63 protein-coding genes (1 of these 63 only partly in view) are annotated in these 82520 nt (G+C 33.7%); 42 read left to right on the top strand and 21 right to left on the bottom strand.

Annotated features, from left to right (window positions below):
- The 9 genes from EMN46_RS12520 to pheT all read right to left on the bottom strand — a co-directional run.
- Positions 1-925, bottom strand: a 925-nt coding sequence (locus tag EMN46_RS12520; protein WP_229130358.1) for an alpha/beta fold hydrolase, incomplete at its 3' end; no start/stop codon positions are given.
- A 220-nt stretch (positions 926-1145) separates the two neighbouring features.
- Positions 1146-2375: a hypothetical protein gene (locus EMN46_RS12515; RefSeq protein WP_229130357.1), complete on the bottom strand. Its 1230-nt coding sequence runs from the start codon at positions 2373-2375 to the stop codon at positions 1146-1148.
- A 494-nt stretch (positions 2376-2869) separates the two neighbouring features.
- A complete protein-coding gene (locus EMN46_RS12510) occupies positions 2870-3589 on the bottom strand; it encodes a hypothetical protein (protein ID WP_154201153.1) in 720 nt (239 codons plus the stop codon).
- Positions 3590-4331: 742 nt separating this feature from the next.
- Positions 4332-5609, bottom strand: a complete 1278-nt coding sequence (locus EMN46_RS12505) for a deoxyribodipyrimidine photo-lyase (protein WP_154201152.1) — start codon at positions 5607-5609, stop codon at positions 4332-4334.
- Positions 5610-6144: 535 nt separating this feature from the next.
- Positions 6145-6735 carry a DUF6624 domain-containing protein gene (locus EMN46_RS12500; RefSeq protein ID WP_154201151.1) on the bottom strand — a complete coding sequence of 197 codons (591 nt, stop codon included), beginning with the start codon at positions 6733-6735 and terminating at the stop codon, positions 6145-6147.
- Positions 6736-6972: 237 nt separating this feature from the next.
- The gene (locus EMN46_RS12495; protein ID WP_154201150.1) at positions 6973-7737 is read right to left on the bottom strand and encodes a hypothetical protein; all 765 of its coding nucleotides are present in this window, start codon (positions 7735-7737) and stop codon (positions 6973-6975) included.
- A 273-nt stretch (positions 7738-8010) separates the two neighbouring features.
- Positions 8011-8454: a hypothetical protein gene (locus tag EMN46_RS12490; RefSeq protein ID WP_154201149.1), complete on the bottom strand. Its 444-nt coding sequence runs from the start codon at positions 8452-8454 to the stop codon at positions 8011-8013.
- On the bottom strand, positions 8436-9041 hold the full coding sequence (locus EMN46_RS12485) for a hypothetical protein (protein WP_154201148.1): 606 nt from the start codon (positions 9039-9041) through the stop codon (positions 8436-8438). The genes EMN46_RS12490 and EMN46_RS12485 overlap by 19 nt, the downstream gene beginning before the upstream one ends.
- A gap of 713 nt (positions 9042-9754) precedes the next feature.
- Positions 9755-12205, bottom strand: a complete 2451-nt coding sequence (gene pheT / locus EMN46_RS12480; RefSeq protein ID WP_154201147.1) for a phenylalanine--tRNA ligase subunit beta — start codon at positions 12203-12205, stop codon at positions 9755-9757.
- Between the two features lie 215 nt (positions 12206-12420).
- On the opposite strand from pheT, the gene surE reads away from it, so the two are divergent.
- The 3 genes from surE to lpxB all read left to right on the top strand — a co-directional run bounded on the left by surE (position 12421) and on the right by lpxB (position 14740).
- Complete coding sequence (gene surE, locus EMN46_RS12475) at positions 12421-13203, top strand: 5'/3'-nucleotidase SurE (RefSeq protein ID WP_154201146.1); 783 nt, start codon at positions 12421-12423, stop codon at positions 13201-13203.
- On the top strand, positions 13187-13486 hold the full coding sequence (locus EMN46_RS12470; protein WP_154201145.1) for a hypothetical protein: 300 nt from the start codon (positions 13187-13189) through the stop codon (positions 13484-13486). Before surE ends, EMN46_RS12470 begins: the two co-directional genes overlap by 17 nt.
- Before the next feature lie 117 nt (positions 13487-13603).
- Positions 13604-14740 (top strand): lipid-A-disaccharide synthase, encoded by a 1137-nt coding sequence (lpxB, locus tag EMN46_RS12465; RefSeq protein WP_154201144.1) that lies wholly within the window; start codon positions 13604-13606, stop codon positions 14738-14740.
- A gap of 48 nt (positions 14741-14788) precedes the next feature.
- Here lpxB and EMN46_RS12460 read toward each other — a convergent pair whose 3' ends face one another.
- A complete protein-coding gene (locus tag EMN46_RS12460; protein ID WP_154201143.1) occupies positions 14789-15535 on the bottom strand; it encodes a DUF2807 domain-containing protein in 747 nt (248 codons plus the stop codon).
- A gap of 8 nt (positions 15536-15543) precedes the next feature.
- Positions 15544-16671 (bottom strand): acyloxyacyl hydrolase, encoded by a 1128-nt coding sequence (locus EMN46_RS12455; protein WP_154201142.1) that lies wholly within the window; start codon positions 16669-16671, stop codon positions 15544-15546.
- Positions 16672-16857: 186 nt separating this feature from the next.
- Between EMN46_RS12455 and gldF the strand changes: the two genes are divergently transcribed.
- From gldF to EMN46_RS12420, 7 genes are all read left to right on the top strand, one after another.
- Positions 16858-17589 (top strand): gliding motility-associated ABC transporter permease subunit GldF, encoded by a 732-nt coding sequence (gldF, locus tag EMN46_RS12450; RefSeq protein ID WP_154201141.1) that lies wholly within the window; start codon positions 16858-16860, stop codon positions 17587-17589.
- 96 nt (positions 17590-17685) lie between these two features.
- Positions 17686-19377 carry a gliding motility-associated ABC transporter substrate-binding protein GldG gene (gene gldG, locus EMN46_RS12445; protein ID WP_154201140.1) on the top strand — a complete coding sequence of 564 codons (1692 nt, stop codon included), beginning with the start codon at positions 17686-17688 and terminating at the stop codon, positions 19375-19377.
- Between the two features lie 244 nt (positions 19378-19621).
- Positions 19622-20752, top strand: a complete 1131-nt coding sequence (dnaN, locus tag EMN46_RS12440) for a DNA polymerase III subunit beta (RefSeq protein WP_154201139.1) — start codon at positions 19622-19624, stop codon at positions 20750-20752.
- Positions 20753-20979: 227 nt separating this feature from the next.
- A complete protein-coding gene (locus tag EMN46_RS12435; protein WP_154201138.1) occupies positions 20980-21747 on the top strand; it encodes a 3'-5' exonuclease in 768 nt (255 codons plus the stop codon).
- Positions 21748-21782: 35 nt separating this feature from the next.
- On the top strand, positions 21783-22394 hold the full coding sequence (locus tag EMN46_RS12430) for a fumarylacetoacetate hydrolase family protein (RefSeq protein ID WP_154201137.1): 612 nt from the start codon (positions 21783-21785) through the stop codon (positions 22392-22394).
- Positions 22395-22669: 275 nt separating this feature from the next.
- Positions 22670-24466, top strand: a complete 1797-nt coding sequence (locus EMN46_RS12425; RefSeq protein ID WP_154201136.1) for a long-chain fatty acid--CoA ligase — start codon at positions 22670-22672, stop codon at positions 24464-24466.
- Positions 24467-24690: 224 nt separating this feature from the next.
- A complete protein-coding gene (locus EMN46_RS12420) occupies positions 24691-26154 on the top strand; it encodes an aminoacyl-histidine dipeptidase (RefSeq protein ID WP_154201135.1) in 1464 nt (487 codons plus the stop codon).
- 656 nt (positions 26155-26810) lie between these two features.
- Here the strand turns inward: EMN46_RS12420 and EMN46_RS12415 are convergent.
- Genes EMN46_RS12415 through EMN46_RS12405 form a run of 3 tightly spaced genes read right to left on the bottom strand, consistent with a single transcriptional unit; the run spans position 26811 to position 29831 of the window.
- Positions 26811-27269 carry a DUF2062 domain-containing protein gene (locus EMN46_RS12415; protein WP_154201134.1) on the bottom strand — a complete coding sequence of 153 codons (459 nt, stop codon included), beginning with the start codon at positions 27267-27269 and terminating at the stop codon, positions 26811-26813.
- A gap of 12 nt (positions 27270-27281) precedes the next feature.
- The gene (locus tag EMN46_RS12410) at positions 27282-28391 is read right to left on the bottom strand and encodes an alanine racemase (protein WP_154201133.1); all 1110 of its coding nucleotides are present in this window, start codon (positions 28389-28391) and stop codon (positions 27282-27284) included.
- A gap of 21 nt (positions 28392-28412) precedes the next feature.
- Entirely contained in the window at positions 28413-29831 is a 1419-nt protein-coding gene (locus EMN46_RS12405; protein ID WP_154201132.1) for a nicotinate phosphoribosyltransferase, read from the bottom strand.
- Between the two features lie 295 nt (positions 29832-30126).
- Here EMN46_RS12405 and EMN46_RS12400 point away from each other — a divergent pair, with 295 nt between their 5' ends.
- Together EMN46_RS12400 and EMN46_RS12395 are read left to right on the top strand one after the other, a co-directional pair.
- The gene (locus EMN46_RS12400; RefSeq protein ID WP_154201131.1) at positions 30127-31575 is read left to right on the top strand and encodes a nitrate/nitrite transporter; all 1449 of its coding nucleotides are present in this window, start codon (positions 30127-30129) and stop codon (positions 31573-31575) included.
- Between the two features lie 152 nt (positions 31576-31727).
- On the top strand, positions 31728-33275 hold the full coding sequence (locus EMN46_RS12395) for an MFS transporter (RefSeq protein ID WP_154201130.1): 1548 nt from the start codon (positions 31728-31730) through the stop codon (positions 33273-33275).
- A gap of 349 nt (positions 33276-33624) precedes the next feature.
- Here EMN46_RS12395 and EMN46_RS12390 read toward each other — a convergent pair whose 3' ends face one another.
- The gene (locus EMN46_RS12390; RefSeq protein ID WP_154201129.1) at positions 33625-34401 is read right to left on the bottom strand and encodes an EI24 domain-containing protein; all 777 of its coding nucleotides are present in this window, start codon (positions 34399-34401) and stop codon (positions 33625-33627) included.
- A 166-nt stretch (positions 34402-34567) separates the two neighbouring features.
- On the opposite strand from EMN46_RS12390, the gene EMN46_RS12385 reads away from it, so the two are divergent.
- From EMN46_RS12385 to rnk, 3 genes are all read left to right on the top strand, one after another.
- Positions 34568-35503, top strand: a complete 936-nt coding sequence (locus tag EMN46_RS12385) for a bile acid:sodium symporter family protein (protein WP_154201128.1) — start codon at positions 34568-34570, stop codon at positions 35501-35503.
- Between the two features lie 151 nt (positions 35504-35654).
- Positions 35655-36416, top strand: a complete 762-nt coding sequence (locus EMN46_RS12380; protein WP_154201127.1) for an MBL fold metallo-hydrolase — start codon at positions 35655-35657, stop codon at positions 36414-36416.
- A 350-nt stretch (positions 36417-36766) separates the two neighbouring features.
- Entirely contained in the window at positions 36767-37177 is a 411-nt protein-coding gene (rnk, locus tag EMN46_RS12375; protein WP_154201126.1) for a nucleoside diphosphate kinase regulator, read from the top strand.
- Positions 37178-37478: 301 nt separating this feature from the next.
- On the opposite strand, the gene EMN46_RS12370 is transcribed toward rnk, so the two are convergent.
- From EMN46_RS12370 to EMN46_RS20250, 4 genes are all read right to left on the bottom strand, one after another.
- Positions 37479-38195: a response regulator transcription factor gene (locus EMN46_RS12370; RefSeq protein ID WP_229130355.1), complete on the bottom strand. Its 717-nt coding sequence runs from the start codon at positions 38193-38195 to the stop codon at positions 37479-37481.
- A gap of 121 nt (positions 38196-38316) precedes the next feature.
- Complete coding sequence (locus tag EMN46_RS12365) at positions 38317-39810, bottom strand: cell wall metabolism sensor histidine kinase WalK (RefSeq protein WP_154201124.1); 1494 nt, start codon at positions 39808-39810, stop codon at positions 38317-38319.
- 216 nt (positions 39811-40026) lie between these two features.
- The gene (locus EMN46_RS12360; RefSeq protein ID WP_154201123.1) at positions 40027-42792 is read right to left on the bottom strand and encodes an outer membrane beta-barrel protein; all 2766 of its coding nucleotides are present in this window, start codon (positions 42790-42792) and stop codon (positions 40027-40029) included.
- 72 nt (positions 42793-42864) lie between these two features.
- Positions 42865-42990 carry a hypothetical protein gene (locus EMN46_RS20250; protein WP_255447788.1) on the bottom strand — a complete coding sequence of 42 codons (126 nt, stop codon included), beginning with the start codon at positions 42988-42990 and terminating at the stop codon, positions 42865-42867.
- 137 nt (positions 42991-43127) lie between these two features.
- Between EMN46_RS20250 and EMN46_RS12355 the strand changes: the two genes are divergently transcribed.
- The 9 genes from EMN46_RS12355 to EMN46_RS20245 all read left to right on the top strand — a co-directional run bounded on the left by EMN46_RS12355 (position 43128) and on the right by EMN46_RS20245 (position 54257).
- Positions 43128-43286, top strand: a complete 159-nt coding sequence (locus EMN46_RS12355) for a hypothetical protein (RefSeq protein WP_154201122.1) — start codon at positions 43128-43130, stop codon at positions 43284-43286.
- A gap of 115 nt (positions 43287-43401) precedes the next feature.
- A complete protein-coding gene (locus EMN46_RS12350) occupies positions 43402-43962 on the top strand; it encodes an RNA polymerase sigma-70 factor (protein WP_154201121.1) in 561 nt (186 codons plus the stop codon).
- 156 nt (positions 43963-44118) lie between these two features.
- Positions 44119-45330, top strand: coding sequence for a FecR family protein (locus EMN46_RS12345; RefSeq protein ID WP_154201120.1), 1212 nt, complete (start codon positions 44119-44121; stop codon positions 45328-45330).
- Between the two features lie 156 nt (positions 45331-45486).
- A complete protein-coding gene (locus EMN46_RS12340; protein WP_195715260.1) occupies positions 45487-48813 on the top strand; it encodes a SusC/RagA family TonB-linked outer membrane protein in 3327 nt (1108 codons plus the stop codon).
- A gap of 11 nt (positions 48814-48824) precedes the next feature.
- Positions 48825-50243 carry a RagB/SusD family nutrient uptake outer membrane protein gene (locus EMN46_RS12335; protein ID WP_154201118.1) on the top strand — a complete coding sequence of 473 codons (1419 nt, stop codon included), beginning with the start codon at positions 48825-48827 and terminating at the stop codon, positions 50241-50243.
- Positions 50244-50260: 17 nt separating this feature from the next.
- Positions 50261-51016, top strand: a complete 756-nt coding sequence (locus EMN46_RS12330; protein WP_195715259.1) for a DUF4843 domain-containing protein — start codon at positions 50261-50263, stop codon at positions 51014-51016.
- A gap of 11 nt (positions 51017-51027) precedes the next feature.
- Positions 51028-52635 carry a hypothetical protein gene (locus EMN46_RS12325; RefSeq protein WP_154201116.1) on the top strand — a complete coding sequence of 536 codons (1608 nt, stop codon included), beginning with the start codon at positions 51028-51030 and terminating at the stop codon, positions 52633-52635.
- Between the two features lie 119 nt (positions 52636-52754).
- A complete protein-coding gene (locus EMN46_RS12320) occupies positions 52755-53855 on the top strand; it encodes a thioredoxin family protein (protein WP_195715258.1) in 1101 nt (366 codons plus the stop codon).
- A gap of 279 nt (positions 53856-54134) precedes the next feature.
- Positions 54135-54257, top strand: coding sequence for a hypothetical protein (locus EMN46_RS20245; protein WP_255447787.1), 123 nt, complete (start codon positions 54135-54137; stop codon positions 54255-54257).
- Between the two features lie 208 nt (positions 54258-54465).
- Here EMN46_RS20245 and EMN46_RS12315 read toward each other — a convergent pair whose 3' ends face one another.
- Complete coding sequence (locus tag EMN46_RS12315) at positions 54466-55323, bottom strand: AraC family transcriptional regulator (protein WP_154201114.1); 858 nt, start codon at positions 55321-55323, stop codon at positions 54466-54468.
- A 269-nt stretch (positions 55324-55592) separates the two neighbouring features.
- Here EMN46_RS12315 and EMN46_RS12310 point away from each other — a divergent pair, with 269 nt between their 5' ends.
- From EMN46_RS12310 to EMN46_RS12245, 14 genes are all read left to right on the top strand, one after another.
- Positions 55593-58685 carry a TonB-dependent receptor gene (locus EMN46_RS12310; protein WP_154201113.1) on the top strand — a complete coding sequence of 1031 codons (3093 nt, stop codon included), beginning with the start codon at positions 55593-55595 and terminating at the stop codon, positions 58683-58685.
- A gap of 44 nt (positions 58686-58729) precedes the next feature.
- Positions 58730-60232 carry a RagB/SusD family nutrient uptake outer membrane protein gene (locus EMN46_RS12305; protein WP_154201112.1) on the top strand — a complete coding sequence of 501 codons (1503 nt, stop codon included), beginning with the start codon at positions 58730-58732 and terminating at the stop codon, positions 60230-60232.
- Between the two features lie 10 nt (positions 60233-60242).
- A complete protein-coding gene (locus tag EMN46_RS12300; protein WP_154201111.1) occupies positions 60243-61127 on the top strand; it encodes a hypothetical protein in 885 nt (294 codons plus the stop codon).
- Positions 61128-61603: 476 nt separating this feature from the next.
- Positions 61604-63124 carry a hypothetical protein gene (locus EMN46_RS12295; RefSeq protein ID WP_154201110.1) on the top strand — a complete coding sequence of 507 codons (1521 nt, stop codon included), beginning with the start codon at positions 61604-61606 and terminating at the stop codon, positions 63122-63124.
- Positions 63125-63175: 51 nt separating this feature from the next.
- Positions 63176-64192 carry a glycosidase gene (locus EMN46_RS12290; RefSeq protein ID WP_154201109.1) on the top strand — a complete coding sequence of 339 codons (1017 nt, stop codon included), beginning with the start codon at positions 63176-63178 and terminating at the stop codon, positions 64190-64192.
- Positions 64193-64389: 197 nt separating this feature from the next.
- A complete protein-coding gene (locus tag EMN46_RS12285) occupies positions 64390-65907 on the top strand; it encodes a cellulase family glycosylhydrolase (RefSeq protein ID WP_154201108.1) in 1518 nt (505 codons plus the stop codon).
- Between the two features lie 62 nt (positions 65908-65969).
- A complete protein-coding gene (locus EMN46_RS12280) occupies positions 65970-67604 on the top strand; it encodes a sodium:solute symporter (RefSeq protein WP_154201107.1) in 1635 nt (544 codons plus the stop codon).
- Positions 67605-67706: 102 nt separating this feature from the next.
- A complete protein-coding gene (locus EMN46_RS12275) occupies positions 67707-68570 on the top strand; it encodes a sialate O-acetylesterase (RefSeq protein ID WP_154201106.1) in 864 nt (287 codons plus the stop codon).
- On the top strand, positions 68567-69685 hold the full coding sequence (locus tag EMN46_RS12270; RefSeq protein ID WP_154201105.1) for an alpha/beta hydrolase-fold protein: 1119 nt from the start codon (positions 68567-68569) through the stop codon (positions 69683-69685). The genes EMN46_RS12275 and EMN46_RS12270 overlap by 4 nt, the downstream gene beginning before the upstream one ends.
- A gap of 6 nt (positions 69686-69691) precedes the next feature.
- Entirely contained in the window at positions 69692-70654 is a 963-nt protein-coding gene (locus EMN46_RS12265; RefSeq protein ID WP_229130354.1) for a glycosyl hydrolase, read from the top strand.
- A gap of 377 nt (positions 70655-71031) precedes the next feature.
- Positions 71032-72222 carry a glycosidase gene (locus EMN46_RS12260; RefSeq protein ID WP_154201104.1) on the top strand — a complete coding sequence of 397 codons (1191 nt, stop codon included), beginning with the start codon at positions 71032-71034 and terminating at the stop codon, positions 72220-72222.
- 65 nt (positions 72223-72287) lie between these two features.
- Positions 72288-73667, top strand: coding sequence for an MFS transporter (locus tag EMN46_RS12255; protein ID WP_154201103.1), 1380 nt, complete (start codon positions 72288-72290; stop codon positions 73665-73667).
- A 43-nt stretch (positions 73668-73710) separates the two neighbouring features.
- Positions 73711-74916: an AGE family epimerase/isomerase gene (locus EMN46_RS12250; RefSeq protein ID WP_154201102.1), complete on the top strand. Its 1206-nt coding sequence runs from the start codon at positions 73711-73713 to the stop codon at positions 74914-74916.
- Between the two features lie 269 nt (positions 74917-75185).
- Entirely contained in the window at positions 75186-76472 is a 1287-nt protein-coding gene (locus tag EMN46_RS12245; RefSeq protein ID WP_195715257.1) for a hypothetical protein, read from the top strand.
- A gap of 71 nt (positions 76473-76543) precedes the next feature.
- Here the strand turns inward: EMN46_RS12245 and EMN46_RS12240 are convergent, their stop codons facing one another.
- Complete coding sequence (locus tag EMN46_RS12240) at positions 76544-77737, bottom strand: pyridoxal phosphate-dependent aminotransferase (protein WP_154201100.1); 1194 nt, start codon at positions 77735-77737, stop codon at positions 76544-76546.
- A 340-nt stretch (positions 77738-78077) separates the two neighbouring features.
- Here EMN46_RS12240 and EMN46_RS12235 point away from each other — a divergent pair, with 340 nt between their 5' ends.
- The 4 genes from EMN46_RS12235 to EMN46_RS12220 all read left to right on the top strand — a co-directional run.
- Entirely contained in the window at positions 78078-78590 is a 513-nt protein-coding gene (locus tag EMN46_RS12235; protein ID WP_154201099.1) for a hypothetical protein, read from the top strand.
- A 375-nt stretch (positions 78591-78965) separates the two neighbouring features.
- On the top strand, positions 78966-80294 hold the full coding sequence (locus tag EMN46_RS12230; RefSeq protein ID WP_154201098.1) for a DEAD/DEAH box helicase: 1329 nt from the start codon (positions 78966-78968) through the stop codon (positions 80292-80294).
- A 152-nt stretch (positions 80295-80446) separates the two neighbouring features.
- Positions 80447-81376, top strand: a complete 930-nt coding sequence (locus EMN46_RS12225; RefSeq protein ID WP_154201097.1) for a CPBP family intramembrane glutamic endopeptidase — start codon at positions 80447-80449, stop codon at positions 81374-81376.
- Positions 81377-81834: 458 nt separating this feature from the next.
- Positions 81835-82520, top strand: the 5' portion of a protein-coding gene (locus EMN46_RS12220; protein ID WP_154201096.1) for a HAMP domain-containing sensor histidine kinase. Its footprint extends 2356 nt past the window's final position; only the first 686 of its 3042 coding nucleotides appear in the window; it begins with the start codon at positions 81835-81837; its stop codon lies off the right edge, out of view.

Genomic DNA, 82520 nt, shown 5'->3' with positions numbered 1-82520 from the left:
CCAAAGTTAACCCTGTATTTCCTCCATCACTCCATCCAACAAGGTTAACCTGTTTTAAATGTAATGTATCAAGCAATACTTTCATGTCCTCAGAAAATTGATTGTAGGAAAAGTTTTTTGAGATTGTATCGATACTTTTACCTTGTCCTCTAGAATCAACAGCTATTACTTTAAAATGCTTAGCAAATTCTGGGATTTGTTTTGAAAAATCAGAAATGGATTGCCCGTTCCCATGCAAGAGTAATAAAGGATCACCTTTACCATAAACCTCGTAGTAAATTTTAGTGTTATTACTTTTCACATACTTCCCATTACTTGAATCATATCCACATCGATACTGTAAGTACTGCTGATTATTTTTTATGGAAACATGTAAAGATTTTCCATAACCAATGCCATTATTAAAAGCAATCCCCAGCCTTTTATCCTTATTGACTTCAATGTATTTACTATTAGCAAATATTTTTATCGGGTTTAATACAGATTCAAAGTTTCCTTCTCTAAATAAGTTTTCAGTCCAAATACTATCGTTTTTCTCTACTTTAAAACTCAAATTGTCAAAGTAATAATCTCCATTTCCCTTTGTTTCAAGATATATCCAAATACGTTCTGCACCTTGTTTTATTTTTCCACTTATTGAATAAGGTGACCAACTAGTATCTCTGGAACTTATTCGTTTAGTTTGCCCAGTTCCTTCAATAAAATCATAATCTCCTTTCCCTACTTGCAACAAAAAAAAACGAGATAATCCTGTTGAATCTGATATGATATTTTTCACATCTGCGTGGAAAGTAAACCTTTCGTTCTTATACTTTTTCAAAGGGATTTCTTTTACAAGACTAAACTTATTTGTATTAGTTAAAACCTGGGTCTCTGCAATATTGGTTAAAGCAATAAAAAACAAAATGAATAAAAACGATTTCATATATATAACTTTCATAATAGTATTGTGTACAACGGACTTGCTATGTGTTTTGCGGGCTTTCGAAGCTCTTCACTTTCAAATCTGCATTTAGCCAAAACTTTGATTTACAATAATTCAAATTATAAATTGACAAATCAAAGATTTGGCGGTGTTGTAACGAAGAACTGCGGTTGATTTACCCGCTGAACCCGCATTACATATAGCTTTTGTTACCAAACGTTTATTTTTTATTACTTCCAAATGTTTCTGTTGGTTTCGAATTACGAACAACAATGGCGGTTTGAAAATAATCCGTTGTAACAGCATTATTCAAAATACCCATTACCAAATCGTCACCATTCCTATAAGGTGAATCAAATTTTTCCAAATCAAAAAAGCTTATGGTTTCTGAAGGGCTAATTTTCTTAAGATATTCAAGTCCTTGTTTGTAACCAGTTGCCCAATGATCATCATTTTGTAATTTCACATTATAGTAGAGCTTTTTCTTCGATCGAAACACCTTTAAGAAACCAGGTATCCATCTGGCAGGAAGCATACATTTACTATCGAAATAAAAAATTCGGTAAGTATAAATCTTTTTTCCAAGATTTCGTTTTAAACGTGAAGCAAACCATTTAACGCTATTCGATTGTTGCTGAAAACCATGAGTCTGCCCCCAAGCACCAATCATTTTTTCGTCTTGTAAACCATAATGCTCTTCAAGCATTCGGTAATTTTCAAACATACAAGAATCGCGCACTAAATCCCAATTCGAGGTATTTAGTGCTTTATTAAAGTTCAATATATTATTCAAGTGATACTTGTATTCAAAGGCATCTTCTTCGTTAAAAGATAATAAACTGGAATTCTCTGACAATTGTTTTATATAAAGAATAATTGACGTCTTCATACTAGGTGAGGCAATAATGGAATCTAAACGAGTATCTTCCATATGATACTTCTGTGTGATTTCTTTAATACGCATAAGGGATGGCTTAATGCCCCCAGCTGTTATGTCAACACCGAAAAACTGAATATTTTTATCGTATTTTTTATTCAACTCAATAATCTTTTTATAAAACTCATATTTCTCTTTGCACCAACTTGGTGAAGTTTTAAAAGCCATTATGAACTTCGACAATCCAATTGTATCAGCATTACTGATATAATAATTCAATTTAGTAGTCGCAGCGAAATCTTGTTCCGATAAAATATATTTAAAATTCGTCTTTCTTTTAAATTCTTCAATAAGCTTATAAGCAAGCTTATAGTTATCATGAAAGCCATGCATTTCGCCGATGAAAAAAAGTTGATGATTATCAACAATGCTATCGGTCATCAAGTCTGTATTTGCGGAAAAATCAGTCCTAACTTCTTTCAAATATCTAAGACAATCATTAGAAGAGTCTTCTTGTGATTTTGCTTTTGTCAGGACAAAAGTTAATAAAATAATAAAAAAGATCTTTTTCATATGTAGATGCTATTTCTAAATGTTTGGTAACTTCTTATATGTGCACTGGTGCATTTATTTCTACAGTATCAGGTAAAAAGGTGCACAATACATACCTATACTGGCGGTATTGTGCAACTTTTTAAGCATTACCAGTTTTCTGTTTTGGAAGAGTTTGATTAATACGGCTCATAAATTTACTAATTTAGAGTAAACATCAATTATAAATACTGTAAAATATTTTGAGGGAATTATTCTAAAATAGTCGCAATAAGAGAGTAGGGGGATTTGTGAATATCAAAAGCGGGCAAGCCTTTGACTGAGGAAAAGAAAGTATCTGACACTGATTAAATATGATTTCTGCATGATAAGTTAAAAAAAAGGATTATCAGTTTGTATTGATTAAGTTTTTGGAATGAGGAAAAAGGAAATATGTAGCTTGATTTTCGCGAAAGTTACCCCTCCTTAAAATGTGGAGGGGAAATAGTTTCGTTTAGAGCCAAAAAAGAGGTTCATCAGTTTTTATCGTAAAATGAAAAAATAGCCGCATCAAGAACACAAGGATAAATAGTTGCTTTCTCGCACAGTAATTGGATTCCGTCGGATATAAAGTGATAAAATGATTTGTCTTGAAGTGCTATTGGAGAAAACAAAATTGGAAAACCAAAATCTTTAAGCCATTCTATAGTATTGGAGTTAATCGGTATTTCATATTTTGTTAATCCTAATGTTTGTAGAAAACGCCTTGATTGTATAGAACCAAAACCTTTGAACATTGTATCAATATTATCAGCTAAATCTCGTTCTCTCGATTTTGTATAATTCCCTTGGGCACAATTTTCAAGCTTAGTTATTATTTTCCAATTTGATTGTAAAAGATAAAAGTAATTTCGAACAAAAGAATTTATTACTTTTTCTGAAGGCGTTACCCCATGTGATTTTAAAACTTCGAGAACTTCATTTTCAATGTTGAATTTATTCAAAAGAAATTTTTCGGTTAATAAAAATGGCTCTTTATTAAAAAATGTACTTAATCTCTTGTCTTGATCTGAACCATGTTGTGGTGTAAATAAACAGATGAGCATGTTCTTTAAAATGATGTCTTTATTAATAATAATTTCCTTTCGGTTGATATTCTTAATTATCCGGTTTGCAACAAATGGTGTTTTATTGTTATCTACAAAATCTGTGATTCTCTTAATATCTGAATCGTTTAATTCCCAAATAATTTTCATGTCATTTTAATTTAAAGGTTAAAATCACCTGCTGTTTCAGGTTAATCAATTATTCCATCAATTCTTATTTGTGTTAAATCTGTTGGTACAATCCATTCAGTTTATAATTTTCACTAGCGGTTGTGACACATCAAATTGATGTTATATTGCCTTATTCAGTTGTCTCATTGTGTTTAAAAATTAAGTTTATTTTAATTCATATCGTTTGTAAAACGTTGAATTTGAATTGTTACTTCAAGTTCTTACATTTTAATATTTATATCAAGTATTATTTTATTATAAATAGGTGTTTTTATTCCACAGCCGTAGATTCTATTTAAAATTTTATTGTTCCTACTTCTATTATGCTTGCTAAAAATAGATATACATAGCTGATTAAATATGATTTATGTATGATGAGGGAAAAGAAAGATTGAGACGCTGATTAATTATGGTTACTATATGATTGATGAGGGAAAAGAGAATGACCACCCCGACTTGCTACGCAAGCCACCCCTCCTTAAAATAAGGTGGGGAAATAGTTAGTTGTGGATTTGCAAAAAAAAAGGATATTCAGTTTTTACCAATTAAGTTTTTGGATGAGGGAAAAGAGAATGACCACCCCGACTTGCTACGCAAGCCACCCCTCCTTAAAATATGGAGGGCAATAGTTAAGTGTAGGCAAAAAAAAAAGGATTATCAGTGTGTGCCGATAATCCTTTGATAATCTATTTGATCAAACGAACTGACTTCCTTGTTGTGTTTAGTTATTTATTCCAGATTTGTAAGTTTCTAATGCCCTGGTTCTGGCCTGCTTATGTTCGATTATAGGATCACAGTAGGAAAGACTGTCTAATTCAGGAATCCACTTTTTAATGTAAGTTCTATCCTTATCAAATTTTTTCAATTGTTCTATTGGGTTAAATATTCTAAAATATGGGGCGGCATCACAACCTGTACCGGCTGCCCATTGCCAGTTGCCATTATTTGAAGACAATTCATAATCCAAAAGTTTCTTTGCAAAGTATGCTTCTCCCCATCGCCAGTCAATTAAAAGATGTTTGCACAAAAAGCCCGCTGTCACCATTCTTACTCGGTTATGCATATATCCTGTTGCATTTAATTCTCTCATTCCTGCATCCACAAGAGGGTAACCTGTTTGACCATTACACCATTTTTCAAAGTCGCTTTCATTATTTAACCATTGGATACCGTCATATTTAGAACGAAAGTTTTGAATCACCACTTTGGGGTAATGAAACAAAATTTGCATAAAGAATTCACGCCAAATTAGTTCACTTAAAAAGACATTATCTTCATTTTTAAGCAGGGCAATTATCTGTCGAATACTAATAGTTCCAAAGCGGAGGTGAGGGCTCAAATAGGATGTTGTATCAAGTGAAGGGAAGTTGCGAGTTTCTTCATATTGGTATAGATTTTCAAGGCTAAAGGGTTTTACCCGTATGGTAGAGGTTTTGAATCCTAAATCTTCTAATTTTGGAAAAGTAAATTGCTCTTTGTGAAATTTTTGATAAGCCACTTCAGGTAAAATAGGGGTTGGCATATACTGTTTAAGCCACTTATTTTTGTAAGGTGTAAAAATGGTATAAGGGCTTCCATCAGCCTTCATTACTTCAGATTTTTCATGAATCACTTGATCTTTGAAATCAAGCATCTCAATGCCATTTTCAACTAAGAGTTGTGCTACATTTTCATCTCTTTCAATTGCATATTGCTCGTAATCTCTATTGATATATACACTTGAAATATCATAAGTTTTAATGAGTTTTTTCCAAACTTCTTTCGGTTTGCCTTTAAGAATTAAAATAGATGATTGGGTTTTAGAAAGTCGCTGGTTTATGCTACTTAGCGTATCGTAAATAAAATTTACTCGAGGATCATTATCAGGTAATTCTTCAAGAATATTATCATCAAAAATAAAGAGGGGTAAGACATTACGACTAGAATTCATTGCAGCATTCAAGGCGGTGTTGTCTTCAAGTCTTAGGTCTCTTCGAAACCAAAATAGTGTTAGCTTCATAAATCAGTTTTAGTACAAATACAGGCATTTAACGGTGTTGTGATAAGCAAGTAATTTTCTTACCGATGCGCACCGAAGCAAGCCGCTTAACTTGTTTCTATTTTGAGCAAACTTATTGTAGTGACTTGCTAGTCCTTATCTCTATTATTAATTGAACTAAGTCTCAAGCGATTCATCAGCGCCCATGAAATTTAGCTTTTTGTAAAACGTAAGCTAAAGGTAGCTAAAGTTCACATTTTCGTCACTTTATATCAAGCCGATTTCAAATCCAAAACACAAAAAAAGTTGTAGCTCAAGCTACAACTTTGTATTGTTTTGAAATCGCCACATTTAAAAAAGCTTCATATTGCAAGATTCCCTTTCCTAAAAGTTCTGCAAACTAAACCATTCCCCATAAAGTAGAAATTCTGTTACCGGTTACGTCAACCCACCGTATGTTAGTGATCTTACTCCCTCTGGTCGTGAGCTCACTGTTCTTCGAAACATGTTAGGCAGTTCCTGCCACACGAACGCTTAGTTGTTGTGTGTGGTATTTCTAGTTAGCGTCAAATGTAATATTAAACGATTTTAGATAATCTTCTATCGGTTCTAATCCCATTTCCTGTCTTCTTTCATTGACAGTTTCTGGCTCTTCTAAATCATACAATTTGCCATTTTTAATTTGGGATCCAAATATTTGAGGTTTACCTTCATCCATCAGAATTCTATCCTTCATTAAAGCGTAATGCTCTTTGCTTAAGTCGCCATTTTTTACAGCTTTTTCAATGAGAGGAAAATACTTTATTCTATATTTATTTTCAGTATGTTGCAATCCTAACCAGATTGCATTCATTTGTTCTTGATTTACTTCATTTAAGGTCGGCATTCCACATTTTTCAATTATACTTATAACTAATTCTTGATTTCTATGGTCTTCCTTTGCATTCTTAATTAGATTATTCTCTCGTCTTATTTTTTGGTCACTTTTATAGACTTCACTGAGTATTTCTATTTTCTTATTACAGTCAACCTCAATATAGTCCACAGAACCAACGTAAGTAAATTTATCTCTGTTGATGTATAAGAATGTCGATACTATTAAGAATAGGGATAATAAAATAATGAGGAATACTTTAGTCTTTTTCATTTGTTCTTATTTTTTGTTTTTGCTTATATTACACACAACGGTTTATGTAAGTGGAGTGCGGGATTAAAAGTAGTTTTCTTATCAATGCGCACTGAAGCAAGCCGATTAAATTTACTATAATTTATAAATAGGAGCAAAGCCAAATTTATAAGGCTTGCTGGTGTTTCTTAATTGAACTAAACTTTCAAATGACTCTTCACCACCCATGAAATTTAGCTTTTGTTAGCGTGTCGTTGTTTATTTTTCAATCCACCACTTTTCCTCTTCTCTTTTTCTAGCTTCTTTAGTCTCCAACGTTTCCTCATTGTACCCCCAAGCTAAACGATAATTTTTCCACCCGTAATCTTCAAATTCTTTGCCAGGACTAAATTCACCTGCTCCATAATCAAGTTCGTTACTGTCAGGAATTCTATAATCCCCCCAATTGCATTTTTTTGATTTGTTTGACTTATAACTAGTCCAAGTGCCTTCGAACTGATTGTTCTTAAATCCATCAGCCGCAAAATGAAGACCATCATACCTAAAGTTCCCATTTGTGTCAATTATGAAGTCTGTTCTAAATACTCCTTGAAAAATTCCTGTTCCTTTCTCATCTGGATCCTCATAGAATTCATATTCTCCAGTGAAAAATCCTTGTTTAAGTTCTGGTACATCACCTTGGTCATAAGTTCTCGATGCAATTATTTTAATTTTTCCTTGAAAACTACAAATGTTAGTCTTGACTTTCGTTTTTCCGAATATGAAATATTCCAATTCATTTTTTGGATTCTGAATAGCAGATATAATATGAATAAACAATCTCTGATAATTATCACCAATAAATCCATAGGGTTCAGATTTACCCATTGTTTCTCCTTCTATTCCAATCTCAAATTCATCCAAAGTCCACAAATCCGAAACATCATGTTTCACAATTTGATCAAAAAACCCTGAGGTCTTTATGTCTTGACAAAATAACCAATTTGAGGTTAGTAGAAGAAATACTGTTAGAAATAGTCTCATATGTTTATTTTTTTTCAATGCACGCTAACGAGTGGCGGTATGAAACGTAGGCGATTTAAAAGAGATGAACTTTTAAGTTTCTAATTAGCCAAATCTGCGATTTGGAACGCTATCTTCTCGCCAATTCAACCACCAAATCGCAGATTTGGCGGAGCTTACAAAAAGCACAATTTTCTCAATTTCCTACGCACCGCCTATGTTTTATACCGTGTGTTAGGGGCAGTTTGTAATTGAATCAATATATCAATTACTCTAAATTTCCATACCACTATATTACTTTGTTTGTTTCTTTAAAAAATATTTAATGTAACTATGCTTAGTTGCTAACTCTTCAAGTGACAGTCTTAAACCACTTCTCATTGTAAACTCAATTTCTGTTTTGGAATCATCAGTAAACTTCGATGTCATTATAGTTTCTCTACTAATGAACTCCACACCATTCATCATATGAACTATATGTATAACTCTTAAATCACGCGAACCTTTCAACTCAAATGGAGCATTATAGATGTTATTGATCTCAGTCAAACTATTTACTAAACGTGCATGCTCTTCCTTTATTCTATAAAGTTGATCTTTCTTACCCCATTTAAAATAGAGGTAGCCATGTGTGTATACCAACCAGCCGTAGTTATTAATATCTCTCTGAGCTGCTATTAATTCTTTCACCATTTGTGGTGCTAGGTATTTAGTTCTTTTTACCATATTCTGTCCCATCTATGTAATGATATTCGCTCACGTTCTTCCTCTTCTTCCTGCTCTTTCCAGAGTTTTCTTTGCTCTTCATCTTCTCGCTCCTTTTTAAAGTAGGCTTCTTCTTCAAGTTGTGTCATTCTCTCAGCTACTTGAACAGGAGTTCCAAAATTATTAGAATTAAACAAGAACTCCTCCTTAATAACTACACCTACTGCTTCTAACTTTTCAATGTATTCAACAATTATTTCGGTCTTAGATAGTTGTAACATAAACTCCTCCAAGAAGTCACCTTCGAAGTGTTTTGTTTTGAAGGAGCAAACAGTTGGGAGACCTTCTGATTTAAAGTAGTACGGACTATAAATGTTAAAGTTAAATATCCAATATGGCATTCCTTCGAACTTAGAAATATATTTTACAAGAGATTGCTTTATTCTATCATAACCTCCATTGTTAATGTTGTTTAAATAGAACTTGTAATCAGTATATGTAGTTTCTGTATAAACCTTCTCTATATTCTCTTTAGCTTTTAGCTTCGCCCATGCATTATCTGTATCTTCATGAATCCTATTTGCTAGGTCATAATAGAATTCTTTCTGTAAAGGTGTCATTATATATAGTTATTATGTGTTTCTTCAATCTGTTTATCATGTTTATTAGTCTATTCGTTAATATCATTATCTATTCTAATTAACGATAAGAATAATTAATTGAATATAAGCGCATTGTCGTTTATGCATTATTTAATAATTATCTCTTTTTTCGATATCTTTGAAAATCAATGCTTCAATAGGGAGAATTGCCCCTAACTTGTTAGGATATGTAACACAAGTGCACATATTTCTAATATATCGAATTTTAAGGTTCACAATACACGCCATATAAGTCGGTATTGTGCACCTTTTTAAGTAATACCAGTTTTTTGTTTTGTAAGAGTTTAATTCTTACGGCTTCTAAATTTACGAATTTAGAGTAAACATCATTTATAAATACTGTAAAATATTTTGATGTTCATTTAAAATAGTGGCAATAGGAGAGTAGGGGGATTTGTTAATATCAAAAGTGAGCAAGTCTTTTGTGATGAGGGAAACAAAGAATGAGACGCTGATTAGATATGATTAATGTATGATTGATGTATGATTGATGAGGCAAAAAAAGAATTATCAGTTTGTATTGATTAAGCTTTCGTGATAAGGAAAACAAAAGAATCAGACGCTGATTAATTATGATTAATGTATGATTGAAAGGCATAAAAAAAGGATTATCAGCGTGTGCCGATAATCCTTTCTTTAAATATATCGATTGCTTATAAAAGCAATGGTTTCTATCTCAATTGAGCGTTTAATTGTCTTTCGTAGCTCTTAATTAACTTCTGCATTATTTTTTCAATCTGCTTATCAGTTAATGTTTTTTCAGTATCCTGAATAAGATAACTTACAGCGTACGATTTTTTATCAGCAGCCAATTGTTCTCCTTCGTAAATATCGAATAGAGAAACTGATTTTAATAGCTTTTTCTCGCAGTTAAAGGCAATGGTTTTGATATCTGCAAAGCTAACGCTTTTGTCAAGTAATAAAGCCAAGTCACGTTTAACCGATGGGTATTTTGCAATTGGTTCATAAGTCACCTTGTTTTTAGATGCTTCAGCCAATAGGGGTTCCCATTTGAAATCGGCAAAATAAACAGGCACATCAATGCCAAATTTCTTAAGAAGTTTGCCATTAACCATACCCATTTCAACAAGTACTTTTTTCTTTACACCGTAAGTTAAACCTTCGGTGAACATATCGTTCTCAATTTCGTTTATTCTAAGTTTATCGATATTGAAACCTAAACGTTTAAGAAGATTCTCAGTGTAAGCTTTTAGGTGAAAGAAAGATGTTGGTTCTTCCTTAAGATTCCAGTTTGTTGAATTTTTAGCACCACACATAAATAGTGATAAGTGCTGATTCTCAAAGTAGTTCTTAACAGGATTACTATGCTCTTCGTTAACAATGTGGTGATATGACTTACCGAATTCGTAAAACTTAAGATCTGTATTTTTACGGTTTATGTTGTAAGCAATACTCTCTAAACCACCGAAAAGTAATGATTGACGCATGGCGTTAAGATCAGAACTCAATGGATTCTTAATACGAACGGTATGATCTTCAACAATGCTTTCTAAGCCTTCATAATAGTTAGCCTTAGTTAATGAGTTGTTCATAATTTCGTTGAAACCACTATAGCTAAGCATATCCGAAAGCATATTTTTAAGTTTGTGCTCGTCTGGTTTTGGAGCATAGCTTAAAGATGCATTTACTTTGTTTGGAATTTCAATGTTGTTGAATCCGTAAATACGAAGCACTTCCTCTACGATATCAGCTTCACGTGTTACATCAACACGGTAAGTAGGTACCAAAAGACTCATTTGATCGCCATCAATTTTATCAACTTTAATTTCTAAAGCTTCAAGTATATTAATGATAGTCTCTTTACCAATTTTCTTACCAATTAAACTTTCAATTCTTGAAATATTAGCTTCAACCTTAAAGTCTTCAACTGGATTTGGGTACATATCAATAACATGAGATGAAATAGTACCACCAGCAATTTCTTTTATTAATAGGGCAGCTCTTTTCAAAGCATAAACTGTATTGTTAGGATCTGTACCACGCTCGTAACGGAAAGATGCATCGGTATTTAAAGCTTGGCGACGAGCTGTTTTACGAACAAAAACTGAATCGAAATAAGCTGACTCAAGGAAAATATCAGTTGTCGTTTCACTTACACCAGACTCAAGACCTCCAAAGACACCAGCAATACACATTGGCTCTTCAGCGTTACATATCATTAGGTCATTCTCGTGCAATTCACGTTCTACTTCGTCAAGCGTTGTAAACTTGGTTTTAGCAGGTAAGGTTTTCACAACAACTTTATGACCTTTTATTTTTGCATAATCAAAAGCATGTAAAGGTTGAGCTGTTTCGAATAAAACGTAGTTGGTGATATCAACAATATTATTAATTGGTCTAATACCAATTGTCTTTAAACGATTTTGTAACCATTCTGGTGATTCGGCAATTTTTACATTACTAATGCAAACACCAGAGTAACGAGGACAAGCTTTTTCGTTTTTAACAACAACTTCGATGGCTGTGTTCGTATTTTCTACTTTAAAATCTTCTACGGAAGGAATTTTATAGTCGATATCTTTTTGTTGCTTAAGGTAAGCTGCTAAATCACGAGCGACACCAATATGTCCGGCACCATCAACACGATTAGGTGTTAAATCAATTTCAATGCAAGTATCGTCCTCAACATTGAAGAATTCTTTAGCAGGCGTTCCAACTACTGCATCAGCATCCAATACCATTATACCTTCGTGACCTTGACCTAAACCAATTTCATCTTCAGCACAAATCATACCCATAGAAGGTTCGCCTCTAAGTTTCGATTTTTTAATGATAAATTCTTCGTCACCATCGTATAAAGTTGTTCCCACTGTTGCTACAACCACTTTTTGTCCGGCAGCAATATTTTCGGCACCACAAACAATTGGAAGTAACTCACCCGAGTTAACATCTACGGTTGTAACACTCAAATGATCTGAATTAGGATGGGGCACACAAGTTTTAACTTCGCCAATTACAAGACCTTCTAAGCCTCCTTTTATTGATTGGATTTTTTCAATACCACCAACTTCAAGTCCAATTTGAGTTAGAATGTCATCCATTTCAGGAAGCGTCAAATCTACATCTATGTAGTCTTTAAGCCATTTGTACGATATCTTCATTATATGAGGTTTTTTATACTGATAATTTCATTGTTTTTGAAAAGCGAGAAGAGGAGCATAATTTCATGTCGATGAGATTGCCTTAATAATCATCTGTTTTCAAGCTTACAAAAGTAGGAATTTTAAGGCAAACAACAAGTAGAATTTTTAATATGGATTTCTTCCATGTTCAATCATAATTCGATATCTTTGTCAGTCTTACCAAATTAAATAGAATGACGCAAACAAACAAGAAACCTCTTATTCTTATAACTAACGACGATGGTGTAAATGCTAAGGGTATAGCAGCTCTATATGAGATGGTTAAAGATTTTGGAGAAATCTATATGATCGCACCCAATAGAGCGAATTCAGGAAAATCAAATTCAATTACGGTTGAAGTTCCAATTCGTATTAAGAAAATTAGGGATGAGGAGAACTTAAAGGTTTATTCATGTAAGGGAACACCTGTTGATTGTGTTAAGTTGGCTTTAAACAAAATAGTTCCTCGTCAACCCGATTTTGTTGTTTCAGGTATTAATCATGGAACAAATACGTCTGTAAGTGTTTTGTATTCAGGCACTATGGGAGCTACTGTTGAGGGCTGTTTGGCAGGAATACCTTCGGTTGGTTTTTCTTTAGATAGTTTTGAATCTAGGGCCGATTTTTCTCAAAGTATTAAATTTGGACGTAAAATATTTGAGAATGTCGTAAAGAATGGTTTACCAAAAAATATTTGCTTGAATGTGAATTTTCCTTTAGGTGATATCAAAGGTGTTCGTGTTTGTCGTCAGGCGGATGGTGTGTGGAAAGAGGATTTCGATCAACGTAAAGATCCATTTGGTGGAGACTATTATTGGTTAGGTGGGCAATTTAAAAATGCAGAACCTTATGCCAAAGATACTGATGAGGCTGCAATTAAAAATGGATACGCTTCAATTGTGCCCACTAAGGTAGACATGACAGCTCACGAAGTATTGGAAAACTTTAAAACTTGGGATTATGAAGTCGTTGATTAATAATTCCTATGCCGGAACGCTTATTGGTTTAATCGTTCCTATTCTATCTATATTTATAGCTTATTTGGTTAATTTCCGTGATGAATTGACTGTTTATCAATTTATTGATAGCGTATTAGTTCTTAAAATATATGTCAAAATGATGGCTGTTGCTGTTTATTTTGGGAATGTGGTTTGTTTTTTCCTTTTCATTAAATTGGATTGGTTGCGAGCTGCTCGAGGTGTTCTTTTAGCCACAATTATATATTCTTTTATTGTCTTTATTTTCCGAGTTGGATTATAATAATCTTATAAGAAAAATAGACACTGATTAACACAGATTGATTATGATTTGAAAATCTTGTTTTACTAAGAATTTAATCATAAAATATCATTTTAAATCTGCGTCAAAAACTTAAGTATGAAATATTACATCATAACTGGTGAAGCTTCTGGTGATCTTCATGCATCGAATTTAATGAAAGAACTTAAGAATGAAGATGCGCAAGCAGACTTTCGCTTTTGGGGTGGCGATTTGATGCAAGCACAAGGTGGAGAAATGGTAAAGCATTATCGCGAAACTGCTTTTATGGGGTTTATTACGGTTTTGAAGAATCTGAAAACCATTCGAACTAATTTTACGCTTTGTGAAAGTGACTTATTAGCTTATGCACCCGATGTACTGATTTTAGTTGACTATCCAGGCTTTAATTTAAGAATGGCTGCCTTTGCAAAGAAGCATGGTATTCGTGTTCATTATTATATATCACCAAAAATTTGGGCTTGGAAAGAATCTCGGATTAAGAAAATTAAGGCTCATGTAGATCGTATGTTTACGATATTTCCCTTTGAAACGGAATTTTATAAGAAGCATAATTATGAAGTGAGTTTTGGTGGTAATCCGCTTTTGGATGCTATTGAGAATCGTGAAAATAGGTCTGAAAGTTTTGATCACTTTATCGAAAGAAATCAATTAGCTAAGAAACCTATTATTGCTTTGTTAGCTGGTAGTCGTAAGCAGGAGATTGAACGTATTTTACCCGTTATGCTTCAGGTTGCCGATCGTTTTCCCGATTATCAGTTTGTGGTAGCTGCTGCACCTGCTATTACAAAAGAATTTTACGCTTCAGTATCAAAAGGAAGTCAATTGAGATTTGTTTATAGTCAAACCTACGATTTGTTGCAACAATCGAAAGCTGCTTTGGTAGCTTCGGGAACTGCAACATTGGAAACGGCTTTGCTTAGAATTCCACAAGTGGTTTGTTATAAAATGAGTGGTGGAAGTTTGGCCTATCGTTTGGGCAAGATTCTTTTGAATATCAAATACATTTCATTGGTAAACCTTGTTGTCGATAAGTTCGTCGTAAAAGAATTGATTCAGCAATATTGTAATCCCAAAAGAATAAGTGCTGAGCTTGATTTGATTTTAAATGATAAGGCTTACCGTTCTCAAATGCTTGCTAATTACGAAGAATTGAATCAACATTTAGGAGGAGCTGGAGCTTCTGCTCGTTTTGCTAAGATGATTTATGAAGATGTGAAAGCTATAAAAGCTTAATTTTCCTCTGTCATAATTTTCCACTTAAACATTGATTAGTAATTAGGTCTATTCAATGGGAATTAACTCGGCAGTTGGGCTTTGGTTGTTAATTTGAACGCGGTTTATCACAATCTCAGGATTCCCTTTGTAGTAAATATTCCCAAAGCTGTAAATCGTAGCCTTTATTTTTTGTTCTGCAAATAGATAAGCCTCACCAATACTGTTTTGTCCAATACTAGTGTTTTGGGTCTTAAAATCTGTAGCTTCAATATTTGTTGCTCCATTTATAACATAGGATGCCTCGGGACATTCTCCTTTGAATTCAAATTTTCCATTCACACCACCTCTTACATCCAATGTTAATTTTTCACAGTTGAGGTTTAAATTCATTTCTACAAGTTCGGTGCCATATATAACATAAATGTCTAGGTTGTTGATATTCATGATTTCAGTGTTTGAAATATTTGAAGGTGACTGAACCGTAATAGTCTTAATATCTTTTAGATGTATCTCAAGATTTATAGGTGTATAGTTTTTTAGTAGATTGGTATAGTTGTGTTCCAAGAAACTCGTGTTTCCTTCTGAGCGTATTTTTAATTTGTCAAGCTGATCTTCACTTCCCGTTGCTATAATATATTCCTCAGTATCTTGAACTAGTTCAATATAAAATACACTTTCAATTTGAATTTTGTTGATGTCAGATATCTCGATGGTTCTATCTATTCGTTCATCATCTCCCAAAATTAAATCCGAACATGAGCTCGATAAAAATGAAATAACTGCGATTATAAAGTAGAATGTATGTGTTTTCATTTCTAAAATTATTTTGTTTTGATAGAAGGAATATGCTTGTTTTTTTTCTTTTTAAATCGATAACCAATTCCCCATTCTAAATTTTGTGCTTTACCGCCGTGAGCTTTAAGATTGAAATTTGTAAAGAAATGTTGTCCTATATTATATCTTAAGCCAATGCGACTGTAAATAGCAGCCTCTGGTTCTGTTTTATATAAAGTATAAAATCCGAGTTGAATCATTAGTGTGAAGTCGCTAATAATTAAATCATGAGAGATGTGAATACCTTGACTTATGCGATCTTCAAATTCTGTTTTGGGTTCAAGATTCCAATCGCCTCTATTGGTTGCTTCGTTATAAAAAAGGTCGAGACCGAAACCTAATCTCTGTTTGGCATTTATTCCTATGGCATAGTTTGCTGATAGGTTAGAAATGTAATAGCGATGTAAGTCGTTCTCTTTAGCTTGCGTTTCCCCATGATTCCAAGTTATAGAATATTCATTTTCTAATTTTGTGTGATTTTTAAGCTTACTGTAAGCAATTTCCGGCCTCTTATTAAGAGCATATTTAATACCAAAATGACTTGTTAAGAGATTAATTCCCGAGTTCGGCTTTTTTGAGGCACCGTTAGAAATATGTTTTACACCAAAGCCTGCGATTAATTGCCATTGCGAACTTATCGAACATTCTGCATTTAAAGAATAGCTGAAGAAAGCATTGATTCTTGAGCTGATAAGTGTGTTCTTATAGTTTTTTGTAGCATCAAAAATCTTACTGTTATAGGCAACACCTAAACCTAATTGATTGGTAAGGTGAAACCAAGCCTTTTTATAGAGGTGAAAGTTAATGTAAGGAAATACCGATGTTACATTACCCCACACCTTATCATTCCCTAAGTTCCCGTGATATAGACCCAATCCTATTTCTGGCTGATTATAAAGAGCGGCCCATTTTCGTTCGCGTGATGGAATAAAACCAAAGTTAATTTCCATAGCTTCAATACCACTTTTTCGTAAATAGGTTATGGATTGATGGTGTGGTAAAACAATGCCACTGTGATATTTAACAGTAGTAGTGTAGCTATCTTTTTGCGCATAGCTCGATTCTGCTAAAAAAATAAATACAATAATAAAAGAAAGGAGTCCTTTTGAAATCATGCTGCGAAACTAGATAAATAAATACGATTGGACAATATGTTTTTTGTTTAATAATTATTTTTTTTTGTTTACTAGTTGCTTTGTGCGGTATGTGGCATTTTGTCGAATCTATTAATTATTTAACAGAATTGGTCTCATTGGAAATTATTTTGCAAATTTGTATCACATTACAAAACCCGATTACACATGTTTACACTATTAGCGAAGGAATTTCGATCATTTTTTAATTCCATAAGTGGTTATCTTATCATTAGTATATTTTTACTCTCTACGGGTATGTTTATATGGGTTTTTCCCGGCAATTCGAATGTTTTGGATGGCGGTTATGCTAATTTGGATACTTTATTTGATATGGCTCCTTGGATTTATCTTTTTTTGATTCCCGCTCTCTGTATGCGTCTTTTTACCGACGAAAAGAAATCAGGGACTATTGAATTATTACTGACTAGACCCATTAGTGATTTTAAGATTGTGCTTTCTAAGTTCTTTTCTGCATTGATCCTTGTTCTGTTTTCTTTACTTTTTTGTCTTATTTACTATTTATCAGTTTACTATTTAGGTAAGCCTATTGGAAGTATAGATGTTGGTGCATTTTGGGGTTCCTATCTCGGACTATTGTTTTTAGCAATTGCTTATGTTTCCATAGCTGTATTTGCAGGATCACTTACCGATAATCAAATTATCGCATTTCTATTGTCCTTAATTCTTTGTTTCAGTTTTTATATAGGTTTCGATTATTTGTCAGAATTACTCGTTTTTCAGAATTTTCAAACCGAGATTATTAATGTAGGAATTAATGAGCATTATAGATCTTTATCTCGAGGCGTTGTAGATTCTAGGGATGTGAGCTACTTTATTGCTTTATCATTGGTATTTTTATTTGCAACACGAACCGTATTGCAAAGTAGAAAATGGTAAGGAGACAGGTTTAAAGCATAAAGTCCTGATAACTATCAGGAAAAGGCTAAAGTATCGCAATATTTCAAGAATAAAAGTTGAAACACGATAAGTATCATGCAAATCACAAATAAAAAGAAGAATCTTATTCAATTGGTGTTATCAATACTAATTGTTCTAACTGTTTATCAATTTTTACAGGTTTTTCATTTTCGAATAGACCTCACTTCTGAAAAGAGATTTACCTTGTCGGATAATACTAAGAAACTTCTCTCAAAGCTTGAAAAACCTGTTTATTTTGAAATTTATCTTACTGGAGACTTACCTCATGGTTTTAATAAACTAAAGAATGCAACGGTAGATTTAATAGACGAATTTAAATCTTATTCTAATGTCGAAATTGCTTATAGTTTTGTAGATCCTAGTTCTGTCCTTAATCCAAAACAAAAGGATAAAAACTTGAGGGAATTGGCCGCAAGAGGACTAGAACCAACAAGCATACAAGAAACAGGTAGAGATGGTAGTGTAAAACAAAAGATAATTGTGCCAGGTCTTTTTGTGCACGATGGAAAAAAAGAAACACCAGTTAACCTTTTGAAATCGGTTACAGGTTTATCTGCCGAGGAGAATCTAAACTATGCCATTGAAAGTGTAGAATATGAACTCTCGATGGCCATTCGCATGCTCAATCAAACAAAGGTCAAAGAAATTGCTTTTTTTACAGGACAAGGTGAGCTCGGTGAGTATGAAGTTGCCGATTTTACAACATCGCTTTTGCAACGTTATGAGGTAAACCGCGTAACGGCTCATGAACTTTCAAAAAATTATAAACGATTTGATTGTGTAATTGTAGCTCAACCACGAAATGAGTTTACTGAAAGAGCAAAGTATGCTCTCGATCAGTATATTATGAATGGTGGAAGAGTTATGTGGTTAATTGATGAGGTTTCTGCATCAATGGATAGTATATCTGCAAAAGGTATGTCAATGGCATTCTACAAACCACTGAACTTGGAAGATCAGCTTTTTAGATACGGCGTTCGTATTAATCCTGATTTGCTTATGGATGTTCAATCTCAGTTGATTCCCGTACAAGCAACAACAGCAGGACAGGATGGTAAATACATACCTGCACCTTGGTATTATTCTCCGCTTTTAGCGCCACCAAATAATCATCCTATCACCCGAAAATTGAATATGGTTCGCGTTGAATTTGCCAATTCTATTGATAAAGTTGGTAAGGATCCAAAATTGAAACACACCGTTCTTCTTGCAAGTTCCGATAACACCCGTCTTGAGAAAGTACCAACACCAATTCGACTTGATATTGTAGGAAAAAAAATGAATGCTGAAGATTTTTCTGATGGCTCTAAAGTTATATCTGTTTTGATTGAGGGGCAATTTCAGTCGATATTTAAAGATAGAATTTGGAAGGGAATTGATAAATCAACTTTCAAATCAGAAAGCGCAGCTGGAAAAATGATTGTGATATCAGATGGTGATATCATTAAAAATAGAGTGAGAGGCGTGGGGTCTAATATCCAGATTATGCCTTTGGGTTATGATCGATATTCTCGAAAAACCTACGGAAATAGTAACTTTTTGCTTAACTGTGTAGATTATTTATGTGATGACGAAGGATGGATGAATTTAAGATCAAGAGAAGTTAAGTTACGGTTGTTAGATAAAACTAAAATAAGGGAACATCGTCTATTTTATCAAATTGTAAATTTGGCTTTACCTATTGCCTTACTGATATTATTAGCACTTGTGTGGCATTTTGTTCGTAAAAGGAAATATGCCAATTAGTTTCGTATTCTCATTTTAGACCTGTCTAAATATGTATGCAAACTCTTGCAAAAAAATCAGATTGAAATAAATAAAATTCGTATATTCACCACTTAGTATTTTAACATACAGATGACATAATTTGGTGTTGAAAGATGGAGATGAAAAAATAATAATTAAATATTTTGATTGGAAAAATAGGATTGATAATCAGTAATTTAGTCGTATCCGATTTTATTAATCAAGTAAAAACAAATTATAACATATGAAATTTGTAGTATCAAGTACTGAGATTTTAGGACATATTCAAGCTGTTAGTCGTGTTATTAGTAACAAAAATACGCTTCCAATTCTTGATAATTTTCTATTTGAGTTGAAAAATGATGAGCTTATAGTTACAGCTTCAGATTTGGAAACAACTTTAATTACAACTATTCCATTAGATTCTTCTGAAGGAGAAGGTGTAATTGCACTTCCAGCAAAAATTTTAACTGATACTTTAAAAGAATTTCCTGAGCAGCCATTAACTTTTGAAGTTGATCCTCAAACCTTAGCTGTTAAGTTGAGCACAGAGAATGGTCAGTTCAGTATTCCTGGTCAAAACGGTGATGATTATCCTAAGAATCCAGAACAAGATCATGATAGTATTGTGAATATCACAGTTGCTAGCGAGGTTTTATTGAAAGGTGTCAACAAAACTTTGTTTGCTACCGCTGACGATGAACTTCGTCCTGTGATGAATGGAATCTTTATAGAATTAAATAATAACGATCTTACTTTTGTTGCTTCTGATGCTCATAAATTGGTTCGTTACAAGCGTCTTGATGGTCGTTCGGAGGTTGAGTCTTCATTTATTCTTCCTAAAAAACCAGCATCATTACTTCGTAATATCCTTCCAAAAGAGGAGAATCCTGTATTGGTTGAGTTTGATGACAAAAATGCGTTCTTCACATTATCAAATTACAAATTGATTTGTCGTTTGGTTGAAGGAAAATATCCAAGTTATGGCTCTGTTATTCCAACGAATAACCCATTTAAATTAACAATAGATCGTATCGAGCTTTATAATACACTTAAGCGTGTATCTGTATTCTCTAATCCAGCAAGTAATTTAATTAAGTTTCAATTAAACCAAAATGAATTAGTTGTTTCTGCTCAGGATATTGATTTCTCTATTTCAGCTCGAGAAAAACTGATGTGTCAGTACGAAGGAGAAGCTTTAGAGATTGGGTTTAAATCAGTATTTTTATTGGAAATACTTCAGAATATATCTTCAGCCAATGTTGTGGTTGCACTTTCTGATCCAACTCGAGCTGGTTTATTCTTACCTTACGATAACGAAAACGCCGATGAGGATGTGTTGATGTTATTAATGCCAATGATGATTAACGTTTAATTTAAACGATGATATAATGTATACGAAAACCTAATGAGAATGATTTTCATTAGGTTTTTTCTGTTTTAAGATAATACCTTTAGGCTTGTGTTTGCTTAGAGTGAAAAAAATAAACTTCTTCAAAAGAACGAGTCAATATGAAACGAGCCATGAGTGAAGCTCTCTCAAACACTGGAGGATGATCATTGGCGACTTCCATATGACCTGAATAAGAAAATTATAATCATATGAATTTGAATTTGAAAAACCCAATTGCATTCTTCGATTTAGAAACAACTGGTCTCAATGTGTCGAAAGATCGCATTGTTGAAATTGCTATTGTTAAGGTTAGTCCTAATGGTAAGGAAGAAACAAAAACTTTTCGTGTAAATCCTGGTATTCCAATCCCTGCCGAATCAAGTGCAATACATGGTATTTTTGATGAGGATGTTAAGGATGAACCTACCTTTAAGGAAATTGGTAAAACGATTGCCAAATATATTGAAGGTTGCGACTTAGCGGGTTATAATTCAAATCGATTTGATATTCCTCTTTTGGCAGAAGAGTTTTTACGTGCTGATATTGATACTGATATGAGAAAACGTAAGCATGTTGATGTTCAAACCATTTTTCATAAAATGGAACAACGAACTTTGACCGCAGCTTACAAATTTTATTGTGCAAAAGACCTTGAGGGCGCTCATGGTGCCGAAGCAGATACGGTTGCAACCTACGAGGTGTTGAAATCTCAGCTTGACAGGTATGAGGATCTTGAGAATGATATTGATTATCTTGCTAAATTCTCTACTCAAAATAAGAATGTTGATTTTGCTGGCATGATTATATATGATAAAAAGGGTGTTGAGACTTTTAACTTTGGTAAGAATAAAGGGAAAGCGGTTGAAGCCGTTTTAAAAGAACAACCAGGCTATTATGGTTGGATTATGAATAATGATTTTCCTCGATATACAAAGAAGGTTTTGACCGAGATTAAGCTTAGAAATTTTAATATGTAAGCGCTTTATTTGTTAACAAATTAATGCCATAAAAGATGAAAATATTAGGGATAGGAAGGAATTATGTAGATCATGCAAAAGAACTAAATAATCCTGTACCCAAGGAACCAGTGGTTTTCTCAATGCCAGATTCGGCACTTTTAAAAAGCAATAATGACTTTTATTACCCAGATTTCTCCAATGATATTCATCACGAAGTAGAAGTTGTGGTTAAAATAAGTAGAGTAGGAAAGAATATTCCTATTGAGTTTGCACATCGTTATTACGAAGAATTAGCTTTAGGAATAGATTTCACAGCTCGCGATATTCAAGCAGAATGTAAGAAAAAAGGTTTGCCATGGGAAAAAGCGAAAGCTTTTGATGGTGCAGCTCCTATATCTAAGTTTCGTCCTAAATCTCAATTTAAGGATGTCAATGCATTGAATTTTAGTCTCAATGTTAACGGCGAAAGAGTTCAGGTAGGAAACACATCTGACCTTATCTTTTCGATTGACTTTTTAATCAGTTACTTATCGAAATACTTTACACTTAAAATTGGTGATATGATTTATACTGGTACGCCAGAAGGTGTAGGTCCTGTTAAAATCGGAGATCACTTGGTAGGAGAGTTAGAAGGAGAAGAGTTATTAAACTTTCATGTTCGATAAGACCTATTTGTTATTCAGGCTTTAATAAGAATACATTAATATGTGATTGTTCCTTTGTTAAATAAAGATAATTATACTTAATAATGGCTTTAGATTCAATCTAAGGCCATTTTTTCGTAAAGACTTGGTTCAGTTAGTCTTTCGAGTAGATTTTCAGTCCATTAGGTGTGTTTTGAAGTTTTGTTCACCTATCGGGATATCTGCATTTTACATGAAAAGCTTTCAAGTCAAGCAAACATGTTTATCTTTGCGAGGTTAAAAACTAAAAAAGTTATATGAATTATCAACATTGGGGCAAGCATCTTCGCCAAAGATTTGAAAAATTTGGCGATAAGGTTGCTATGTGTTACAAGAATGAGACTAATGGAGACTGGATTGACATCAGTTGGTGTGAATTTGGTATTCAAACTAGACAAGTTTCAAAAGCTCTTTTAAAATTAGGAATTGGTATTCAGGAAAGTGTTGCTATATTTTCTCAAAACATGCCAGAGTGGATTGTTGCCGATCTTGCTATCATGAGTGTTCGTGGTGTAACGGTACCTATTTATGCAACAAACTCAACAACAGAAGCTAAATATATTATAAAAGATGCTGCAGTTCAAGCCATATTTGTTGGTGAGCAAGAGCAGTATGATAGAACCATGGAGTTAATGGGAGAATGCTCTACCATTAAAATGGTTATTGTTTTTGATAAGGCTGTAAAAATTAGCGATCATCAGCATTCTATGTATTGGGATGAGTTTATCGAGATGGGGAAAGCTTCTCGTTTAGGTAAAGAGTTTGATGCTCGATTCGAAACGGCAGATATCGACGATTTAGCAACCTTAATTTATACTTCGGGTACAACAGGTGAGCCTAAGGGTGTGATGATAGATCACAATAACATTACAGCAGTTCTTCGTTCTCATGATAAGGAATTGGATATAACTGATGATGAGGTGTCATTAAGTTTTCTTCCGCTTAGTCATGTCTACGAACGTGGATGGACATTCTTTTGTTTGCACAGAGGTTTTAAAATCTATTTCAATCGTGATCCAAAGAAAATTGGTTGCACAATGAAAGAGACTAAGCCAACTTTAATGTGTACTGTTCCTCGAATTTATGAGAAAATTTATTCTGCCATTCAAGATAAGAGTAAGGACGCTTCAGGTATCAAGAAAAAGTTAATAAACTGGTCGTTGAAAATTGGTGAGATTAGAAATAATCAATACTGTCTTTTTGAGAAGAAAGTTCCTTTCGGATTAAAAATGAAGTTTAAAATAGCAGACAAGCTTGTTTTAAGTAAGTTTCGCGATATTTTTGGAGGACGTATAAAGTTCACTCCTTGCGGAGGAGCGCCACTTTCTTCTGAAATTATCACCTTTTTTCATTCTGTAGGAATGAATATAAAAATGGGTTATGGCTTAACAGAAACGATGGCAACTGTTTGTTTATATGGTGACAAATATATTGATTTTAACACAACAGGTAAAACACTAAATGGTGTTGAAATCAAAATAGGTGAGAATAACGAAATATTGGTTAAAGGACCTGGCGTTATGCGTGGCTATTATAAAAAACCAGAGGAAACAGCTAAGGTTATGAAAGATGGTTGGTTTTGTACTGGCGATGCGGGACGAATTGACGAGAATGGAAACTTAACGGTAACAGATAGAATTAAAGATTTAATGAAGACTTCTGGTGGGAAATATATTGCACCTCAAAAGCTTGAAACAACTTTAATTAACGATCAGTTTATTGAACAAGTTGCAGTGATTGGCGATTGTCAGAAGTATGTGACAGCCCTAGCAGTTCCAGCAATTGAACCTTTGTGCAAGTATGCAAAAAAACACAATATCTCTTTCGATTCATTTGAAGATTTAATAAAAGACTCTCAGATTATAGAATTCTTTGAAAAACGATTCGTGAATTTGCAAAAGGAGTTTTCTCGTTTCGAGAAGATTCAGAAGTTTACCCTTCTTCCCAAAGAATTTACTATAAAATCAGGAGAGATGACTTCTACACTTAAACTTAAGAGAAAAGTGATTCAGGAGAAGTATAAGCATCTTATCGAAAAGATGTATAAGGATTAGATTTTAATTAAAATAATATGAAGCCGATGGAATATGATTCTATCGGCTTTTTTATTTCTATTTATTTGTGTTGTTAAAATCTGTTATTATCGAAAAGGTTTTGTCTATGTTCTTTTCTTAAAATTAAAATTATCCTAACTTTAGGACTCTTAAGATAAGGCTACTTATTTTTAAGCTTTATTTTGAGATCTGAGAATTTCATAAATACTTAAAACACAATAATAATGAGCAAAGAAATTTTAAGCCTAGAGCCTAAAGCTGTTTGGGCAAATTTTTATTCACTAACACAAGTTCCACGTCCATCAAAGCATGAAGATAAGATTCAAGCATTCATGGTGAAATTCGGTAAAGACCTTGGTCTTGAAACGATTAAAGATGAAGCAGGAAACGTAATTATTAAGAAACCTGCAACTAAAGGAATGGAAGATAGAATGGGTGTTATCATGCAAGGTCACCTTGATATGGTTCCTCAGAAAAATTCCGATACAGATCACGATTTTGAGAAAGATCCAATTGAAACTTTCGTAGATGGTGAGTGGCTAACTGCAAATGGTACAACGCTTGGTGCTGATAATGGTATGGGTGTTGCTGCTGCAATGACTGTTCTACAATCTACAGATATAGCTCATGGCCCTATTGAGGCTTTGTTTACATCTGATGAGGAAACTGGTATGTTTGGGGCTTTTGGTCTTAAAGCAGGTGTTCTTGATGGTGATATTCTTTTGAATATGGATTCAGAAGACGAAGGTGAATTGTATGTAGGTTGTGCTGGTGGTATAGATGCTAACATCACTTTTAAAAATAAAACGACTGATACACCTAAAGATACTGTTGCTTTTAAATTGAGCATGAAAGGTCTTAAAGGAGGTCACTCAGGAATGGAGATTATTTTAGGAAGAGGAAACTCTAATAAATTACTTTTCCGTTTCTTAAAACATGCTGCTAAGAATTTCGGTTTACGTCTTGCTTCTGTTGATGGAGGTTCTTTACGTAACGCTATTCCACGTGAATCATTCGCTGTTGTAGTTGTTCCAAAAGAAAATGTTGATGCATGTGCTGCGTCATTAAAAGAATTTGAAGCTACTTTTAAAGCTGAGTTAAGTGAGGTTGAACCAGATCTTGTTTTCGGTGCTGAGCCATGTAATTTACCTAAGAAGGTAATGAAAGGTAAGCTACAAAATAGATTAATTGATGCTATATATGCATGCCCTAATGGTGTAATACGTATGAGTAATGCGATGCCAGGTATGGTTGAAACTTCAATTAACCTTGCTCGTGTTTATAGCGATGAGAATGGAATTCTTATTCAAGCCTTATTGCGTTCTTCAGTCAATTCAGCAAAAGACGATTTAGCTGAAATGGTAACTTCTGTATTTACTTTGGCTGGAGCTAAAGTTGTATTAGAAGGACAATATCCAGGATGGAAGCCAAATATGGATTCTCCAATCTTGAAAACTATGCAAGGTGTTTATAACAAAATGTATGGTAAAATTCCTAAAGTTATGGCAATTCACGCTGGTCTTGAGTGTGGTTTACTAGGTTCTAACTACCCACATTGGGATATGATTTCATTTGGACCAACTATTCGTTTCCCTCACTCTCCAGATGAAAAAGTGAAAATCGATACAGTTACTAAATTCTGGGATTTCACTGTTGAGACGCTTAAGAATATTCCTGTTAAGAAATAGACTTTAAGTTATATTATATAAAAATAGCCTGATGCGAATCAGGCTATTTTTGTATTGTAAACTGGCTAATATTAAAGATGATTAATTTTGACTACAATATGGTTGAACTTATTTAGTCGTTCTTTAAATGAATGGTACTACTACCATTTTAGTGGAAATACGTTAATTACGGTATGGATTTGATGAAATAGCTCATATCCGTCATCCTGATTCCGATAACCAAAGAAAAATTCTACAATCTTAACGATATCTTATCAAAACATTTTGAGCGTGTTTTGTTAGGCAGAAACCCGTAAATGGCCTCAGAAGGCGATGGGTAAGAATACAAAGGAATCATTAGTAAAACTGGGCAGCTCGGAGGAACGAGGAGATCACCCAGTTGCACTTATGATATCTGAAGTATTTACCCTGAGTCTTATGGAGACTTGATCTTTTGTTTCTTTTGGATTAAGCCAAAAGAAAAATAAAAAAAAAGATATAATTTAGTTTTTACGAGATATTGTAGAAGATTGAAACTCGTTAAATATTGCAGAGTTTAAAGAATTTACTTAAATATCAAACTAATATTCACTATGATATTGTATGGTCATTCACTAAAATGGTAGTAGAACCAAATGAATTATTGTAATTCGCATTTCACCCGTGATTATTCAGCTTTAATTGCTTCGGTATTTCTTTAAAATTAGATGAAATGTAAAATAAAAAAATAGCCCAAGTCCCGAAGCTACAATTAATGACCCTAAAGCAAATTGCAAATAATTCTCACCTAGTGCTTTTATATTCATCAAGTCAGGCATATCTTTCTGAAATTCGCCATGTAAAAGAAGAGCTCCTGCTTGATAACCAGCAATAATAATAAGAGGAATTAAAGGAGGCAAACTGCTGATATTGACAGTAATTAAAGTAAGAACCTTATTTAATTTAAATAGCAATGCTAATGATATGGCAAGCACTGTTTGAAAGCCCCAAGCAGGTGAAAATGCTAGAAATACACCTAAGGCTAACGATAATGCGATGGTCTTATTCGTATTGTCAGCACATTTAATTTCACTAACAATTGCCTTTTTGACTTTGTCTAACTTTAATCGTCTCAAAACGCTTTGGTAGTTCATCATAGCTATAAGCCTTTATTTACCCATCATCTTAATGGTTTCAGCTTCAAGCGTGAGATATTGTCCCATCAAATTAGCTGTCATGCACGAATGAATAGGTAAAATACCTATAAGATCACCCACTTGAAATTCCTTAAAGAAATCTTCGTTACATTTAATTATACCATGTTCTTGCGAAAGTTTAGCAAGAAATCCACCATTCATAATTGGACTCCAACCATCAGGTTTAATGTTAACGAGTGAGCCAAATAATTTGGTGCCTTCATCATCAGCTTCAAGATATTCTTTTGAAAAGTGAATTCCACCACCATAAATTACAATCTCGTTTCTGTTGGCATGTTTGGCTATAATGGGACAGGCCATTGCTACAGCAATCTCATTTTCTTCGCACGAACCTAATACGAATTGCATCATGTCGTAAAAAACAAAGTTACCTGGGCGTATTTCGTCTATTCCATAAAATTCGTCGCTAATGCTACAAGCTGGTGTGTCTCCAAGTGAAACTTCTAAATCGGGAAACTGAGACCTAAAAACATCTTTTAATTCATTTAACTCAAGAACACATTCTTTGTGATTCTTAAGAATTTCATTGGTATCACTTGCATTATAATTTTGACCAGAGTGAGCAAGAAAACCCTTGAATTTGATTTGAGAAGAAGCTTTTATATAATTGAGTAAGCTTTGAATACTATCGGTATCGTCAGCAATAATTCCTGTGCGATGATAACCCGTATCTACCTTGATGTAGGCATTTACCTTATGGTTTAGTTCAGCTTCTAAATGATGAATGCTTTCTGCAGATTCCACTAGAATATTAAGCGTTATTTTACCAGCTAATTCGTCAATGGTATCCATCTCGCGTAAATTAACTGGCATAGCAACCGTAATATCTCTCCAATTATGCTCAGCGAAATACTGAGCCATTTGAAGCGATGATACGGCTATTTTATCGACACCTAGCTCACGAAACCATTCACCAATCTCAGCTGCCTGATGTGTTTTAAAGTGTGGACGAAATGTAAGGTTGCATCTTTTGGCACGATCAATCATGCTTTTAATATTATTGATGCATTTTGCTTTGTCCAACAATAAAGTAGGCTTTTTAATATGTGTTCTAATATCCATTAATTTATCTTCTGATATAGGTTAGTACACTTTTTCTTGAATGCTTTTTAATATATCATTTTTTAGTTTGAGAACTTTTTCTGAAACGCCAACCTTATATATGTGTGGGCTAATAAAACGCTTGTGTTCATCAGGTAATTGAGCGTAACGTTGTTTTAAATAAACGTTTATTTCACTTGGCAATTGTTCTTTTATTAGGATTTCCCCATTGTCCATAACTAGCTTATTTAAGACTTCATGGGTACATCCATCCAAATTAGTTGTTTTATGTGAGAGGAATGGGTGATAAATTTTATTTGCATTTTCTTCATCAACCATTAAAATTCCATCACTAAAAAATTTACCATTCTTATCAAAGTATCTAACTACTTTTTTCCTTCCAGGAAGGGTCATTTTTTCAATGTTTTCGGAAACTTTAAGGGAAGGTTTATTGTTGTTTTCAACTAGTTTGTAAACGCCATCGAGAGCTCCTGTGTCATTTCCAGTTACTAACTCAGTTCCTATGCCATAACCATCAATTCTAGCTCCTTGTTCATTCAAACTTTTTATGACGTATTCGTTTAATTGGTTAGAAGCAAATATTTGTACATAGCTTAAACCTGCATCGTCAAGTATTTCTCTTCCTTTTTTACTTAAGTAAGCCAAGTCACCACTATCTAAACGAATACCTACAAGTTTAAGACCTTTAGCCTCTAATTCCTTAGCAATAATAATAGCATTGGGAATACCAGATTTAAGTGTATTGTATGTATCAACTAAAAGAACGGTTGTGTCAGGATTAATTTCAGCATATTGACGGAAAGCATCTATTTCTTTATCAAAACTTTGAACCCATGCATGAGCCTGTGTACCACTTACAGGGATGCCGTAAATGAAAGCAGCGTAAACATTGGATGTGGAATCGGCCCCACCAATAATAGCAGCTCTACTGGCATGTATACCACCAAGACCTTGTGCTCTGCGAAGTCCAAAATCGGAAAATACCTTATCGCCAATAATAGAACGAATACGGCAAGCTTTTGTAGCAATTAGAGATTGAAAGTTGAGGTAATTTAAAAGTAATGTTTCTATCAGAAGACATTCAATCATATTACCTTCTACTCGTATTATTGGCTCGTAAGGGAAAGCTATTTCCCCTTCCTTCATACTGTATATTTTGCCTTTAAAACTAAAATCTTTTAGATAGTTTAGAAATTCATCCTTTAAGCCTGCTTTTTTAAGAAAAGCAAGATTTTCATCATTATAAGAGAATTCTGACAAAATATGTAAGAGATCTTGCAAACCAGCAAAAACAATATAGCCGCCTTTGTAAGGGTTGGTTCTAAAAAAATAATCAAATTTACTTGTTTCGTTTTGTTTGCCACTGTAAAAGTAGGCTTGAGCCATGGTTAGCTCATAAAAGTCGGTATATAGACCCGTGTTTTGAGTTAGTGTTTGCATCTTTTTTAATCTAAATAAATCAAGTATCAAATATAGCGACAAAGATTCGAAGGATGAATAAAAGAGACGTATTATTACCAGATCACTTAATCTAATTCTGCAAATTCACTTTTAACATGAAAAAAAACGTCGTAGAATCCTTTTTAGTCAACTGTCGGATGTATAGTTATTTATATTTTACAATTAATATGAATAGTCTAGTTTCATTTAAAATATAAAGCTCAGTTTTGCTCGTCTCAGTATAAATCTTAATTTAGCAGGCTGTAAAACATTAACTTAAACAAAATACAACAAAATGACTGAAACGATAAGACAAAGTCTTCGTGATTCGAAGGCTGCGCGATGGGCTGCATTGGGGATAATTTCTATCACCATGTTTGCTGGTTATTATCTAACCGATGTAATGTCTCCATTAAAACCGATGCTCGAATCTGAGTTTGGATGGTCAAGTACAACCTATGGTTGGTTTACGAGTTCTTACGGTTGGTTGAATGTATTCTTTTTGATGCTTATTTTTGGGGGAATTATTCTCGATAAAATGGGTGTTCGTTTCACAGGTCTAATGGCTTCAGGTATAATGGTTGTGGGGGCTGCAATTAAGTATTGGGCCATTTCAACCCCAACTTTAGTTACAGATACAACCTTAGGTATACATACTCAAGTTTTTTATGCTTCTGTGGGGTTTGCAATTTTTGCTGTTGGCGTTGAAATTGCTGGGATTACGGTGTCTAAAATTATTGTTAAGTGGTTTAAGGGTCATGAAATGGCTTTTGCGATGGGTATGCAAATGGCTGTTGCTAGGTTGGGAACGATGCTAGCTTTGATGGCTCCGGTACCGTTGGCAATGTATTTTTCAAACGTTCATACAGTTGTTGAAAAAGGACAATTGGTTGAAAAAATGGCACCAAGTATTTCTGCACCTATTGCTTTTGCATTATTGTTATTAGTTATTGGTTTCATTGCATTCTTTATCTATATGTCTATGGATAAAAAATTAGAATTGTCGGAAACTGACACTAATATTGAAGAGCCAAAATCTTCTACAATGAAGGAATTATGGTCGGGTATATACTCTGATTTACGACTAATTGTAGGGAATAAAGGTTTTTGGTTAATCGCTACTTTATGTGTCTTATTTTATTCATCAGTTTTCCCATTTATTAAATATGCGGCAGACTTAATGGTTAATAAATATGGCTTAGACCAAGAAATAGCAGGTCGGATTCCTGGTTTATTACCTTTTGGAACAATACTATTAACCCCTCTTTTTGGTGGAATTTACGATAAAAAAGGAAAAGGTGTAACTATCATGATTATAGGTGCAGTACTTATTCTTTTTGTACATTCAATCTTCTCTTTACCAATTTTAAACTATTGGCAAGTAGCTGTTGTATTAACTATCATTTTAGGAATTGCATTATCTCTTGTACCATCAGCAATGTGGCCTTCAGTGCCAAAAATTATTCCTGAAAAACAATTGGGAACAGCTTTTTCTTTAATTTTTTGGATACAAAACTGGGGATTAATGGGGATTCCGTTATTAATTGGTGTAGTTCTTGATAAGTCGAATCCTCAAGTTGCTATTGCTAAGGCAGCAGGAACTGAAATTCCTCTTTACGATTATACAAACCCAATGTTAATTTTTGCAGGTTTAGGAGCTTTAGCTATTATTGTTGGTCTCTTATTGAAACGCGAAGATAGAATCAAAGGTTACGGATTACAATTACCAAATATTCAAAAGTAATTTTGATATTTAACTGATATAAAAAAAGTCATCCTTCGGGATGACTTTTTTGTGCTCTAAATATTGATATGGTGAGGGTTTGTCTTTGATGGATCTATAGGAAGCTGTAAGGTATTATCTAAACATCTCATAAATAATTTAAAATAATAAAAATGACAGACGCATTTAAAAGAACATTGCGTGATTCATCGGCAATGCGATGGGCAATGTTAATACTCCTTTCAGGCTTAACTTTTAGTACCTACTGGTTTCAAGATTTCTTTTCAGGCCTAAAGGGTTTGATGGAATCAGAAATGGGATTCTCTAGTGAAGAATTTGGACGTATTCTTGCTCTAACTACCAGTGTTAATATATTCGGTATGATTATCGTCGGTGGTATTATGCTTGATAAATGGGGTATTCGTATTGCAGGTATCGTTTTTGGTGGTATTGCTGTTGTGGGTGGTGCTATTTCAGCTCTTGCAGCTTCTGGATTCTTTGGCATAGATCACGACACCATGCTAAACATGATTATTCTAGGTCGAATTCTTTTCGGTTCGGGACTTGAGGTTATATGTGTGGTTGCTACTCGAACTATTGTAAAATGGTTTAAGGGGTATGAATTAGCTTTAGCAATGGCAATTAATATGGGGATTGGTCGATTAGGTAGTGCTATGGGAACAGCTTTGTCATTAGATATTGGAGGAGGATCCGTTTCTCCAGCAGTTACTTTTGCTGCAACTTTAATGGGTTTAACTTTAATCATGTTTCTAATTTATGCGGTGTTTGATGTTAAACTTGATAAACAAGAAACCGCAATAAGTAATGAAAAAAGTGGTGAAGCTTGTGATTCAGAAGAAGATTTTAAATTTTCTGATTTAATTAGCTTACTTAAGAATAAATCATTTTTATATATTTCTCTTCTTTGTGTTTCTTTCTATGCTGCTATTTTTCCTTTTATGCAGTATGCTCCTGATTTATTAATTAATAAATTCGGATTCTCGGAAATACTTCCTACTGCTGGAGAAGTTGTATTGTGGGGTAGTTCAGCAATGGGGGCTGCCAGTGTATATATTGTGTTTTTCGTCTTTGCAATTCTTTTTGCAGTTGTTCCTAACAACTTTGCGGATAAACAGAAACGCTTATTTTTTAAAGTAGGAGCTGTTGTTGCTTTTACTGTTTATTTGTACATAATGAAAGATGTCTTATCAATTTGGTTAGATAATGGTGCTAAAACAGCTAGTTTAATTCCTTTGGGAACCATTATTTTCACACCTATATTTGGTAATATTGTTGATAAAAAAGGTAAAGCAGCATCTTTAATGATTCTAGGATCATTCCTTGTAATCTTTGCTCACCTTTCATTATCTGTAATGAATAATGTTTATATCGCTTATCTAGGTTTGTTGAGTTTGGGTGTTGCTTTTTCTCTTGTACCAGCTGCAATGTGGCCTTCAGTTGCTAAAATTGTTGCAGAAAATAGGTTAGGTACTGCATATGCTTCAATGGCTACTTTACAGAATTGGGGTTTAGCTGCATTCTTTTACGGAATTGGTGCTTTACTTGACTATGTAAATCAAAATGTACCTGATGGACAGCCTAAAGATTATACAATTCCTATTCTACTACTTGTAGGTTGTGGAGTGATCTCAATCTTCCTTTCAGTCTTACTTAAGAAAGCAGATAAAGAACAAAATTATGGGCTTGAAGATCCTAGTTAATTTTAGATCTACCCATAATTAGACATAGAAAAAGCCATCCTTAGGGATGGCTTTTGTTTTTTGCGCACTTTGCGATAAAAACTTCTGCATTTTTCGAGTGAAATTCTTTATTGCTAGGAATTAAATTTCTTGGTGCAACTACCTATCCTCTTTTACATCTTGTCGTTCTTTGCACACTTAGATTAAAATCTCTGCGATCTTTGCGTGAAACCTTTGTATTATTTGTGTTTCTTATAGCTAGATTGATATGGTTATTTTTGCAAATACCTATCCTTTTTACGTCTTGCCGTTCTTTGCGCACTTAGCGATAAAACCTCTGCGTTCTTTGCGTGAAACATTTATTTTCGAGTTAAATTCTGTCCTCCATTTCGCTTATAGCAAGCGTTCCTGCAACAACAGAAATAATGGCTGCAAAACTTGAGAATGAAACGCCACAAAATGGAATAATCAGACACAGAGAGAATACGAATCCATTAGCAATAACAATTCCCTTATTTTCTCTCATAAACTGAACACTTTGTCTAAGGTTCATTTTCTTTCTCTCAAGAGCATAATCCATAAATGAAAAGCCATAAAAATAAGACGATATAAAGAATAGTATAATAGCAGCTAGCCATCCAATTATGGGGATAAAGCTTAGAATAAACATAAGTACCGTTAGTATGATTTCAATGCAGAAATTTCGAATGGCTATGGTAATACCTCTAAACACATCTCTTACAAGTTGTCTTAGGCTGAAAGGATAGTCTACGCCTGTTTTTATCTTCTCTGTTCGTTCCGATAGATATGAAAATACGGGTGACATTAGAATAATGATAATATAACCTCCCAAATAAGCAAAGAGTAGGAAGAACATAATTTTGAATGTCATCCATACAAAGGCATCCATCGCAGTTTTTAGAAAACCAGAGCCCCAAAAATCTCCTTGATGTAGCTCAAGTTGATTCTCTAAATACACTTTTGCGGTATCGGAATAGGCGTTGACCATATCCCAGCCAAACCAAAATAGAATAATATTAAAGGCTAGGGGAAATATGAAAAACCAGGCTAGTTTCTTTTTAAAAATGAAATTTAATGCTTCGGAATAAGTACGAAGGCCAAAGCTGAAATCTTTGAAGAAACTCATATTGTTGGGTTTAATAATTATGTATAGTCTGCTAATAAATTTTAAATTTAACAACTTGTGATTACAAATTGAATATTGCGCATGAAAAATATGCTTATTTTATTACTTAGAATCATTTTGAATTGGACTTGATTTGTTTCATCTTTGTTTTGCAAAAATACTGAAAATGATAAAATTATTTGTTCGAATTATACGTGATAGAAATTTCATTCTAATACTTGCAGTAATTCTAGGCTTATCCATAGGTGATTGGGCCGAACATATTAAATCTTACACCTTCTATATTTTGGCCATTGTGATGCTCTTTTCTACCACAGGATTGAGTACAAAAGCTCTTTTCCCACTCAAAAAAATGATTCAGCCACTATTGCTAGGATCAGTACTAAACTATTTTGTTTTTGGATCTGTAATTATTAGTTTGGCTTATTTTTTAATGCCAACTCCTGAGTTGTTTTTAGGCTTTGTGGTTATAGCTGCAACACCGCCTGGCTTGGCTGTTATTCCCTTTTCACATATACTTGAGGGTGATATAAATTATGGAATTGTAGGTGTATTAGGTGCTTTTATTAGTTCTATATTTTTGGCACCAATTATTGTAGGTTTATTGAGTAATCTGGATGGAGGAATAGATTCGGGTATGCTATTTATGAATATGATAAAGTTGGTTCTATTGCCAATGATTCTGTCTCGATTATTACTTTGGAAGCCTATTAAACCGACTGTTGAGAAGGTGAGAGGTAAGGTTGTAGATTGGGGTTTTGCACTCTTAATTTTTACTGCTGTAGGTTTAAACAGACACGTTTTCTTTTCAAATTTTGATATTCTATTTCTAGTCGCCTTAGTCTTATTTCTCAGTATTTTCGGTTTGGGTTGGGTGTACGAAAAAATTACTACAATGTTGGGGGTAGATAAAAAAATAGCAATGACTCAAAATCTATTGCTCACAATTAAGAGTTCAGGTTTTGCAGTGGTAACTGCTTTGACTCTTTTTGGTAAAGAAGCAGCTATTCCTTCAGCTGTAATGGCTATATTTGTTCTGCTTTATCTACTATACCTTTCCTTTAGAATGGAGTTTAGGAAAACAAGGATAAAGTCCCGATAGCTATCGGGAAAAGGATAATAAGGCTGAGTGAAACGAAGTCCGCCTCAGGCGGAATAAAGGATATAGGAAAGTAAGAGTTAAGGTTAAAGGAATAAGTGGAGATGCGATTTATCGCGTCTGAGTGTTATAATATATAATCAAAAGATACGTTTTGAAGTTAACATTTTTAGGTACTGGAACTTCGCAAGGAGTTCCCATAATAGCGTGTAAATGTCCCGTTTGTTTATCTACTGATAAAAGAGATAAGCGTTTAAGATCATCAGTTTTAATAGAGGTTGATGGACAGAATATTGTAATAGACAGTGGTCCCGATTTTCGTTATCAAATGTTGAGAGCTAAAGTTGAAAAGCTTGATGCCATTATCTTTACACACGAGCATAAAGACCATACAGCAGGTTTGGATGATGTACGTGCCTTTAATTGGGTGAATAAAAAGGCGGTTGATATTTATGCAGAAGAACGCGTACAAGCTTCCTTGAAACAAGAGTTTGCTTATGTCTTTGCCGAATTTAGGTATCCGGGTATTCCTCAAATTAAATTGTGGACTGTTGAAAATAAACCTTTCCTCATTAAAGGAACTAAAATTACACCCATTAGAGTTAAGCATTTTAAACTCCCCGTTTATGGTTATAGAATAGGTGATTTAGCCTATATTACTGATGCTAATTATATTTCCTCTGAAGAAAAAGAGAAACTGAAAGTGCTAAAAGTTCTTGTGGTAAATGCCTTGAGAAAGGAGAAACATTTATCTCATTTTACGCTTTCGGAAGCATTAGCTTTGATCAAAGAATTAAAACCAGATGTTGCTTATTTAACTCATATTAGTCATCAACTTGGGTTTCACGAAGAGGTTTCAAAAGAATTACCAGATAATGTTTTCTTGGCTTACGATGGTTTGGAGGTTGAGGTTTAATATAGATAAAACTATAAAGAATATCTAAATTTGTTTATTATTGGAATTAGTAAAGTCAATATAAATTGAAGTGATTTTTTCTATTTCAGAGTGTTGAACAATGTTTAGAGGGAAATTTTTTTTGGATTGATTATTGGACTTAATTTTTAGTCCAGTTTTTTTTGTTGCATATCTATTTTTGATAAGGATTTTATAACGAGAATCGTACTGACTTATTAGGATCAGATAATTGGTTTGTTTTATTGATTCTTATATCTTTAAAATTGTAATATTGACTCAAATATTCAAGTGATTTAAATACCAAAATTAAATGTTAGGTATCATTAAATAAAACAATCTAAAAAAGAATCATGGGAAATCTAATTATTAATCGACTTGATTACACTCGTATAAAGGAGTGTATAATTGATGCCAAAAGAAATAAATCGATCAATGACATTGAAGCTAAAGAATTGGTTGTTGAACTAAATTCTGCTAAAATAGTAGAACCTCAAGATGTTCCTTCTAACATTGTAACAATGAATTCTATTGTTAAGTTAAGCTTTTTAGATAGTAAAAAGCAGGTTCAATTCACAATAGTTTACCCAGATGAAGCGAGTATGAAAGAGTATAGAATATCGATATTCTCACCAATTGCGACAGCATTGATTGGGTATAAAGTTGGCGATGTTGTAGAATGGCTTATACCTTCTGGTTTAACGCAATTAAGAATTGATGAGATTGTTTATCAACCTGAAGCAGCTGGTAACTTCGATTTATAAGACAAAAAACTAAGTAAACTAGATTCTTTTTACAATTAAACTGTCATTAAAACTATCTAGATTAGAGCATTGCTATAAATTAAACACCTCACCCAGTTTAAATACGCTGAGAGGGGTGTTTTGCTTTAACTCGGACTTAGTTAACTTGACGCTTGAGTTTTGTGATATATTGTAATTGAAGGTATCATAGGTAGAATTTTAAAGCCATTTCAATCGGAGTGGCTTTTTCTATTTCATTGTCCTTAAATAAGATTAAAGATAAACTACTTATTTGTGAGAAAAACGATCTGTGAAAATCAATTTATTTAACTAAAAATAGATAGCCTCTACCTCGTAAAGTCTGTATCTCAATATTTTCATCTTCGCTAAAGTAGTTACGAAGTTTTTTGATGTAAACGTCGAGGTTACGGGAGTTAAAGAAAGAATCATCGCCCCAAACTTGGAGTAAAATGTCTTTGCGTTCAACAACCTTACTTCCCATTTCGGTTAATTGCTTAAGAAGTTCACCTTCTCTATTTGAAAGGTTTATCGTTTTGGTAGGTGTTACCAATTCGTATCTATTGGGCGTGTAAGTATATGTTCCGATTTTAATTTCTTGGAGTTCTTCTCGTTCTATCGTTTTATTTACACCACTCTTATTTGAGCCATGAATCTTAATCTGGTTATTAATACGAATTACTAATTCTTCGATACTAAAAGGCTTACGCATATAATCGGTTCCTCCAGCTTCGAATCCTTTTACAAGATCAGGGGTTTCTGTTTTCGCAGTAAGAAAAATGATAGGTAAATTAGGGTATTTACTTCTAATATGTTCACATAATTGATAGCCATCAACATTGGGTAGCATAATATCTAATACACATATGTCGGGACTATATCCATGAAATTTGGACATAACTTTTGCGCCATCTTTTTCCCATATCGTTTCAAAACCTTTTAATAGCAGTGAGTCATAAACTATCTGTCCTAAATTAGGTTCGTCTTCAACATAGAGTATCTTAGTTTTTCCCATAATCATTATTACCTCAAGTGTTTTGTAATATAGGTAGAATATAAAAAAAGATTAACAGGTTGATGTTAATCTTTGCAAATTTAGAGATTTTATAAGAGTAGTTGTAAAGGCGATTTGTTTATTTTTGTTAAGCAGGGAATTTTAATGTGAATTCACAACCGCTGTCAGGCAGGTTGTTAGCTTTTATAGATCCATTGTGTTGTTTCATAACCAAAGCAGCAAAACTCAAACCTAGACCAAAACCTTTTACATTGTGTTTATCTCCAGTTGGAACTCTAAAGAAACGATCAAATACTTTTGTCAGATATTTTTTAGGTATGCCTGGTCCATCATCTACTACAGAGACGTAAATATGCAAGTCTTTTTTCCATAAACTAACCGTAATGTTGACGTCATTGCCACCATACTTCTTACTGTTTTCAATTAAATTTCGAATTACGCCTTCTATATAAACCTGATCAATGGGAATATAAATTGAGTCGGGAGTATTATTGTATTTAATATTAATTGAGTCGGCATAAAATAGTTGTACTGATTCTACTATTCGTTCAACAAAAAGATTCATTTCAGTTTCTTCTTTGTGAAGTGGATGTTGGTTGTTTTCCAATCTCGAATGTTCTAAAACTCGAGTGGTTAAATTATCCAAACGGTTCATTTCTAAAGCTACCATATTCAGGTAAGACTTTGTTTTTTCCTTGTCATCAGTAATTCCAAAATTAAGAATGGCTTCCATGGCTGCTTTCGCTGTAGCAACAGGAATTTTCAATTCATGGGTAATGTTACTTACAAAATCGGAGCGTAATAAATTTAACCTTTCTTGGGTTAGATAACTTCTGTATGCAAAGAGTAATGCAAAAAATGAAAAACCTATCAATATAAATGCAAAAATAATTTGAGGTAGAATAATAGCAATTAAGTATAAGAAATAGTTCTCGAATTGAAAAATAAGCATTTTATTTTTACGATTATGAAAGGCTACTATTTCGAGTTCTCCTTTTTTTATCCATGCTTTATTGCCAGAACGATAATCTTCAAGATTAACATCTATAATTTGTTTTTCACTTGATATTTTGAGACCTTGAAATTTCTTGTTTATGCTTTTTATATAAAGTGATTTAGATAGAACGTATATAGGTGCTTCTGTTTGTTTAAAGAGATCTAAATTAGTTCTATTGTATATTTGATATTTATAGCCAATTGTGTATAAATTATAATATTGAAAGTCTTTTTTTAAGTGTTCAGGTATTATTTGTTTATTCTCAATGGCATCAAAAAGCTCGTTGTAAAGTTTCTTATTGGCATCAATAAATTGGGTTAAATCTTCAACATAAGCTTGTTTCTGATTCGGATCTATGTCTTTGTTACCAATTTTAAGTTGATTAAAATCCAATGAATCGTTAAAATTTAAGGCGGGCTTTATCGTGCTTTGATAATATAAAATAAATTCAGCATCTTGAGTTGTGTTGTAATATAGCTGAGAGAGTTCTATTTGAAGAGTTTCCTTTTCGTTGTAATACTGACTATGTAACCAGTAAGCCACAAATGTGATCAATAAAATCATACTTAAAATCATTGGTGAAACGATTTTAAACTTCTTTCTATTTAAACGATTCTTTTGCATGTTGTAAATATACTGGCTTTCAGAATTAAACTAGCTAACGATTAAGCTTAATTACCCCCAAACCTTTTGTTATTAATTCGTAAGCGGTAGCTTTAGGTAATCTGGTGTAATGAATATTAGCTTTTGGCTAAACACATTTTTTGGAAAATAGGGAAGATCATCCCAATTAGGGATGACCTTCTTCATGAACTATGAAAATTTTATTTTTAATGAATTTTACATCATCCTATCACGATAATTCATTCCATTATACATACTATGTCTGCCCTGCATTCCCCTTCTTCTTTGATTTTTGTTATTCCCGTTTCTTAGTTTATAACTAAAGGTTAGAATATAAAATTTATTGAGTGTGTTTGTGTAATAATCAGCTGTATAAAGATCGTTAATTATATGTGATCTTTGATCTTCTTTACCTAAAATGTCGTAGGCAGTAAAGGATAGTTCACCTCGTTTGCTTTTGAATACTTTGGTTGATAAACCTAAATTTAAATGCCAAAAACTATCAACTTTATCTGTTGAAAAATTATTCTGATAATCGTTGCTAGCATTTGTTCTAAATATTAAATCCTTATAGAAATTCCAATACATATTTAGGGATGTGTTTTGTGATATGTATTCAGAACCAGAACTAGATGTATTGCTTGATTTTTGGTAATTACTTGAACTGGTAAAAGTGAAATCTATTTTTTCGTTGATGTTAGAACTAAGAGTCATTCCATGATTTATATTCCACGAATCGGTAAAGGCTTTTTTATCATTGACAAATGTTGGGTTGTGTGAAAAACTAGCTCTGGTATTGATATTGAATTTTGATTTTAACTGTTTTAGAGGAAAACTGTAGCTCATGTTTGCATTAAGCATGTATTGTCCATTTAAATTTACAGTTTCAGAAAATTGACCTCCAGCAGGAAGAAAATACAAACCATTTATAGTTGTATCTTGAGCTGCAACAAGAGTTCTTCTCCCAACAGTATTGTTTGTTGCTGTTGCCATTAAGTAAACAGCAAGGTGACTTCCTTTTTCTATGTTCGATGCAGAATAATAAGCCATTAAATAGTGAGTTCGTGACTGATCTAATTCTGAATTTCCTTTAGAAATATAGAGTGGGTTCGAAACGTCTACGACTTCTTGTAAATCACTTACAGAAGGGGTCGAGGTTCTTGAGCTGTAGTTTAAATTAATTCGCTTTTGATTATCCAAATTTAATGAATATCTCAAATAAGGTTTGAATGCGTAGAAGTCTTTGTCAAAGTCACTTTGCTTAGGGTAAGATTCTTCATTTTTTAAACTTGTTAATTCTAGATCAGCTCCTAGACTAAAACTGTGTTTTTTGCCTCGTATATTATATGAGAAACGGCCTGCATTCTTAATTGTCGAATTCTCAAATTGATTACTGGTTAGCTCATCTAACTCACTATATGTCTCATCTGTTTCATTATAATTGTATCCATATTTATCAGATTCTTGTTCGTTGTAATTGAATCGGTACCCAATACTTGCAAAGCCTTTTTCACCAATAGGTTCATTATAAGTTAAGCCTCCATTAATCCCCATGTTTTTTGATTCCGAATCGGAAATACGGTTTATACTTTGACTAACATCATTGCTATCGTTTAGTGTTTCGGATAGTTGCTCATCATCAGATTCATTATTTGAATGACTAAAACCTGCATTTAGGCTTAGCGAACGTCCTTTTTTGTTTAATGCTCGGGAGTAGTTTATGCTTTGGTTAATATTATATTTTTTGTTTGTTGATGAATTTTGGTTGGTGTTTGAGTTCAAGAGGCCATCATTAAGTAAGGTATTTGAAATTGAATTAGAACTAGATCCTCCATCAGATGTTGAAAACATTGTATTCGACATCAGTCTGTTTTTCTTATTTGAATTTAATGATATTCTTAAATTAATATTGTGCTCGTCATTGTCATTGTTTGATGTGCTAGTTGAATTTTGAACTTGTCCTGTAAGTACTTCAGAAGTATAGGTTTTTACATTACTACTTGTATTCTCATTTTCTCTATTCCCATATTCGTAACTAAACTCTATATCATTATCATTTTTAGAATTTACGACATTAATACCGAAGGAATCGTCTTGAATGTCATTTCCATCTATACTACTAGTACCAAACCTTCTGTTACTTAATTTTAATGGTGCATTAACATCTCTCGATTTGGCAGTAAGTGTAATGCTGTTATCGTCAGAAAAACTATTCAGATTACCATCAAAACCGTACCTGTTATCTTTACCATATCCTGCAGCTACGTCACCAAATAAAAGTCGTTTGCTTTTTTTGTTCGTAACAATGTTTATCGTTTTCTTATCGTCTTCATTATTTTTTACACCCGTAAATTTTTCGTCATCACTTTTATATTCATATACTTCTATGTTTTTAATTACATCGTTGGGGATTGTTTCTAAAGCTTGGCTCATATTATTCCCAAAAAAACGTTTCCCATCTACCAAAATCTCAGCAACAACTTGTCCTTCCACAACTAATTTACCATCTGTTTCGTAAAACCCTGGCATTTTAGCTATAAGTTCTCCCGCACTTGCATCAGGATTTACCTTAAATGCATTGGGATTAAAAACGGTAGTGTCACCTTTAATCTTAGTAGGTGGGAGTGTTTCTATTATGCTAATTTCTTGTAATAACTCAGAGTTTTCAACTAGTTTTAAAGAACCTAAATCGACAGATTCTTGTCCTATTGATATTGGTTTTATACTGCTTTTATATCCAATAAAAGAAACCTGAAAATTGTATTGCCCTGGCTTAACTTTAATGTTAAAATCTCCATTTTCATTTGTAATTGTACCTGTTTTTTGAATTGTATCCTTTTTATTTGTTAGGATAACGGTTGCTCCTGGTAAAGAGAATTCTTTTTGAGAATCTAAGATCTTCCCTTTTAAGGTGTAGCTCTTTTGGGCAAAGAGGGAAAGACTAGATATTATAAAAAATATGCTTATGAGAATTTTATACATGTTGTTTTTTTTAATTCAGTTCAAATATAGGTGCTTTACCCACTATGTTATCTGATTTTAAGTGAATCAAGGTTAATCAAGGTTAATTGGAGGAAATGGAATTTTTAAGTTAAGGTGTTGTGTTCCTGTAGTTAGTGCTGCTTTTGTGAGTTCTTTTTTGTTAAGGGTTGTTAAGAAAGAGATGGAAACTATAGCCATGATTACAGTTTTTTTGATACAAATAGTCGTCTAAAAAATAAATTATTTGGGCTTATAGATTAGGTTGATTATATAACTATTATAAAAAAAAAGTTTTTAATAAGTCGACAGAAGGCCGATGTAAACACAGTTTAAACTTGAGTGCATTCGAAAAACAAGAGTGGGGTAATATTAATGGGGAGGTTTCCTATGATAGAATGTTAGATGAATCTTCTACATATGCTTTTAATTGTAGTGGAGAAATGAATATAGACTTACGTAAAAGGCTTTTAGTTCAAACTAAATGGAAATTATAATTAAGGAGACAAGATTTATAAAATAAAATTTTAAAGCCATTCTTCGGGGTGGCTTTTTTGGATTTCTATTCTTTTCTTATATATTTGTTTTTCGCATTCACCCTAATCTAACCTAGTGTCCAATCCCCAAATAGATATACGTAAGATCGATTTTAAAGCTGTTTTTGAAAGCTACTTCCCTTCACTTTGTGTGTTTGCGACTCGCTTTGTTCACGATGAAGATTTGTCTAAAGATCTGGTTCAAGATGTTTTCGTTCGTATTTGGAATTCAAAAACAAAATTCGAATCTGAGAAATCAATGCGAGTCTATTTTTATATTGCTACAAAAAATATCTGCTTCGATTACCTTAAAAAAGAAAAAAACAGAAAGATATCTCTCGATGTCGATCCTAATACACAAGAATTAGCTGATGATGATTTCTATGTGAACGAAGTGATTCGTGAGGAAACCTATCGAATGTTATCTCATTTTATAGAACAACTTCCTGAAAAAGCACGCGATGTGATGCGTCTCAACCTGAAAGGCTTGTCAAATTCCGAAATTTGTGATGAGCTAGATGTATCCATAAATACAGTTAAGACACATAAGAGGCTTGCTTTTAATAGACTACGTGAAATGTTTGGTAAAGAATATGCCATTTTCATTCTTGTTGAGTTTTATGAGTTCCTATCTTAAATTTGTATTTTAATCTATCTAGTCACTCTTTATTTAAGTCCTTTATTTTCTGAATATTACTATATCAGAAAATAATCTCTATTTTCTTCACCCCACTTCTATTTATCGTCGTCTGTATTATAAAGTCGTAAGAATTTTACTGCTTATACTATAGATATGATTAAAGAGAAAATAAATAAAGCATTAAGAATCAGTTATCTTCTAGCTTCTTCATTTGTTAGTGATTTGAATGAGAATGATAGAGTTGAGTTAGATCTTTGGTTGAATAAGAAAGACGAAAATAGCAAACTTAGGAATGAGATTCTTGATCAGAATGCCTTTGAGCAGCGAGCTCAGCAGATTGATAGAATTGATATGCCTAAAGAATGGAATAGATTCCAAACTCAAATTAAGCCAGTAACTGTTTCTCTTCAGAACAGACTGACACAGATCCTGAAATATGCAGCTGTTATTGTTCTTCCTATTGGAATTGCGCTTTTCATTTTATTGAATCATGAATCTTATGTTCCTCAGTTGGCAAACTTGCCAATAGAAATAGCACCTGGTGTTAAAAAAGCACAATTGGTTTTAAGTACAGGTGAGCGATTTGAGCTTTCTGATAGTACTCTCAATATTTCAAATAAACAGGAAGGTGTTGAAATTAAGAATCAGGATAGCCGCCTGAATTATTCAGCAACCGATGGACAGTTAACACAGAAAGCGAAATACAATACCCTAATAGTAGGTAGAGGAGAAGAGTATCAGTTGGCATTGGCCGATGGTACACAGGTTTGGTTGAATTCGGAATCAAGTTTGAGATACCCTGTTAAATTTACAGGTAAGAATCGACGAGTTGAATTGAGTGGTGAAGCCTATTTTGAAGTTACTCACAATGCTAAGAAACCTTTCATCGTTAATACACAGGAAATGAATATTGAAGTTTTAGGAACTTCTTTTAATGTATCAGCTTATGCAGATGATGCGACTGTGCACGCTACTCTTGTTGAAGGAAAAGTGAGAGTTCACAATAATGTAGGTGTAGTCAAAAAGGAAATATTAAGACCTAACCAGCAGTTTGTATTTAGTAAAAATGATAATAGTACTCGTGTGAATGAAGTTAATGCAAGTTTTTATTCAGCTTGGAAAAATGGTGTTTTTACATTTGAAGATGAATCTTTGACTTCTATTATGAGGAAGATGGAACGTTGGTATGATATTCATGTTTTTTTCCAAGGGCAGGACATACAAAGATTAAAATTCTCTGGAAAAATCCCAAAATTTAATACTTGTAACGATGTGCTTGAGATGATTGGTAAAACAACCCATATCAATTTTAAGGTAAGTAAAAATAAGAATGTGATTATTCGGATGGCAAAAAAAGAAGAATAAAAAAAACCGGAATGTAGTACCAGTACATTCCGGGGATATTTAGAGATGCATCCATAAGGATGTTGTGTTAACCCTAAACTTTTCAAATTTATGAAAAAAAATCATCATTATCGAATTCCCATAAATTTTGGGATTCGGAGGAAATGGCTATTAATTATGAAGAATTTTCTAATCCTATTTCTGGTCTTTAATTTGAGTCTGAGTGCTAGTGTTATATCCCAAACACGAGTTGCACTTAATTTAAAGAATGCTAGTTTCAAAGAGTTGATTAAAGAAATTGAAGCGAAAACGGAACTTGGTTTTGTCTATAATTTAGATGAAATTAAAGATGTTGAGCCAATTAGTTTAGCTGTTAATGATATGTCAGTCGAAGATATTCTAGATTCTGCACTCGTAGATTCTGGTTTGGAATATGAGATTGACAGAAATGTTATTATCATTAAACCTAAGCAGTTTGTTCCTCTACAAAAAAAACAACAAAAGAAAAAGGAACTGAAAGGAGTAGTTACAGATGATGAAGGGAATACTTTACCAGGTGTAACTGTTTTTGAAAAGATCACTAAAACAGGTACTTCTACTGATTTTGAGGGTAAATATCGAATTAGTGTTCTAGAAGATTCGCCAACTTTGATATTTTCATTTATTGGAATGAAAACGAAAGAAGTTAATCTGGGTGAATCAAGTCAATACAATGTTGTTTTAGAAAGTGATAATTCTCAAATTGGAGAAGTTGTTGTCACAGGTATTTTCAATCGACATGCAGAAAGTTTTACTGGGTCAGTTGTAACTGTTAAATCAGAAGAGTTGAAAAGAGTTTCTAATTCTAATGTATTTGAAAGTATCAAGAATTTAGATCCATCTTTAAATATAGGAACTAACCTTGATCTTGGATCAGATCCTAATAGAGTCCCCGATATTCAATTGAGAGGTACATCTACTTTTCCTGCAGGTGATTCTGGCGATTTAAGAAGTTCTTTCCAAGACTCGCCAAACCAACCCTTATTTATTCTTGACGGGTTTGAAGCTAGTGCCACATTTATTTTTGATATGGAAATGGAGCGGGTAAGTAGTATCACTGTATTAAAAGATGCTTCAGCGAAAGCAATTTATGGATCAAAAGCTGCAAATGGAGTCGTAGTTATTGAAACGAAGAAACCTGAATCTGGAACAATGATAGTGAGATACTCAGGTAGCGTAAATATACAAGCACCAGATTTATCATCATATAATCTTTGTGATGCGCTTGAAAAGCTTGAAGTTGAGCGTATAGCAGGAGATTATGATCATGCGCAGATAGGACAGAAATTAATATATGAAAATTTGTATAACCAGCGTTTGAAAAAATCACTCGAGGGAGATGATACTGATTGGTTATCAAAACCAACACAGGTGGGAGTTGGAACGAAACATGTCTTGTCGGTTGAGCTTGGAGAGAAAATGACGAAAATTGCTGCTAATTTGTCTTACAACAAAGTTAAAGGTGCAATGAAAGGATCTGATCGAGAAAATATTTCAGGTACTGTTAGTGTTGATTACAGACATGAAAATTTAGTATTTAGAAATATTATGACTGTACTTTCTAATAATAGTACAGATTCTCCTTATGGAAGCTTTAGTGATTATGCTAAAATGAACCCTTACTGGGATGCCTACAATGAGGATGGTACTGTGGCGACAGGTAGTGATGATCCCGATGATGCTTTGTATTACAGTAATCCTTTATACAATGCTACAATTAATACAAGTTTAACCGACTCCTATTTTCAATTTAAAAATAATTTTCAAATTGATTGGACGATAAAGGAAGGTTTAAGACTTAAGTCTCGTGTGGGAGTAACTAAATTAACAAGTGAGTCTAATCGATTTTACCCTGCTAACCATACTAAATTCGATAATTATGAAGACGAAGATCTTTTGAGAAAAGGTTCCTATCAACTAAATAATGGTAAAAAACTTAATTTCTCAGCTGATATGAACCTTTCATATTCAAAGGTTTTTAACGAGAAGCATTTTGTAATGGCCAACGTGGGGCTTGACGCAGGTACTAAAACGAGTAGTGAAATTGTAAATTATGCTGAAGGATTTCCAAGTGATCGAATGAATGATATAACCTTTGCATTGCAATACACAGAGGGAAAAACGCCATATGGTTCTGAGAGTCAGGTAAAGGAGCTTGGTTTATTGGGTGTGTTTGGTTATGCTTATGATAATCGTTTGCTAGCTGATTTTACTGTTCGTCAAAATGGATCATCCTTATATGGTGAAAATAACCGATGGGGAACATTCTATAGTGTGGGTTTAGGTTGGAATGTACATAAAGAGGCTGTTTTAGAAAATGCAACATGGCTAGATCTTTTAAAGTTACGATCCTCAATAGGTACATCAGGAAGTCAGAATTCTTCTAGCTATCAATCTTTATCAACGTATAAATATTATTTAGATCGTAGCTATGCTGGCGAATTGGGAGCCTATGTAATAGGTCTTTCTAATGATGATTTGAAATGGCAAACTAAACTTGATTTTAATGCTGGTATAGATTTACGGGTTAAGCGTGTGTCTCTAATATTTGATTATTACCAGTCGATAACTGAAAACTTAATTACCAGTTTATCAATTCCATATTCTACAGGTTTCTCTACTGTTCAAGAAAATATTGGTAAGGTTAAAAATGAGGGTATAGAATTTTCATTGAGATGGCAGATCCTGAAAAAGAAAAGTAGTTTTTTGAACTTTACTTTTGCGGGAACGACAAATAAGAATACGATTACTGATTTATCTAATGCTATGAAAGAGTTTAATGAAACTCAAGATGAGCTTGCTGCTTCGGGAGATTACGGTAAGCCAGTGTTAAGATATGTGGAAGGTGGATCGATGAATGACATTTGGGCTGTTCCATCGCTAGGAATTGATCCTGCTACTGGATTAGAAATATATGTTAAGCAGGATGGAACGAGTACTTATATATGGGATGCACTAGATCAAGTTGTATGTGGTAATTCATTGGCGAAATTTCGTGGTAATATGGGGATCAATGGTGAATTTAATGGATTCGGATTTAGTATAACATCCCGATTTTCAACTGGTGCCGATATGTATAATTCGACTTTGGTTAACAAAGTCGAGAACATAGATACTAAATACAATGTTGATCGTCGTGTTCTTGATGGAAGATGGACAACACCAGGGCAATACGCACCTTATAAAATTCTTTCACGTTATTATAATGAAAACTCTGTGCTAGTCAGTAACCCAAAGACAAAGCCAACTTCACGATTTGTTCAGCGTAAAAACGAATTAAATATTTCAGCAGTTAGTGTATATTATAATTTCAAGAAGGAGTTGGCTCAAAAGCTTTATATGAAAGATTTACGCCTTACAGCCTATATGAATGATATCCATACATTTTCCAGCATTGATGTTGAGAGAGGTACTTCTTATCCATTCTCACGAACCATATCATTCTCATTAAGAGCAACTTTTTAAATTGAACGAATATGAAAACATATATTATATACATCATTACATTTTTCTTATCAATTTTATGCGTGTCATGCGACGATTGGTTGGACGTTAGCCCTAAGGCTGAAATTGAGTCAACAGAATTATTCGAAACTGAGCAAGGGTTTCAAGATGCTTTAACGGGAGTATACATATCTTTATCAGATAATTCCTCTTATGGTAAATACTTATCCTGGCATATACTTGAAGATTTAGCACATCAATATGATGTTTCTAGTGGTAATTATGAAGGAATTCAAAATTATGATTTTGAAAATACAACTTCACTAAGCGTTATTAAGTCAATATGGTTACATCAGTATAATACCATTGCCGAAATAAACTTATTGCTTGAATCAATTGATAAGTATGGTCGTATTTTAGATACTGATTCTTTCAATGAAGTTAAAGGTCAAGCATTGGCATTAAGGGCTTATTGTCATTTTGATTTATTGCGTTTGTATGGTCATGGTAATCTTGAGAATAGAGCTGATTTAGGAGAGCGATTGACTATTCCCTATGTAACGGAATACACCAATGATATTACAGAACAAAAAAGTTATAATCAAACATTTATTTTGCTTGAAAAGGATATTGATGAAGCTTTGCAACTTTTAGATTCAGAGGCTGATAAAGTAGTAACGCATATGAACTATGATGCAGCTTTAGCATTTAAGGCGCGAGTTTGTTTATGGCAAGGTAAAAAAGTAGAAGCCTTACAGTTAGTAGAACAATTACTACCTATTGATGCTGGCTGGGCTACTAGTGAGTCAGGTGCTTATTTTGAAGACGAGGACCTGTTCCGTTTGAATGTGACGTTATTATCTGATTATATTGATGATTTTTATAGTTCGGACGTTAATCAAATATATAATAGTAATCGTTTAATACAAACTGAAGATTATGTGTTTGATATCTTCAACATTCAGGAAGGTAGCGGAGAAGGTCAAACAGATCTAAGGTATCTTCATCAGCATAAGATGGAAAGTTCTTCTGAATGGTTAACAATAAAATTGAAGCCTGCAGAGGATGCAACAACAGATACTTATTATATTCCCATGTTGAAAATTGCAGAAGTTTACCTAATTGCAATAGAGTGTTATGCTTCAGAGATTGAAGGCGGAGATCTTACAAAGGCTATTGAATATCTTAACAAGTTAAAAGAAGAGCGAAATATCATGCCTGCGTTTTTTCTTGAAGAAACATCTAGTGCTGAAGATGTTGAGGCTGCCATTTGTCAAGAGTATCGTAAAGAATTTATTCAAGAGGGACAGTTGTTTTACTTCTACAAACGAAAAGGGATGACATCATTTGCAAGGCAAACGGGTGAAGCTGCAAATGAAATGACTGATGAGAATTATGTTCTCCCTTATCCAGATATTGAGATTGAGTTTGGAAGAGTTCAAGAAATTTAATCATAAAAATGATACCAATGAAAATATTAAAATATATAGCCAATATTTTTTTCGTCATGATCATGATATGTTCATGTGACCAAGAAGAAACAATGATGTATGAAAAGGACAGAGCTGCTTTGAATTTTAGTAGTAGTTTAACACAGTATTCATTTTTAAAAACTGGTTTAGAAAGTGATACAGTAAGCATTCAATTCTCAATAAATGGTCTTAGTACCGATTATATAAGAAAAGCCAACTTTGAAATTGTAATTGATAGCACAACAGCAGTTGAAGGAGTCGATTATAGCATTGTTTCAACTAATCTATTACCAGGTGAGTTATCGGGTGAGTTAAAAGTCAAGGTTAACCAACCTACTGATGATATGACAGTGTATTTTAGAGTTACCGATGGGGAAGATTTTGAAGTAGGGATTGCTGATCGAGCTGACCATAAATTAATTCTAACAAATAAATTAACACCTCCTGTTAGATGGGGTAATGATGCTAGAGGGGCCTGGAAGTCAAAGCATTTCTTAGGTACTTATAGCACGGCTTACTATAGTTTTTTAATTTTAACAACGGGAGAAACAGAATTTCCATATCCTTGGGCAGTTCCTGGATATAATGATGGTGTGAAGTGGGCTTATTCTTATAAAACACAGTTTATAAATAAAGTAACAGATGACTTGAGGAAATATAATGAATCAATTGCGCCGGATGTATTATTGCATGACGACGGTCCTGCTATCGGACTTCCTGTGATTGTTGGACACTATTATACATTTGATTAAATAACGATATGATGAAAAATATTAATACATATATAATTTTTGCACTTATTAGTCTGGTGTTTTTTGCCTGTGATGATGATTTAAGTGAACATGCCGATATTAGATATCCTGATTTGGAGATTTATGTGGCCCCAGATTCAACGGGTATTTACTTGGGTGATTATTATTACGATCCACAGTTGATAACAGTAAATAAGGAAGACACGATTTTTTTGGATGAGGCTGCATATGCAGATTATTCATATGAATGGCGACTTAATGCCATAGCTGGTTCTTTTGATACGATATCTAATGTTATTTCAACAGAGCGTATTTTATCAACCAAACTTAATCTGTCGATACCTTCATCATATCCTTATTATTTAGTGTTAAGAGTTACAAATAAAGATGTAGGCATTATACAAACATTTGATTGGCAAATTACCGTATTAAGTAAATTCGGACAAGGTTTGTTAATTGCAGATACAGAAGATAATGGTCTTTCTTCAGATTTAAATCTTTTAATAGCAAAAGCTTATAATGAGTTTGCAGTTACAGGGGAAGATATTGTTTATCGAAATATTTATTCTGAGGCAAATGGAGAGAAGATGTCCGGACTTGTTAGTAGTCTGTCATTTATGAATAGTTATAATAATAAAGTGTTATTTGCTCTTGTTGAAGGAGAAACGCTTTACGGAATAGATAACCTTTCATACACTTTGGATGGTACAAATGCAGATTATTTCTACTTTGAGCCTGAAGTGATAAAACCTCAGTTTATTAGTTCTTATAATGGGACTATTGGTTATCTAGTGAATGATGGAATACTTCTTTCTCATGGTTCATCTTCAACATCTAAATTTAGTTATGAGGATCCGTCGATTTATAAATATAATTTTAGTAATGTATATGTCACTAAATGGGATAGAGGAAGTTATTTTAATGGACCTTGTATTGGTTATGATGAAATCGGTCATCAGTTTGTTACGATGACTACAAGTGGTGGTCTTAAAGAATTTCCTGAGCCTTCAAATACCGACGATTGGGCTTTTAATCCTAGCAATATGCCAGTAGATTTGGAATTTATATCTGGAGATCGAAATGGACCTTGGTCTGCTCCATATCTTCTAAACTTAATGAAGTCAAAAACAACAGGGCAGTTTTATGTTTATAAGATAGGCACGGATTCTTCAAAAGAAATTTATGGTGATTTCATATTTGATTTGGCTAATTGTCCTGATTTGGATCGTGCCACCGCATACGCTTTTTCTGAAACCTATGATGAGTTTTACTATGCTGTGGATAATGAATTACGTGTTGTAATTTTAAATACAGAAACACCATCGTATAGTATTTCTTACTCACTTCCTGCAGGTGAAACAATATCTCACTTATTAATTCATAAAAAGATGGATGGAAAAACAACCTGGTCAGAATCTGAAAATGAAGATGGAGAAATCGTGAGTGAATGGGTAAGTTCTATTAATAATGTTATTACAGTTGCCTCGTATAATGGTACCGAAGGATTTATAAGAACTCTTCCTATTCAGTATGGTGGTGCAGGTGGAATCGCTGCTGATGAATATGTAAATACATACGGTGGCTTTGGTAAAATTACTGCTTTAACAGAGCGTTACTAGAATTATTTATTTAGAAATAAGTGCCTGTTTTTTTACATGGCATATGAATATTGGGTGAATAGTATTTTATTCACCCAATTATTTAATAGATGTACAATTACTCTTTAAGAAATACACTAATGAAAAAATATACACTAACATTAATAATTGCTCTTATTTCATCAATAGCATTTGCGCAAGATGGAATTAAATTTACGAAGGTCAGCTGGGAAACCATACTCGAAAAGGCTCAAAATGAAAAAAAGAATATATTCCTTGATTGCTATACCTCATGGTGTGGTCCTTGTAAAAAAATGGCAGCTAATGTTTTTACTTTGAAGGAAGTTGGAGATTATTTTAATCCTAATTTTGTATCCGTACAAATGGATATGGAGAAAGGAGAAGGAGTTGAGCTTGCGGAAAAATTTAATGTAATTGCTTTTCCTACATTGATTATTTTTAATAATAAAGGGGAAGAACTTCATCGTGTTGTAGGAGCTAAATCCAAAGAACAATTATTATTAGAGGTTAAAAAAATAAAAGGAGGCAAGACTTATGCTTATTATCGTGCAAAATATGACGCTGGAAATCGGACCGAAGAATTTCTTAAAGAGTATATGGGAATTCTGAAAAGCTCATTTAGAAAAGACGAGCTTTCGAAGGTTGCAGAGGATTATTTGCTATTAATAGGTAGCGAAAAGTGGGAGAATGCAGAAAGTTGGAAAATGATAAGTTCATATTTGAATGATAAAACTGGTAATTCACCTATTATTAGATATGTTCAAAATAATAAGCATACCTATATCGATTTATATGGGCAAAAAGCGGTTACCAACAAACTCTACAAGGTGTTTGCAGGAACAGCAAAGACTTTTTCCACCGAAAAGGATGAAAAAGTTAGTGTTGATTATGATGCTTTTCGTGTGTATATATCTGAATTGCAGAAGATTAACGTAAGAAAAGTAGAACGGATGAAGATCAATGCAAATATGTATTATGCACTTGAAACTGAGAATTGGGAGACATATTTAGCTTATATCGATTATGAGATTGAGGCTATGGGTAAAAACATAAGCTCGAATGACTTGCTCTGGTTTGCTTACCAAATTGAAATTCATTGTGATGATAAAAACATCAGAAAAGAAGCATCGAAATGGTGTGAGATAGGACTAAAGGTTGTTAAAAGCGAAAGACTCAGAACAGGCTTACAAAAAAACTATAATTTGCTAATTGCAGATTAATAAAATCTGTAACTCAAGTATCTCTATTTGTGAATTAAGTTAAAAAGGATTTTTTTTTTACAAATTACAGGAGTTAGTGGTTAAAAGGCAGAATTTATAGAGAATTCTTTCTTGAGGTGTATGCCCCATTTTTATTTAAAGATTTTTGGTCGGATCTGATTTTTTAGAAATTTAAACAAATTTTCAGATTCTGTCCTTTTTTGTGTAATTAAAGGCACTTTTTTTGTGGTTTTTTCCATAAAAAAAATTGGTAAAGATATAATTAGTAAAGCGGTGAAAATGGCGAAACGTTCAGTAGTGCTTGACGCTAATTTTGCGAACATTGATACTTATGCTTGTGTTTTGAATAAGGCAGGTATGATTAAAGAAGCTAAGTTCAGGCTAAAAAGTCTATTGATCTAGCTCCTGAAAAAGAAAAGAAAGGTCTTTGGTCATCAGCATTTATCGCTGGTAACTAAACTTGAATTTTTAATATAAAGTTTAAAAACCATCCTTCGGGGTGGCTTTTGTTCTTATATGGATATCTACATAAAAAAGGCTGACTCTCATGAGTCAGCTTTTCTTGATTAATATATTGTCCCGTCCTAAAATAGTAGTATTGCAATAACGACTAATGTTTGGTAATCAACTTTTGTTGAGACCTAAATTCTCTTGGTGTACAACCCTCTAGTTTTTTAAAGGATCGGTTAAAATTTGAGATATTATTGAATCCACTTTCAAAACAAATTTCAGAAATATTTTTTTCGGTTTCGACTAGGCTTCTTGCGGCGTGTCCGATGCGGATATCTAGTAAATAATCTGAAAATGCCCTCTGTGTTCTCTTTTTAAAGAAGTGACTGAATGCTGATGATGACATATTTACCATTTCTGCGACATCAGCAATTTTAATTGGATTGTGAAGGTTGTCAATTAAATATTGATTGACCATTTTTATACGTCTACTTTTCGATGTATCGAATTGGTCCACATAAGAAGGAGAGGATAAGGTTAATTGATTTCTGGAAATCGATAGATCGTATAGAATGGACAGAAAATCTAGAAATGAATCAAATCCGCTAACATCAGATAACTTTAAGATGCGATTAGTTATATTTTGAGTGGTTTCTTCGGAGAATAAAACACCCAATTTAGATTTATTTAATAAATCTTTAATAGGTAGTGAGGCTTTCCTGTTTAGTGTTTGTTCACTAAGAATATTGGGTTGGAATTGAATAGTAATAACTCGTGCATTATCGGTGTTACCACTCCATGCGTGCGGTGTGTTAGGTCCAATTAAAACAAGATCGACGGAGTCGTAATTTTTTATTGAATCACCGATAATTCGTTTCCCTTCCGAATGAAGTACAAGGTTCAACTCATACTCAGGATGGTAGTGAATTGGAAAGTCGAATTTGGCATTTTGATGATCAAGAACAATAAAGAAATCGTGTTCTGTTAATGGCGTAATTTCGCGTACAATTCGAGTCATGACTTAATAAAGTTTGCGTTAGATGCTATTATATGATTAAAACTCTGTACAAATGTAATAAAAATTTCCTAAAAGTATAGGTTTGTATACCTTTGTAGTTGTAGTCGTACCAGTGGTTTGGTCTTGTTGTGTTTCAGTATTGTATGTCTTATCTGTATTTGTGATTCATTAAAGTATCATTAAATGACATTAAAGGTGATAGGTTATTAACCTATGAGGACTAATTTTGAAACATTGATAATAATATTAGAAACTAGAAATCTATATCTATGAAAAAAAGAAACCGGATATTGAGCTTATTAATGATGTTTTGTTGCCTTCTAATGGTAACAACTCAAGCTAATGCTCAATCTCAAAGTGTAAATGGAGTAGTCTCTGATGTAAACGGAGTAAGTATTCCTGGAGTAAGTGTAGTTGAAAAAGGTACACAGAATGGAACCGTTACAAATATTGACGGTGTTTTTGAAATACAAGTTGCATCACCTAATGCAATCGTTGTATATTCATTTATTGGTTTTAAGACAATCGAAGTTCCGGTTGATTTAACCAAGAAAATGATGATTACTCTTGAAGAAAACCTTTTAGGTTTGGATGAAGTTGTAGTTATCGGTTATGGATCGGTTCAAAAGAGTGATGTCACAGGTGCTGTATCTTCTGTAAAAATGAAGGATATATCATTGAGTCCATCTAACTCGGTAGATGGTCTTTTGCAAGGGCGAAGCGCAGGTGTGCAGGTTGTCTCTTCATCAGACGATCCAGGTGCAGGTTCTACAATTCGGATTCGTGGAGGTAGTTCATATCGAAGTGGTAATGAGCCCCTAGTTGTTGTTGATGGTTTTCCAATCGGAAATGCCGGTGATATCAAACAAATTTCTCCTAGCGATATTGAATCGATGGAGATATTGAAAGATGCTTCTTCTACTGCTATTTATGGTTCTCGAGGAGCAAATGGTGTTATCATGATTACGACTAAAAAAGGAGCGAAAAATACAACTGAAGTTACAATTTCTCAGCAAAATACAATATCAGAGTTTACTTCTGATTTGAACTTATGGCGTGATCCAGTGTTAATGGCAGAGCTAAATAATGAGAAACGAGTTAATGGTGGTTTTGTTCCATTGTATATCGGAGCTAATGATCCTAATGGCGTTTATTACCCATCTGTAGGAGAGTTGAAAGATGGATCTTGGAAATATAATACGCGTTGGGATGATGTTGTATTTCGTAATCCGATTTCGAATAATACCAATATTGCTATTCGTAGCCAAAATGAAAAAACTCAATTTAGTTTGAGTACAACTTATTTTACGGATGAAGGGGTATATATCGATGATAATTATAAAAAGTTGAATACCAACTTAAATATAGTTCATAAGGCATACGATAAACTTACTGTTGGAACCAATGTCCTTTTTACAAAAGGAGAAAGAAATAATAACGGTGGTTTAGCTTATTATAGAAATCCTATTTTCCCTGTTTATAACGATGGTGATGCCTCAAAAGGTTATTATATGGTTGGGACTCAGGATTATTCACATCCTATTGCTTTAACTGATAATAAATCTAATAAGAATGAATTTTTGGACTTCTTAGGAACAGCTTTTGCTGAAGCTCAATTGTTACCTTCTTTAAAATTGAAATCTCAGATAAATTATAAGTTCAGTCGTTCAATAACAGATTTTTATAATCCAAATCTTTATACTGAAGATGGAACTTTTAATAATGGCGCAGGAGGTATTGATAATTCGGAAAGTAGTGAGACTATTTCTGAGTCATTCTTAACTTTTGATAAAACGCTTAATGAAGTGCATAAGATAAATGCTATGGCTGGTTTTTCATATCGTTATAAAAAGAATCAGACTTCAAATTTGAGAGCATACGATTTCTTGAACGAATCTTTAGGTAGTGGTAATCTTTCTGGCGGTAGTCCAGAAAAACAATCTGTTGATAATAGTTTGAGTGAAGAAGTAATGTATTCATACATGGGACGTTTAAACTATGTATACGATAGTAAATATTTAGCAACCGTTACTATGCGTGCCGATGCTTCTTCAAAATTTGGTGAAAATAACAAATGGGGATATTTCCCATCTGGAGCGTTGGGATGGAAAATGCATCACGAAGATTTCATTAAAGATTTAAATGTATTTGATGAATTAAAACTTCGTACTAGTTTTGGTATTTCTGGTAATCAGGAACCTATTGGAGCTTATCTAATCAACAGCCAATACGGACAAGATCAATACTATGTAAATGGTGGATGGCAAACAGCAATCGGTCCTGGTTATATTGGACGATGGGATGAGCAAACTGGTAAAAAATTATGGTCTGGAATTCCTAATCCTGATTTAAAATGGGAAACAACGGAACAATTTAATGTTGGTCTTGATATGGCATTTTTTGGCAGACGCTTACGTGTAATCGCTGATTATTATAACAAGCATACTAATGACTTATTGCGTGAACGTTACTTATCTCCTTCATCAGCTTATGACCTAGTCTATGTTAATGGTGGTGAAATTAAAAATGAGGGTATTGAATTAACTTTTGATGCTGACATTATAAACAAGAACGATTGGAAAGTTTCAGGAACTTTGATTTTTTCTAAAAATAAAAATGAAGTTGTTAGTCTAGGTAATGAGTTGGCTTTTGGATTAAATACTGATCCTAATACAGGAATGCAATACGAATTTAATGCATCTACAATAGAAGCTTTTCGTGCAAAACCAAACATTTTGGGTATTGGAGAAGCTGTTAATGTTTTCTATGGTTACAAAGTAGATGGTATTATTCAAAATAATCAAGAAGGATTAGCTGCAGGATTAACAGGAAAAGATGCCGAAGCAGGAGAATTTAAATATGTTGATATCAATGAAGATGGAGTAATTGATAGTAAAGATCGAACTATCATTGGTGATCCAAATCCTGATTTTACAGCTAGTTTAAGCTTGCAGGTGAGTTACAAGAACTTTGATTTGGCCATGTTATTTAATGGAAGTTTTGGTCAAGATATTTTTAATACCAAAGCTTTTAGTGAGCCAAGTAATGAACCTCTGCGTTGGACACCAGATAATCCAACTAATAAATATCCTAGTCTACGAGATGGTCGTAACCTACAAATGTCTGACTGGTTTGTTCAGGATGGAAGTTACGTGCGATTACAAAATGTTTCTTTAGGATATAATATTCCAAATTTAGGAATCTCATGGTTTAAGCGTGGACGCATTTATATGAATGCAACCAACCTATTTACTATTACTAATTTCGATGGATATGATCCTGAAGTAGGAAGCGATGGAATCTATTGGGGAGGTTATCCAAAATTGAGAAAATGGACATTGGGTGTTGAATTAACATTCTAATTCAATATCACAATAAACATTTACAATATTAAAAAGAATAGAATATGAGAAATTTAAATAAAATAGCATTGGGATTTGCTTTCGCAGTGGGGTTTGCTTCTTGCGAGAGCTTAGAAGTGGAGCCTACAGGGTTTTATTCTGAGGCTAATTTCTATACGACAGTTGAAGATGCTGAAGCATCACTATTATATGCTTATGATGCTTTAACTTTAGTTAGTTATGCACCTATTAACTACTATTTGTGTGAATTAGCTTCAGATAACTGTATCGCAAAATCAGATGAAGGTGCGGATGCTCAGGCATTTGTAAATTGGGAAGTAACATCTCAAAACGAACTATTAACGCAATATTACCGTTGTGCTTACATTGCTGTGAATAGAGCAAATGCGGTTATTGAGAATGTTGAAGGAAGAGGATTTGATGAAAAGGAAGAAAAACGTCTTTTAGGTGAAGCTTATTTTCTTCGTGCATACAACCACTTTAATGTAGTTAGAGCTTTTGGTTTAGTACCCTTGCAAACATCGTTAATCGATAAAATGGATGAAACGACAAGCAGTTTGCCTGAAAATATGCAGGAAGTTTATTCATTTTTAATTGATGACTTAACGAAAGCTGTTGATTATTTAGAAGTAAATCGTGTAACTGGTCGTGCTGATAAAGTAGCTGCTCAAGCTCTTTTGGCAGATGTTTATCTGTTTGCTGCTTCGGCAAAAGAGAGTGGTGTTCCAAAGTACGATGCCATTACCGAGAGTGTAGAAAATCTTTATGCTAAAGCTGCAGAATTTTCTGGGAATGTTTTAAATGATCAGTCTGAATATTCACACGATAGTGACTTGCAAAATATTTACGATGTGAATAGTCCTGATGGTCCTGAGCACATTTTCATCTTGTCGATGGATCGTTCAGGAACTGCGGAAGGTGATTATTCAAAACTTTCGAAATATTTTATTCCTTATGTTGCTGGAGGTACTATGTATCTAAAAAATACTGATGGTTCCTTTTCTCCAACTCATGATGGTTGGAGCGTATTCCAAACAACCAATACGCTGATTTCAAATTATGAGCTAACTGATAAACGTCGTACAGATTTGTTTGTGTCTGAAGTTTATGACGAAAATAACAATTCGACAGGTACAGTTAGTGATGGAACGATTCCTTACGAATTTACTCGTAAATATATCGATCCTGATTTTGCAGGTGATAAAACTAGCACACGTCCTTATTTGATTCGTTACTCTGAAGTACAGTTGGCTTATGCTGAGGCGACTGCAAACGCTTCGGGTTTGGAACAATACAATGATATTCGTCGTCGTGCAGGAGTAAGTGAATTGGCAGATTTATCTGGTTTAACCAAGGATGAGTTTCGCACATTAGTCGTTGAAGAACGTCAGCGAGAATTATCATATGAAGGCGATCGCCTTTGGGATTTAAGACGTAAAAATATTGTACAGGAAAAAGTAACTCAAGCCGCAGGTCTTTCGCCTGAACAAGTTGCTTTTTATCCAATCCCACAACGTGAACTCGATTTGAATCCTAACATCAATTAAAAAGAACGCAATGAATAAATTACTAAATATATTTTTGATAGTGCTGGTAGCAAGTATGGCTGCCTGTACTTCCGATCCTCTTGAAGACTTAGATGGAAATGGTTGGAAGAAGGAACGTAATGTAGTTTCTGTTTTGTTAGAAGGACAGATTGGAACAGCAATTATTGAGCGTGAGGCTGATGATGCTAAAATTACATTAACTGCTAATTTGGCAAGTATCACCGATATTTCTAAGGTAGAGATTGAGGGTATTGAGTTTTCTTATGGTGCAACTTCTTCAAGTTTAGCGGGTACAACTTTAGATTTTACAAGTGGATCTACATCTATATCAGTGGTATCTGGTGCAGGAGAAACGCTTGATTGGAAAGTTGTTCTAAATCCATTTATTAACGAAATAGAAGGTAGTTGGACAATCTCAAGTTATTACATCAAATGGGATGATGGAAATGGATGGGGAAATGCTGGTGGAAGTGAACTTAATTCGCTATTGGCTGCATCAACACCTGGTCTTGATGATATTATAACTTTTGGTCCTGTTGAAGGTGCTGATGATGAAGGTCGGGTTTATGGAAACTTTGAACGTACCACTGGTGCAGATGGTGAAGTAGCTTCATTTATTTATGAGCGAACAAATGAGGATTGGACTAGTAGATTTAATCAAATACCTGTTGGATCAGGTGAATGGTTGTTGAACAAAGATAATTCAATTACAATTACTGTTGATGGTATGTCATATACGACTCTAATATTTGAAAAAACTGATGATTCAAATCTGAAGTTGCCATTAGCTCCAGGAGCTCCAGATTCAGGTAAAATTAACTGGGATGATTACTACGGAGACCACACAAATAAATTTTGTGTTACTACTGAATTATACTATGAGCTCGTAAAGTAATAGAGAATTATTCAACCCGGTAAACATGTTTGAAATAAATCATGATAAGCTTATTGGGTTTTAGTTAAAAAAAAGGCAGATGAACTTATTCGTTCATCTGCCTATATTCAAATTTTAATAAAGAAAGTTATCAAAAAATCATTCTGAAGTAAGGGGTGATTGGATACTTGTTGACTGAAACAAATGAGGTGAACCTTATAGCTGTTTTACCATATTTGAATTGTTTTTTTTAGTTGGTATGATACAGACTGGGCTTCTGAAGAATTGGCACACATGTCGAATTCAATGGAGCAATTACTGACTAAGTAGTGAAAGTTATAAATATGATTAACTACATATTTATTATTGCAGATTAAAAGATATTAATATTAAGAGGATATTTGAAAGCGTTTAGATTTTAAATCCGTCAAATGATGGATGAAATTATGAATATATTGCTTTTCAGACAGCCTCTTTTTTAAAAAAAACACATAGTTATGAGAACACGCTTTTTATTAATCGGAATATTCTCAATTCTGCTTTTGACGGTAGCTTGTGATAAAGATGAAAAAACTCGAGAGGCTGATACAAAAGACATAGATCTTATGATTACCCAGAACTTGCTTTCTTCCGATTTTGTTGGTAATGGAGCTCAATGGGGTGGCTATGACAATGTGCAAGATTGGATTGGAGCTGAAACTTTAAGTGAAGCCGATTGGACTAAATTGTACGAACGTATCGATTTTATGCGTCCTCCATTTTTACGTATTATGAGCAATGCTGGATCATCTTATAATAATAATGGGACTTACGATGAAACGACTAAAACGGTTTCGCTTTTTAAAATGTTGGCGTATGCCCAAAGTCGTCATATTGAAATTACCTACGGTGAGTGGGGACATCATTATTTAAATGGGAATATTGAGGAAGTTGACGTTTCATGGATTGCTAATTCGGTGAAATTTTTAAATCATTTGGTAAATGAAAAGGGATATACCTGTATCAAAACAGTCAACATTATTAATGAGCCTAATGGAGATTGGTCCACAACAGAGGGAAATTATAACGCTTGGAAAAATGTACAGGATGCTTATGTGCTCGAGATGGCAAATTACAATTTATCGGGTGTTAAATTAATGGGACCCGATGTTGCTGTATTTAATAGTGCTAACCAGATGGATTGGATTACGAGATCTAATGCAGATTTGGGTGAAAATATTGGACTATATAATCTTCACGTTTATCCAAAACAATTAATTGTACGTAATGGTGATTATACCGAAATGCTTCAGGCTTACCGCGATGTAACGCCTGCTGATAAGCGTATTGTTTTAGGTGAAATTGGATTCAAATACGACGAAGTTGATGCCGAACTTAAGGCGCAAAACGAAGCGGCTATTGAAGCTGATCCTTATGCAGGCGAAGATTCTAATATGATGGTTTATAAAGCCTTTTATGGTATTGATATGGCTGATGCTTTGATTCAATCGATGAGAGCTGGATTTTCAGGTGCTTTGGTTTGGAACATGGATGATGCTATGTATGTTAGTCCAGATGGCAGCAACTATAATGTTGATCAAATGAAACGATGGGGTTTCTGGAATATTCTTGGAGAAGAGCATTGTGGTGATGCTGAAGATGAGGCGATACGTCCATCATTTTACCCTGTTTCTTTATTATGCCGTTATTTCCCTGCAGGATCTGATATTTATAATGTCGAACTTCCTAATAAAAAAGGTGTTCGCGCTATAATGGGAGCTAAAGATGGGAAGTATTCTATTGCAGTGGTTAACTCAAATTACTCGACTTATTCTATCGTATTGAAATCAGATTTTATAGACAATATTGAGATGAATAAATTCAGTTTTAAATCGAATGCCGATGGTTCATTTGTTGGCAAGCTAGATGAAAATGGTTTTGCAACTCCTGTAGAAAAAGGAATGAGTATCGATTTAAATAAAGGTGTAGAAATAACGTTGGAAGGTGAATCATTTATTCTATTCACCAATATGGATTAAGAGTCCATAAACCAAATATAGAAAAAATAATAGACCATATATATTAAATAAATGAAGTTAACAAAGCATCCAAATAATCCCATTTTAAAACCACATGCAACCAATTATTGGGAGAACCTTGTGGTTTGTAATCCGGGAGTATGGTATGAAAACGGAAAGTTTACAATGTTGTATCGTGCGGCAGGTAATGATGAACAACATTATATCCGTATGGGAACGGCAGTGAGTGAGGATGGTGTGAATTTCGAGAGAGTTTCTGATGAACCAGCATTTGGACCTAGTAATGATGGTCCAGATCAAGGTGGTGTTGAAGATCCCCGTATCGTTAAGTTTGGAGACGAATTTTATGTCACTTATGCTTTCCGTCCTCATTATCCTGGACAATATTGGAAATTTGAACATGATGTAATTCTTCTTCCAGAGGTAGGTGAAGATTCTCCTGCAGTAATGAAAGATAACATTGCTAATTCAGGACTTGCAGTAACTAAGGATTTCAAAAATTGGCGTCGTCTGGGGCGTGTTACAGAAACAAATCTTGATGATCGTGATGTCATTCTTTTTCCTGAGAAAATTAATGGTAAATATGTCATGCTTCATCGCCCTAAACAATGGGTTGGAGAAAAGTATGGCTGTGAGACTCCAGCAGTTTGGATTCGTTTTTCAAAAGATTTAATGGTGTGGAATGAGCCTAGTACATTGCTTATTCCTGGTATTAAGGGAACTTGGCAAGAGAAAGTGGGCGGAAGTACTCCTCCATTAAAAACAGATGATGGGTGGTTGATAATTTATCATGGTGTTGAAAATGGCGGTGAAGGTCATTATCGAGTAGGTGTTGCCTTGCTTGATTTGGAAGATCCAACAAAAGTGATTGCTCGTGCCAGCGATTGGATTATGCAGCCTGAACATGATTATGAAATTGAAGGTTTTTATAAAGGCTGTGTCTTTCCAACAGGTAATGTTATTGTAGATGATACGCTTTACGTATATTATGGAGCTGCTGATAAATACATTGGTTTGGCAACTTGTAGCGTAAAAGAAATTCTTGAATTTGTGAAAAAGAATGAGTAATATCCTGAAGATTAGTGCTTTTGTGTAAAAGTAAATGAATATTTTAGTTAGATGTTAGGTTTGGTTAGAATTTCCCTTGGTTTAGCGGCTAGCAAACTAAGGGAAATCTTACCTAATAATGAAATCAGGCGAGTCCTTATTCAATAAAGGGATAGTCTGTGTTTTAAATGTTTTAAAAAGCTATTAAAAATATACAGATGAAGAACAGTTTATTTCTACTTGTAATTTCCCTAATTTTTCTTTCTTGCCAACAAGAAGAAGATAATTTGATTTACATTCATGCCGATCAAGCAATATCGACCGATTTTATTGGGAATGGTGTGCAGTGGTCGGCCTATCCGCATGCCGATACTGAAAACGCAGAATGGGGTAAACTCATGACTGATGCGAAATGGGATATGAATTTCAAAAGACTGGACTACATGCAACCTAAGCTTTTTAGGGTGTTAGATCAGGCCAACTGGAGGTATTTAGTTGGATTTGATAAGAAAGAAAATCCAATTTTAAATTTTGATAATCCTGAAGTAATAGCGGTTGAGAAAATTTTAGATTACGCACAAAAAAATCAGATTACTGTCCTTCTAGGAGAATGGGGCACTCCATATAAAATGCATGATACAGATCATGGGCATTCCGATAAATTTACAGGAGCAAACGATCCTAAATGGATTAATATTATAGCCGAGTACTTGGATTATTTAATCAATACCAAAGGCTATACATGTATAAAATATTACAACTTGGTTAACGAACCTAATGGAGATTGGGCTAGTACCAAGGGCGATTTTAATGAATGGCGTGATGGTGTGAAAATGCTATCTGAAGTATTGAAAAAGAAAGGAATGGATAAATCTATTACTGTTGCAGGACCTGATGCTGTTACACGTTACGATAACCCAGAATCAACCTATAGTGGAATGGGGTGGGTTGAAGAATCAGCCAAACAGATTGGTGAATGTATTGGCATTTACGAAATTCATGACTATACAGCCCACGATTTTGTTAAAAGTGGAGAGTTTAAACTTTTTCATAAGAAAGCTGCTGATATAGCGAAAAAAGAAAACAAGCAAATCATCTTTGGAGAACTTGGTTTTAGTCGTAATGGTAAAAAGAATCAGGACAGAGCTAAAGCCGATCCATACTCTAGTGAAGACAGCCAGATGGAGGTTTATGATTTTTCTTATGGTATTAATATGGCCGATGCAGCAATTCAAAGTATGAATGCTGGTTTTTCAGGTTCGGCAGCTTGGGCATTAGATGATGCTATGCATACCTTAGGCGATTTAGGTAAAAAGAATCAACTGAAAAGATGGGGGATGTGGAATAGTCTTGGAACAGAGATTTGCAATAACCCAGATGATGAAAATATGAGACCTTGGTTTTATTCATGGTCATTATTGTGTCGTTATTTTCCAACAGGGAGTCGTATTGTTGAAACAGACAGTACAGGTATCGAAGGTCTTCGATTAACAGCATCTGTTCTTAAGGATGATATGACGATTGCTATCGTAAATAATTCTGATAAAGATAATATCATTGCGCTTTCAGTACCCAATTCAAAATCATTTAAGAAGTTCCTTTATATTGATGGAGAAAGAAGGCTAGATGCGGATGATTTTCCTAAAGCTATAGAACAAAATCTAGGTGAAAAGGAGATGAAAGAACTAAAGGTTCCTGCTAATAGTTTTGTTCTATTAACAACATATAAGTATTAATAAAAGCAGATCTTAATTTCAGTAACTTAAGCTAACTCTAAGCAAACTTTAAATCTAAACGAATGAATATTAGTACTATCGATATTGCCATTCTTATTGTGTTCATTATCGGAATTATTTGGTGGGCACTTAAAAATGGGAAAAGTCAGGATTCTACCTCATACTTTTTAGCGGGAAGAAATATGACTTGGCCTGTTATTGGGCTTTCCTTATTCGCAGCAAGTGTTTCTAGTTCAACCTTAATGGGGCACTCTGGAGAAGGATTTATTACAGGAATCGCAGTTTTTAATTACAATTGGATTTCTGTTTTGGTAATGGTTTTCTTTGCCTTATTTTTTCTTCCATTTTATATCAAATCGGGTATTTTTACGATGCCTGAATTTTTAGAGAAACGATTCGATAAACGTTCAAGATATTATTTTTCATTTATTACAATCTTCGGAAATGTATTTTTAGATGCAGCTGCTACTTTGTACACTGGAGCTTTGATTATCAAGTTGATTTTTCCAGAAGTTGACATGTTTTGGATTATTGTTATTATGGCTGTTGTAGCGGGATCGTATACCATTATTGGAGGTCTTTCTTCGGCTATTAATGCGGATATGATTCAAGCTTCCATCCTAATTATTGGATCTGCTATTCTTTATTTTTATGCTTTAGACGAAATAGGTGGATGGGAACAACTATACGAACGTTTTGGTGATGGTGTTTGGTTAAAATTAACTCGCCCGATTGGCGATCCTACTGTGCCTTGGTTAGGAATGTGGGTTGGGATTCCTATTTTAGGATTCTATTTCTGGGCAAATAACCAGGTTATGGTGCAACGTGTGTTATCTGCAAAATCAGTAGATCATGGTCGAAAGGGAGTCCTTTTTGTTGGTTTCTTATACCTATTTACCTTGTTTATTTTTATTCTACCAGGTTTAATCGGACGTGGAATTAATTTGTTTGGAGTCGAAAACTTACCAACCGAAATTATTGATGGAAGTACATTGAAATCAAGCTTTGGAATCAATACCGATCAGGTTTATCCTCGATTAATCTTGAAATTATTACCTGTTGGTTTAATTGGATTGATTTTGGCAGCTATGATTTCAGCTTTAACATCCACCTTGAGTGCAACACTTAGTTCTGTCTCTACTTTGTTTACCATGGATTTTTATGCTCGATATGATAAAAATGCAGATAGTAAAAAGTTGGTTAAAGTAGGTCGAATTACCTCCATTGTGGTTTTGATATTTGCCGTTATTTGGGCTCCTTTTATAGCTAATTTTGACTCTTTGGTTTCCTATTATCAAGAGATTGTGTCTTATTTGGCACCTCCAATTGTTGGAACTTTCTTTTTAGGTTTATTTTGGAAACGTTCAAATCAGTATGGTGCACTATGGGGCCTAATTTCAGGTATATTGGTTGCTGCCTGTATCATGATTGCAAAATATGTGTTAGATATCACCATTCCATATCATTTCTTATTAATTGCTCCTCTCGTAATGATCTTCAGTATGAGTATCAATGTTCTTGTGAGTTTATTAACTCCATTACCTGATCCTGAAAAAGTTGCTCAAAATACATGGACGGTTAAGATATGGCATGAGGAAACAGAAGAATTAAAAGGAATTGTTTGGTATAAAAACTTCCGAGTATTGTCACTTCTTCTTGTAATTGCATGTTTCGTGATGTATTTCCTTTTTAGATAGAAGGTACCATTTCATTAGTTAGTATGATTAGGAAATACGCTTTGCTTTAATTAGAACAATCCATATTTCCATTGTTTAATTAAGTCTTTAAAATTTATTACAATGAAAAAAACAATTATAAACTTAATGAGTTGTTTACTAATGGTTTCTTGCTTTGGATGTAAGAGTACACCATCAAAAACCAAAGAAGAACAGAAAAAAGAGAATTTTCATATCTATTTATGCTTTGGTCAGTCTAATATGGAAGGCTCGGCTAATATAGAAGAACAAGACAAAACTGTGGATAGTCGTTTTCGTATGATGTCGACTATGAATTGTGAAGATCTTGGACGAGAAAAGGGGAAATGGTATACTGCTGAACCTCCATTAGGACAGTGCGGAGTTGGTCTTTCACCTGCTGATTATTTTGGAAGAACTATGGTTGAAAATCTTCCTGACAGTATAACAGTGGGAGTTATTAATGTTGCCATTGGTGGATGTGATATTCGTTTATTTAATGAAGATATTTATCAAGATTATACCTCGATGTATGGTGATTGGTTTACTGATAAAATAAACGCTTACGAAGGAAATCCTTATCAATGTCTTATTAATCTTGCCAAGCAGGCTCAGAAGGATGGTGTTATTAAAGGATTTGTTTTACATCAGGGTGAGACGAACGAAGGTGATGAGCAATGGCCATCTTATGTGAAAACGGTCTATGAAAATATGCTAAAGGATCTTTCATTAAATGCAGATGATGTGCCTTTGTTAGCTGGAGAAGTTGCAGGTGTCGAACAAAATGGAAAATGTGCAGCAATGAATCCAATTATTGATAAGTTACCAGAAACTATTCCTACTGCTCATGTTATCTCTTCAAAAGGTTGTACAGTGAGAGAAGACAATGTGCATTTTAACTCAGCAGGAGTTAGAAAACTTGGAAAACGATATGCCGAGAAGATGCTAACACTAAAGGGACAAAAATGAAAAAACTAATTGTAGTCTTATTTTGTTGTTTGAATATCATTGCAATTGCTCAACAAACGAATCCTAATCAATCGCTTAAGTCTCCAGAAGTGCTCCCTGGTAATAAGGTTGCATTTCGAATTTATGCGCCTAACGCAAAAAATGTAACGCTTCGATCGGATGATAAATGGGATAAAATAGAATTCAATAAAGATGAAAAAGGTGTTTGGGAAGGCATCTGGAATAATGTAGAATCTGGAGCTTATCGCTATCATTTTATTGTAGATGGTTTACCTGTTTACGATCCTATGGAGCCAATGGCAAAAGAAAAAACAGCTGTTTTATTGATGACTTCGGGTGATGAGGTTATTGCAATGAAAGATAATGTACCACACGGAGCAATTGCTCAACGTTACTATTATTCTAAAACAGTTAATAAGACGCGCAGAATGCATGTATGGACGCCTGCAGGTTATGAAAAATCGAAAGATAAATTACCTGTGTTGTACTTGGTTCATGGTGGAGGCGATGTTGATAATGCATGGACAACGGTTGGATGTGCGGGGAACATTCTAGATAATCTTTTGGCAGAAGGCAAGATTGAACCCATGCTTGTGGTTATGCCTAATGGTACTATTCAGCAAAAAACTGAAACAATGCTGGAAAAAGTCCCAATTTTTAATGAAGATCTAATGATTAATATAATTCCTTTTGTTGAATCAAATTACAATGTGCGTGCCGATGCAAAACACAGAGCTATTATGGGCTTGTCGTTTGGGGGCTTAGAAACCTTGGAAGCGGCAACTTCTCATCCTGAAATGTTTGACTATGTGGTTGCATTAAGTTCTGGTTGGTGGATTAGCGATGAGTGGCAAAAAGAAAGAGGCTGGATGGATGACAAAGCAAAAAGAGTTGCTCGTATGAAGGAAATAGGCGCAGATTTTAATAAGTCGGTTAAGCTCATGTATTTTACTCAAGGTGGGTCTGAAGATCTTGCCTATGCGAATGGACATGAAACCATGAAAATTTTTGATGAAGCTGGAATTACATACAAATATAGTGAATCGCCTGGTGGACACACCTGGAAAGTTTGGCGCAAGAATTTGAATGATATTTTACCATTACTTTTTAAATAATAGATTATGAAAAAAATTACTATAATAATTGCATTGTTCTTAATGGTCTTTTCTAAAGGAACTAATGCCCAGTCTTCACAGGTTTTAGATTATCTGTACTCAATCTCGGGTAAAAAAACTATTTCTGGTCAGCACAACCGGGAGCCTAATGCCAAGCCAGCTCTTTGGACAAATGCAATAAAAAAAATGACAGGAAAATATCCTGCATTATGGAGTGGCGATTTTTTATTCCAACAAGATAATATTGATAATCGTTGGACCATGATTCGTGAAGCCAAAAAGCAATGGGATAATGGTTCTATTGTATCAATTATGTGGCATGCTTGTCCTCCGGACGAAGGGGAACCTTGTGCTTGGAAAGATGGTATTCTTAATTCACAATTGAGTGATGCTCAATGGAAAGATTTACTTACTGAGGGATCAGATTTAAATGAAAAATGGAAAACAAGAATGGATGATATTGCTGTTTATTTTAAGTTTTTAGAAGATAATGGTGTCGAAGTTCTCTTTAAGCCTTTTCATGAAATGAATCAGGGATTATTTTGGTGGGGTGGTAGACCAGGACCTGATGGAACTGCAAAATTATATCGTTATACCCACGATTATATGGAAAATACAAAAGGACTTTCAAACCTTGTTTGGGTTTGGGATATGCAAGATATGACAAGAGATTTTGAGGCATATAATCCTGGAGACGATTATTGGGATGTGTTTGCTTTTGATGTTTATGATAATGGATATGATGCTTCGTGGTACGAATACATTCTACCTATAGTAGGTAATAAACCAATGGCATTTGGAGAATGCACCAAGTTACCTAACGAAGAGCTTTTAGCTGCTCAGCCAAGGTGGACCTATTTTATGAGTTGGGCTGAGCTCGTGGAAAGAGATAATACTATTGAAGAAATACAAAAAGTTTATGATAATCCAAGGGTGATTACTCGTGATGAGTTACCTAAGTGGAAATAGATTATCCTCTTTAAATCAGTAATATGTCCTGACTCTTATATGATAGTTTAATCATATTATTATAATAAACATAGAGATTCAGATATTACTGATTTAATATCAGCATTTTCACCTCAGAGCTAGAATCCTTGTTTTTGTGTGTTTTTCGAAATATTGAATAACATCCAATTGAATTCTAAAAATGAGATTTAATATGGAACAGCGGTTTGATACTAACAGTCAAGTTTATTTGGCTAATCCTTTTTATTACACCAAAGAATAAGAAATAGAACTTTTTAGTTTGCTGCAGAAGTCTGTAAAATAATGTAGAAAAAATTTCAGAGTGGAGTCAACTTATTTTTCTACGAGTAAACTGAATTTGAAAAACAAAAAATAGTATGGATAAGAATATATTTAAAGTACGTCTGGAAAAACTAAAGCAAGAATACCAGAAAATTATTCAGAAACCGAATGAAGAACTTTTTAGCGAAAACGGAATATATAATCGACACAAAAACCCTGTATTAACGCGTAATCATATTCCATTGCATTGGCGATTTGATTTAAATCAGGAAACCAATCCTTTTTTAATGGAACGCATCGGGTTTAATGCTACTCTTAATTCTGGGGCAATCAAGCTAAATGGAAAGTATTTATTGGTAGTGAGAGTAGAAGGAAATGATAGAAAATCTTTTTTTGCTGTTGCCGAAAGTGACAATGGTATTGATGGATTTAAATTTTGGGATAAACCTATTTCAATGCCACAAACCGATAATCCAGATACCAATGTGTATGATATGCGATTAACTCAGCACGACGATGGTTGGATTTATGGCGTATTCTGTACCGAACGAAAAGACCCTAATGCACCAGATGGGGATACCAGTAGTGCAGAAGCTGCAGCAGGTATTGCTCGCACAAAAGATTTGCTTAATTGGAAACGTTTACCCGATTTAATATCTACTACAGGGCAACAACGTAATGTTGTACTATTTCCTCATTTAGTTGATGGTAAATATGCTTTTTATACACGCCCTCAGGATGGTTTTATTGACACTGGTAAAGGTGGCGGTATCGGTTTCGGACTTTCAAAAACAATGGAGCATCCGGAAGTGAAGGAAGAAATAATTGTAGATGCCAAAACTTATCACACCATTTACGAAGTTAAAAACGGACTTGGACCAGCTCCTATAAAAACTGAAAAAGGTTGGTTGCAATTGGCACATGGAGTTAGGAATACGGCTGCAGGTTTAAGGTATACTTTGTATGCTTTTATGACGGATTTAGACAAGCCTTGGATCGTAACTCATAAACCTGCTGGACATTTAATTGCTCCGCTAAAAGAAGAGCGAATAGGCGATGTTTCTAATGTGGTGTTCTCTAATGGCTGGATAGCTGATAATGATGGAAAAGTATTTATTTATTATGCTTCATCCGATACCCGAATGCATGTGGCAACAACATCAATACAACAATTAGTAGATTATTGTATCAATTCACCAGAAGACCAATTGCATTCTCATTTAAGTGTTCAAACAATTAATAAGTTAGTTGATGAGAATAAAGAATTTATGCAATTGTTAGATTAGAACTTATACTAATGATACCAAAACAAAATTTCTGTCAACAGGTAATCTAAAACCAATAAAATTCTATGTCAGTAAAAGTTTCATTAAAAGAGAAGATTGGCTATGGCTTTGGCGATGCTGCATCGTCTATGTTTTGGAAAATATTTTCCATATTTCTGCCAATTTTTTATACCGATGTTTTTGGTATTTCTGCAGCAGCAGTAGGTACTATGTTACTGGTTACCCGTATTTGGGATACAACCAACGATCCTATTATGGGAATTATATGCGACAGAACAAATACTAAATGGGGAAAGTTTAGACCATATTTACTATGGATAGCAGTTCCTTTCGGTATTATTGGTGTTTTAATGTTTACGACTCCAAATCTTAGTATGTCGGGTAAAATTGTATATGCCTATATTACATATACTTTAATGATGATGGCTTATACAGCGATAAATGTTCCTTACGCTAGCTTGTTGGGAGTTATGTCTTCTAAATCGAACGACAGAACCTCTTTTGCGTCGTATCGAATGATTTTTGCCTTTGCTGGTAGTATATTGGTAGTGCTTATTTATCAGCCCTTAGTCGATTGGTTTAAAGGTAGTTTTACCGAAGCTACTTCCTATCAGTTTACCATGATAATAGTTGGGTTGATCGCAGTTGCCTTCTTTATTCTTACTTTTTCGTGGACAAAAGAACGTGTTAGAACGCCTAAAGAACAAGAGAATAACTTATGGCAAGATATCAAAAATCTAGGAGGCAATATTCCTTGGTTTATTTTATTGGGATCGGGTGTTGCAACGCTAATATTTAATTCGGTTCGAGATGGGGTGGCATTGTATTATTTCAAATACTATGTTATTGATAATGCAGCGATTTCCTTTTCAACTACAATGTTAACATTTAGTACAGTGTATCTGTTCTTGGGGCAAATGACAAACATGTTTGGTGTGATGATGGCTAAACCGGTATCGGCTATTATAGGAAAACGAAATACCTTTATGTATGCCATGTTTGCAGCTGCATTATTAAGTTGTGCTTTTTACTTTGTCGATAAACAAAGTCTTTGGCTTATATATTTATTACAAGCTTTAATTAGTTTCTGTGCAGGAATTATTTTTCCATTATTATGGTCGATGTATGCCGATGCTGCTGATTATTCCCAATGGAAAACAGGTCGTAGGGCTACTGGTTTAGTTTTTTCAGCATCAAGTATGTCGCAAAAATTAGGATGGACAATTGGGGGGTCTGTAACACTCTGGTTATTGGCTTCCTATGGTTTTGAAGCTAATGCCGATCAATCTCCAGAAACAATTAGAGGTATAAAATATATGATGAGCTTTGTACCCGCAACTGCAGCTCTTATTTCAGGATTGGTTATCATGTTTTATAAGCTAAGCGATAAAAAAATGGTTAGTATAATGGCCGATTTAGAGGAGAAAATGAAAAAAGAGGAATAGCTTTTAAAAATTAAGACTAGCGGACAATTTTTAATATTGAAGAATGATTCAAGATAATATAAAAACGACAATAGTTCCTGAAATGAAGGTGGAGCTAAATAGTATACTAAACTTCTGGGCACAAAATACAATTGATAAAAGCAATGGTGGTTTTGTTGCAGAGCTCAACGGAGATGGAAAACTAACTGATGCCGATGAAAAAGGAGCCGTGCTTAATACGCGATTACTGTGGAGTTTTTCTGCTGCTTACAATTTTCTTAAGGATCCAGCTTATTTGGTTTTAGCCGATAGGGCATACGATTATCTTATTCAACACTTTTGGGATAAAGAAAATGGCGGTTTATTTTGGTCGGTAACAAATAATGGTTCGGTTAAAAATAGTCGTAAACAAGCATACGCTCAGGGGTTTGCTGTGTATGGATTTTCAGAGTACTACAAGGCATCTGGGAAACAAGAAAGCTTAGACTATGCCATCAAATTATTCAATATAATTGAAGATCATTTTAAGGATGAAAAATTTGGAGGTTATATTGAAGCTTTGGGGTGTAATTGGCAGCCGTTGACTGATATGCGATTAAGCGAAAAGGACGCTAATCAGCCTAAATCAATGAATACGCATTTGCATATTATAGAACCCTTTACTAACCTTTATCGTGTTTGGCCCAACGACTTATTGAAAGATAGAATTCAGAATTTAGTTAGAATATTTCGTGATAAAATCATCGATCCTAAAACTTTTCATTTCAACTTGTTTTTTGATATGGACTGGACTGTGAAATCGAATATTGTTTCATACGGTCACGACATTGAGGGAACTTGGTTATTAAATGAAGCTGCGCACGTTATTCGTGATGAAGAACTAATCGGACAAATGAAGGATCTGTCGATAAAAATGGCTGACATAACCCTTGCTGAAGGAACAGACAAAGATGGAAGTATTTTTTATGAGTTAGAAGGTGGTCATATAGATACAGATAAACATTGGTGGCCGCAAGCTGAAGCAATGATTGGTTTCTTAGATGCTTACCAAAATTCTGGTCATATTAAATATTTTAACGAGGCTCTTCTCGTATGGAATTTTATTCAGAAAAATATAAAGGATAATGTGAATGGTGAATGGTTTTGGAAAGTAGATGAAAATGGAAATCCAGATAAAATACCTCCCAAAGTAGGTTTCTGGAAATGTCCATATCACAATTCAAGAGCTTTAATAGAAGCAATAACACGAATTGATTCAATTAAAGAATAAAATCTGTTTGTAATTATTATTAAACTCGATTTATAAACGCAATGACTTAACTATAAGAGGTATGATTCTAAGTACAAATAAAGGAACGTCTTATGATAAAATTGATTGCACCTTTATTTTTTGAGTGCTTATGTTCTATTCAGGAGCTTGGCACAAGAATATATTTGATTTGGCGACTCTTTGGTTTAAATAATAAGCTAAATAATATTTATATTTGAGTTCTATGTGTTATTATTAAAGGACGTATTTAAAACTGATATTATAATTGGATGAAACTAATTAGTTGTATAATAATCTCTTTGTTCTTGTTGTCAATTCAACCGGTAGATGGGCAAAAATTTGTTCAGGTTAAGGATGGGAAATTTATAAAAGAGGGGCAGACCTATAAATACATTGGAACTAACTTTTGGTATGGAATGAACCTTGGGGCATTTGATAAAGAAAGATTAGTTCGAGAATTGGATAGGCTAAATGAATTAGGTGTGAAAAACCTACGTTTAATGGTTGCATCAGAAGGAAATGCCGAAAGTGAATGGCGATTACAACCTTGCTTGCAAACAACTCCAGGTGTATATAACGAGGAGCTTTTAGAAGGTTTGGACTTTCTATTGAATGAGATGCAAAAGAGGCAAATGCTTGGTGTGTTATGCTTGAATAATTTTTGGCCTTGGTCAGGAGGCATGTCGCAATACGTTTCTTGGGCGAACAATAACGAAGCAATCCCTTTTCCGCCGCCAGCAAAAGATGGTGATTGGAGAAAATACCAGGAATACTCAGCTCAATTCTATACCAACAAAAAGGCTTTAGCCTATTTTAATGATCTAATTAAATTGCTTGTCAATCGGAAGAATACAGTGAACGGATTGGCATATACTGAAGATCCAACAATTATGGCTTGGCAGTTAGCCAATGAACCTGAAGGAGTCAACCAAGAGCAAGCTTATAGAAAATGGCTTCATAGTACTGCAAAATATATTAAAAGTTTAGATTCAAATCATTTGGTTTCGATTGGTAGCGAGGGAAATACGCCTTTTCCACGAACAGGTAACAATTTTGAAAAAGACCATCAGTCAGAGTATATCGATTACTGTACTTTCCATTTATGGATACAGAATTGGGGCTTGTACAATCCACAAAAACCAGAGATTTCGTATAAAGAGGCCATTGTAAAAGCGGAGCAGTATATCAATCAACATTTCGAAATCGCAACAAAGCTATTAAACAAACCTATTGTATTAGAGGAATTTGGAATATCAAGAGATTTTAACAGCTACGAGACTAAAGCTGAAACTAAATATCGCGATGCTTATTATACTTATATCTTCGAAAAGATACTTGAACTATCGAATAAAGGAAATATGTCAGGTGCTAACTTTTGGGCTTGGGCAGGTGAGGGACGACCTCGACTTCCTAAAGTTATTTGGAAAACAGGAGATGACTTAATTGGTGATCCTCCACACGAATTACAGGGTTGGTATTCGGTATATGATACCGACGAAAGTACCAAGGTCATTATTAAGAAATACACGACCTTAATTTCAGAATCTGAAAAGTAATTATACAATATAATTTAAATCAAAAAAAAAGCTGACTCTCATGAGTCAGCTTTTCTTGTGTTATATCGAACTTAATTCAATTTCTCTATCGCTTTTTTAATTCTTGAGATGGCTTCAGCCATTATTTCTTCGCTAGTTGCATACGAGAGTCTTAGGCAATTTGAATCGCCAAAGGCTACACCTGTCACAGTAGCGACTTTTGCTTCTTCCAATAAGTATAGACTTAGGTCCGTAGGGTTATTTATGGTTTGTCCATTATAACTTTTCCCAAATAGGGATGATACATCAGGGAAAAAATAAAAAGCACCATCTGGTTTTTTCAACTTAAAGTCATCGATCTCACTTAATAGATCGAAAGCTACATCTTGTCTTTGTTTAAAAGCTTTTTTCATATCCTGAGTACAGGTTTGATCACCATTAAAAGCTTCTACGGCTGCCATCTGTGCAATTGATGACGCACCAGATGTCATTTGACCTTGCAGTTTTGTACATCCCTTAGCAATCCATAAAGGCGCAGCCAAGTAGCCAATACGCCATCCAGTCATCGCATAACCTTTAGATACACCATTAATCACTACAGTTTGATTTTTTAATTCTTCGAACTGTGCAATACTTTCGTGTTTACCTATATAGTTAATGTGTTCATATATTTCGTCAGATATAATGACGATATCAGGATGTTTTTCGAAAACTTGAGCTAAAGCTTTTAATTCTTCTTTTGAATAGATACTTCCTGTTGGATTACTAGGAGAGCTAAAAAGAAAAGCTTTTGTTTTAGGTGTAATAGCAGCTTCAAGTTGTTCGGGTGTAATTTTAAAATCTTGATCTATATCTGCTGGAATAAGAACATTTACCCCTTGTGCTAATTTTACAATTTCAACATAACTTACCCAGTAAGGGCTAGGGATAAGCACTTCATCACCTGGATTAACTACAGACATGATAACGTTAAGAATAGATTGCTTAGCACCGTTTGAAACAACAATTTGTTCAGGTGTAAATTCTAGATTATTATCACGTTTTAGTTTGTTGACAATCGCCTCTCTCAATTTTAAGAAACCTGGAATTGGTGAATAATATGAGTAATTATTCGTAATTGCATTGTGTGCAGCTTCCTTGATATGATCAGGTGTTTTAAAATCAGGTTCTCCTACACTTAAGTTTATCACATCAATTCCTTGATCTTTTAGATCTCTACTTTTTTGAGACATGGCAAGGGTTGGAGATAGTTCCATTAAGGTGATACGATTCGAAAGCTCTAACATTGTGGTTGTTTTTTATGGTTTTGTAATTTTGCTTGATACTTTTGTAATAATCAATTCTTAAATTGAAGCATAAATGTAATATTTTTAAAACAATTCAATTGTTTGAGTAAATTTATATTTATTTTTTTTTAAATATATTTGCACATTAATTTCAATTGATAATTCATATGTGTATTGATGAATGTTACTGATTGTGAATGGTTTATGCTTTTATTGAGACGTTTATTTTGATGTTAATTGCCTTATTTTTATTTAGTATGAATTACGATATTTTAAATGTGTACTTTAAATTTGGAAGGAAATAAAGAATCTGATTTTAATCAATTTTTATATAATTACTATGCTTGAACTATTTAAGTACACTTTACCTGCCTTAATTGTATTTGCAACGGCTTATTTTCTAATTCGTGCGATGCTTTTAAGGGAAGAGAAGAAACTGAAATTAGATGTTTTTTTAAATAACCAAAAGACTATTACGCCAATTCGTTTGCAAGCTTATGAGCGATTAATAATTCTATTGGAACGAATACATCCAGAATCTTTAATTGTTCGAGAGAATAAAGCTGATATGTCCAATCAACAACTTCATCAAGTTTTGTTGACTATGATTAGAGGTGAGTTTGAGCATAATCTTTCGCAACAATTGTATGTTAGCCCTCAGGCTTGGATGCTGATTAAAGCAGCAAAAGAAAGTTTGGTGCAACTTGTTAATTCAGAAGCCTTGCAATTGGTTCCATCTGATAGTTCTATCAATTTAAGTAAAGCTATAATTGAGTCACATATGCAAAATAAAAAATCGCCATTAGATGAAGCTATTAATTTTTTAAAAGAAGAGGTTCATAGTTTATTTTAGTATTGAAATTATTATGATTAAATGATTGATTCGTTTTAACTGATATTATTACGACTAATTGAGTCATTATCTTTTGTCTTAATTCTCAAAGCGAAGCAATCGAATATATTGTTTCAATTTTAATTGGAATCATGAGTATCCACGAATTTTATTTACGAATAAAAAGAGTCCATTTTTGAATGATTTAAAAAGAAATCTTTTATACTGTTACTAATGTTAAATATATTGTTAGCAATAAGATACACAATATGAGTAAGAATAATTAGAACACTATTGTATATAAATAAGACTTTCTGAGTTTAATATTTGGGAATGGCGTTCTACTCGGAATAAAATGACTAATTTTGCACAAATTTCTATAAATAAAAAGAGAGTATGAGTTCATTTGAAGACATCAAATTAAGTAAGCAGATATTAAAAGCACTTGCCGATGCAGGTTTCGAAAAAGCCACTTCAATTCAAGAAGAAGTGTTTTCTCCTGCTCGCTCGGGTAAAGACCTGATTGGTATTGCACAAACAGGTACTGGGAAAACTCTAGCTTATCTGATGCCTATTCTTATGAAGTTAGGTTATGCTCAGGGTATGGATCCAAGAGCCCTTATTGTTGTGCCAACACGTGAACTTGTTGTTCAGGTTTGTGAAACCATTGAGTTATTGACAGCTTATTTAAATATTAGAGCTATTGGACTTTATGGTGGTGTAAATATTAATACTCAAAAAGAGAAAGTTTGCGAAGGCGTCGATATAATAGTGGCTACACCAGGTCGATTAATGGATATTTATATGTCCCGCATTCTGAAGTTTACGAATATTAGAACTTTAGTGATTGATGAGGCCGATAAAATGATGGATTTGGGATTTATGCCTCAGCTTAAGGCTATTTTCGAAATTTTACCAGAAAGACATCAAAACCTTTTGTTTTCAGCAACTTTTTCAGATGTTGTTGACCAATTAGCTGATGATTTCTTAGTGGCACCTGTACGAATTGAGGTTGCTCCACAGGCTAGTACTGTAGAGAATATTCATCAGATACAATATCATGTTAAGAATATTTTGAGTAAAGTGAGTCTCTTAAAATTCTTACTCGAGGATGAAGAAGTTTTTAACAAGGTGATGATTTTTACTGAAACTAAAAGAAATGCAGATAGAATTGTAGATCGTTTGGAACCTGTATTAGGCGATAATCTAAGTGTAATTCACGGTAATAAAGCTCAAACGACACGTTTGAATGCCTTAAATTCATTTAAGGAAGGAAGTGCTCGTGTGTTGGTTTCGTCTGATGTTGCTGCTCGTGGTATCGATATTGAAAACGTGAGTCATGTAATTAACTTCGATATGCCGAATAATTATGTGGAGTATGTTCATCGTGTTGGTCGTACTGGTCGTGCTGATAAAACAGGTACAGCTATCAGTTTTGTGAGTATCGACGAAGAGATATTGATGGAAAAGGTTGAAGCTTTAATTGGGAAGCCTGTCTTGTTGGAAGAGATTCCTGAAGGCGTTGAATTAACTTCTCAACTGTTAGAGGATGAGAAGAAGCAGACAAGAAATGTTAGAGTTAAAATGGCTGCTAAAAAGGGAAGTGGTTTCCACGAAAAGTCAGCTAAAAACATGAAAACACCTTCTGGATCTAAAGGATTGATGAAACAAAGAGAGAATAAGAAAAGAAATGCCAAGAGAAATGCTAAGAGAAGCAAAAAATAAGCTTTTCTAAAATATATATCTTGTTATCAGAATACTTTATAGTTTGATACAAATAAGTCATCTAAAAACGCTCAATTCATTTGAGCGTTTTTTTGTTTTAGTTTATTTTCGGTAGGTTTAATATCTAAAAAGAATTTTAAAAAAAATAGAATATGAAATTTTTAGAACGTGCACTTAGAGGACCTAATGAGTGGTGGAAGTATGTGCTTCTTCCAATCATAGCATTTGCTATTGCTAATACGATTGGCGCGATACCTTTAGGAATTGCTATGGTAATTGGAATGGCTAAAGGCGGAGAGATTAATCCTAACAATATGGCTGATCTTAGTGGTTTAGGTTTTGATGGAAATACGAGTTTATTTTTAATGTTGTTCCCATTTATTATTGGGCTTATCGGTTTTATTCTGATTTTAAAGCCTTTTCATAAGCGAAGTATTAAAGAAGTTATCAATGGAACACAGCGTATTCGTTGGAGTCGATTTTTCTATTCAGCTGCGGTTTGGACCCTTATTTCTGGTCTTATATTGTTTGCTGATTATTATATGAATCCAAGTCACTACGAGTTGAATCTAAATTGGTCTTTATTCTTTCCTTTGATTGTTATTTCTCTACTGATGTTTCCTTTTCAAACGAGTTTTGAGGAAATCATCTTTAGAGGTTATTTGGCTCAGGGAGTTGCTCGATGGACTCGAAATAGATGGTTCGTGGTTCTATTACCTGGTATACTATTTGGCTTAATGCATATTATGAATCCTGAGATCAAAGAATATGGATTTTTGGTTATGATGCCTCAATATATTATAATGGGTTTGGTGTTTGGTTTGATGGCTGTGCTTGATGATGGTATTGAAACATCTATGGGAGCTCATGCGGCGAATAATATTTTCATCGCAATATTTGTTACAGCTAAGGCTTCTGCTTTACAAACGCCTGCTTTATTTGTGAATAATCATGTTGATCCAGTAAATGATCTTATCATTATGTCATTTTCTGCTGTTATTATTATCGTGATTTTGGCTAGAAAATATAATTGGAATTTCTCAGTTTTAAACCAGAGAGTTGAAGGTGAGAAGATCGAATAAAGTAGAATGATATTAAAGAATAAGGCTCGAAAATTATATCTTTTTCGAGCCTTATTTTTATTTGAATGATTAGATTGTTAGTTTACTCTGATAAGTTTTTCATTTTATTATGTAATATTTTTATATTTGTATCTTTAATTGTACCATTATCTATTTCAGTTTAAAGAAAATTGAATACATATTTTTGTAGACTATTATCTAATATTAATGATTAGTAGTAAACCAGGTGCTTATAGAGGGGGAAGTAGAAAGACTAAATGAAAATTAAGCTCAGATACTATTCAATTGAAATCTTTTTTACTTACATTCATAATAGACTTATAAATACAGACTTTATCAGATATAAATAAAACGGTTTAAGCTTTTTTTGTTTTAAAATAAAAGTTCAGAATCATTGATAAGGTGTTAGAATTCATATCGTAAATGCTATTTTTGTAATTCAAATTGAAATTTAGTCAATGATTAGAGTATCTATTTTATCAGTTCGAGTTTTTCTTATTTCATTGTTGATTTTAAATTCGTTTTCTTCTAAAGCACAGAGAACTAATTTTAGATTCCATCAATACAATAAAGAGAATATACTAAATGAAGAATTAGTTAAATCTGTACAGCAGGACTCTTTGGGAATCTATTTTTTTGCAACGGATGATGGTGTCTTATCCTTACAAAAAGATGAATTTGTTCGACTCACTTTGCCAGAAGGAAAATCTAGCTACTTTAAAGAATTATTCAAAAGAAATAATGGAGATATTCTAGCTGTTTCGGATGATGCTATTTATCAAATAAAAGGCTCATTTAAACAGGCTAAACTAGACTTGTTAATTGAATGTAATATCGATTCATCCCAACCAAAATATCCAAAACATTTGTTTGAAGATCATAAAAATGATTTATGGATAACGGATTATAATCATGTTTATAAATATGATGGGCAGACTGTTAAGAAGTTTGAGATGGATAAAAAAAATCTCACCGAATCTTATATCCGATCATTTCAGTTCTTAGAGTGTGATAATGGAAATTTAATTGTCGTTTCTGAAAAGGGTTGGTTCTATAATTATAATTTTAAAATAAACTCTTTTGATGAATTAGATTTTAATATTAATGTGTCTATTTATTCTTCTTTAAAAATAGGTGCGAATGA

The sequence above is a fragment of the Ancylomarina sp. 16SWW S1-10-2 genome (assembly GCF_009669305.1).
In the GTDB taxonomy this organism is placed as follows: domain Bacteria; phylum Bacteroidota; class Bacteroidia; order Bacteroidales; family Marinifilaceae; genus Ancylomarina.
Note: the sequence above shows the minus strand (reverse complement) of the source record. Positions and strands in the feature narration are given on the sequence as shown.

Excerpts from the sequence above, each read along its gene's own strand:
- EMN46_RS12515 (WP_229130357.1), bottom strand. The coding sequence starts at position 2,375 with ATGAAAAAGATCTTTTTTATTATTTTATTAACTTTTGTCCTGACAAAA.
- EMN46_RS12510 (WP_154201153.1), bottom strand. The coding sequence starts at position 3,589 with ATGAAAATTATTTGGGAATTAAACGATTCAGATATTAAGAGAATCACA.
- EMN46_RS12505 (WP_154201152.1), bottom strand. The coding sequence starts at position 5,609 with ATGAAGCTAACACTATTTTGGTTTCGAAGAGACCTAAGACTTGAAGAC.
- EMN46_RS12500 (WP_154201151.1), bottom strand. The coding sequence starts at position 6,735 with ATGAAAAAGACTAAAGTATTCCTCATTATTTTATTATCCCTATTCTTA.
- EMN46_RS12495 (WP_154201150.1), bottom strand. The coding sequence starts at position 7,737 with ATGAGACTATTTCTAACAGTATTTCTTCTACTAACCTCAAATTGGTTA.
- EMN46_RS12490 (WP_154201149.1), bottom strand. The coding sequence starts at position 8,454 with ATGGGACAGAATATGGTAAAAAGAACTAAATACCTAGCACCACAAATG.
- EMN46_RS12485 (WP_154201148.1), bottom strand. The coding sequence starts at position 9,041 with ATGACACCTTTACAGAAAGAATTCTATTATGACCTAGCAAATAGGATT.
- pheT (WP_154201147.1), bottom strand. The coding sequence starts at position 12,205 with ATGAAGATATCGTACAAATGGCTTAAAGACTACATAGATGTAGATTTG.
- surE (WP_154201146.1), top strand. The coding sequence starts at position 12,421 with ATGACGCAAACAAACAAGAAACCTCTTATTCTTATAACTAACGACGAT.
- EMN46_RS12470 (WP_154201145.1), top strand. The coding sequence starts at position 13,187 with ATGAAGTCGTTGATTAATAATTCCTATGCCGGAACGCTTATTGGTTTA.
- lpxB (WP_154201144.1), top strand. The coding sequence starts at position 13,604 with ATGAAATATTACATCATAACTGGTGAAGCTTCTGGTGATCTTCATGCA.
- EMN46_RS12460 (WP_154201143.1), bottom strand. The coding sequence starts at position 15,535 with ATGAAAACACATACATTCTACTTTATAATCGCAGTTATTTCATTTTTA.
- EMN46_RS12455 (WP_154201142.1), bottom strand. The coding sequence starts at position 16,671 with ATGATTTCAAAAGGACTCCTTTCTTTTATTATTGTATTTATTTTTTTA.
- gldF (WP_154201141.1), top strand. The coding sequence starts at position 16,858 with ATGTTTACACTATTAGCGAAGGAATTTCGATCATTTTTTAATTCCATA.
- gldG (WP_154201140.1), top strand. The coding sequence starts at position 17,686 with ATGCAAATCACAAATAAAAAGAAGAATCTTATTCAATTGGTGTTATCA.
- dnaN (WP_154201139.1), top strand. The coding sequence starts at position 19,622 with ATGAAATTTGTAGTATCAAGTACTGAGATTTTAGGACATATTCAAGCT.
- EMN46_RS12435 (WP_154201138.1), top strand. The coding sequence starts at position 20,980 with ATGAATTTGAATTTGAAAAACCCAATTGCATTCTTCGATTTAGAAACA.
- EMN46_RS12430 (WP_154201137.1), top strand. The coding sequence starts at position 21,783 with ATGAAAATATTAGGGATAGGAAGGAATTATGTAGATCATGCAAAAGAA.
- EMN46_RS12425 (WP_154201136.1), top strand. The coding sequence starts at position 22,670 with ATGAATTATCAACATTGGGGCAAGCATCTTCGCCAAAGATTTGAAAAA.
- EMN46_RS12420 (WP_154201135.1), top strand. The coding sequence starts at position 24,691 with ATGAGCAAAGAAATTTTAAGCCTAGAGCCTAAAGCTGTTTGGGCAAAT.
- EMN46_RS12415 (WP_154201134.1), bottom strand. The coding sequence starts at position 27,269 with ATGATGAACTACCAAAGCGTTTTGAGACGATTAAAGTTAGACAAAGTC.
- EMN46_RS12410 (WP_154201133.1), bottom strand. The coding sequence starts at position 28,391 with ATGGATATTAGAACACATATTAAAAAGCCTACTTTATTGTTGGACAAA.
- EMN46_RS12405 (WP_154201132.1), bottom strand. The coding sequence starts at position 29,831 with ATGCAAACACTAACTCAAAACACGGGTCTATATACCGACTTTTATGAG.
- EMN46_RS12400 (WP_154201131.1), top strand. The coding sequence starts at position 30,127 with ATGACTGAAACGATAAGACAAAGTCTTCGTGATTCGAAGGCTGCGCGA.
- EMN46_RS12395 (WP_154201130.1), top strand. The coding sequence starts at position 31,728 with ATGACAGACGCATTTAAAAGAACATTGCGTGATTCATCGGCAATGCGA.
- EMN46_RS12390 (WP_154201129.1), bottom strand. The coding sequence starts at position 34,401 with ATGAGTTTCTTCAAAGATTTCAGCTTTGGCCTTCGTACTTATTCCGAA.
- EMN46_RS12385 (WP_154201128.1), top strand. The coding sequence starts at position 34,568 with ATGATAAAATTATTTGTTCGAATTATACGTGATAGAAATTTCATTCTA.
- rnk (WP_154201126.1), top strand. The coding sequence starts at position 36,767 with ATGGGAAATCTAATTATTAATCGACTTGATTACACTCGTATAAAGGAG.
- EMN46_RS12370 (WP_229130355.1), bottom strand. The coding sequence starts at position 38,195 with ATGATTATGGGAAAAACTAAGATACTCTATGTTGAAGACGAACCTAAT.
- EMN46_RS12365 (WP_154201124.1), bottom strand. The coding sequence starts at position 39,810 with ATGCAAAAGAATCGTTTAAATAGAAAGAAGTTTAAAATCGTTTCACCA.
- EMN46_RS12360 (WP_154201123.1), bottom strand. The coding sequence starts at position 42,792 with ATGTATAAAATTCTCATAAGCATATTTTTTATAATATCTAGTCTTTCC.
- EMN46_RS20250 (WP_255447788.1), bottom strand. The coding sequence starts at position 42,990 with ATGGCTATAGTTTCCATCTCTTTCTTAACAACCCTTAACAAAAAAGAA.
- EMN46_RS12345 (WP_154201120.1), top strand. The coding sequence starts at position 44,119 with ATGATTAAAGAGAAAATAAATAAAGCATTAAGAATCAGTTATCTTCTA.
- EMN46_RS12340 (WP_195715260.1), top strand. The coding sequence starts at position 45,487 with ATGAAGAATTTTCTAATCCTATTTCTGGTCTTTAATTTGAGTCTGAGT.
- EMN46_RS12335 (WP_154201118.1), top strand. The coding sequence starts at position 48,825 with ATGAAAACATATATTATATACATCATTACATTTTTCTTATCAATTTTA.
- EMN46_RS12330 (WP_195715259.1), top strand. The coding sequence starts at position 50,261 with ATGAAAATATTAAAATATATAGCCAATATTTTTTTCGTCATGATCATG.
- EMN46_RS12325 (WP_154201116.1), top strand. The coding sequence starts at position 51,028 with ATGAAAAATATTAATACATATATAATTTTTGCACTTATTAGTCTGGTG.
- EMN46_RS12320 (WP_195715258.1), top strand. The coding sequence starts at position 52,755 with ATGAAAAAATATACACTAACATTAATAATTGCTCTTATTTCATCAATA.
- EMN46_RS20245 (WP_255447787.1), top strand. The coding sequence starts at position 54,135 with ATGGCGAAACGTTCAGTAGTGCTTGACGCTAATTTTGCGAACATTGAT.
- EMN46_RS12315 (WP_154201114.1), bottom strand. The coding sequence starts at position 55,323 with ATGACTCGAATTGTACGCGAAATTACGCCATTAACAGAACACGATTTC.
- EMN46_RS12310 (WP_154201113.1), top strand. The coding sequence starts at position 55,593 with ATGAAAAAAAGAAACCGGATATTGAGCTTATTAATGATGTTTTGTTGC.
- EMN46_RS12305 (WP_154201112.1), top strand. The coding sequence starts at position 58,730 with ATGAGAAATTTAAATAAAATAGCATTGGGATTTGCTTTCGCAGTGGGG.
- EMN46_RS12300 (WP_154201111.1), top strand. The coding sequence starts at position 60,243 with ATGAATAAATTACTAAATATATTTTTGATAGTGCTGGTAGCAAGTATG.
- EMN46_RS12295 (WP_154201110.1), top strand. The coding sequence starts at position 61,604 with ATGAGAACACGCTTTTTATTAATCGGAATATTCTCAATTCTGCTTTTG.
- EMN46_RS12290 (WP_154201109.1), top strand. The coding sequence starts at position 63,176 with ATGAAGTTAACAAAGCATCCAAATAATCCCATTTTAAAACCACATGCA.
- EMN46_RS12285 (WP_154201108.1), top strand. The coding sequence starts at position 64,390 with ATGAAGAACAGTTTATTTCTACTTGTAATTTCCCTAATTTTTCTTTCT.
- EMN46_RS12280 (WP_154201107.1), top strand. The coding sequence starts at position 65,970 with ATGAATATTAGTACTATCGATATTGCCATTCTTATTGTGTTCATTATC.
- EMN46_RS12275 (WP_154201106.1), top strand. The coding sequence starts at position 67,707 with ATGAAAAAAACAATTATAAACTTAATGAGTTGTTTACTAATGGTTTCT.
- EMN46_RS12270 (WP_154201105.1), top strand. The coding sequence starts at position 68,567 with ATGAAAAAACTAATTGTAGTCTTATTTTGTTGTTTGAATATCATTGCA.
- EMN46_RS12265 (WP_229130354.1), top strand. The coding sequence starts at position 69,692 with ATGAAAAAAATTACTATAATAATTGCATTGTTCTTAATGGTCTTTTCT.
- EMN46_RS12260 (WP_154201104.1), top strand. The coding sequence starts at position 71,032 with ATGGATAAGAATATATTTAAAGTACGTCTGGAAAAACTAAAGCAAGAA.
- EMN46_RS12255 (WP_154201103.1), top strand. The coding sequence starts at position 72,288 with ATGTCAGTAAAAGTTTCATTAAAAGAGAAGATTGGCTATGGCTTTGGC.
- EMN46_RS12250 (WP_154201102.1), top strand. The coding sequence starts at position 73,711 with ATGATTCAAGATAATATAAAAACGACAATAGTTCCTGAAATGAAGGTG.
- EMN46_RS12245 (WP_195715257.1), top strand. The coding sequence starts at position 75,186 with ATGAAACTAATTAGTTGTATAATAATCTCTTTGTTCTTGTTGTCAATT.
- EMN46_RS12240 (WP_154201100.1), bottom strand. The coding sequence starts at position 77,737 with ATGTTAGAGCTTTCGAATCGTATCACCTTAATGGAACTATCTCCAACC.
- EMN46_RS12235 (WP_154201099.1), top strand. The coding sequence starts at position 78,078 with ATGCTTGAACTATTTAAGTACACTTTACCTGCCTTAATTGTATTTGCA.
- EMN46_RS12230 (WP_154201098.1), top strand. The coding sequence starts at position 78,966 with ATGAGTTCATTTGAAGACATCAAATTAAGTAAGCAGATATTAAAAGCA.
- EMN46_RS12225 (WP_154201097.1), top strand. The coding sequence starts at position 80,447 with ATGAAATTTTTAGAACGTGCACTTAGAGGACCTAATGAGTGGTGGAAG.